This window comes from Roseburia sp. AF02-12 (assembly GCF_003461765.1).
GTDB classification, from domain to species: Bacteria; Bacillota; Clostridia; order Lachnospirales; family Lachnospiraceae; genus Roseburia_C; species Roseburia_C amylophila.
Genome location: NZ_QTXS01000001.1, coordinates 868,786 through 984,128, shown reverse-complemented (window position 1 = coordinate 984,128; position 115,343 = coordinate 868,786). Strand labels below are relative to the sequence as shown.

Sequence of the window (115,343 nt, the reverse complement as noted above, 5' to 3'; positions counted from 1 at the left end):
GGAGATGAGGAATCTTACGAAGCAAACTTCGGCTATGTTGCCAAAGACGGGGATATCTGGATTTATACCGGAGTTACTTCCGTCAATGATGATGCCTCCAATATCGGGTTTATACTGGTAAATGAGCGGACTTCAGAAGCACATTATTACAGTATTGCAGGAGCAGATGAAAGCTCTGCAATGGCTGCTGCAGAAGGAGAAGTGCAGGAGAAAGGATACCGTGCATCTTTCCCGTCTTTGATTAATGTAGATGGTCAGCCGACTTATATTATGGTATTAAAAGATGCCAGCGGCATAGTGAAGCTTTATGGCATGGTAAATGTAGAATCTTATAATATGGTAACAACAGCAGCCAGTCTCGATGAGTGCTTTGCAAAGTATCGTAAGATGACAGGCAGTGACGGTACAGAAAACACTGGGAATCCGGAAGAGGCAGAAAATTCTTCCGGGGACAGCAACAGTACTGCAGGTAATGCACAGACAGCAGCCAAGGGAAAAATAATTCCGGAAGGTGAGACAGAGACAAGAATTTTTGTAATCAGTGAAATGCAGTATGTTGAGATTGCAGGAGAGACTTATGTTTATCTGGCAGGAGACGACGGTATGGTATACTGGCAGAAGTTTTCTGATAATGAACAATTGATTTTCCTGCATGCGGGAGATACCGTTACTGTAAATGGAATTATGGATAAAGATAATATTTACTGGATAGATACCATTAGAATCATGTAGTAGGAAGGCGGAGAAATGGAAGCAGCAATCCTTGTAGTAATTTTGATTGCAGGATTTACTTATTCAGCAATTAAGACAAAAGAAAGTTGGAAGAACCGCTGCAAACGGACACTGAAAGAAAAATATGGAAAAGAACCTGAAAAAAAGGAATTCAAAAGAGAACTGATAAGAAATTATCTGGATACTGTGGGTGGAACACAGCAGGTGGATGAGGTCACATGGAATGACCTTAATATGGATGATGTGTACCAGAGAATCAACAACTGTGATTCCACTATGGGAGAAGAAATTTTATATGCAAAGCTTCATTATGCGAAGCAGACGAAGGAAGAAGAGGAGCTTTTAGAAAAAAGAATAGCTTTTTGTGAAGCAGATGATGAAAAACGCTATCATCTGGAAGAAACTTTGTCAAAGCTTGGAAAGAGAGACGAGGCTTACTATATTCCATCCTTTATCCAGACAGTAGAGGATTTTGCAATTTCAAATCTCTGGGTTTATCAGATGCTCCGGATATTGCTGATGGTAGTTGTTGTGGCGGCAGTCGTATTTCATAATATATATGCTCTGTCAGCTTTGGTGGTAGTATTTCTTGTGAATTTGTCGGTGTATATCTTTACGGTCCGGCTGAAGTTTGATCAGGAGATTCATATGATGGGAACGGCGGCATACCTGATTACGGTAGCACGAGAACTGGAGCAGGAATACCGGAAAGACAAAATATGTGAGGAACTGGCACCGCTGCTTCCGGTATTTGCCAAAATGGATAAGAAGGCATTTCTGCTAAATATCCAGAGCAGAAATGCCATGGGAGATGTGTTTGAAATGCTGCAGGATTTCCTGCTGGGAGTAACCCAGTGGCATATCCTTACTTATATGAAAGTATTGAATCAGTTTATGGATAACCAGGATGCTTATCTTAAGATTTACTGGGTGGTAGGAGAACTGGATGCAGCGGTTAGCACAGGCTCTTTCCGAAAGAGTCTGCCTCTTGTGACAGTACCGGAATATGAGGAAACAAAGCAGCTTGAGATGGAAGAAATTTATCATCCGCTGCTTCATGGAGCAGTGACCAATTCTATGGAACTTCAGCATAACTGCATTATCACAGGCTCCAATGCTTCCGGTAAGTCAACCTTTATCAAGACCATAGCTGTTAATGTGATACTGGCACAGAGCATTCATACCTGCACCGCAAAAAGAATGCATCTGCCTCATGCAAAAATGATTACTTCCATGGCGGTAAGAGACGATATTTTATCCGGTGACAGTTATTTTATTAAAGAGATTAAATATTTAAAACGTATCCTGGATGCTTTGTCGGAGGATGAACTGGTTATCTGTGTTATTGATGAAATCTTAAGAGGAACCAATACCCAGGAGCGTATTGCAGCTTCAAAAGCAATCATGGAATATCTGGCACATCATAACTGCATTGCAATTGTGGCATCCCATGATAAGGAATTGACGGAGCTTGAAAAAATTGGTTATGACAATTATCATTTTTCCGAAGAGTTTGGAGAAGCGGATATTGTATTTGATTATAAATTGCAGAAGGGACCGGCAAATTCCCAGAATGCAATCCGCCTGCTTTCCTTTACCGGGTTCCCGGAAACGATTATTGAGAGGGCGGAAAATATCAGAAGCGAATATCGGTAAAAATAATGCTTGACGAACGAAATGACATATGGTACTATAAGCAAGTTGAAGAAAGTAGAGTATCCACTCTCACCTTAGCACAATCAAGTGACTAAGTGTTTATAATGAGTATGCAATGAGCGAATCATTTTGAAGTGGATAGTCTGTCTATCCACTTTTTTTGCGGAAATAAACGGAAAGTTGTCTGGCAAAGCTGTGGTGAATTTAATTTTGGAGGTGTACGACCATTAGCGAGTTAATGATCAATGAACAAATCAGAGATAAGGAAGTCCGCCTGATTGGCGCGGATGGTGAACAGTTAGGTATCATGTCAGCAAGAGAAGCATATAAGCTGGCACAGGAAGCAGAACTTGATTTAGTAAAGATTGCTCCTGGAGCAAAGCCACCTGTATGTAAGATTATCGATTACGGTAAATACAGATATGAGCTTGCAAGAAAAGAGAAGGAAGCACGTAAGAAACAGAAAACGGTTGAATTAAAAGAAGTTCGTCTTTCTCCAAATATCGATACCAATGATTTGAATACCAAAATGAATGCCGCAAGAAAGTTCATTTCCAAAGGAAATAAAGTAAAAGTTACACTTCGTTTCCGTGGCAGAGAAATGGCACATGTACAGGCAAGCAAACATATTCTGGATGATTTTGCAGAAGCACTTGCAGATATTGCAGTAGTGGAGAAAGCACCAAAGCTGGAAGGCAGAAGCATGGGTATGGTGCTGGCAGAGAAAAGATAATGATTTTAAGGAGGAATAAATTATGCCAAAACAGAAAACAAGCAGAGCAGCAGCAAAACGTTTCAAATTAACAGGAACAGGAAAATTAAAGAGAAACAAGGCTTATAAGAGACATATCTTAACAAAGAAAACAACTAAGACTAAGAGAAATCTTAGAAAACCTGCAATGACAGATGCAACAAATGTTAAGAATATGAAGAAGATTTTACCATATTTATAAGAATTGGTTAAGGAGGAATAGAACATGGCAAGAATTAAAGGCGGCTTAAACGCTAAAAAGAAACATAATAGAACATTAAAATTAGCTAAAGGTTACAGAGGAGCACGCTCCAAACAGTATAGAGTAGCAAAACAGTCTGTCATGAGAGCCTTAACAAGTTCTTATGCAGGAAGAAAACAGAGAAAGAGACAGTTCAGACAGTTATGGATTGCCCGTATTAACGCAGCAGCAAGAATGAATGGATTATCTTACAGCAAATTTATGTATGGTTTAAAATTAGCTGGTGTTGATATGAACCGTAAAATGTTAGCTGAGATGGCTGTAAATGATGCAGAAGGATTTGCAACATTGGCAGAGCTTGCAAAAACAAAACTTGCTTAATTTTAAGAAGCGGACAAGTTATAAAAGAGGATTGTGGTTATTCACGATCCTCTTTTTTTACGTTTGATTCATTTGAAGTTTTTGCGGAAGCATCCTGCCCGGAAGCTTCTTTTTTGATGGAATCCAAATCTTCTCTTAAAGAGTAATGATTCTTAAGTAAGCGGTATACCATGGTATAAGCCCAGATGAGAACCGGGACAACCACAGTGGCATAGATGGAAGCCTTAAGACAGTTTGTGGCAAAATCGCTTCCAATCAATGCAAAAACAAGAGTGGAAACATAGAGGGCAACTAAGAGTACAACACCGATAATTGCAAGAATCTGTTTTGTCTTTTTCATATATGACCTCAACTTTCTTTGATGACCTGTTTTTAGAAAAAAGCAATATACATTATTTTAACATTTGACAGCGGATAGTCAATCAGAAAATGTAAAGTTGCAGAGGATAAATACTTGAAAAAAGCACAAAATATGCTATACTGAAACAAGCGTTATACGACTAAATATGGATTAAAGGATGGATATGAACAATGGCATTATTAGAAGAATGGCAGAAGATTGCTTATGATCAGCAGGCAGATAGAGGAAAATTACAGAAGTTCTGGCAGAGATATTTTATGTTAGAGAAGGGCGTATATGAGAAGCTTTTAACAAACCCGGATGAGAAGGTAGAAGGAACTGTAAAAGAGCTGGCAGAGAAATACGACCTCAGCATTATGGATATGACTGGATTCTTAGATGGAATCAATGACAGCCTGGTAACACCAAACCCAATTGATACTATGGAAGAGGATACCAAGGTAAGCCTTGCATTCGATAAAGAAAAATTATACAAGAACATGGTAGATGCCAAAGCTGACTGGCTCTATGAATTACCACAGTGGGATGAAATTTTTGATGCAGATACCAAGAGAAAGCTTTATTTAGAACAGAAGAAATCCGGCACTGTTGTAGTTGGAAAGAAAGTTGGAAGAAATGATCCGTGTCCTTGTGGAAGTGGAAAGAAATATAAATTCTGCTGCGGAAGATAAGAATAAAATATTTTGGAAAACATTTGGAAAATATTTCGCAGAAAAACTCTTTACATAGCAGAAAAAAGAGTATACAATAGCTTTTGTCAAAAGGACAAAACAAAGAAGAGACGAGTAGCATGACAGGAAGTCAAAGAGAGGAATACATCTGGTGAGAGTATTCTGATGGAGTGTAATGTGAAGACCAGCTCTGAGTGACCCCAATCCGGTCCGGTGATTCCGTTATCATCAGAATGAGCGGTTGTACGATAAGTACAGCAAGCAGGGTGGAACCACGATAGAGTATCGTCCCTGATGCATAAATTTTATGCATCAGGGATTTTTTACTTTGCAGTTATTAATACCAATATAATAAGAAAAGGAGACTTGAACATGAAAATCACATTAAAAGATGGCTCAGTAAAAGAGTACAGTGAAGCAAAATCAGTCTATGATATTGCAGCAGATATCAGCGAAGGCCTTGCAAGAGTTGCATGCGCCGGTGAAGTAGACGGAGAAGTGGTGGATTTACGAACCGTTCTTGACAAGGACTGCAATTTAAATATTATAACAGCAAGTGATGAAGAAGGATTAAAGGTAATCCGCCATACTGCATCCCATGTACTGGCTCAGGCGGTAAAGAAATTATTTCCGGATGCCAAGATTACGATCGGACCGGCAATTGAAGATGGATTCTATTATGATTTTGATCATGCCCCATTTTCAAGAGAAGACCTCGATAATCTGGAAGCAGAGATGAAGAAGATTATCAAGGAAGGTCATGAATTAAAACGATTCACACTTCCAAGAGAGGAAGCAATCAAATTCATGCAGGAACGTAATGAGCCATACAAAGTAGAACTGATTGAAGAATTACCAGAGGGAGAAGAAATTTCTTTCTATGACCAGGGCGGCTTCGTAGATTTATGTGCTGGCCCACATCTGATGACAACCAAGGGCGTAAAGGCATTTAAGCTGACATCATCTTCCATGGCATATTGGAGAGGTAATTCTGACAAAGCAAGATTACAGAGAATTTATGGTACTGCTTTTAATAAGAAGGAAGAGTTAAAAGAATACTTAGAGAAATTAGAAGATGCCAAACGCCGTGACCATAACAAACTTGGCCGTGAAATGGGATTATTTACCACTGTTGACGTTATCGGACAGGGACTTCCTTTATTTACACCGAAGGGAACCAAGATGATTATGAAACTGCAGCGTTGGATAGAAGACTTAGAGGATAAAGAGTGGGGTTATGTACGTACCAGAACTCCGCTGATGGCAAAGAGCGACCTCTATAAGATTTCCGGACACTGGGATCACTACATGGATGGAATGTTCATTTTAAATAAGGACAGCGACGACAAAGAGACAATGGCACTGCGTCCGATGACCTGTCCATTCCAGTATTATGTATACATGAATGAACAGCACTCTTACAGAGATCTGCCATATCGGATGTCAGAGACTTCTACATTGTTCCGGAATGAGGACTCCGGAGAGATGCATGGACTTACCCGTGTCAGACAGTTTACTATTACAGAGGCACATATTATTCTTTGCCCGGAACAGGCGGAAGAAGAACTTACCAGATGTACTGAACTTTGCCATTATGTAATGACTACACTTGGTATCGATGGAGATGTTACTTACCGTCTGTCCAAATGGGATCCGAACAACAAAGAAAAATATCTGGGCGACGAAGCATATTGGAACAGTACCCAGCAGTATCTGCGTGATGTTATGGATAAGAATGGCATCAAGTATACAGAAGCAGATGGGGAAGCTGCATTCTACGGACCAAAGATTGATATTCAGGCAAAGAATGTATATGGAAAAGAAGATACCATGGTTACCATCCAGCTTGACTGTGCAAGTGCAGAGAAGTTTGGCATGTACTATATCGATGAGAAGGGTGAGAAAGTACTTCCTTGGATTATCCATCGTACATCCATGGGATGTTATGAGCGTACCCTTGCATGGCTGATTGAACATTATGCAGGAAAATTCCCAACCTGGCTTTGCCCGGAACAGGTAAGAGTATTGCCGATTTCTGAAAAATATGCAGACTATGCAGAGCAGGTAAGAAAAGAATTAGCAGCTCATGATGTAGATGTAACGGTTGATAACCGTTCTGAGAAAATCGGATTCAAGATTCGTGAAGCAAGACTGGATAAGCTGCCGTACATGCTGGTAGTTGGTCAGCAGGAGGCAGAGGACGGAACCGTATCCGTAAGAAGCCGTTTTGCAGGAGATGAAGGTGTAAAACCTTTAGGAGAATTCATTGATGCAATCTGCGAAGAGATTCGTACAAAGGAAATCCGTAAGGAAGAAGTTGCAGAAGAAAAATAAAAATGCAATAAAATCTAATTTTTAATTTTATAATTTATATGGATTCAAAAAGACTGTTGCTGGCAATTTGCACCGGACAACAGTCTTTTTTGCTTTACAGGAAAGCAGCCGCCGCAGGCACGAGAATGTGTCAAGGTACATTCTTTTTTACATGAAGTTGGTAACATAAAAAGATTTCCTTTGGAGATACTAAACATGTAACGAAAGAAAGGAGATGATTTTTGTGACAGAATTAAAATGTTCTGTAAGAAGCTGCAGTTTCCAGAAAGATGATTGCTGTTGCCGTGGAAATATTACGGTAGAGGGTGCACATGCAAACCGCAATAGCGAGACAAGCTGTGGAAGTTTTGAAGAGAAGAAAAACTGTGGATGTGCCAATTCGACCGGTAAACCGCCTAAGATGAGCGATGTTACCTGTGAGGCAGTAAACTGTAAATTCAATGAAGGAAGAAAATGTCATGCAAAAGACATCCAGGTAGACGGAACGAATGCCTGTACCTGTATGGAAACAGAGTGTGCCAGCTTCTGTTGTTCCTAAAAAGTGGAATATCAGTAAGTTTTAGCAAAATATTTCTGTGTCTACTCTTAACAGATTGGACACAGAAATTTAGAAGAATCTTAAGAAAAATACTATTGTAAATGAGATGAAAGAAAGTATAATGTGATTGAAGCATAAATAAAGCAGAAGTAATGTGTAAGGTGTAGATGGTAAACAGGAGGAAGCAAATGAGAAAAAAATCACATATTTTGCTGGCACGTTATATTGCAAAGAATACAGAGGATGAAGAACTTAAGAAACATAGACTGTCTTTTTATATTGGCAGCATCCTGCCGGATTGCAAACCATCTTTTGTATATAAGAAACATGAAATCAATGGGACGTTTCCGGATGTGAAAAAGATGGTGAATCAATTGATTTTCGGTAAACAGCAGGGGAAACTGACCCGTAAACGCCGGTATTATATGAATCTCGGGCAGGTAACGCATTATGTAGCTGATTATTTTACTTATCCGCATAACAAGATTTATCCGGGAAACTTAAAGGATCATTGTTCCTATGAAGAACAATTGAAGCGAAGCCTTAAAAATTATATTATGAGCCGGAATATGGAAGCAGGAGAAAAAGTGCAGGCTGATTTTTCTGATGCAGAGGCACTGTATGAATATATTTTAGAGAGGCATAAACAGTATCTTGGAAGAAAAATTAATATAGAAACAGATATTCGGAATATAGTAGCAACCAACCGGATGCTGGTGGAGGCCATTGCCGATTTGTTTTATAAAACACAGCATAAGGAAAAAATGCCGCTTGCTGTCGAATATTGACGAAAAAAGATGTTATATTTTGTTTGATTTTTGGTGATGAGCAGAGTAAAATGAATTTACAAAGAACAACACAGAGATGGGACACAGCATAGGAGAAATGCTTATGGATGAAAGGGAAGCACTTCGCATTGCGATTGAACGTGCAAGAATCCGACTGGATGAAGCACTGGAACGAGCGAAAAGTATGGATGAATGCTATGACCTGAGCCTGGAAGTGGACAGACTGATTGAGAACTATGTATCGCTATGTGAGCAAAAAGAACTTGTACCAATAAGATAAAAGTAAAGAGTAAGTGGAAAGAAGTACATTGAGAAATGTGCTTCTTTTTTTTGTGCATTTTTATGTGTAGTATATTGATTTTTTCCCAAAAGTGGGGTAATATGTATTCATAAGTGGAGGAAAGTGGTTGAAAATGGCACAAAGTGGTGGATAAGTTGATAACTTTGTGGATAAATAGCAACCGGACTGAGGTGTTTGACAATGTTCATGGGAGAGTACAGTCACAACATAGACGCCAAGGGCAGAATGATTGTTCCTTCCAAATTCAGAGAACAGCTCGGTGATGAGTTTGTAGTAACGAAGGGTTTGGATGGGTGTCTTTTTGTGTACCCAAATGAAGAATGGCAGAACATTGAAGAAAAATTCCGCAACGTACCACTTACCTCAAAAGATGCAAGAAAATTCTCACGTTTCTTCTTTGCAGGAGCAACAACCTGTGAAGTGGACAAGCAGGGAAGAATTCTTCTTCCGGCAGTGTTAAGAGAATTTGCCGGATTAGAGAAAGAAGTCGTATCAGTCGGAGTCTTAAAGCGAATTGAGATTTGGGACAAGAACAGATGGCAGGATACCAATACTTATGATGACATGGATGAAGTTGCAGAACACATGGCAGAACTTGGCTTGAGTATCTAAAGGAGTGAACATGGAATTTAAACACACATCGGTTCTCTTGCATGAGACCATAGACAATCTGAATATTCGCCCGGACGGAATTTATGTAGACGGAACGCTCGGTGGAGCGGGACATTCTTCCGAAATTGTAAAAAGGCTGAATGAGAACGGAAGGCTGATAGGAATTGACCAGGACGAAGATGCAATTGCAGCAGCCAGTGAGCGGTTAAAGGATTATTCTGATAAAGTAACCATAATCCGCAGCAATTACTGCAATATGAAAGAAGAATTGAACCGTATCGGAGTGACGAAGGTAAATGGAATTCTTCTTGATCTGGGAGTATCTTCCTTTCAGTTAGATACACCGGAGCGTGGATTTACCTACCGGGAAGAAGATGCACCACTGGACATGAGAATGGATCAGCGTCAGACATTAACGGCAAAAGATATTGTAAATGATTACAGTGAATCAGAGTTGTATCGTATCATAAGAGACTATGGGGAAGACCGGTTCGCAAAGAATATTGCAAAGCATATTGTCGCAGCCCGGGCAAAGAAACCAATTGAGACAACCGGAGAGCTGACCGCAATTATCCGGGCATCCATACCGATGAAAGTACAGAGTACTGGCGGACATCCGGCAAAGAGAACGTTTCAGGCAATTCGTATTGAACTGAATCGTGAGCTGGAAGTCTTATCGGATACCCTGGATGAGATGATAGACCTTTTAGAAGAAGATGGAAGAATCTGTATCATTACCTTCCATTCCCTGGAAGACAGAATTGTAAAGAACATCTTTCGCAAAAATGAAAATCCATGTACCTGTCCGAAAGAATTTCCGGTGTGTGTATGTGGCAAGAAACCAAAAGGAAAAGTAATCACTAGAAAACCGATTCTTCCAACGAAATCTGAAATGGAAGAGAATCCGAGAGCAAAAAGCGCAAAATTAAGAGTATTTGAACGGCATATCAATGACTAGGGAGAGACGTGAAAATGGAGAAGACAAGAAGAAATTATCGAACACGGACTTACATAGATGGAAACACTGTCCGTAAATTAGAAGCTGCACCGGATTACCGCAGAGAACAGGAAGAAAAGCAGCGGGAGGAAATCAGACAGCGCAACAGACGTATGGCGCAGAAGAATCAGGAGAAGTCAGCACATATGGATTTGGGTTATGTGGCATTTTTATCTGTATCGCTGCTGGTTATGTGTGTGGCAGCAGTACTGTATATCCGTCTGCAGTCTGGAATTACAACGCATTTAAAGACAATTTCTGCATTAGAAAGCCAGGTAGCTGAATTAAAGGCAGATAATGATGCGGCAGAAAAAAGAATCGAGACAGCAGTAGATCTTTCAACCATCAAGGATATAGCAATGAACCAGCTTGGCATGAGCTATGCGGGACCGGACCAGATTATACATTATACGGTTGATAAAGAAGATTATATGAATCAGTTTGAGGATATTCCGAATAAGTAGGAAACAAACGTGGTGGTAAAATGGCAGGAAAGAGACGCGGCGGAAAGAAAATAGCAAAATTTAGTAAGAAAATGCAAAAGAAACTTGTAGTGCTGTTTGTAATAATAGCACTACTTTTGTTGGGATTAATTGTAAGATTGATGTATATTGAACACACCAGTGGAAAGAAATACGAAAAGAAAGTATTATCCCAGCAGAAATATGACAGTACGGTCATTCCTTATCAGCGTGGAAATATTACAGACTGCAAGGGAACGATACTTGCAACCAGCGTGGATGTATACAATGTGATATTAGACTGTAAGGTATTAAACAGTGATTCGGCAGATATTGACCCGACCATCGATGCACTGATAACCTGTTTCCCACAGCTGAATGAAACCGATTTACGTAATCTGATTACGGATAAGCCAAAGAGCCAGTACAATGTTCTGGCAAAGAAATTAAGCTATGAAGAGATTCGGGCGTTTGAAGATATGCAGGCGGCAGAAAAGGAAGCTTCCGATAAGAAGAGCGGCGATGCAGAGAAAAAAGGAAAAATTAATGGAGTCTGGTTTGAAAAAGAATACCAGAGAGAATATCCATATGGTTCTCTAGCCAGTGCGGTAGTAGGATTTACTACCAGCGGTAATCTGGGAATGAATGGAGTGGAAAATTCCTATAACAGTGTTTTGAATGGAACCAACGGAAGAGAATATGGTTATCTGAATTCCGACAGTAATTTTGAGAAGACAGTAATCGATGCCCAGAATGGTAATGATGTTACACTGACCATTGATGCAAATATCCAGAAAATCGTAGAAGATAAGATTGCTGCATTTGAAGAAGAATACAGGGATGCAGCAAGAGAAGGTGCTGGAAGTAAACATGTGGGAGTTATTGTAATGAACCCCCAGAATGCTGAAGTGCTTGCCATGGCAAATTATCCAAATTATGACAGTAGTAATCCAAGGGATTTGTCTGCCTATTATACCCAGGAAGAAATTGATGCTATGGATGACGATGCAGAACTGGATGCTTTAAACCAGTTATGGTCTAATTTCTGCATTACTTATACTTATGAACCGGGCTCTACCGTAAAACCTTTTACCGTAGCCTGTGGTCTGGATACCGGAACTTTAGACCCGAACCGTACTTTTATCTGTGATGGATACGAGACGATTTCCGGTCATGACATTCACTGTGTAAATACCAACGGACATGGACTTGAAACAGTAGAAGATGCCTTAAAGAATTCCTGTAATGATGCCCTGATGCAGATGTCTTATGATATCGGACCTGAGAATTTCTCTAAGTATCAGCAGATTTTCGGCTTTGGTACCAAGACAAACATTGATTTACCGGGAGAGGCCAGAACCGATTCCTTAATTTATACCGAAGACCAGCTAAGCACCATTAACCTGGCTACCAATTCCTTTGGACAGAACTTTAATGTTACCATGATACAGGTGGCAAGTGCTTTTTGTTCCATTATTAATGGTGGTAACTATTATCAGCCACATGTGGTAAAGAAAATAACAGATGAAAATGGGAATGTCATACAGGAAGACAATGGAACCTTGTTAAAGAAAACAGTGTCTTCATCTACCAGTGAATTATTAAAACAGTATCTTTATGCAACGGTTTCCGATGGTACCGGAAAATATGCAAAAGTGCCGGGATACTCTATGGGTGGAAAGACCGGAACAGCACAGAAGCTTCCTCGAGGACAGGGAAATTATCTGGTTTCCTTTATCGGTTTTGCACCAGTAGACAATCCGCAGCTTTTGGTATATGTAGTAGTAGACGAACCAAACGCAGAAGAAGAGTTTCACAGTACCTTTGCACAGGAAATCGCAAAGGGAATTTTCGAAGAGACACTGCCTTATCTTAATATTTATCCGGATGAGGACATTGTTGTAACAGAAGAGACAGACCCGGCAGAAGCACCGGCAGATGGAACAACAGATGTTCCGGATTCTGCACCGGAGGATTCTATGGTAGACCAGACACCGGATATTGCAGAGGAAACAGTACCACCGGAGGATGGTTTACAGCCACAGGATGTAGCACAATAGAGAAAACAACATAACCTTGTAAAAGTTGTAATAGATTATAATAACTGCTTTTATGAGGTTATGTTTTTATGTTTCAGCAAAAAATGCAGGAGGAAGAAGAAAACAGATTTTGCATCTATCGGAATAAAACCTTTAACCGACGAAAAATTATGATTATTTTTGTGGCAGTATTACTGCTGATGGTATTTCTGATGGGACGACTGGTGTATCTTATGATATTCTGTTCAGAATACTATGGGGTCCGGGCTGAGAACCTCCATGAAAGAGAAAGGGATATCAAGGCGGCAAGAGGGAATATTTATGACAGAAATGGTGTGGTTTTAGCAGAAAATAAGACGGTATGTACGATTTCTGTGATTCACAGCCAGATAGAAGACCCGGAAAAGGTAATTGCAGTTTTAACAAAAGAGCTTGGCATGTCAGAAGAGACAGTGCGGAAGCGGGTAGAGAAGGTTAGTTCCATTGAACGGATTAAGACGAATGTGGAGAAAGAAACCGGAGATGCGATTCGAGCCTATGAACTGGCGGGCGTGAAGATCGATGAAGATTATAAACGGTATTATCCTTATAATGAACTGGCTTCTAAAGTAATCGGATTTACTGGCGGAGACAATCAGGGAATTGTCGGAATAGAAGTAAAATATGATGAATATCTGGAGGGCATCAATGGAAAGATACTTACATTGACAGATGCCAGAGGCGTAGAGATCAAAAATGCCGGAGAGAGGCGGAGTGAGCCGGTAGAAGGAGATGACCTTTATTTAAGTCTTGATTATAATATCCAGATGTATGCAGCGCAGGCAGCAGTAAAGGTACGGGAGGAAAAACAGGCAGACAGTGTCAGCATCCTTGTGATGAATCCGCAGAATGGCGAAATCCTTGCCATGGTAAATGAACCGGAGTTTAATCTCAATGAACCTTTTACCTTAAATACGGAGATTGACACGGAATTGAGTGAAGAGGAGAAGCAGGATGCTTTAAATAAAATGTGGAGAAACCAGTGCATCAATGACACTTATGAACCGGGATCCACTTTTAAGATAATAACAGCATCCGCAGCCTTGGAGGAGGGAAAAGTAAGTCTTTCTGACCAGTTTAACTGTCCGGGATATAAGATTGTGGAGGACAGGAGAATCCGCTGCCATAAAGTGGGAGGGCATGGGGCAGAGGATTTTACCCATGGCATTATGAATTCCTGCAACCCGGTATTCATAGAAATCGGACTTCGTATCGGTTCCGACCGCTTCTGCGATTATTTTGAACAGTTTGGTTTATTATCCAGGACAAATATAGATTTACCGGGGGAAGCATCCACCATTATGCATAAAAGAGAAAATATCGGTCAGGTGGAGCTTGCAACCATGTCCTTTGGGCAGTCCTTCCAGATTACACCGATTCAGCTTGCAACTACGGTTTCCTCTATTATAAATGGAGGAAACCGTGTGACGCCGCATTTTGGCGTGGAGACGAAAAATGCAGAAGGAGAAGTGACACATACTTTTGTCTATGGACAAAAGGAACATATTGTAAGCGAAGAAACTTCCACCACCATGCGCTATTTGCTGGAAAAAGTAGTATCTGAGGGCAGTGGAAAGAATGCGGCTCTTGAAGGCTTTTCTATTGGCGGCAAAACCGCAACGTCCCAGACGCTTCCACGTAGTGAAAAAAGGTATATTTCTTCTTTTTTAGGTTTTGCTCCGGCTGACGATCCGCAGGTACTTGCCTTAATTATTATCAATAATCCACAAGGCGTTTATTATGGTGGAACCATAGCAGCACCGGTCTGCCGGGATTTGTTTTCCAATATTCTGCCATATCTTGGCATTGAGCAGGCACTGGTTACAGAAGATGCGGAAATTCAGGAAAATCCGTGAAACTTTGGGAAGATATCTTGCAGGAAATCTCTAAATAACGTATACTAGATAAGTTGAAATGATATACAAAAAGAAAATAAAAAGAGGTGCAGTTATGACGTATCATGTTATTCTTCCGGTTATTATCGCTTTTGCAGTGAGTGCATTGTTAGGACCGGTCGTAATTCCTTTTTTAAGAAGATTGAAAGTTGGTCAGACGGAGCGGAAAGAGCTTGAATCCCATCAGAAGAAAATGGGAACCCCTACCATGGGTGGATTGATGATTATCGCAAGTATTATTGTAACCAGTCTGATTTATGTAAAAGATTATCCGAAGATTATTCCGATTCTCTTTATGGTAGTAGGATTTGGCGTAATTGGATTTTTAGATGATTATTTGAAGGTTGTACTGAGACGGTCGGATGGACTGCTTGCATGGCAGAAAATGTTATGCCAGCTTGTAGTGACCACTGTTTTTGTGGTATACATGGTGAAGTTTTCAGATGTTTCCCTTACAATGCTGCTTCCATTTTCCGGTGGAAAATACTGGAATATTGGCTGGCTTGCAATTCCGGTCATGTATTTTGCAGTAATCGGAACTGTAAACGGAGTCAACTTTACCGATGGCTTAGATGGTCTTGCTACCAGCGTAACCATTATCGTAGCAACCTTCTTTACTGTAGTTGCAGTGGGAACCAACAGCGGAATCGAACCGATTACCTGTGCTGTAGTAGGTGCATTGATGGGCTTCCTTCTGTTTAATGTATATCCGGCAAGTGTATTTATGGGAGATACCGGTTCTCTTGCACTGGGTGGATTTGTGGCAGCTACCGCATATATGCTTCAGATGCCAATTTTCCTTCTGATTGTGGGACTGATTTATCTGGTAGAAGTATTATCTGTTATCATTCAGGTAACCTATTTTAAAAAAACAGGTGGAAAGAGAATTTTCCGTATGGCTCCGATTCATCACCACTTTGAATTAGGTGGCTGGTCAGAGACCAGGGTAGTGGCAGTATTTTCAATTGTAACAGCAATCTTATGTCTGGTTGCATTGATTGGATTATAAAGAGACAGGAGTGAATAAAATGGAATTTCAGGAGAAAAATGTACTGGTATTTGGCTCTGGGAAAAGTGGAATTGCTGCAGCAGAGCTGTTAGAAAAACAGAATGCGAATATTTTCGTTTTTGAAGGAAATGAAAAGCAGAGTGTAGCAGAAATCAAAGAAAAATCGGAGAGCTTTGCCAAGGCAGAAATCTATGTGGGCACCCTTCCGGAAGAAGTGATGGATAAACTGGATTTTGTTGTGTTAAGTCCGGGTGTTCCAACCGATTTACCATTGGTAAATGCCATGCGTGATAAGAAAATTACCATTATTGGTGAGATTGAGCTTGCTTATCAGGTGGCAAAAGGAAAAATCCTTGCAATTACAGGAACGAATGGCAAGACGACAACCACTACACTGGTGGGAGAAATTTTATCCAATTACTTTAAGGATGTAAAAGTCGTAGGAAATATTGGAATTCCATATACATCGGTAGCGGCAGATACCACAGAAGAAACGGTAACAGCAGCAGAAATCAGCAGTTTCCAGTTAGAGACAATTGTAGATTTTGCTCCGGATGTATCTGCTATTTTAAATATTACACCGGATCATCTGAACCGTCATCATACCATGGAAAATTATATTAAGGCAAAAGAGGACATTACAAAGAATCAGAAAGCAAACGATGTCTGCGTCTTAAATTATGAGGATGAAGTACTTCGCAAATTTGGGGAATCCTTATCCATGAAAGTGCTCTGGTTTGACAGTAAAAAGCCGGTACAGAATGGATGTTATTTAAATGGTGAGAAGATTATTTATGTCTCTGAGGGCAAAGAGGAAGAAGTCATTGATGTCAATGAGCTAAATATTCTTGGAACCCATAATTATGAAAATGTTATGGCGGCAGTTGCCATGACCATAAGTATCGGAGTACCGATGGATGTCATTGTAAAAACACTGCGTGAGTTCCAGGCAGTAGAGCATAGAATTGAATATGTTACGGAGAAACGTGGCGTAAAATTCTATAACGATTCCAAGGGAACAAACCCGGATGCAGCGATTAAGGGAATTCAGGCAATGAACCGTCCGACACTTCTCATTGGCGGTGGCTATGATAAGCAGTCTGAATATGATGAATGGATAGAAAGCTTCGATGGTAAAGTAAAGAAATTAGTATTAATCGGAGTAACAAAAGAGAAGATTGCAGACTGTGCAAAGAGACATGGATTTACAGAGTATGTATTCGCAGACAGTCTCGAAGAGGCAGTAAATATCTGCTATGACAATGCAGTTTCCGGTGATGCCGTATTATTATCACCGGCATGTGCAAGCTGGGATATGTTTAAAAGCTACGAAGAACGAGGAAGAATATTTAAGGATTTGGTGCGCAATTTAAAGGAGTAGTGATTTATGGGCCGCAGACCGGGAAGAAAATCAGGCACAAAAGAAAAGACAATTAAATATTTTGACTATACACTTTTGTTTGTTATTATTTTCTTAGTGTGTTTTGGTCTGGTTATGCTGTACAGCACCAGTTCTTATAATGCACAGATTGAGTATGGCGATGGAACTCATTATCTAAAGCGGCAGGCATTTGCATGCTGCCTTGGATTTGCTGCCATGTTTGTGATTTCCAAGATTGATTATCATGTGTGGAAGAAACTGTATGGTGTGGCATACATAGGCGCATTTTTACTGTGCGTTTCCGTTATCTTTTTAGGATCGAATGGAAATGGTTCTACCAGATGGTTCCGCCTTGGTCCGCTTTCTTTCCAGCCATCTGAGTTTGCAAAGCTTGCTGTCATTATTTTTCTTGCAACGGTAATCAGCCGCATGCAAAAGAAGATTGGCGATCTGAAGGAACTGATGAAGGTAATGGTTTTACTGCTTCCGCTGGTTGGACCGGTTGCTTATACGAACTTAAGTACCGCGATTATCATTGTGGGTATCGCAGTGGCAATGGCGTTCGTGGCAAGCCCGAAATATGCGCAGTTTGTGGGAATGGCAATCGCAGTATTCGCTTTCGGAGCAGTCTTTATTGTACTGGCAAGCTATCGTGCAGAACGTATCAAAATCTGGCTCCATCCGGAGAATTATGATAAAGGTTATCAGACCATGCAGGGCTTATATGCCATTGGTTCTGGAGGACTTTTTGGAAAAGGACTTGGTGCCAGTATGCAGAAGCTTGGGTTCGTACCGGAAGCGCAGAATGATATGGTATTTTCCATCATCTGTGAGGAGCTTGGATTATTCGGAGCAATCTGCCTGATTTTGCTGTTTATCTTAATGCTGTGGCGTTTTATGGTAATTGCCAATAATGCGAAAGATTTATATGGTGCATTGCTGGTGGTTGGTATTATGGCTCACATTGCCATTCAGGTAATCCTTAATATCGCCGTTGTAACCAACAGTATTCCAAATACCGGTATCACACTTCCTTTTATCAGTTATGGTGGTACTTCGGCATCATTCCTCTTAGCAGAAATGGGACTTGCGTTAAGTGTTTCCAGAGGAATTCAGTTGGAGGGATAGGATATGATACGAGAAGAACGCAGAAAGAAGAGAAGAAGAAAACATATCCTGATTGGATTTCTGACTACACTGTTGATTCTGGCACTGGCAGCACTCATTGTAATCAAGGTATTTACCGTAAAAAATGTCGAAGTAGAAGGCAATAAATTATACAGTGATGAGCAGATTAAGGAATGGGTCTTAAATGATGACTATTCCTGGAATACATTATATGTATATTTTAAATATCGTTTCTTTGATACACAGAAAGTTCCGTTTATTGATACGATGGAGGTGAGTGTCAAATCACCGCATACCCTTCATGTAGAAGTATATGAAAAAGGACTGCTGGGCTACTTATATATGGATTCCCTGGGACAGAATGTCTATTTTGACAAAGATGGCTTTGTAGTGGAAATGTCTACAGATGTCATCGAAGGAGTACCGCAGATTACCGGACTGGCTTGTGGGGATGCAGTGCTTTATGAAAAACTTGACGTAAGCGGAAAAGATACCCTAAAGGATTTGCTGGCAGTAACCCAGACCTTAAAGAAGTATAATCTGGTTCCGGATACCATCAATTATGATGACCAGGGAAACGTGACCCTGCAGTACGGAACGATTACGGTGAATCTTGGACAGGCAACCAGCCTTACGGAAAAAGTAGTTCGTATGGAGAAAATTATGCCAAATCTGGAAGGACTTACAGGCATTCTTCATCTGGAAGACTGGACAGAAGATACCACAGATATTACTTTTGAAAAGACGGCGTAATTTTTTCAAAAAAACAGAAAATATAGGTTGATTATTTTTACGAAAAATTATATGATAGAGTATATGAGTAAATAAAGGCATACTTTTTATGAGAAATCTGTAAAGCAGATTTCTCATAGATTACATATAGAATGAGGGAGAGAAGGAGGAACTACCTTGCTTGAAATTAAAACAACAGAAGCAGAATCCAGTGCTAAAATTATTGTAATTGGTGTTGGTGGTGCAGGTAATAATGCAGTAAATAGAATGATTGATGAAAATATTGGTGGTGTTGAGTTTGTTGGAGTAAATACCGATAAACAGGCATTACTTTTATGTAAAGCACCTACGTTGATTCAGATTGGTGAGAAGCTTACCAAAGGACTTGGAGCAGGAGCACAGCCGGAGGTTGGAGCCAAAGCTGCAGAAGAGAGTATGGAAGAGTTGTCAGCAGCTATTGAAGGTGCAGATATGGTATTCGTAACCTGTGGTATGGGTGGCGGAACCGGTACAGGAGCAGCTCCTGTTGTGGCAAAGATTGCAAAGGATCAGGGAATTCTTACCGTTGGTGTTGTAACTAAGCCGTTTAAATTTGAAGCAAAAGCAAGAATGGTAAATGCTTTAAGCGGTGTTGACAAGCTTCGTGAGAATGTAGATACCTTGATTGTAATTCCAAATGATAAATTATTAGAGATTGTAGACCGCAGAACAACCTTCCCGGATGCATTAAAGAAAGCAGATGAGGTGCTTCAGCAGGCGGTTCAGGGAATCACAGATCTGATTAATATGCCGGCATTGATTAACCTTGATTTCGCAGATGTTCAGACTGTTATGAAGGACAAGGGTCTTGCACATATCGGTATCGGTATGGCTAAGGGTGATGATAAGGCAATTGAGGCAGTCAAACTGGCTGTTACCAGTCCATTGCTTGAGACAACTATCAATGGAGCAAGCCATGTTATTATCAATATTTCCGGTGATATTTCTCTTATGGATGCCAATGATGCAGCAAGCTATGTAGAAGATCTTGCCGGCGATAATGCAAATATTATCTTTGGTGCAAAATATGATGAGACTATGACAGATGCTGCAACGATTACTGTAATTGCAACAGGACTGGAAGAGAATGCAGCAAAAACCACTGCATCTTCTAATCTTATGTCCGGATTGAAATATCCAAATACAGCAGCAACCACCAGACCGGTCATTAATTCCGGACTTGTAAACCGTACTGCTAATGTTACAACCAACAGCAGTTTCGGAGCAACATCTACTCTGGGACAGACTGCTGCACAGCAGCCAGCTCCGACAGCTTCTCCATTTATTGGAATTACCAAACCAAAGAGACCGGAAAGTACTGTTCATGAGAAGGATATTAAAATTCCGGAGTTCTTAAAGAGTACCAAAAAATAAGAACTATCATTTTGAAAAGGATAGCAATAAAATTATAGTGTAAGAGTAGAAAAGGAATTTGAAGTTCCTATATGATACGACGCTTAGAACATTTGAAATGTACCAGATACTGGTGACAGCCATTGTTCTAAGCGTTTTTTTCGTTGTCAGGCATCCGTAAGAAGCTGCCGGTGGCAGCTTCTTACGGTAAGATTTGCAGAGTGCATTACGTTTCTTTTGCAACTTCCCTGCCGGGCAGTCGGATTCTGTCAATGAAATGAAAGAATGGCTGCATCTGTTTTGACAAAATATGCAGAGGAAAGTTTGTATAATGCAGGAAAGGAAGGGAGGTGGCATGTATTTATGAGATATATTTAGATGTTCTTTTTGTCAATAGTTTCCTGATGGATGTGCTGAATCTGTTCCTGACAGGCATATTTTTGCGGAATCTCATACATAAGGGCAGGATACTGCTTGCTGCCTTATTTGGAAGTGGTATGGGAGTCATTTGTTTTCTGATGCTTTCATCCTATAGATTGTATCGGCTGATTATGTATGTACCGGTTCCGCTTGGCATGGTTATGATTGCATTTTTTACGAGGAAACATACGACACAAAGAGTCGCTTTTCTGATAAAAAACTGGCTTGGCTGTTTTTTGTTTTCGATTCTGACAGGAGGCTGCATGCAGTGGCTCAATAAGAGCCTTTTTTATGGGCAGCATTTTTATCTGGCAATGGTGCTGACGGCGGGAATTGCTGTGTCAGCATCCATAATATGGCGCAGCAGAAAGGAGAGAAGCCGGCATCTTTATCAGGTGCGTCTTTGCTATCATGAACATGAATTGCTGTTAGAAGCCTATTATGATACCGGAAATCTGCTGATCGACCCCTATGTGGGAAAACCGGTCAGTATCATAGATAAAGAGCTTCTGATGCCGATTTTCCGGGAAGATGAGCCGGTAGTACGACTGTTGCCATTTAGCAGTATGGGAGAGAAAAACGGCTTGGTAGAAGCACTTACCGTAGAAGAACTTTATATTAAAGAAGGAAAAAAAGAGCGGCAGATTTTACAGGCGGTGATTGCACTTGGAAGTCCATCGTTGTTTCAAAAGAAGGAATATCAGATGATTTTAAATTGCCATCTGCTATAGGATGGAATGTGAATAAGAGAGGAAAGAGGAGTTGTAATGTATTTAAAAGTAGATATACCGGAGCATTTTCAGTTTCGCATTGTGCGTAGTTTAAAAGATATGCTGCTTCGTAAGGAGACGGAGATTCACTATATCGGAGGGGCAGAGGTGCTGCCGCCACCGCTTCCGGCGAAAGAGGAAATGGAATGTATCGGACAATTGGTGAAAGAGCAGAGTGAGACTGCAAGAAAGAAATTAATCGAGCATAATCTGAGACTTGTAGTATACATAGCGAAGAAATTTGACAATACGGGAGTAGGAGTGGAGGATTTGATTTCTATTGGAACCATCGGATTAATCAAGGCAATTAATACTTTTAATCCGGAAAAAAATATCAAGCTTGCAACCTATGCCTCCCGATGTATTGAAAATGAAATTCTGATGTATCTGCGTAGAAATAATAAGACGAAATTAGAGGTATCCATTGATGAGCCGTTAAATGTGGACTGGGACGGAAATGAATTACTACTTTCGGATATTTTAGGAACAGATGAAGATGTCATTTACCGGGATATTGAGACTGAGGTTGAAAAGAAGCTTTTGAATAAAGCAATTGAGCATTTAAACGGCAGGGAGCGGACAATTATTGAACTGCGGTTTGGCATCAATTCGAAAAACGGTAATGAACTGACCCAGAAAGAGGTGGCAGATTTATTAGGAATTTCCCAGTCTTATATTTCCAGGCTGGAGAAAAAGATTATGAAACGATTGAAGAAAGAAATTGTGCGATTTGAATAAAAAAGAAAGAAAATGTATACATTTTTTGTCCAATATGATAAAATAATACTATCATAAGTTCGACAATAAAGAGATGGCGAGGAGATGGTATTATGTTATTGGAGTTTTTAGGGGCTGCACATGAAGTAACTGGAAGTTGTCATTTTCTGCAATGTCAGGATAAGCGGATACTGGTGGATTGTGGTATGGAGCAGGGACCGGATTTATATGTGAATCAGGAGATTCCGGTGAATGCATCTAATATTGATTATGTGTTTGTAACACATGCCCATATCGACCATTCAGGCTTACTTCCATTGCTGTATAGTCATGGATTCCGGGGACAGATATTTGCGACAACAGCAACCAGCGAACTTTGTAATATCATGTTAAAGGACAGTGCACACATCCAGATGTTTGAAGCAGAGTGGAGAAACCGTAAGGCTAGGAGAGCCGGATTACCGGAAGTAGTGCCTCTTTACGATATGGATGATGCACAGGGGGTTTTAGAGCATTTTGTATCATGTGATTACAATAAAATCATTGAAATCTGTAATGGAGTAAAAATCCGGTTTGTAGATGCCGGACATCTTCTTGGTTCATCCAGCATTGAGGTATGGCTGACGGAAGAAGATAAGACTGTGAAAATTGTATTTTCCGGAGATATCGGTCATGGCAATAAGCCATTGATTAAAAATCCGCAGTTTATCGATGAAGCAGATTATGTATTGATTGAATCCACTTATGGTGACCGGATACATGCAGATCCGCCGGATTATGCACCGGAACTTGCGGCAGTAATTAAGCGGACATTTGCAAGAGGTGGTAATCTTGTCATTCCGGCATTTTCTGTAGGTCGTACACAGGAAATGCTATATCATCTGCGACGGATTAAGACAGAACATCTGCTGCCGGAGTTTGAAGATTTTGAGGCCTATATCGACAGCCCGCTGGCTGTGGAAGCAACAAATATTTTCCATAAGAGTGTAGAAGACTGCTTCTCTGATGAGGCAAAGAAATTAGTGGAGCAGGGTATTAATCCGATTGGATTCCCGGGACTGAAAACGTCTGTTACCAGTGATGAATCCAAAATGATTAACTTCAGCAAGAAACCATTGGTTATCATTTCTGCTTCCGGTATGTGTGAGGCTGGCCGTATCCGCCATCATTTAAAACATAATTTGTGGAGACCGGAAAGCACGATTCTGTTTGTAGGATATCAGGTACCTGGAACCTTGGGTCATGCACTTTTGAATGGAGCCAAAGAAGTAAAACTTTTCGGTGAAAATATTCAGGTACATGCAGAAATTTTAAATCTTCCTGGTATCAGTGGCCATGCAGACCGTGATATGCTGACAAAATGGGCATCTGCATTTAAAAATCCACCAAAGCGTGTCTTTGTGGTACATGGTGAGGATAAGGTCTGTGATGAATTTGCAGAGCATCTGCATACGGAATTAGGCTATCAGGCGGTTGCACCATATAGTGGTGATACCTATGACTTATTAGAAAATGTCTGTGTTCATGAAGGAAGCCGTGAACTGGTTGAAAAGAAGAAAGACAAACCGGCAAAGGCATCCTCTAATGTGTTTGCAAGACTGCTGGCGGCGGGTCAGAGGCTGCTTAGTGTCATTCAGAAGAATGAAGGTATCCCAAATAAGGACCTTGCCAAATTTGCTGACCAGATTAATTCTCTGGCAGATAAGTGGGACAGATAGGAAGTTGAAAAGGAACTTGGAAATAAAGAAATAGAAAAGTATCATGAAAAGTAACCAGAAAAGACATTCGTATCCGGGAAAATGCCGGTGCGGATGTCTTTTTTTACTCGAGAAACTCGCAAAGCGTGTTTCTCGCTACTTGCTGTCAAGCATTTTCAAATGACTATGGAAAAAGAAGAAATATTCCGATATATAAGTGTAAGATAAAATGCAAGGAACAAATTACGAAATCAGGAGGAAATGCGATGGCAGTCAGACTGAATTTATTTTCCAATACGGAGCAGGATACAAAGAAGGTATCTACGGTGGAGGAATTGCCGCAGTATATGCTGAAATGCATTTATGATAATAATGTGGCAGAAGAAAGTGAAGAAGCAAAACAGGAAAAAATGGCGAAAATCAAACGGAAATTAGAGGCTGGAAAGAAGCTGACCAAAGAAGAACTTTCATGGCTTCAAAGAAATGACCCCATTGCATATGCCCATGCGATACGGATTCAGATGATTGCAGAGGAAGTGGAGAACGAGCTGAAAACTGCAAAGAGCAAAGAAGAAGCAAACCGTATTGTATCCACCGCTGTTTCCGGTATATCGGACAATGATCCGGATAAGGAATATATTGTAGCAGCAGTAAACAGGGTGTCAGATGAATTCCATAAATCCGGTGCCTATAGCAGACTGCCGGGAACTCAGGAAAGTGCAGAAAAGAGAAAGCAGAAAAAGGAAAATGGGATTTCTTTCAAGAGAGAGGATGAAAAGGAAGAACTGATGAACTGGAGTCCGTTGCAGGAAGTCATTGAGAAACTACCGACATTTACAGCCGGAGCATAGGATAAAATAAAAATCCGCATATCAGAGTATATCTGGTATGCGGATTTTTTTATGAAATCGTATTAATATCCTAATTCCTCTCCGATGAGAATTACTTTGATTCTTCCCGGAATACCACTTCTTCTGGTGATAACAACCTGATTACAGATACACTCCGGTGAGAGGCAGTCGGCACATGTTCCGGTGAGTGCACATGGCGTTTTCTTGCTAAGGCGGATGCAGTTGGCAGGAGTAGCAGTATTATGTACCCGGTCAAGAGCGTCGTCAACTGTTTTTACAACCTTATTCATACCGGCCATAACGATGACTTCCTTCGGGCCATAGATGAGTGCTGCAACCCGGTTGCCATTTCCGTCAATATTGACAAGCTGTCCGTCAGAAGTGATTGCATTGGAACTCATAAAATAATAATCTGCATTCAGACACTGATGATAAATTGCAGTTGTTTCTTCCGGTGTGGCAGCTTTGCTTCTGTCATAAAGAGTGATGTCAGTCTTATTTTGCAGAGCAGCCATCATACCACTTTCGGTTAAAGTCATGGAACCGCCAAAACCAACGGTTGCCTGTGTCGGCAGCATGGAAGTGGCAAGTGCAACGGCTTCTTCTTTGGTGGCACAGTAATATGCGTCAATCTGTCTTTTCTTGAATTTTTCAATCATGGACGTAGCGAGTGTTTCATAAAATTGTTTCTTTGGATCCATAAAGATACCTCCTTGATGCGTAAGTGTATGGTGAGAAAAATTCTTAATATACACCATACAAAATATATTACATCATAGGATGGGGATTTGGCAATCCGAAAAGTCAGATAGATTGTTTCATTGACAAAAAACATAAATGAGCACAAAATGGGTACAAATAAAGGATAAAAGATACATGTAAGAAAAGAGGAACCAAATGCAAAATAAAATTACAATAGAAGAATGCCAGAAATTATTAGAGCAGAATCCCTTTGGAAGTCTGCTGCAGATGAAGATAATAGAGGCAGAACTTGGAAGGGTAAAGGCAGAACTGCCATTCAAAAAAGAGTTTACAAATATCTATGGAGATTTGCACGGCGGAGTACTGTATTCGGCAGTGGATACCATATGCGGAATTGCGGCAGGAACCTATGGATATTATGTGACTACTGTGGACGGACAGATCCGCTATTTAAAAGCGGCGCGTGCAACAGAATATGTTACATGCACCGCCAAAGTGGTAAAACCCGGAAGGAACCTCACAGTAGTAGCATTTGAAATTACAGATGCCAATGGAATGCTTTTAAATACCGGTGATTTTACCTTTTATAATCTGAAAGAAAAAGAGATTTTATAAATTTTCATTTTTTAATGCATCCATGATATTTTCAGAAGAAAGCTTACGCATGGAATAAATCATGGTTGCAGCAACGACGACAAACACACTGCCAATGGCAATGACAAAGCTATACCATGGAATAAAGAATCCAAAGTCGATTCCATCACTGACTGCCCGATAAATAAGCCAGGTGATTCCAATAGAAGCCGGAAGTCCGTAAAGGAGTCCCTTGCAGCCATAGAGCAGACATTCAAACTGCATCATTTTTCGGAAGCCCTTCGGAGAAAGACCGATGGACTTTAACATGGCAAATTCACGTTTTCGTAAAATAATATTGGTAGAAATCGTGTTAAATACATTGGCTGCCGCTATCAGGGAAATTAATGTAATAAATCCATAGGAAAAAATATTGATAACGGTAATCATGGCACGCTCATTTTCAATGGAATCCATATAATCATAGATATCAGCAGAAATATTTTCGTTGTCAAAGAGTGTATTTAAGTCGGTCTGTACCTGTTTGTGATTATCTGTTTTTATATAGTATGAATTTTCCAGTGAACTATCCGGGTTCTGGCTGAGTGCCTGCCAGAGAGCATCCTTACAGGAATATGGAAAAATAAATTTCGCATTATCGGAAGGAGCACTGACACCGAAAGGAATGGTATCACTGAAAGCACCAGCGGTGACGGTGCAGGTATTTTTCACATCTTCGTCTAAAGCGGATAATACAATATCCTGCGAAGAAGGATTGGCGAAAATATTAATGTCATAGTATTTGTCATTGAATACATGAAGCCGGTCAATCAATACACCCGTTGGATGATCAGAATTCTGATAATCGGAAGGATTTTCCCCGATTTCTTTTAAATAATCTTCAAATAAATGATCCTCCACGAAATAAATCAAAGTGGTAAGCTCACAGGAGTCATCTGCCAGGAGTGTATTGCTGTAATAAGCCTGTTCATAATCAGAATAGAAACTTTCAAATTCTTTCGAACAGTCTTCTTTGGCTACAGTAAAGCAGGCAGCGAAGCTGGCACCGTAAGAAGCCTTATCTACACCATCTAAAGCGCGGATTTTTGTTAAAAGCGTATCCGGGTCATAGTTATTTTCGGAATATATTGTGCAGGAAAGTTCATAGCCGTTTCCGTTATAAATGCTGCCGGCGGAACGTGTCAGATAAGCACAAAAGCTGCTGGCAGAAATAAACAGTACAATACTTAAGAAAAGTGAGATAACAGTAGCACGGTATTTGCTGCGGCTTCGTTTATAGTTTTTGGCAGCAAGCATTCCTTCAAAGCCAAATAATTTTTCCGTAAGTGGAAATGTATGCACTTTTTTGGAACGGATGTTAATATCACTGGTCTGCCGGATGGCTTCTAAGGCAGATAACTTCATGGATTTCCGTGCTGGCAGGTAAGCAGAAATCAATACCGTAATAAAAGCGAGGGTGACGGCAATCACAATTCCGGCAACGGATGGCTGCAGGGTCAGGTGCAGTGTGGTGTCACTTCGGTACAGCATGGCAAGAGTATCACCGGTGAAATAGAAGGTAATGCCAATTCCAACTAAACCGAAGAAGATTCCAAGCGGAATACCGATAAGACACAGGAAAGCCGCTTCAAACAGGATGCTGTGAATCATCTGGTGTCTGGTTGCACCAAGGGATGAAAGCAGTCCAAATTGTCTGGTTCGTTCGCTGATAGAAATGGAAAATGCATTATAAATCAGTGAGATAGACCCAAGTACGATAATTGCAATCAAAATAACCGCAAGACTGGTGACGGTGCGGTTTAAGGAATCCTCCATGGATGCTCCGTCAAGCCGCAGTAAATCATAGTTCATGGTATAAGAATATGGTGCATTCTGCTCTAAAAAACTGGATACATCCTTGCTGTTATGAAGACAGAAGTAAATATCCTGATAGGATGTCCGGGCAGAAGAGAGAGTCAGTGCTGTATAACCCGGAGCCTGAAAGCTTTCAAAGGAAGGTCTGCTGTAAAAACCTACTACCTGATAGGTTTTTGACTCCGTATTTGTAATGGATTCTAATGGAATCACTTTTCCGTCTTTGGATTTTTCTGACTTATTACCAAGCAGTGAAGTGTTATTATCTAAAATAGAACCATCTTCATCCACACGTTCCCCAACATCCAGGGTAATTTCATCGTTTAAGCTATAAGCAATGCCACCGTCATAGGTAAGGTGCTCAGGAAGCAGAAGCTCAGAATCGTTTTCCGGCATCCGTCCTTTCGTGATGTGTACCGGAAGAAGAGTAGTAACATCATCCGTTACACCACAGATATAAAGGTATGGTTTGTATTGGTTAGCAGAATCGGTAAGATTGGCATATCCAATATATTTTAAAGAAACAGAAGAGTCGATTTCATCATGGGAGAGAAAATCTTTTGACTCTGATTGGGTGACACGAAAAGCGGCACCCTGCCAGCTTCCTTCGGTATCAATGGTATATTCCTTCATAAATGCATGAAGAGAGCTGATGCTGCTGGTAACTGCGGTAAACATGGCAGTAGAAAGAATAATTCCGATAATCGTGACGATGGTACGGGTTTTATTCTTCTTTAAGTTGGTGAGTGTGATTTTGTGGAAGATATTCATGCACGAATCACCTCATCCCGTGTAATTTTGCCGTCTTCAATGGCAATGATGCGGTCTGCCTGAAGGGCAATGTTTTCATCATGGGTAATGACAATTAAGGTCTGGTTAAATTTCTGGTTGGAATATTTTAAGAGTTCCACAATTTCCTGGCTGTTTTTGGAATCTAAGTTTCCGGTAGGCTCATCGGCTAAAACCACAGCAGGAGCGTTCATTAAAGCACGGCCGATGGAGACACGCTGCTGCTGACCACCGGAAAGCTGGTTTGGAAGATGATTTTCCCGCCCTTTTAAAGAGAGAATTTCCAGCAGCTCATTTAAATGCTCTTTGTTGACCGGGCGTCCATCCATGCGGACAGGAAGTGTCATATTTTCAATGACATTCAGTACCGGAATCAGATTATAGAACTGATAAATCAGCCCGACCTGCCGTCTGCGGAAGATGGCAAGCTGTTCCTCCTTTTGCGCGTAGACATCGGTGCCCTCCATATAGACTTTGCCGGAGGTTGGTGTATCGACACCGCCTAAAATGTGAAGCAGTGTGGATTTGCCGGAACCGGATGGCCCGATGATAGCGAGAAATTCGCCTTTGTTGACAGAAAAAGAAACGTGGTCTAGGGCAACCACCTGATTTTCTCCTGTTCCATAGATTTTGGTAAGATTTTCAGCTCGTAAGATTTCCATAAGTAACTCCTTTCCATTTGATGCGATTCTAATGAGAAGTATAAGCATCCCGGATGACAGGAGCATGACTTTTCAGTGACAGTTCTGTCACTTTTTATAGAATTTCAGGATAAAACGTGCACCGCCTTCTTTACGGTTTTCTGCTTTTAAGGTTCCGTTTTCTTTGGAAACAATCATACGGGAGAGGGAAAGACCGATGCCAATGCTCTGGCCGGTGGCATTTTTTCCTTTGTAAAAGCGTTCAAAAAGATGCGGAATATCTTCTGGCAGAAAACCACTTCCATTATCTTCAATCACGATAGAAACATAGATTGGATTGTCGGTAACCGTAACATCAATCCTGCCACCGGAAGGCGTGTGCTCCATGCAGTTCTTTAAGATATTTCCAAGGGCTTCCGCCGTCCATCGTAAATCCGTAGAAAAAGAAAAATCCTTCGGCTCTATGGTTTCATGATACTGGATGTCGCGAAGCTCTAGTGGAATGAGCAAAGGTGCAGCCGCAGCGGAGAGCAGTTCTTTGACAGAGGTTTTGGTCTGGTGAAAAGTAATGGTTCCTGCGTCCATGGAAGATAATTTCAGCAAAGTTTCAATGAGCCAGTCCATCCGGTCAATTAGCATGGATAATTCCCGCAGGGATTCCCTTCGCTTCTCATCGGAAAGAGCCGGCTCTTTTAAGAGAGTCAGCAAAAGGCGGATGGAAGTAAGGGGAGAGCGGAGCTGATGGGAAATATCAGCCATGGCATCCGCAAGATATTTTTTATCGTTTTCAAGAGCCTGATTCTGTTCCGCAAGGCGTCTGGTCAGCTTGGCAAGCTCATTTTGTAAAATTGCAAGTTCTCCTTCCATATAGTCGCTGAAATCACCACTGCTGTTACTGTGCAGCATCGCATCTAACTGCTGACTTAAGGATTCCACCTTCCGGTAACGTTTTCTGGTGAAAATAATAAAAATAAGAATGAAAATAAGTGATGAAAAAAGGATGATTACACCACAGATGGTATCAAAATAAAATCCGATGCCTGCAAAGATAAAGCATACAAGCAGTTGCAGAAACAGGCATTTTTTGATTTCGGGATTGCGTAAAAATTTCATATAGACTCCTTTGGGAAAATACATTTTCATCGGTTATTATGGTACTCATATTTATAACAGTCATTTTCTGCAGTTCAATTAGTCACCAAGCTTATAGCCCAGTCCGCGGATGGTTTTGATATATTCCGGGTGTGCCGGGTCGGCTTCGATTTTTTCCCGGAGCCTTTTGATGTAGACGGTAAGGGTATTATCATTTACAAATTCCCCTGCCATATCCCAAAGTTCATCTAAGAGCCGGCTTCGTGTAAGGACAATGCCCTGGTTGGAAAGAAAGAGTAGGAGCAGCCGGTATTCTAAAGCAGAAAGCGTCAGTTCCACATTATTCTTATAGACCAGTCCACGTACGGTATCAGCTTTCAGTTCATGATATTCCAACGGCTGGCTGCCGCGGTGATAGCGGCGGAGAACACTGTTCATTCTGGAAATCAGTTCTCTCGGTCGGAAGGGCTTGGGAATATAATCATCGGCACCAAGGTCAAGCCCGGCAACCACACTATATTCATCATCCGATGCTGTCAGAAAAATGACAGGAATATCAGAGTTTGCCTTGATGGCACTACACAAAGAAAAGCCGCTTCCATCCGGCAGGGAGACATCAAGCAGCGCTAAGTCAAAGTGATACTGCCCGGAATCTAATAAATCGATGGTTTCCTTTTGGTTATTTGCAGAAGTAACCTGAAAACCCTCCTGATTCAGGAAAGTGCGTAAATTGGAAACGATACTTGTATCATCATCTACAAGAAGTACATGTGTCATGTTTTCTTCTCCTTACAATTAATTTATAGAAGGCGCGGATTGACAAAATACTTGCATAAAATAATTTCGGTTATCCGGAGGATATTTGTTTATGGGATGGAAAATGCCCGTTGTTCTTAGCTGCATGTTTTGCTTGATGATAAACTGTCTTTCCGCTTGCTTTGACCGGATATCTGCACTGTCCGCCGGGTGCGGATGCGGTATAAGACCTGTAAGGGGCACTAGGAATTTCGGCAGGCAAAATATTTTGTCCGGCAACCGGTGCAAATTCACATCCATGTTCATATGCACCTCGCTGGCACGTCCATGTGCCAGCGTTGCCTGTTGCCGGACGAAATTCCAAGTGCCCCTAACAGCCCTTCTTAGGCATCCGCACTTCGACGGACGGTACAGATAGACTGTCAAACATTGGAAAGACGGTTTTTACAGGCAAAAGCAAAATATGCAGCTTAGAACTACGGTATTTTATATCCAAAACAAATATCCTTTGGATAACAGAATTATTTTAACAAGGATTATATAGTGTCAATCCGCCACGTTTATAAAAGTCATTGTAGCATAAAGAAACTTGCATTTGCAAAAGAAACAGTATAAGATGGACAGTTGTGATGAAAAATAAGCTGGTAAAGGCAAGAGGGATAGACAGATGAAGCAGAATTTAAAGAAAATGATTTCTTATTATAAACCATATCTTGGCGTATTTTTTACCGATATGTTTTTTGCATTGTTAGCAGCGGTGGCAGCACTGGTGATTCCGCTGATTGTACGGTATATTACATCAACAGTGGTATATCTGCCGGAGCAGGATGCAGTAAAGACAATCGGAAAGCTTGCTTTGTTTATGGTGGCGTTGGTAGTCATTCAGTGTTACAGCAATTATTATATTTCTAATAATGGTCATGTAATGGGTGCAAAAATAGAATATGATATGCGGGCAGAAATATTTGCACATTATCAGAAACTGTCTTTTGCATTTTATGATAATCAGAAGGTTGGGCAGCTGATGGCACGGATTACCACAGACCTTTTTGATATCAGTGAACTGCTGCATCATGGACCGGAAAATATTGTGATTTCCCTGATTAAGATAATTGGTGCATTTGTTATTATGATGGGAATCAGTCCGAAGCTTACAGTGGCGGCATTTGCACTGGTACCGTTTATGATAGCGTATGCATATTTCTTTAATAAGCGTATGAAAAAGGCATTCCGGCAGAACCGTATTAAGATAGCGGATATCAATAGCCAGATAGAGGACAACCTTTCCGGTATCCGCGTAGTAAAATCCTTTGCTAATGAAGAAGTCGAACAGGAAAAATTCAGCCGCGGAAACAAGGGCTTCTTAGATGCCAAGAAGAACAGCTATCTCTTTATGGGTGGTTATCAGGCGGGACTGACTGCATTTACCACGTTGATTACCGTAGTAGTGGTGATTGCCGGAGCACTGTGGATTCCGGGCGGCAGTGTGAGTATTACAGATTTGATTACGTTCCTTTTATATATCAATGTATTTACCGAGCCGGTTAAGACGCTGATTGATTTTACCGAGCAGTTCCAGAATGGATATTCCGGCTTTGAACGGTTTATGGAGATTCTTTCCATTGAACCGGATATCTGTGATGAGGAAGATGCCATTCCGATGGAAAATGTGCGGGGAGACGTAGAATTTCAGGATGTTTCCTTCCGGTATGAAGAACATTTAAGCCGCGTTTTAAGGCATATAAATCTGAAAGTTCCGGCTGGAAGCTATGTGGCACTGGTGGGAACTTCAGGTGCCGGAAAGACAACCCTTTGCAGCCTGATACCAAGATTTTATGATGTGTCAGAGGGCAGAATTTTAATTGATGGCTGTGATATCCGCCACTATAAATTAAAAAATTTAAGAGACCACATTGGCATTGTCCAGCAGGATGTTTATTTGTTTGCCGGAACCATTTTTGAAAATATTGCTTATGGCAAACCGGATGCAACAAGGCAAGAAGTCATTGAGGCAGCAAAGAATGCCAATGCCCATGAATTTATTTTATCACTGCCGGATGGTTATGATACAGATATCGGACAGCGGGGTGTAAAACTTTCCGGCGGTCAGAAACAGCGGCTCTCCATTGCCCGGGTATTTTTAAAAAATCCGCCGATACTTATTTTTGATGAAGCAACATCGGCACTGGATAATGAAAGTGAAAAAGTGGTACAGGAATCGCTTGAGAAACTGGCAAAAAACCGGACAACATTTGTAATTGCCCACAGGCTTTCTACGATAGAAAATGCAGGGCGTATTCTGGTGCTGACAGAACAGGGAATCGAAGAAGAAGGAACCCATGAGGAACTGCTTGCGCGGAATGGAATTTATGCCGGATTGTATCATACCCATTGATTTTTGAGAAAAATCTATTTATAAAATTTGTATGAAGTTCCGGCTGCCGGGTTGAGAAATTTTAAATTTTCTGCTATATTGCAATAGGTAGACAAATCAATTCAGTGTGAAATGCACTTTAATTATTAGAAAGAAGGATGTTAAAATGACAAAAATTGATATTATTTCAGGCTTCTTAGGAGCTGGAAAGACCACATTTATCAAGAAAATGATAGAAGAGGCTTTTGTTGGTGAGAAGTTGGTACTGATTGAAAATGAATTTGGTGAAGTTGGTATCGACGGCGGATTCTTAAAGGATTCCGGCATTGAGATTACCGAGATGAACTCAGGATGTATCTGCTGTTCCCTGGTAGGAGACTTTGGAAAGAACTTAAATGAAGTAATTACTAAATTCCATCCGGACCGTATTTTAATCGAGCCGTCAGGAGTTGGTAAACTTTCTGACGTAATGAAATCTGTTATTGATGTGGAAAAAGAGCAGGATGTGAAATTAAATGCACTGGTTACAGTTGTAAATGCAAAGAAAGCATCCAAACAGATGAAAGCCTTTGGTGAATTCTTCAATAATCAGATTGAATTTGCAACAACAATTGTATTAAGCAGAACCCAGAATACAACACCGGAACAGTTGGAACTTTGTGTAAAACAGATGCAGGAACTCAACAGCAAGGCTGCTATCATTACAACACCTTGGGATGCAATTAAGGGAGAACAGATTCTTAAAGTTATGGAAGGACAGGATTCTCTTGAAATGAAACTTCTTGCGGAAGCACATCACAAAGCAGAAGAGGAAGAACATGAGCACGAGCACCATCATGATCACGACCATGAGGAGCATGAGCACCATCACGACCATGACCATGAGGAGCATGAGCATCATCACGATCATGACCATGAGGAACACGAGCATCATCACGACCATGACCATGAAGAGCACGAGCATCATCATGAACATGATGAGAACTGCACCTGCGGATGCTATGACCATGACCACGAACATCATCATCACCATCATGCAGATGAGGTATTTACAAGCTGGGGCAAAGAGACTCCGCATAAATTTACCCGTGAGAAGATTGAAGAGGTATTAAAGACCTTATCCGAGAGCGAAGAGTATGGTATGATTCTCCGTGCAAAAGGAATGGTAGAGGATGTCAATGGTTCCTGGATTTACTTTGATATGGTTCCAGGCGAGTATGAATTAAGAGACGGAGAGCCGGATTACACCGGAAGACTCTGTGTCATTGGTTCTAAGATTGATGAACACAAGATTGAAGAGTTATTCGGCATTGTATAATGCACGTCAGATAGGAAAGGGGAAACCATGCAGGAGATTCCAGTATATTTATTTACCGGATTTATGGACAGCGGTAAGACCACATTAATCAAAGAAACACTCTTTGAAAATGATTTCGGCGGGGACAACCGTACGGTAATTATTGTCTGTGAAGACGGTGATGAAGAATATGATGAAGCAAAATTAAATACCATTAATGCGAAGGTTGCAATGATTGAGGAGCAGGGAGATTTTACAACAGAGACCTTGCAGAAAATTCAGGAGACATACAAACCGGAGCAGATTTTTATTGAGTATAACGGTACCTGGGATATCGCTACTTTGCTTGAAACAAAGATGCCGGATGGCTGGGTAATCGTACAGTCCTTGGCAACCGTAGATGCCACTACATTTGAAATGTATCTTGCCAATATGCGTGCCATGATTATGGAGCAGTTGTTTAAGGCAGATGTAGTAATTTTTAACCGTTGTGATGACAATACACCAAAGGGCAAGTTCCGCCGTGCCGTAAAAGCACAGAACCGTCCGGCACAGATTGTATACGAGCGTGCCGATGGAACAATTGATGAGAGTGCCGATGAAGAACTGCCATTTGACATCAATGCAGATGTCATTGATATTACGGATGCAGATTATGCAATCTGGTATATGGATGCACAGGATAATCCGAAGAAATACGATGGCAAGAAAATTAAATTCCTTGCGTTGGTATATAATCCGGAAAAGATGAGCAGGAAGGGCATGTTCGTGCCGGGGCGTTTTGCCATGACCTGTTGTGTAGAGGATGTCCAGTTCTTAGGATTCAAATGCAAATATCCGAAGTCGGAAGAAATCGGTCACAAATCATGGATAAATATTACCGCAGAAGTTCATGTGGAATTTGCCAAGGAATACAGAGGAAAAGGACCTGTCCTTTATCCGGTATCCATTGAGCCGGCAGAGAAGCCGGAAGATGAACTGGTATATTTCTCATAAAAAAGTGTTGACAATGTGAAAGAAAAGTATTATTCTAACTTCAATAAGAGAAACCGTTGAGAAAGAGTAGTAAGCTTGATTGGAAATCAAAGAGAGCTGCAGGTGGTGGAATTGCAGTATGGAAGATTTTGCTGAATGGACTTTCGAGGGTGGCCTGAATTAACAGTAGGCGTCGCCGGGAACCGAACCCGTTACCAATCCGGCATGTATGATTCGTACATGAATGAGTGGACAATTCGTCAATATGAGTGGTACCGCGATAATAAGATTTTATTACCGTCTCAAGCATAAGCTTGAGGCGGTTTTTTACTGTTGGAAAACAGTAAAAGCGCTTTCTCTTATGAACAACAATAAATCATATAAGAAAGAAGAGGTAGTAATTATGAAGAAGAAAATGATGGCAGCAGTATTAACAATGGCAATGGCAGTAGCAGCAATGGCAGGATGCGGAAGCAACAGTGCATCCAATGATGCAGCAACAACAGAGAAGGCTGCAGCAGATGGTAAAGTTTATAAAGTAGGTATCGTACAGTATGTAGATGATGCTTCTTTAAATCAGATTGAGAAAGCAGTAGAAGCAGAGCTGGATGCAAAAGCAAAAGAGCTCGGTGTTACTTTTGATTATAAAGATTATACTTACAATGGTCAGGCAGATTCTTCTACCTTAAATCAGATTGCAACAGACCTGGTTGCAGAAGATGTAGATGTGATTATTCCAATCGCAACACCAACCGCAATGATTATGCAGGCAGCAACAGAAGAAAATCAGATTCCGGTTGTATTCTCTGCAGTCAGTGATCCGGTTACTGCAGGACTTGTTGAAAGTATGGATAAACCTGGTTCCAATATCACCGGAACATCGGATGCATTAAATACAGAAGCTGTAATGGACTTAATGTTTGCAGCAAATAAAGACATTAAAAAAGTAGGTCTTTTATATAATAAGAGTCAGGATTCTTCCACTGTTCCAATTCAGGACGCAAAAGATTATCTTGATAAAAAAGGCGTTGAATATGTAGAAAAAACAGGAACAACCAATGATGAAATCTCTCTTGCAGCAGATGCATTAGTTGCAGCCGGTGTAGATGCCGTATTTACACCGACCGATAACACCGTAATGACAGCAGAACTTGCAATTTATGAGAAATTTGTAGAAGCAGGCATTCCACATTATGCAGGAGCTGACTCTTTCGCATTAAACGGAGCTTTCTGTGGATTCGGTGTAAACTATGTTGATCTTGGTACTGCAACAGCAGATATTGTAGTAGATATTTTAGTAAATGGGAAAGATCCTGCAACAACAGCAGTACAGACCATGAGCAACGGAATCGCAACTGTAAATACAGATGTGGCAAGCCAGCTTGGAATTGATTACAGCGTATTTGACGGTATGTGTGAAAAAGTAGTAGAGATTCAGACCGCAGAAGAATTCGAATAAAAGAGAAAAACGATAGTATGATAAGATAATCAGGGGGATTAAAGAATGGGCTCCATATTTACAATATCCATTTTACAAAGTGCATTAGAACTAGGGTGTATATACGCCCTGGTTGCACTGGCTTTATTTGTTTCATTTTCTATATTAAATATTGCAGATCTGTCAACTGATGGCTGCTTTACCTTAGGCTGTGCCGTATGTGCCATGGTGACGATACAGGGACATCCGATTCTGGCACTGGCAGCAGCAATGCTGGCAGGTGTATGTTCCGGATTTATTACAGCATTTCTGCAGACAAAGCTTGGAATTGAATCAATTCTGGCAGGAATCATTGTAAATACGGGACTCTATACTATTAATATTGCAGTCATGGGATTTGCTTCCCAGGTGAACCTGTTTAATTGCAATACCATATTTACCATGGCAAAAAATGCCATTGGTGGTGGCTGGTATAAACTGATTGTGGCAGCATTAATCGTACTGGTAATCGGCGTGATTTTATCCGCATTTTTAAATACCAGATTAGGTCTTTCCATCCGGGCAACCGGTGATAATGCTGACATGGTAAAAGCCTCCAGCATTAATCCATCCTTTACGATTACCGTAGGTCTATGTGTAGCCAATGCAATGACTGCATTATCCGGCGGTGTACTGGCACAGTACCAGAAATCCTGCGATATCAACCTTGGAACCGGTATGGTAACCATCGCACTTGCCAGCCTGATTATCGGAGAATCCATTATCGGAAAAGGCTCCATGTTCCGCAGAGTATTAGGCGTTGTATTAGGAAGCTGTCTCTATCGTTTCTTAGTAGCCGTTGCATTAAGACTGAATGTTCCGGCAGAGGCATTGAAACTGGTTTCAGCAATTATCGTAGCAATTGCAATTGCATTCCCGTTCTTAAAGAAGAAGGTAGCGTTTGTCAGACAGAAGAGCGCAGCACAGAAGAAATTAAAAGACAATATGCGTCTGGCGGAAGCAAATACAAAGGAAATGGGAGGTGACCGATAATGTTAGAAATGAAGCATGTATCTAAGACATTTAATCCGGGAACCGTAAATGAAAAGAAAGCATTGTGTGATTTGAATCTGGTTCTTGAAGATGGAGATTTTGCTACAATCGTAGGAAGCAACGGAGCAGGAAAATCAACTACATTTAATGCGATTACAGGTGCGTTCTATGTAGATGAAGGACAGATTATTCTAGATGGAGAGGATATTACATATAAGAAAGAATTTTTGCGCAGTAAAGTCATTGGTCATCTGTTTCAGGACCCGTTAAAGGGAACAGCACCACATATGACCATTGAAGAAAATATGGCACTGGCATATCTTCGTGCATCTGGAAAAGAAAATGCATTTTTCAGCAGAATTCGTAAATCCGATAAAGAAAAATTCAGAGAACTGTTATCCCAGCTTGATATGGGTCTGGAAGACAGAATGAAGCAGCCGGTGGGATTGTTATCCGGCGGTCAGAGGCAGGCACTTACCCTTCTGATGGCAACGATGGTGACCCCGAAGATTCTTCTTTTGGATGAGCATACGGCAGCACTTGACCCTGCAACCGCAGAGAAAGTATTGGAACTGACGAAAAAAATTATTGCAGAGCATCATATTACCTGTCTTATGGTAACCCATAATATGCATCAGGCACTAGAGCTTGGCAACCGGATTCTGATGATGGATTCCGGAAATATTGTCCTTGATTTAAAGGATGAAGAGAAGAAGAAAATGACGGTAGACAGCCTTTTGGAGCAGTTCCGCATCCAGGCAGGAAAGCGTCTCGACAATGACAGAATATTGATGTCTGCACAGTAAAAATAGAAATTGGTAAATTTTTTTTAAGAAACAAGTGTCGGAAAATGTTGATTTTCTGACACTTTTCCTATATGATTAAATCTAGTGGTCTGGAATTCCACGAGTTGATGTAAACAAAGTATGGAGGTATAGTATGTATCCTATTATAAAAAAGGAAAAGCTGGCAGATAAGATTTATCTTATGGATGTCAAAGCAGAGCGTGTTGCAAAATCTGCAAAGCCAGGACAATTTGTAATCGTGAAAATCGATGAAGAAGGTGAGCGTATTCCGCTTACTATCTGTGATTATGATGAAAAAGCAGGAACTGTAACAATTGTATTCCAGACAGTTGGAGCTTCCACAGAGCGTATGGCATATTTAGAGGAAGGAGATGCATTCCAGGATTTCGTTGGACCACTGGGCTGCCCATCCGACCTTATTGAGGAAGATATAGAAGAGTTAAAGAAAAAGAAGATCGTATTTATTGCAGGTGGTGTTGGAACTGCACCTGTATATCCGCAGGTAAAATGGCTGCATGAGCATGGTGTGGACTGTGACGTTATTATGGGTTCTAAGACAAAAGACCTTTTGATTCTGGTAGAAGAAATGCGTAAAGTTGCAACCAATCTTTATGTAACAACCGATGATGGTACTTATGGCTTCCATGGAATGGGAACCAACCAGTTACAGGAATTATGGGATAAAGGTGTCCGTTACGACCATTGTGTTGCCATCGGACCAATGATTATGATGAAATTCGTTTGTAAACTGACCAAGGAGCTTGGCATTCCAACTGTTGTATCCATGAATCCGATTATGGTAGACGGAACCGGAATGTGTGGAGCATGTCGTCTTATGGTTGGCGGCGAAGTAAAATTCGCATGCGTGGATGGACCGGAATTTGACGGACATCAGGTAGATTTCGACCAGGCAATGAAGAGACAGCTTCAGTATAAGACAGAAGAAGGCCGTGCAATGTTAAAATTGCAGGAAGGCAATACCCATCATGGTGGATGCGGTCAGTGCGGAGGTGACAAATAATGGAAGGATTAACAAGAGTACCTGTACGTGAACAGGAGCCAGAGGTACGTGCAGCAAACTTTGAAGAAGTTTGTCTTGGCTATAATGAAGAAGAAGCAGTAGCAGAAGCAAAACGCTGCTTAAACTGTAAAAATGCACAGTGTATGAAAGGATGTCCGGTTTCCATTAATATTCCGGCATTTATTGCACAGGTGAAAGAAGGCAACTTCGAAGAAGCTTATCATATTATCAGTGAATCATCTGCACTTCCTGCTGTATGTGGCCGTGTATGCCCACAGGAGAGTCAGTGTGAAGGAAAATGTATCCGTGGTATCAAGGGTGAGCCGGTTGCAATCGGTAAATTAGAGCGTTTCGTAGCTGACTGGGCAAGAGAGCATGGAATCAAGCCTAAGAAAGCAGAAAAATTAAATGGACATAAAGTAGCAGTTATCGGTTCCGGCCCTGCAGGTCTTACCTGTGCCGGTGATTTGGCAAAGCTTGGCTATGATGTTACTATTTTTGAAGCTTTACATGAAGCCGGTGGAGTATTAATTTACGGTATTCCGGAATTCCGTCTTCCAAAGTCAAAAGTAGTTGCAGCAGAAGTAGAAAATGTAAAAGCTTTAGGCGTTAAGATTGAGACCAACGTTGTCATTGGTAAAGCAGTTACCATTGATGAATTAATGGAAAAAGAAGGATTCGAAGCTGTATTTATCGGTTCCGGTGCAGGACTTCCAAGATTTATGGGAATCCCTGGCGAGCAGGCAATGGGAGTATTCTCTGCAAACGAATTCTTAACCAGAAATAACCTGATGAAAGCATTCCGTGATGACTATGATACGCCAATCAAAGCTGGCAAAAAAGTTGTTGTAGTTGGTGGTGGTAACGTTGCAATGGATGCAGCCCGTACCGCAAAACGTCTCGGCGCAGAGGTACATATCGTATACCGTCGTGGCGAGGAAGAGCTTCCGGCAAGAAAAGAAGAAGTACATCATGCAAAAGAAGAAGGCATTATCTTTGACCTTCTGCAGAATCCTACTGAAATCTTAGTAGACGAAGACGGCTGGGTAAAAGGCTGTCGTGTCATTAAGATGGAATTAGGTGAGCCGGACGCATCCGGAAGAAGAAGCCCGGTAGAGATTCCAGGTTCTGAATACGAAATCGAGGCAGATACCGTAATCATGTCTCTTGGTACCTCTCCAAACCCATTGATTTCATCCACTACCAAGGGTCTGGACATCAATCGCAGAAAATGTATCATTGCAGAAGAAGAGACCGGAGCAACCTCCAAAGATGGCGTATACGCCGGTGGAGATGCAGTAACCGGAGCAGCAACCGTTATCCTTGCCATGGGTGCAGGAAAAACTGCAGCAAAGGGAATTGATGAATTCTTACGCAATAAATAAAGAGAAGTAAAGAATAAAGCATAATAATATATGCTTTTGGGACGCAGGATTTTTCTGCGTCCCTTTTTTACTTTACAGGAAATTGCTTTCCTGTAAAGTAAAAAACGCTCCGCGAGGATGCGCACTGCGGCGTATAAGGTAGATGTCGCAAGCGACCGCCGCAGGCGCGAGAATGTGCCAAGGCACATTCTTTGTTTTAAGCAGGTTACTAAGTGACCACCTTATTGGTTACTGGTGTCCACCTGGTGGCCACTATTTCTGACATGAGGAATAAATTAAGGATTGGTAATGAAAATCCTCTTGACAAATCCGTCGTAAGAATATATTGTATTACTTATATAGTACAAAAATACGGAAAGGGGTGATTGCATGGCATGGGAATTGGATTCGGATCGTCCTATTTTTATTCAGATTGTGGAGCGGATTCAGATGGAAATAATATCCGGTAAATATGGTCCGGGAGATAAGCTGCCTTCCGTCCGGGACTTAGCGGCGGTAGCTGCTGTAAATCCGAATACGATGCAGAAAGCACTGACAGAGTTAGAGCGGACAGGACTTGTGTATTCCCAGCGTACAAGCGGGAGATTTATAACGGAGGATGCAAAAATGATTGAGGAGTTAAAGAATAATCTGGCGCAGGAACAGATTAAGGAATTTTTGGAAAATATGAGCAAGCTTGGCTATAAGAAATCAGAAACCTTATCTTTGATTCAGGAGATTTTGGAGGGAGAGCAGGCATGAGTACATTATTGGAAGTAAAAGATGTATGCAAGCGATATGGAAAGAAAACTGCGCTTGACCATCTGAACCTGACTTTAGAGAGCGGACATATTGTTGGCCTCTTAGGACCGAACGGAAGTGGAAAGACAACACTGATTAAGCTGATTAACGGAATCCTTACTCCGGATGAGGGCGAGATTTTGGTGGAAGGAATGAAGATTGGTGTAGAGACAAAGAAGGTGGTTTCTTATCTGCCAGATCATACGTATCTTAACATGGGGATGCGGGTACGTGATATTTTAGATTATTTTGAAGATTTTTATCAGGATTTTGATGTGGTAAGAGCTTATGATATGCTGGCAAAATTATCTATTAATCCCAATGATAAATTAAAATCCATGTCCAAGGGAACCAAAGAAAAGGTGCAGCTTATTTTAGTAATGAGCCGTCGTGCGGACTTATATGTTCTGGATGAGCCGATTGCAGGAGTAGACCCGGCGGCAAGAGATTATATATTGCGGACGATTCTTACCAACTATGATGAGAATGCAACAATTCTGATTTCAACCCATCTGATTGCAGATGTTGAGAATGTATTAGATGAGGTAGTCTTTATTCAGAATGGAACAATCAGCCTGACTTCATCAGTAGATGATATTAGAATTAATCAGGGCAAATCGGTGGATGCTTTGTTCCGGGAGGTGTTTAGATGTTAGGAAAAGTAATGAAACATGAAATGAAAGCAACCTGGAAAGTATTATTTCCACTGGCAATGGTTTTAGTCGGCGTTACGTTAATTGGCATGCTGATGATGAATATGCAGGTTTTCGAAACAGATATGGGAGCCTTAGTCGGTCTGGCAATGCTTCTTTTGTATATCATCGGGCTGATTGCATTGAGTGTTACGGCATTTATTTTTCTGCTGGTTCGGTTTTACCACAGCATGTATGGTGCAGAAGGTTATTTGTCACATACCCTTCCGGTAACCACTTTTTCCTTGATTAACGGAAAGCTTTTGGTGGCGGTATTCTGGGATGCAATTACGACAATACTTGTTTATGTTTCGGCATTTTCATTGATCGTGACAGCTGGATTGAATCTGGGTAATGAAGGGGAAAGAATCAAGCTGGGAGAATTGCTGCAGCAGCTGGGAGATATGATAGGAATTTCGATTCCGGCACTTTTTGGCTGGGCAATATTATATAGTGTGATTTCTGCATTTTCAGCTATGCTTATGGTATATGCCAGCATGGCAATCGGTCAGTTGTTCCGCCACAAAGTTGCAATGTCTATTGTAATGTATGGTGTATTATATGCGATTCTTCAGATTATATCTTTTGTGATATCCATTAATTCAGCAAATGGATTTGTTGAGAAACAGGCTGCAATGGGAGATGACAGCTTCTTTACCCTGACCATTGCAAATATGTATGGAAATATATTTTCAAAGAGCATGATACTTTCCATCGGGGTATCAATTGTATGCTATATCATAACAGCAGTGATTACCCATAAGAAATTAAATCTGGAGTAAATGAGAAAACTACTTGTTGCGTATCTTCGCAGAGCGTTTTTCGCTTTACAGGAAAGCAATTTCCTGTAAAGTAAAAGGCGGGACCAATCAAAAATAGACTGGTTTCGCCTTTTTACGTCGCCATGAATTCCATAGAAACTGCCAGTGGCAGTTTCGGCTGGCACAGATTAGCGGAGAAAAATAAGAAATTACTTCGAAAGAAGACAGTCAATCAGCTTATCATTCATCTCCGGCATCATAAAGCAGAAGCGGATGTATTTGTTATCTAAGAAAGGAAAAGTAGAGCAGTCGCGAATCATCATATTCTTCCGGATTGCTTTATCAAATAAATCCGCAGAAGTAATGTCCTCCCTTAAGATTTTAAGAAGCATGAAGTTGCCGGATGGCTTGTATGGTTTGAAATCCGGGTGATTTTTAAAGATTTCATAAATCCGGGCACGCTCTGAAGAAATAAGAAATTTTGTCTGCTGGATGTATTCCTCATCGGTAAACATCAATTCTCCGGCAATTACGGCAAGAGAGTTAATGGTCCATGGATTTTTTCTGGTATTGATTGATTTGATTAAATCCTGATTGCCGCTGATAGCGTAGCCAAGGCGGAGCCCCGGAGCAGCAAAGAATTTGGATGTTCCACGCAGGATAATAATATTGTTATAGTAGTGGGTCAGTGGAACTGCGGTAATTTCATCCATGTTATCGGCAAATTCCACATAAGTCTCATCCACCATGACAAAGATATCATATTGCTTGCAGATATCTAAAATCCGGCGCATATCCGTCCGGTTGATGCAGGATGAGGTAGGGTTATTGGGATTGCAGAGTACTAAAAGGTCGATGCTTTCATTTAAGTGAGCGGTAAAATCATCCACATCAAGGACGAAATCGTCCTTTTCACGGAGTGGATAGTAGAGTGTAGTACCACCGCCTAAGGAAATTTCGCGCTCATATTCCGAATAAGTCGGACCGAGAATCATGGCTTTTTTCGGATGCTCAATCTGAATAAAAAGAGAGATTAATTCCGTGGAGCCATTTCCTACAATGACCTGGCTGGCATCGGTGCCGGTATAGGCAGCAATACATTCTCTTAAAGAAGTATATTCCCGGTCCGGGTAGGATGTAATGGCATCAATATGGGAAGCCAAAGTACTTCGCAGCAGCGGAGATACGCCTAAGGGATTGACATTGGCGGAAAAGCTTGTAATATCCTCTTTTTTGATACCGTAAACGGCTTCTATTTTTTCTAAATCACTTCCGTGAAAATGTTCTTTTGGTGTTATCATGAAAAAGACCTCCTGTTAAAATACAACGGAAAGAAAGTTGCATGTGTGTTTTAAATAGTTTATAATCTATTATAACTGTAATGAGAGAAAAAGCAACAAAATCTCATATCGGAGAAGGAAAAGCAGGTGACATTTTGCGTAGACGGATTCAGAGACTTGCAGCAGGAAAATTTGAACAGGAACAGCCGGTTTTATCTCTTTCGGAAGAGAAGATTGAAATTGAGGTATTAGAGGGACAGGATTATACGGGAGAATTTGTGATTGAAGTATCCAACCATGTTCCGGTAAAGGGGCTGATTTATTCCTCTAATCCATATATGGAATGTCTGACACCGGAATTTGAAGGGGAAGAAGTCCGAATCGGATTTCAGTTCCATAGTGAGGGTTTCCGGGTTGGTGATATACAAAAGGGTGAATTCTGTATTATTTGTAATCAGTTGGAATATAGCCTTTCTTTTGTTGTGTCTATAATCCGGCCTTATGGGAATGCGTCTACCGGAAGAATCCGAAATCTCAGTGATTTTATCAAACTGGCACAGACGGATTATATGGAAGCTTACCGCCTGTTTGCTTCCCAGGGCTTTCAACATGTATTAAAAGAAGAAAAAGGAAAAGAACTATTATGGTATGCCGGCTTTGGCGGACCGGGAGCATTGATTTCCGGTATGGAGGAGTTCTTGGTTACGATCAATGCCAAGCCACGCATTGAGCTTGCGTTAAAAGAACAGGAAATTACCTATCAGGATATCAAAGAGGAGCAGAAGGAAACGCTTTTTGTGCAGAAGAATGGCTGGGGGTATATAAGCTTTGAAGCACAGACAGACAGCAGCTTCTTAAAACTGGAAAAGAATGTTTATACTTCAGATGATTTTACCGGAAGTATCTGCGACCTTATTTATTATATTGACCCGGCAGAACTTCATACCGGAAAAAATTATGGAAGAATTACTTTAGAAAATATTTATCAGCATCTTACTTATGAGATTACCATAATCAGGACGCCGGAGCGCAGAGAACAGGAGCATATCGATTATCTGGAAGAGCAGAGAACACTTGCACATATCACCGGAATCTATCTCAATTATCGTTTGAAAAAGATTGGCGCAGGACTTTTTGCATCAGGAATGTTAGACGCACTGAATCATCTGATTGCAATGCGGCCGGAAAATGACTGGTATCTTCTGATGAAAATACAGGCATTACTGGTAAGCGGACAGAGGCAGGAGGCAGAGTGGTTATTTGATGAGTTCCGGCGGAAAGAGGAAGCAAAAGATACACCGCTTTATGCATATTTCCTCTATCTCCGTACGTTGTGGGAGCGGGAAGAATCCTATGTGAACCGGCTGACTGCAGAGATTGAAGAAATTTATCAGAAAACAGATGATATCCGGGTGTTCTGGATGCTGCTTTTCTTAAAGAAAGAATATTGCGAAAATGATACCAGGAAAATCCGGGCAATTGAGAGCCAGATGTTAGACGGCTGTAACAGTCCGTTTTTCTATATCGAAGGATTCTATTTATACTGGCAGAATCCGTATCTTTTAACGAGACTTACTGATTTTGAAATCCGCATTCTTTACTGGGCGGCAAAAAAAGGTGTGTTGACCAGTGACCTTGCCATGCAGATTACGACGCTGGTATCGGAAAAACGGGTATTTCATCCGCTGCTTTATAAGACTATGTGCGTGGCATATGATAAATTTCAGAATAATCAGATGTTGTCAGCAATCTGTGCTTACCTGATAAGAGGACAGCGTTTTGGATTGCATTATCATATCTGGTTTGAACGTGGCGTGGAAGAAGATTTGCGGCTGGCAGGATTAAATGAAGCATATTTAATGTCCATGGATTTACTTGCCATTAAGAAAATTCCACGGATGATACAGATGTATTTTCAGTATAACAGCAGCATTCCATACAAACAGAAGGCGGCTCTGCTTGCAAATGTAGTAGCGTTAAAGGAGAAAGAGCCGGAGGTATATTCCAGTTACCGGAAGCGGATGGAAGAATTCGCAATTGCCCAGATAGAAGAAGGTCATATCGATGATAATCTGGCGATTATCTATTCTGATTTATTAAATAAAGGCATGATACAAAAAGAGATGGCAGGACCACTGGCGAAGATTCTCTTTACCCATAAAATGAACTGCTTTGCACCGAATATTGTGCGGATGTATGTTTTGCATGACCAGCTGCGAAAAGTGCAGTGTGTGCCGATAGTAAATGGCAGTGCTTATTTTGAGTTATACAGCAAGGACTATGTCATTGTATTTGAGGATACGAAGGGATACCGGTATGGCAGTGAGATTTCATACCAGCTGGAAAAGCTGATGAGGCCTGGTGCCTTTTACCGTACCTGTATGGAATATGCACCATATGAGATTTCATATCTTTTGTATCATTTTACATCCAGGGATACCCACCGTGCATTTATGCCGGAGGACAGTGAGTATTTACGCATCTTTTTAAAAGAGGAAGCATTGCGGGAAAGTTATCGGGCAGAGCTTTATGCAAAGGCAGTACATTTCTATGAGCAGGAAGATAATCAGGAACTGGTGGAAGAGTGTCTGTGTCATGCACCGCTTTCCGCCATGAAGCGGGATGACAGAGCCTATCTTTTGAATCTGATGTTGGAATACCGGTTATATGAGATTGCATATCCGGATATACGGGAATTTGGCTGGGAAGGCATCCGTCTGGAGAAATTGACAGCACTTCTGACTTATGAAATAGAAGAAGCGGATTATGAAAGTGATGATTTCCTGCTGGCACTTTGTGCAGTGACTTTTCAGGCGAAGAAATACAGTAAAGAGATGCTGCAGTATTTAGCACAGTTCTACTGCGGTCCGACCCGTGTAATGGCGGCGGTCTGGTCAGCAGCGCAGACCTTTGATATAGATACCAGAGACTTGGAAGAACGGTTATTGATGCAGATGTTATATACGGCAGAATTTGTGGAGCAGGTGCAGAGCATTTATGAAAGCTTTGTGTCACACGGAGCACCACATCTTCTGCGGAAAGCATATGTAAATTATTTTGCACATTTCTATTTTGTGCATCAGGGCATTGTACCGGAAAATGTCATTAAAGGCTTAAAGAAAAATTATGAGGAACGGGAAGAATTAAGCCAGGTGATGAAGTTGGCGCTGCTTTATGCTGTTGCGAAGAGGGATTTGTCCATAGAAGAAAAAGGTGTAATGGAGATGACAGAGCAGCTTCTACAGGAGCAGCTGGTTCAGAATCTTTATTTCGCATTTTATCAGCAGATGCCGGAAGAGATTCGCTATCGATTTCATTTTTACGACCGGAAGTTTGTGGAATACCGGACAAATCCGAGCAAGCGTGTAGTGATTCACTATCAGAAAGGTGAATCCTATGTGGATGAAGATATGAATGAGATGTATGAGGGCATTTTCGTAAAAGAATTTATCGTATTCTTTGGAGAAGAAATTCCGTATTATATTTCAGAGGAAGCACCACGGGAGTCCGTTGTGACTGAGAGTGGACGGCTTTCCTGTAAGGATGTCTGCGGCAGGGAAAACGGAAGCACCTACGATATGTTGAATGAAATGGAATTAGAATATACCTTAAAGGATTATGAGAAGTTAGAGCGGCTTTTACGGAAATATGACAGCATGAAGAAAAGGAATGAAGAACGTTTTCAACTGATGTAATAACAGGGAAAACAATAACAGGGTGATGGTATGAAGGAAAAAAGCCTTTCAATAGGACTTGATTTTGGAAAAAAATACGCATTAGTATCATATTGTACATCCGATATGTCAGAGCCGGATACCATCAGTACCGTGGCAGGCAGTGAATTGTACCAGATTCCATTAAGCCTTTGTAAGCGGAGAGGAATCGGACAGTGGTATTACGGAAAAGAAGCAGAGACTGTCATGAAAAATGGCGAAGGAAGTGGCTGTGACCGGCTCTTCAGCCGGGCACTGGCAGGCGAACCGGTTACCGTGGAAGGGGAAACTTATGATACGGTAGAACTGTTAAGTCTCTTTGTCCGTAAAATTCTTACGGTACCGCAGAAATTCGGCACATCCATGAAGCTGGCAAGAATTACCATTACCATGGATACTTTAAACCGGGAGAAGATGGAACTGATTGAAAAAATAGCCGGACGGATGAAGTGGACAAAAGAGCAGTATCATGTCATCGATTATGCAGAAAGCTTTTATTACTATGCTTTAAGCCAGAAGGAAGAACTGTGGCTGCATGATGCAGTTCTCTTTGATTATTCCAAGAACAGTATGCGTTTTTATTACATGGAGCGTAATCTGAATTCCACACCACAGCTGGTTCATATTTATCTGAAAGATTATGGTCCTTTGATTGGCAATAAAGACACTGCGTTTTTAGATGTAGTAACAGATGCCGTTTCCCGTAAAATCTATTCTTCGGTATATCTGACCGGGGATGGTTTTGATGGAGAATGGATGAGAGAATCCTTAAAATTTCTCTGCAACGGAAGGCATGTTTTCTTAGGCAAAAATCTTTATGCTAAGGGAGCCTGTTATGCATCCTGCATCCATACCGGAATGCAGCCATGGCAGTTTGTCTATATTGGTGAGAATGAGATGAAGGTAAATATCAGCCTTAAAGTAAAAGACCGGGAAGAACTTATTTTCCATACACTGGTAAGTGCAGGAGAAAACTGGTATGAAGCAAAGAATCAGTGCGAGATTTTACTGGCAGGTACGAATACCGTTGATTTCTGGCTGCAGCTTCCGGACAGCAGGGAAGCAAAGATAGAATCCTTAGAGCTTACGGATATTCCAAAACGGCCGGAACGTATGACCAGACTTTCTGTTATGACAGAAGCACTGTCGGATTCCGCTGTAAAGGTTACCATACGGGACCTTGGATTTGGAGAGATTTATAAAAGCTCTGAAAAAGTGTGGGAATATAAAATGGAACTGTAGGAGGAGACCTCATGGGAGAATTGATTTTATGCAATCGGAAAGAAACCGATGTGCCATATTATTTAGAACAGAATATGATAAATATCTATTCCCTGGAGGAATTGAACTGGTATATTTTAAACCACACGGAATATCTCGACGATTCTTTTGTGTCGGATGATTTAATCAGCTGGATTGCAGAGGAGTTAAAAGACCGGGAGTTAGCCGGGCAGTTAAAAGAGGCTGTCCGAAAGAAAATAACGCTGGCAAAGAAAGTCCGGCTTCTGATGGATGCCTGCGGCTTTTGCACAAAGAAAGAAAAAGATGAAATCGAATATGCACTGGCAGAAGTAGAAAATAAATCAGAAATTGAATGTATGAAAATCAGGGCAGACAGAAGCCTTATGAATCATCGGTATGTCATGGCTATCAGGGAATATATGCGTCTGCTGCAGAAGGAAGAGGCGGGGAAGCTTGATGCTTCTGTCATAGGAAATATATGGAATAATATTGGTGTTGCAAATACCGGGTTATTCCTGTACCGGGATGCGGCACGATGCTTTAAGAAAGCTTATGATTATAATAACAATCCGGCATGCATGCGGGAGATGGAAGAAGCATGGCGGATGGCAGCACCGGATGAAAAGGAACAGGTTTATGAAGTATCAGAAGAACTGCAAAAGACATTAGAGGATATTCATAAGCAATGGAATGATGAGGAAGAAGTACTGGAAGCATTTCGAGATGTGCTGGATAAGAAAAAATATATTTACGAAAGCAATGGACGGTGGGCATAACATTGATAAAATTTTTTAGAAGAAAAAGGAAACCAAAGAAAACAATCGAGGAGGTCTTAGAATGTATCACAGAGGATACGTTATCGGAAGAAGACCGGAAGGATGAACATAAAGTACAACATTATGTTCTGGGTCACTGTGAACAGATGATTGATACCACAAAGACCCTGGAAAATGAAAAGTCTGAATATCGTGTGGTGACTTCTTATTTAAAGGATATCCAGATTATTGAAGAACTGCCGGAAGATGAGGCAGCTGCTTTAAGAGATACTGCAAACAGTATTCTTACACTGGATCAGTCCCGTTCCGATTATCTGAAAGCAACCAAGAAGCTGACAGATACGCAGTATGCACAGATGGAACAGGAAGAGGAGACTCTGACGGAATCCATCCGGACCCTGCAGGCAAATGAGATGTATCAGGCGGCCGTAAAGCGTGATATGAATTACCTGGAAGGGGAGAAGAATGAATGGGCTTATTACCGGGAAGAGTTAATGGAAGAACAGAAGATTCTGCGGAAGGCATCCTATGTAGTATTTGGCATGGTACTGGCATTCCTTGCAGTCATATTGGTTCTTCATGTGGCATTGGAAATGGATGTACGGATTCTATTTACGATTCTGATGGTAGCTGCGGCAGCCAGTGGATTCTTTATGCTGTTCCGGAATCAGAATAATACAAGAGAAATCAAGCGGGCAGAAGTGAACATGAATCATGCCATTACTCTTTTGAACCGTACTAAAATAAAGTATGTAAATTCTACGAATGCGGTGGATTATGCCTGCGAGAAATACCATGTGCATAATTCCTATGAACTGACCTATCTCTGGGAGCAGTACTTAGAAGCCAAGCGGGAAAGAGAGAAATTTGAACGGAATAGTGATGACTTGGAATATTTTAATGGAAAGTTAGTACGCATGCTGCAAAAATATGAACTTTATGATGCAAAGGTCTGGATTAGTCAACCCAATGCACTGGTAGATAAGCGTGAAATGGTGGAAATCAAGCATGAATTATTGAGCCGGCGGCAGAAAATCCGGGCATCCATTGAATATAACATGGATGTAGTATTAGAACAGAAGGAAGAAATTGAAAAACTCATGAAAGAGTATCATGAGGAAATCCCGGAAGTCCGTGAGATTATTAATTCTGTGGACCGGCTCTGCGGAACCGGAGAATGAAAATAGCGTATCATCGATAGAAAATATCGGTGATACGCTATTTTTTACTTTACAGGAAATTGCTTTCCTGTAAAGTAAAAAACGCTCCGCGAGGATGCACACTGCGGCGTATAAGGTAGATGTCGCAAGCAACCGCCGCAGGCACGAGAATGTGCCAAGGCACATTCTTTTCTATCACAGTTTTATTTGCAGCCGCAGCTCTTATCGAAAGCCGGGTTACATGCATAGAAGTTCTTGGAGTCAAGGTGTTCCTGTACCATCCGGAGTGCTTCGCCAAAACGCTGGAAGTGTACGACCTCCCTGGCACGCAGGAAACGAATCGGATCTACAACGTCCGGGTCTTTTACGACACGAAGAATGTTATCGTAAGTGGTGCGGGCTTTCTGCTCTGCAGCCATATCTTCCATAAGGTCAGTAATCGGATCGCCTTTGGACTGGAATTCACAGGCATTCTGTGGAACACCACCGGCAGCCTGTGGCCATACGGCAAGGGTGTGGTCAATATAGTAAGGACCGAAGTTAGAGGCTTTGATTTCCTCCGGAGTCAGGTCTCTGGTAAGCTGGTGTACGATGGTTGCAATCATCTCAAAATGGGCAATTTCTTCTGTCGCAATATCGGTAAGCAGTCCGGCTACTTCACGGTAAGGAATGGAATAGCGCTGGGAGAGATAACGTAAGGATGCGTTGATTTCTCCGTCAGGACCTCCGTACTGGCTTAAGATATACTGTGCGGTTTTCGGATCGGTCTGTTTGATGTTGACCGGATATTCCAGTCTTTTTTCATACTGCCACATTTAACAATTTCCCCCTTCCCATGGATTTCTCATGCTTCCCCAGCTCCAGTGACCGTCTGTGTCGGCACCGTCTAAAGTCAGGGGACCATATTTTTCTTCATACATTTTCACTGCTTTTAACCGCAGGGTACGGTAGTGGTTATAGAAGGAAAGTGCTTCTTCATCATAAGGATGGGTGTCAAGGTAAAGGGCAGTATCATAAGCTACAAAGCTGACCTGATTAATCCAGTCTAAAAGCTGGGACTGGTTCATTGGCATATTGTTCATCAGAATCTGCCTCCTTTCATGGAACCATGGAAAGGTTTATTTAAATCCTGAAAGACTGTGCCATTACGCAGAGCCTGGTCAGGTTCGTACAGATTGCCGAACTGCTGCCATGGAACATAAGCCATGGCAAGTTCCTGATTACAGGCAAACTGTTTCGTATAAGGTGTCGGAACAGCCGGACGGCTGCTTTGTGGCTGACAATTACAGTTGTTCATATGCTGACCTCAATAAAAATATTCATATTAATATATGTGCAGATGAAAAGGAATGTGAGATTTTATATTGTGAAAAAAAGAATCCTGCGGTAAAATACTTAATTGAGAAAAAATATCAATAACAAGAGAAGAGGAAAATAGATGACACTGGATGAACTTGAAATTGGAAGAGAAGCGGTAATAACCAAAGTAGGGGGAGAAGGAGCACTGCGGTGTAGATTTTTAGATATGGGGCTGATTCCAAAGACAAAGGTGCAGGTGCGTAAAGTAGCACCTATGGGAGACCCGATTGAACTCCGGATTCGTGGATATGAACTGACCATACGAAAAGAAGATGCCGGAAAAATTGAAGTAGAACCGGAGGAGAACTAGAATGATATTTGCATTAGTAGGAAACCAGAACTGTGGTAAGACCACATTATTTAATCAGCTCACCGGTTCCAACCAGCATGTTGGAAATTTTCCGGGTGTAACGGTTGACCAGAAAATGGGAGAAATCAGAGAGCATAAGGATGCATCGGTAGTTGACCTGCCGGGAATCTATTCACTGCGTCCGTATACCAGCGAGGAGATTGTAACAAGAGACTTTATTTTAAATGAAAAGCCGGATGGAATTATCAATATTGTAGATGCAACAAATATTGAGCGAAATCTCTATCTGACCCTGCAGTTATTAGAAATGCATATTCCGATGGTATTAGCTCTGAATATGATGGATGAGGTGCGTAACAACGGCGGAAGTATTGATGTAAAACAGATGTCTTTAGAACTGGGAATTCCGGTTATTCCAATCAGTGCGGTAAAGGGAGAGGGAGTGGAAGATCTGGTACACAGCGCCATGAAGGTGGCAGGACAGAAGATATATCCAAAGGTAACGGATTTTTGCGAGAAAGGTCCTGTGCACCGCTGCATTCATGCGGTATCCCATCAGGTAGAAGACCATGCACAGAATATCGGAATGTCACCACGTTTTGCAGCAACGAAGATTGTAGAACAGGATACAGACATTATTGACAGACTGAAGCTGAGCCAGAACGAACTGGATATGATGGAACACAGTATTGAAGAAATGGAAACAGACCATCATATGGACAGAAATGCCGCTCTGGCGGATATGAGATATACCTTTATTGAAAAGGTGTGCAGTAAATCAGTAACAAAGTGCCATGAGAGCAAAGAACATATTCGTAGTGTGAAGATAGACAATGTATTAACGAATAAATATCTTGCTATTCCGTTGTTTCTTCTGATTATGCTGCTTGTATTCTGGCTGACCTTCGGTGTGATCGGAGCATTTTTGAGCGATTATCTGGCTGTTTTTATTGCATACATAACGAATCTTGCAGACAAGGGGCTGACTGCTTATGGAATTAACCCGGTGGTTCACAGCCTGATTATTGATGGTGTATTTGCCGGAGTAGGAAGTGTGTTAAGCTTCCTGCCGATTATTGTGGTTTTATTTTTCTTCCTGTCTATTCTGGAAGATTCCGGTTATATGGCAAGAGTTGCCTTTGTTATGGATAAACTGCTGCGTAAGATTGGACTTTCCGGACGAAGCTTTGTTCCAATGCTGATTGGATTTGGTTGCACGGTTCCGGCAGTAATGTCAAGCAGAACTTTAGCATCCGAAAGAGACCGGAAAATGACCATTATGCTGACACCATTTATCAGCTGTTCGGCGAAAATACCGATTTATGCGGTGTTTACAGCAGCATTTTTTAAAAAGTATCAGGCACTTGTTATGATTGCACTTTATGTTGGTGGAATGGTAATGGGAATTCTGGTGGCACTTTTATTCAAGCATTCCGCATTCCGTGGAAAACCGATGCCTTTTGTCATGGAGCTTCCGAATTACCGGCTGCCATCTTTTAAGAGCGTGGTACTCCTGATGTGGGACAAGGCAAAGGATTTCTTAGAGAGGGCATTTACCGTTATTTTCCTTGCAACGATTATTATCTGGTTCTTACAGTCTTTTGATACCAGACTGAATGTAGTATCTGACAGCGCAGACAGCCTGCTGGCATTAATCGGCCGTGTGATTGCACCGGTTTTTGCTCCGCTTGGATTTGGGGACTGGAGAGTATCCACTTCTTTGATTACCGGATTTACTGCCAAAGAAGCAGTAATCAGTACCATGAGTGTACTTCTTGGAACCAGTGTGACTGCTTTGGGCAACAGTCTTGGAGCTCTGTTTACACCGGTATCAGCAGTCAGCTTCCTGGTATTTACGTTACTTTATACACCATGTGTAGCAGCGGTTGCAGCAATTAGACGGGAGATGGGCTCAAAGCTTCAGGCACTTGGTGTTGTGATAATGCAGTGCGTGGTTGCATGGATTGCGGCATTTGTTGTCTTTCAGATTGGCAGCCTGATTTTTTAGGAGGCAGATAGTATGGGCGTTAATGATATTATTTTGCTATTACTGATTCTTTGCTGGTGCGCCTTTGCGGTATATGCTATGATGAAAAAGAAAAAAGAGGGAGGCTGCATTGGCTGCAGCGGATGTAGTGGAAGGACAGATACGGATGCGGTCTGCAAAGAATGTTCCCGGAGGAAAAAGTTGTAAAAAGTATTTATTTTAGAACATAAGAGCAGGCTACTTGTATTATTGAAAGTGGTGTGCTAGATTATTGTTAGCATAGTGTTATATATTGATAATACTGTGCGTGGTTATGAACAATGATATAATACAATTTTTTTCTAGGAGGAAACGATGAGAGGACTACGTACACCAGTATCAGATTTGAGAAAAAGCATTTTTACGGAGGTAGCAAAAATTGCTTATGAAGCAGACAGTGCAAACCTGAACGATGCCGTTGAGGCAGTTCCATATACAGTTTGCCCTGGAGATGTTCCTACATACCGTGAAAGTATTTATAGAGAACGTGCGATTGCAGCAGAAAGAGTAAGACTTGCTATGGGTATGTCTTTACGGCCACAGGATAAACCGGTACATGTTACCAGTGGCCTCGAAGAGAGCAATGTGGCAGAAAAATATTATGAGCCACCTCTTATGCAGGTAATTCCATCTGCATGTAATCTGTGCGAAGAAAAGAAATATGAAGTATCCAATATGTGTCAGGGATGTATTGCACATCCATGTATGGAGGTATGTCCAAAGGGAGCAATCTCCCAGGTAGATGGCAAATCCGTAATCGACCAGGAAAAATGTATCAAATGTGGAAGATGTAAAGCAGCCTGCCCATATGATGCGATTTCCAAGAAAGAAAGACCTTGTTCCATGGCTTGTGGAATTGGAGCAATTGGAACAGATGAATACGGAAGAGCAAAGATTGATGCAGATAAATGTGTATCCTGTGGTCAGTGTATGGTAAGCTGCCCATTCGGAGCAATTGCAGATAAATCACAGATTTTCCAGTTGATCCGTTGTATGAAAGAAGGCGGAGAAGTTATCGCTGAAATTGCACCTGCATTTGTAGGTCAGTTCGGACCTGGAGCTACTCCAAAGCATGTAAAGGCAGCTTTATTAGAACTTGGTTTCTCAGAAGTTGTTGAAGTTGCACTTGGGGCTGATATCGGTGCAGTAGCAGAAGCACATCACTATGCAAATCATGTTGCAACAGGAGAGCTTCCGTTCTTACTTACTTCCTGCTGTCCTGCATGGTCCATGCTTGCAAAGACACAGTTCCCGGATTTAATCGAGAGCGTATCTTCTGAGCTTACACCTATGGTTGCTACAGCAAGAAGCATTAAGAAAGAACATCCGAATGCAAAAGTAGTATTTATCGGACCGTGTGCTGCTAAGAAACTGGAAGCAAGCAGAAGAACTGTACGAAGCGATGTTGATTTTGTAATCACATTTGAAGAGTTAGACGCTATGTTTGCAGCAAAAGGAATTGATCCGAACCAGACGGATGGTGAAAGCTCCATGCATGATGCAACTGCTGCAGGTCGTGGATATGCATGTGCCGGTGGTGTTGCAGATGCCATTGAAAAATGTATACATGAGTATTATCCGGATGTGGATGTTAAGATTGAACATGCAGAAGGTCTTGCTGAATGTAAGAAGATGCTGATGCTTGCCAAGGCTGGTAAGATGAATGGATATATGATTGAAGGAATGGGATGTCCTGGCGGATGTATCGCCGGAGCAGGAACTATTCTTCCGATTCCGAAAGCAAAACAGGAAATCGAGAAGATTAAGAAAGCTTCTACCAAGCAGCTTCCTCCAAAGGAATTACGGGAAATCGAATTAAATTAATAGTAAGAAAGCGGGTTAATAGAATGAGCAAGGTTAGAACCAGATTTGCACCAAGTCCTACAGGAAGAATGCATGTAGGAAATCTGCGTACAGCACTTTATGCATATTTAATTGCAAAGCATGAGGGCGGAGATTTTATTTTAAGAATTGAAGATACAGACCAGGAACGTTATGTTGAGGGAGCGGTAGATATTATCTACCGTACCCTTGAGAAGACTGGATTGTTACATGATGAAGGTCCGGACAAGGATGGCGGTGTTGGCCCATATGTGCAGAGTGAACGTCAGGCACAGGGAATTTATCTGGAGTATGCGAAGAAACTCATTGAAAAGGGAGAAGCATACTATTGTTTCTGTGATAAGGAGCGTTTAGAGAGTCTGCGTCAGACTGTTGCAGGTAAAGAGATTATTGTTTACGATAAGCATTGCCTGCATTTAAGCAAGGAAGAAATAGAAGAAAAGCTTGCTGCAGGTGTTCCATACGTTATCCGTCAGAACAATCCTCAGACAGGAACAACAACCTTCCATGATGAAATCTATGGAGATATTACCGTTGATAATGCGGAGCTGGACGATATGATTCTGATTAAATCAGACGGATATCCGACTTATAACTTTGCCAACGTAGTAGATGACCATTTGATGGGAATTACACATGTAGTAAGAGGAAATGAATATCTTTCTTCTTCTCCAAAGTATAACCGTCTGTATGAAGCTTTTGGCTGGGATGTGCCAGTGTATGTACACTGTCCGTTAATTACCAACGAAGAGCATCAGAAGTTAAGTAAACGTTGTGGACATTCTTCCTACGAAGATTTGATTGAACAGGGATTTTTAACAGAGGCAGTTGTAAACTTTGTGGCATTACTGGGGTGGAGTCCGGCAGATAACCGGGAAATCTTTTCTTTAGAGGAGCTGGTAAAAGCCTTTGATTATCATCATATGAGTAAATCACCGGCTGTATTTGACTATACAAAGCTGAAATGGATGAATGGCGAATACATCAAGGCAATGGATTTTGATTCGTACTTTGAAATGGCAGAGCCATATATCCGGAAAGTAATTACCAGGGATTATGATATCCGCAAGATTGCGGAGATGGTGAAGACCAGAATTGAAATCTTCCCGGATATTGAGAATCTGATTGACTTCTTTGAGGAACTTCCGGAGTATGATACCGCAATGTATACCCATAAGAAGATGAAGACCACAGAAGAGAGCTCTTTGGAAGTCTTGACAGAGATTCTTCCGGTATTAGAAGCTCAACAGGATTACAGTAATGATGCACTGTATCAGACACTTTGTGATTTTGTGGCAGAGAAGGGCTGCAAGAATGGTTATGTATTATGGCCGGTTCGTACAGCGGTTTCCGGTAAACAGATGACACCGGCAGGTGCAACTGAGATTATGGAAATTATTGGTAAGGAGGAGTCCTTAAAACGTATCCGTACCGGAATTACACTTCTTACGAAAGCACTTGAGAAATAAAAGTTACGAGGCATTTCATGCAATTTAATGAAGCACAACAGGAAGCTGTTGATTTTTATCAGGGTCCCTGCCTTACACTGGCGGGGCCCGGTTCAGGCAAAACTGCCGTAATTACCCATCGAACGAAAAATTTAATAGAAAAATATGGGGTGTCACCATCAGAGATTCTGGTGGTGACATTTACAAAAGCAGCCGCTATGGAGATGAAGGAGCGTTTTCTTTCGCTAACGAATCAGACATCCACAACGGCTACTTTTGGTACTTTTCATGCGGTGTTTTTTACGGTATTAAAGTATGCTTATCATTATCGGGCAGAAAATATTATAAGAGATGAGCAGAAGGTGGTATTTATCCGGAATCTTTTACGTCATTTTCCGATTGACTATGAAGATGAAAATGAATGCATCCAGACTCTGTTATCTGAAATCAGCGGTGTAAAGAATTCGAACATTCCCATTGAACATTATTATTCTTCTAATTTTCCAGAGCATACATTCCGGGATGTATTTATGAATTATCAGAAGATGCTACAGAAGAACCGGCTGATTGATTTTGATGATATGTTAGTTTATACCTATGAACTTTTCAGCCAGCGGAAGGATATCTTAGCACTCTGGCAGAAGAAGTTCCGGTATATTTTGATTGATGAGTTTCAGGATATCAATGGATTGCAATATGAGATTATAAGGATGCTTGCAGCACCGGAAAATAATCTCTTTGTGGTAGGGGATGATGACCAGTCTATTTACAGGTTCCGCCAGGCAAGACCGGAGATTATGCTGAACTTTGAGAAGGATTATGCTGATGCAAAGCGGATTGTATTAAATTATAATTATCGTTCCGATGGAAATATTGTGGCAGCGGCAGGAAGACTGATTGCCCACAATACAGGGCGGTTTGCAAAGGATATTAAGGCATTTCATCCGGCAAAGGAAGCGGTAGTATGTAAGACTTACCGGACGCAGCGGGAAGAAAATTTAGGATTGATTCATGCACTTAAGGAATATACCGCAGCTGGTGGTGACTGGTCGGACGCAGCGGTGCTGTTTCGCACTAATACACAGCCAAGACTTCTGATGCAGCAGTTGATGGAATATAATATTCCTTTCCGTACAAGGGATAATATTCCTAATATTTATGAGCATTGGATTGCAAAAGATATGGAAAGTTATCTTCGGATTGCCCATGGAAGCAGAAGAAGGGCAGACTTCTTACAGATTATGAACCGGCCGAACCGTTATATTGGGCGGGACAGCCTGGAAGAGGATACCGTAGCATTTGATGTCTGGGCAGATTATTATGATAAAATGGAGCAGTCCTGGATTGCACGAAGAATCGACCGGCTTTATCATGACTGCAAAATGTTAGCCGGAATGAAGCCTTTTGCAGCGGTGAATTATATCCGCAAGGGAATCGGCTACGATGACTATATCAAAGAATATGCAGATCAGAGAGGTATGAATGAGGAAGAACTTTTGGATATTCTAGAACAGCTTACCGATATGACCAAAGAGTTCGATAGCTTTGATGACTGGCAGAAACAGAAAGAGAAATATTTAAAAGAATTACAGCGTGCCATGGAGAAGCAGCGGACGAAGGGAGAGGGCGTTGTCTTATCAACCTTACATAGCTCGAAGGGATTAGAGTATGATGTGGTATTTTTGATTGATGTAAATGAGAAAATCATGCCCTATAAGAAAGCTGTTTTAGATGCGGATCTGGAAGAGGAACGCAGAATGTTCTATGTTGGGATGACCAGAGCAAAAAAACAGCTCTACCTCTTCTCGGTAGAGCTGTTGAATAATCACAGTGCAGAACCATCCCGGTTCTTAAAAGAATTGCAGGAAACGTAATGGATGATTAGTTGTCCATTGCGTCAAATTCTGCTTCATCTAATAATTCATCAAAACGGTCGGAGACAACTTCGTATTCTTCGTCACTGTCAATATTATCTAAAGAAGGATTTCCATCCTCATCCTCGGAGTAACGATAGATATATACTTCACCATCTGCATTTTCATTTCCCTTTTCATCTAAGGGCATCAGCGCAATATAATCCTGTTTTCCTGCTTCAAAGATAGTAAGAATTTTGCATTCCACATCCTGCCCATTGTCTAAATTCAATGTCACCATGATATCGTCTTCCTCTTTTAACTGTTTGTTTTCCATAAAATACCTCTTTCTTTATATAATTGTCTGAACGTAGAGTTCCGGACGTTTTTCCAGATTGATAAATATACTGTCTTCTAACCGAACCACCGGACGAGTCAGGCGATGCTTGTTAATCAGCACAATTTTACCGGTCATGCCATTACTTAACATGACATCATTGTTAATATATGTATTGGCAATATGCTCCAGGAAGCTGGTAATAAACTGGGGTTTGTATTTACCCAGACCCTCCCGCTCAAAAGTGGCAATGACCTCAAACGGGCAGACGCCGCGGCGATAACAGCGGTCAGCAGTCATGGCATCGTAGACATCTGCAATAGCAACGATATTGGCAAAATCATCAATATCATCTCCGATAAGTCCGATTGGATAGCCGCTTCCATCACAGCGTTCATGATGGGTGAGAGCAATTTTTTTGATGCGGACAGATACATTCTGATTTTTCAGCAGTTCATAACCATATTCGGAATGTTTTTTCACCAGTTCATATTCTTCCGGGGTCAGGCGTCCTGGCTTGTTAATGATTTCCGGTGGAATTTTACTTTTTCCTATATCGTGTAAGAGACCACCCAGAGTCAGAGTTTCTAAATCATCTGCATTATAATTCTGCCACATACCAATCATTCGGCTGATTAAAGAAACATTCAGACTGTGGGCATAAGTGGAATCGGTAATTTTGCGCATATTGTGCAGCATATCGAACATGGAAATTGTAGTGGAATGTCTGGCAAAAAGATCTAAAGCGCAGGATAAAAGAGCCTCCTGATCAAAAGGAATGTTTTTTGTGACAAAATCATTGATGGATTTTTCTAAAAAAGGTACTTTTTTTTCGTAATTTGCTTTAAAAACTTTGAATTCTTTACTGTTTCTTACCCGTTCAGAATACCGGTCAACCGCTTCCTTTTCTTCAGCCATTGACTGAATGGCATCAACAGGCAGAGCACCGTCTATTATTCTGGCACTCTCAATTCCATAAAACTCAAGGTGTGCAATCATTTGAGTTGTCAGCATTTTGTGTGCTTCTACAATCATCTGCCCATGCCTGCTCATGACAGGAGTGGCAGTCACCATGCCAGGTTGTAAATCCTTTGTTGCAACTGTATGCATGAATATACCTCTTATATCACTAATTAACAATACACTACACTATAATTATAAAAATTTACATATCAATTGTCAATGAATCGTGTTATAATCTTTTCAAGAGACTTGAATATAGGAAAGTGCAGGATGATGAAATGAAATACAATGTTCGGGAAGGCGATTACAGAACCATGGGAGCAGTTGTGCATAGTGATGGGGTTGTATTTACCTTTGAGGGGAGAAAAGAGCAGAAATGCAGTATTGTACTGTATGAAAAGAAAACAGGGAAAATTGAGAAAATACCGGTTCCGGATACTTACTATGTGGGTGCACTGCGCTCAATTATGGTAATGGGCATTGAACCGGCTTCTTTTGATTATAATTTTGAAATAGACGGTAAGGTTATGACAGATCCATATGCCAGAAGAATTGTAGGCAGGGAAAAGTGGGGAGAAAAGGAACGCTTTGGTATGGATTATCAGGTGAAAAGCGGTTTCTCCACAGATGTTTTTGACTGGGAAGAGGATGTGGCACCGGAAATTGCCAAAAAGGATATGGTCATGTACAAACTTCATGTGAGAAATTTTACCATGGAGGGTAGTAATGGCGGAGCAAGAAAAGGAACTTTTGAAGCAGTAGAGAACCGGATAGGATATCTTCGTGATATGGGCGTTACAACCGTTGAATTTATGCCTTTTTATGAATTTGAAGAGCTGATGATACCGGAAACCTGTGAACTGCCGGATTATGTGACCTGGAAGGAAGAACAGAAGACAGATACAAAGAAGCTGCCGGAAGTTGAGAAGATAAATTGCTGGGGCTATACCGAAGGCAATTATTTTGCGCCGAAGGCTGCATTTACCAGAAGCAGACAGCCGGAGCATGCCTTGAAATCATTAATTAAGGCATTGCATAAAAATGACATGGAATGTATTATGGAAATTTATTTTCCTGATACCATCAATCAGAATCTGATGTTAGAAGCCCTGCGCTTCTGGGTGATGGAATATCATGTGGATGGATTCCGTCTGATGGGAGCAAATCTTCCGATTCGTGCTATGGCACAGGATTTGATTTTGTGCCGCAGTAAGCTGTTTGCAGATACAATTCCGGAGGATTTGCTGGAACAGGATTATGCATATCCGCATTTATTTGTTTACCGGGATGAATTTTATTATCCGTTGCGGAAAATGTTAAATCATAAGGAAATCTGTCTTACCGATTTTGTAAACCAGATGCGTAAGCAGAAGAAACATGCCGGATTTGTGAATTACGCAGCATCTAATGATGGTTTTACACTGGCAGATGTATTTATGTACAGTGAGAAACATAATGAGGCAAATGGGGAAAACAATGCGGATGGAAATGACTGGAATTACAGTGACAACTATGGCATTGAAGGACCAACCCGCAAAAAATATATAGAAAGCCTGCGTAAAAAACAGCTTCGAAATGCGATTACGGCAGTATTTTTAGCACAGGGTATTCCACTGCTTGCTGCCGGTGATGAGATTGGTAATTCCCAGAGGGGAAATAATAATGCTTATTGCCAGGATAATGCAGTTGGCTGGGTAAACTGGAAAAATGATAAGAAATATGCTTCCTTACAACAGTTTGTAAAGAAAATGGCAGCCTTTCGTAAGGCACACCCGGTTCTTCGGATGGAAGAGCCGATGCGGATGAATGATTATAAGGGACTGGGATATCCGGATCTTTCTTTTCACTGCGATAGTGCATGGACTGTGGGATTTAGCCCGAACCGCCAGTCGGTTGGGATGCTTTATTGCGGACTGTATGCGGATTGTGAGGAAATGATTTATGTGGCATATAATTTTCACACCGGAAAACAGTTCCTTGCACTTCCAAAATTGCCAAAAAGCAAAAAATGGTATAAAGTAATGGATACAGGAAATGAAAATGGTTTTCTGGAGAAAGAAATGATAATGGATGCAGTCCAGGTAGAAATTGCCGGGATGTCCATTCAGATATTAATAGGGAAATAAAGTAAGATGAAAGCATGGAAACATTTTTGCACAATTAATCATCACAAGATGTTAGTCATGAAAGGCTGTTTTAAAGTTGGACTTTACCGCCAGGGCTTATTGCATGATTTGTCGAAATATTCACCAACGGAATTTTTAGTGGGCTGTAAGTATTTTCAGGGAAATATGAGTCCCAACAATGCCGAACGTGAGGATAAGGGGTATTCCGCAGCCTGGCTGCACCATAAGGGCAGAAACAAGCATCATATGGAATACTGGATTGATTACGGACCGGATAAATGCACCGGAATTACTGGAATGAAGATGCCAACAAAATATGTTGTTGAGATGTTTATTGACCGGGTGGCAGCAAGCAGGAATTACCAGAGAGAAAAATATACCGACGAAAGTCCTCTGGCTTATTACGAACATGGAAAGCAGTATCATATTATTCATGAGGAATCAAGAGAACTTTTAGAGTGCCTTCTTCATATGCTGGCAGAATGCGGCGAAGAAGAGACTTATGCATATATTCGATATGAAGTATTGAAAAATAAAAGAAAGAAGGATAAATAAATGTTAGACGGAAAGAAGATTTTATATAGTGGAATGCAGGCAACAGGAACCCTTACCCTTGGAAATTATTTGGGAGCATTGAAAAACTGGGTAAATCTTACAAATGAATATGAATGTATCTATGGTGTTATGGATTTACATTCCCTTACCTTAAGACAGGTGCCGGCAGAGTTCCGTAAAAATGCCCGTTCTCTTTATGCATTATATGTAGCGGCAGGATTAGACCCGGAGAAAAACTGTATTTATTATCAGTCCCATGTATCCGGACATGCAGAATTAAGCTGGATATTAGGCTGCTTTACCTATATGGGGGAATTGAACCGAATGACACAGTTTAAGGATAAGGCTGCAAAACATGCAGATAATATCAATGCAGGTCTTTATACCTATCCTGTATTAATGGCGGCTGATATTTTATTGTATCAGGCAGATGTGGTTCCGGTTGGCGTAGACCAGAAACAGCATCTTGAGATTACCAGAGATATTGCACAGCGTTTTAATGCTATTTACGGAGATGTATTTACAATTCCGGAGGCATATATCGGAAAAGCAGGTGCAAAGATTATGAGTCTGCAGGAGCCGGAGAAAAAGATGTCAAAGTCCGATGAGAATCCAAATGCAACCATCCGCCTTTTAGATGATAAAGATACCGTTATCCGCAAATTTAAACGTGCAGTAACCGACTCCGGCAGTGAAATTGTATATCGTGAAGATAAACCGGGCATTAGTAATCTGATTGATATTTATGGTTGTGTAACCGGTAAGACAAGAGAAGAAACCGAAAAAGAATTTGACGGAAAAGGCTACGGTGATTTCAAACTGGCAGTAGGAGAAGCAGTTGCTGCAGAGTTAGAGCCATTGCAGAAACGTTATGGGGAACTGATGGCAGACAAGACCTATCTTGACAGTATGATTAAAAAGAATGACGAAAAAGCAGCTTATTATTCTAATAAGACCTTGCGTAAGGTGCAGAAGAAAGTCGGACTTACCGAAAGAATCCGTTAATCCGAAAATAGATTGTCCAGATTTGGAACATGAAATTCAGGGAACAGCATTTGCATATCGGCAGGAAGTGGAGCCGTAAAGCAGAGCTGTTCCTTTGTGATTGGATGTTCGAATTTTAACTGGCAGGCATGAAGAGCCTGCCTTTTTAACATGGAAAAATCCGGATAATAAAGAAAATCTCCGATTAAAGGGTAGCCGAGGTAGCTCATATGGACACGGATCTGGTGGGTTCTGCCGGTGTCAAGCCGCAAAGCAATAAGGGAGAGTGCATCCGGTGAAAGAGGCTCCCCTGAAAAAGTATTTTTTGAAAAAATTTCTTTCACAGCTAGTCTGCGGTAATGGGTGCAGGCGTATTCACCTTGCCCAAAATCTACCTGACGCTCTAATACAGAACCTTCCTTTCTGCCGATTGGCGCAGTAATGGTACCGGATTCCGGGGTAATACCACGGACAATGGCAAGATAGGTGCGGTGGATTTTCCGTTCGTTCATCTGTCTGCCTAAGATACCGCCGCTGAGACTGTTCTTTGCAAGGATTGTGATACCGGTAGTATCCTTATCCAGCCGGTTGATGCAGCGGAAAGGACCGGCTTCGTTTTTGCTGCCCAGATAATAAAAGACAGCATTGGCGAGGGTATGTTCGTAATGTGTCATGGATGGGTGGACAGGCATGTGTGCCGGTTTATTGATAACAAGAATATCTTCGTCTTCATAGAGGATGGAAAGGGGAATGTTTTCCGGTGCAGGATAGTTTTCCGGCATAGATTCTTCTAAAATAGTCTTTAATTTATCAGAAACCTTCAGCCGGTCACTGCTGTGCCCGGTATCACCGTTTCGGAAAAGAACATTTTCGGTGCGGAAAAGATGTGCCCGGAGCCCTTTCGGGTATCCTTTTTCCGTAAGAAATTCTCTTATCGTATAGTTTTTGTATTCATTTGTTATGGTATAGTCTAATATTCGCTTCATAAGGATAATTATAAAGGAAAAAGACACAGAAGAAAAGGATAGAGATAAAAAAAGAGGAAAGGCACGAAGAATCTGGCAGACGCATAGAATATAATAAATCGCTTTTTAAGGGTGCTGTATTGAAAACATTTTTATCTCCATTGACTATACAGGAAGAGAAGCAATATTTAAAACAGCTTGGGGAAGGCAGCCTTGAAGCAAAACATATTCTGATAGAACATAATATGCGTCTGGTAGCGCATGTGGTAAAAAAATATCAGAATGTGGAAGAGGATATGGAAGATCTGATATCGATTGGAACCATTGGATTGATTAAAGCAATCGATACCTTCCGGGTAGAAAAAGGAAATAAGCTGGCAACTTATGCAGCGAGATGCATTGAAAATGAACTTCTGATGTATCTGCGCAGTAAGCGTAAAATTGCCAGGGAAGTGTCTCTTTATGAGCCAATCGGAACAGATAAAGAGGGAAACCAGATACATTTACTGGATATTGTAGTGCATAACGAACCGGATGTGGTGGAGCAGATGGAGTATGACAGAAATGTGAAGACCTTATATGAAATACTGCCGCGGGTACTAAACAGACGGGAACAGATTATCATAAACCTGCGCTATGGCCTAAAAACGGACTGTCCGGTGACACAAAAGGAGATTGCAAAAAACTTAAATATTTCGAGGTCCTATGTTTCACGAATTGAAAAAAAGGCATTGGAGAAGCTGAAAGCTTATTTTGAAAAAGGTTACAATTATTAAATTTTTATAATGTGTTAAATTGGTATTTGAAAAGGATGGATTTCATGATATGATGAGTCCATCTTTTTTATCGAAATAAATGATGAATAACCCATCTTGGGGCTACTCATGTAAATTGCAGAGTTCTTCTGCAGAAAAATCCCGGACAAACAAAATGAACAGAGAAAATGAAATAATTACAAAAAACAGAATAATTGCAAAACAGAAAGGTGAAATTTAATGTACAGTATTGTATCAACGGCAATCGTGCGTGGCATTGAGAGCATTCCTATCCGCGTGGAAGCAGATGTGACGGATGGTATGCCAGTGTTTGAAATGGTAGGATTTTTATCGGCAGAAGTGCGGGAGGCAAGAGAGCGGGTGCGGACAGCCCTTAAAAATTGTGGATACCGTCTCCCACCAAAACGGATTACGATTAATCTCTCGCCGGCATATGTAAGAAAATGCGGTTCGTCCTTTGATTTGCCGGTAGCAGTGGCAGTGCTTGCTGCAATGGGGATTATTCCGAAAGACAGGCTGGAACAGCTTCTGATTGTAGGAGAAGTAGGACTGGATGGAAGAATAAAACCGATTCATGGAGTATTGCCCATCGTGACAAAGGCTGCACAGGAGCGGATGGACGCCTGTATGGTGCCGGTGGAAAATGCCAAAGAAGCTGCATTGGTAAAAGGAATCCGTCTGTTTGGTGTAAACACACTGGAAGAAGTGATAAAAGGCTTTAATGATGAAATAAAATTCTGGGAGCCTGAGAAAGAAGAAATCGGGCATGAGAAAAAGGTTAAGAGAAAAGAAGTACCGGATTTTTCAGAAATTAATGGACAACAGTTTGTGAAAAGAGCCTGTGAGATTGCGGTAAGCGGCAGACATAATCTCCTGATGATTGGACCACCAGGCGCAGGAAAGACAATGATTGCAAGGAGAATTCCGGGTATTTTACCGGAGATGACGGAAGATGAGGCCCTGGAGGTAACAAAAATATACAGTGTAAGGGGACTTCTGACGGAAAGTGAAGCATGGATGGCAGAACGTCCTTTCCGTAATCCACATCATACCATAACACCACAGGGACTGGCAGGTGGTGGAATGGTTCCGGGACCGGGAGAAATCAGTCTCGCCCACCATGGTGTACTCTTTTTAGATGAGCTGGCGGAGTTCCGGCGGGAAACCTTGGAAATTTTAAGACAGCCTATGGAAGAACACTGTGTAAAGCTTGCAAGGCTTGCCGGAAATTATGAATTTCCGTCGGATTTTATGCTGGTGGCTGCCATGAATCCCTGCCGGTGTGGATATTATCCGGATTTGAACCGCTGTCATTGCACGAAAGGAATGGTGGAACAGTATTTAAAGAAAATCAGTCAGCCTTTATTGGACAGAATTGATATCTGTGTAGAGACAAAGCGTGTGGAATATCAGGATTTGATTAAAGAAAATCCGCATCAGGAGACTTCGGCAGAAATTAGAAAAAGGGTGGTTGCAGCTATGGAGCGGCAGCAGCAAAGGTTTGCCGGAACTAACATTCGCTATAACAGTAGAATTCCGGCGGCATTACTGACAAAATATTGCAGATTATCGACAAAACAAAAACAGTATATGGAAAGCATTTATCAGAAGCTGGAATTGACAGCCAGATCTTATCATAGGATTTTGCGGGTGGCGAGAACCATTGCAGATATGGACGGTTCAGATGAAATCCTAACCAGACATTTAAGTGAGGCGGTCTGTTATCGGAATGTAGATAAGAAATTCTGGGAGGGATAAATGGAATGAAATATAAATACTGGCTGGCGTGTATGGCACAGATGGCAGAAAACATTGGAACCGGAAAAGTGGAAAAACTGTTTCGTTTTGCCGGAAGTGCAGGAGTCTTATATGACATGTCAGAAAAGGAATTCATGCAGATTCCGGGCATTACCGAAGCAGATGTGAAGTCTGTTCTTACCTATAAAAAAGCATGGAACTTAGAAGAAGCATGGGAGAATTTAAAAAGAAGCGGACTGTATCTTGTAACAAGAGAGGATGAAAACTATCCGAAACGTCTTTTATATATCAATAAGCCACCTTATGGAATTTTTTATAAGGGCAGTCTGCCACCGGAAGATAAGAAAAGTATTGCTATTGTGGGAGCAAGAAGATGCAGTGAATACGGTCGTTACTATGCAAAACATCTGGCGGAACTGGCAGTAAAAGCAGGCTGCATTATAATCAGTGGACTGGCTGCAGGAATTGATGGAGCAGCCCACAGTGGTGCCATGGCGGCAGAGGGAGAAACTTATGCTGTTATGGGATGCGGGGCAGATTACTGTTATCCCAGACAGAATCAGAGTCTTTATCAGACTATGACACAAAAAGGCGGAATTCTATCTGAATATATGCCGCAGACAAAACCTTTGGGAAAGTTGTTCCCGCAACGGAACCGGTTAATCAGCGGGCTTTCAGATGTGGTAGTTGTAATAGAAGCAAAGGAGCGGAGCGGTTCATTGATTACGGCAGACTTTGCCTTAGAGCAGGGAAAAGATATTTATGCACTTCCGGGGCGTGTTGGAGATGTGTTAAGTGGAGGCTGTAACCGCCTGATACGGCAGGGGGCTGGCATCATAGTGTCTCCGGAGGAATGGTTTAAGGATCTTGAAATTGATCTTGCCAATATAGTAGTTTCCAATGCTTTTTCAAAAAAGGTACTTGAAAAAGATGAAGGGGTGGTGTATAGTGTTCTCGATTTGCAACCGAAAAGTGCCCAGCAGATTTTGGAAGAAACAAAGCTTCCGGTAGACCGGATGTGTGAGATACTGCTGACGCTGGAAAATGCAGGTTTTATCAAAGAAGTATATAAGAATTATTATATAAAAATACATGAATAACCGCATAGAGAGAACAAAATAAAGGAGCAGGGTTATGGCTAAATATCTTGTTATTGTTGAGTCACCGGCAAAAGTTAAAACAATTAAAAAGTTTCTGGGGAAGAATTATGAAGTGGATGCATCCAATGGACATGTGCGTGATTTACCGAAGAGTACCTTAGGATTTGATGCAGAACACGGATTTGAACCAAAGTATATTACCATCCGGGGAAAAGGTGATGTACTTGCAAAATTAAGAAAAGAAGTGAAAAAAGCAGATGTCATTTATCTTGCAACAGACCCTGACCGTGAGGGAGAAGCAATTTCCTGGCATTTATATCAGGCACTGAATCTGGCAAATTCTGATAAAAAGGTTTACCGGATCAGTTTCAATGAGATTACCAAGAATGCAGTAAAAACTTCTTTAAAAAAACCGAGAGACATCGATATGGATTTAGTGAATGCCCAGCAGGCGCGCCGTATGTTAGACCGTATGGTGGGTTACCGGATTAGCCCGTTATTATGGGCAAAGGTAAAAAGAGGCTTAAGTGCAGGACGTGTACAGTCTGTGGCATTGCGTTTGATCTGCGACCGTGAAAGTGAAATAAATGCATTTATACCGGAAGAATACTGGACCTTAGATGCAAGCCTGAAAGTAAAAGGTGAGAAGAAACCGTTAACTGCAAAGTTTTACGGAACAGCAAAAGAAAAAATGAATATCACCTCAAGAGAACAGGCAGATGCTATTATGGCAGAGCTTGAAAAAGAAAAATTTACCGTAACAGATGTGAAAAAAGGGGAACGTAATAAAAAGGCTCCACAGCCGTTTATCACCAGTACCTTACAGCAGGAAGCATCCAAGGTATTGAATTTCTCCACACAGAAAACCATGCGTTTAGCACAGCAGTTATACGAAGGTGTGGATGTAAAGGGAATCGGAACGGTTGGTCTGATTACTTACCTGAGAACAGATTCTGTCCGTATTTCAGAAGAAGCAGATGCTATGGCACGCAGCTTTATCGCAGCGCAGTATGGCGAGAATTATGTTTCTTCCCATGTACAGGAAAAGAAGAACAGTAACAAGATTCAGGATGCCCATGAAGCAATCCGTCCGTCTGATATTACAAGAACACCGGTAATGGTAAAGGAATCTTTATCCAGAGACCAGTTCCGCCTGTACCAGTTAATATGGAACCGTTTTACCGCAAGCCGTATGAGTGATGCAAAATATGAGACAACATCCGTAAAAATCGGTGCTGGAAAATACTGTTTTACCGTAGCAGCATCCAAGCTTGTATTTGAAGGATTTATGTCTGTATACACCAATGAAGATGAAGAAAAGGGCACACAGAATGTAATGCTTAAGTCCATTGATAAGGATACAGAATTAAGTTTTGATGCATGGGATGAAAAACAGCATTTTACACAGCCGCCTGCTCATTATACCGAGGCATCTTTGGTAAAGGCATTGGAGGAACGTGGAATTGGAAGACCAAGTACCTATTCTCCGACCATAACCACCATTCTTGCCAGAAGATATGTGATTAAGGAAAATAAAAACCTTTATGTTACCGAGCTTGGTGAAGCAGTAAATTCCATTATGACAGAAGCATTTTCCAGTATCGTGGACGAACATTTTACCGCTAATATGGAGTCGCTGCTGGATAGCGTGGAAGAAGGAACCGTAAACTGGAAGACTGTAGTAAGCAATTTCTATCCGGATTTGGATGCGGCAGTAAAGCAGGCAGAAAAAGATCTGGAAAAAGTGCAGATAGCGGATGAAGTGACCGATGTAATTTGTGAAGAGTGCGGCAGAAATATGGTAATCAAATACGGTCCGCATGGTAAATTCTTGGCGTGTCCTGGATTCCCGGAGTGCCGTAATACCAAACCGTATTTTGAGAAGATTGGTGTTGCCTGCCCGAAATGCGGCAAAGATATTGTACTACGTAAAACCAAGAAAGGCAGAAGATATTACGGATGTGAGAATAATCCGGAATGTGATTTCATGTCATGGGCAAAGCCGTCATCTGAGAAATGTCCGAAGTGCGGAAGTTATATGGTAGAAAAGGGCAATAAGCTTGCCTGTGCCAATGAGCAGTGTGGCTTTTCAGAGGAAAAACCAAAAAAGGATGAAAAGAATTAAAAGTACAATTCAAATTCTTGAATTATCAGAATAAACATGATAAAATATTAAACAGTCTAGTTATTCTGAATATAGCGTGGAGGATATAAGTATGAGCGTTCAGCTGTTGGATAAAACAAGAAAAATAAATAAGCTTTTGCACAATAATAATTCGTCAAAGGTTGTGTTCAATGATATCTGTGAGGTTTTGACAGAGATATTGGATTCCAATATCCTTGTTATCAGTAAAAAAGGAAAGGTACTCGGAAGCAGCCAGTGCCGTGGAATTGATGAGATTCATGAACTGATTGTTGATGAAGTAGGCGGGTTTATTGATTCTATGCTGAATGAAAGACTGCTTGGAATTCTTTCCACAAAGGAAAACGTCAATCTGGAAACATTAGGATTTGAATCAGATATTAAGAAATATTCTGCAATTATTACACCGATTGATATTGCTGGTGAGCGGTTAGGAACATTGTTTGTATATCGTTATGATAACCAGTATGACATTGATGATATTATTCTCAGTGAATATGGAACAACAGTTGTCGGACTGGAAATGATGCGTTCTGTGAATGAGGAAAATGCGGAAGAGACCAGAAAAGTACAGATTGTGCGTTCAGCAATCAGCACACTTTCTTTTTCAGAGTTAGAGGCAATTACTCATATTTTTGATGAGTTAAACGGAACAGAAGGTATTCTTGTAGCCAGCAAGATTGCAGATCGTGTAGGAATTACACGTTCCGTTATTGTAAATGCATTGCGTAAGTTCGAAAGTGCAGGAGTCATCGAATCCCGTTCTTCCGGAATGAAGGGAACTTATATCAAAGTTGTAAATGATGTGGTGTTTGATGAACTTGCCAGAATACGAAAGGCAGATTAACCATAGAAATATAAACAAACAGGATATAAAGAAGAGCACACGGATGGTGCATCGGATAAAGGGATTTATAGTGGGAAAAAGCTGTAAATCCCTTTTATATTGTGTGGCCAATTGGAAAAAAACACTAGATAATGTAAAAATAAGAAAAAAATACTTGTGTTTTTTACAAGATTATTTATAATAAAATATGATGCGATAACAATATGGATAACTATGGAGGTGCAGTATGATAAGTTCAAATGCGTTTGACTATATGAATGTGCTGAATAAGGCCGCAAGTGCGAGCTGGGAAAGAGAACAGTTAATATCAAATAATATTGCAAATGCTGATACACCTGGATATAAACGCCGGGATTTGGATTTTGAAAGTACATTGGAATCCGAACTGGGCAAAAGCAAATATGTTTCACTGGATGACAAGGTGGCAAATATCCATATGGACCATCTGAATGCAAAGACATATATCGACAATGCCTCTTATTCTTACCGTCTGGACGGCAACAATGTTGACCCGGAGCAGGAGAATGTAGAGCTTGCCTCAGAAACAATCCGTTATCTGGGATTGACCAACAGTATCAGTCAGGAAATATCACGGTATAAAACCGTTATTAAATAAAATTGTGTGGGAGGAATAAAGAATGGCATTATTTCAGTCGTTTGATATCAGTGCGTCCGGTATGACGGCGCAGCGTTTTCGTATGGATACCATTTCTGAGAACGTAGCAAATGTAAATACAACCAGTACAGAGAATGGAACACCATACCGCAGAAAAATTGTAACTTTTTCGGAAAAAGGTGTAACTCCGTTCAGCAAAGTGCTTTCTGATTCCCGGGAAGGCTATGTGGGAAACGGAGTAAAGGTTTCTTCAGTGACAGAAGATTATTCTACTGATTTTACTATGGAATATGACCCATCCAATCCAGATGCGGATGAAAATGGTTATGTGTCATATCCGAATGTGAATATAGTAACAGAAATGACGAATCTTATTGATGCCAGCAGAGCATATGAGGCGAACGTAACAGCTTTTGATGCAAGCAAACAGATTGCACAGGCAGGATTACAGATTGGTAAATTATAAAAGATATTTGGAAAGGTGAGATAAACGATGAATGTTAATGTATTAACAGGAGTTTCGTCAGATGTTTTTAATACACAGAATGCAGCTGCAACACAGCAGTCAAACAGTGCGGAAAGCTTTGATAATATTCTTGCAACGGCAATGAACATGGTGAAGGAAACAAATAATTATCAGAACAATGCAGAGGAAGAGGAAATTAAATTTGCATTGGGAGAATCAACCAATACCCATGAATTGCTTGTGGCGCAGGAAAAGGCAAACATTGCATTATCGTATACAGTTGCAGTAAGGGATAAAGTAATAGATGCTTATAAAGAAATTATGAACATGCAGATTTAGTATAGGTAGGATGAGTAGATTATGCCAGACAGATTGAAAGCAATATTAGAAAAAATAAAAGAGTGGTGGCTGAAGTTTACAACAAAGCAGAAGACGCTTCTTATCAGTATTACGGCTGTAGTAATTCTTGCATTGGTGATACTGGCTGTCGTGATGACGAAACCTACGATGGTTCAGCTGATAACCTGTGAGGATGCAACGCAGGCATCGTCTGTAAAAGACCTTTTGGATGGAAACAGCATAGATTATGAGGTTTCTTCTGATGGAATGACTTTTTCGGTAAATGCAAAGAATCAGGCAGATGCAAATATTTTGCTTGGTTCAAACAGTATTCCGACCAACGGATTTACCATTGATGATGCATTAAGCGGCAGTATCAGCACAACGGAAGCTGATAAGAGTAAACGGTATCAGGTTTTTTTGGAAGATAAATTTGCAAAAGAACTGGAAAATATGGATTTGATTAAGTCGGCAGATGTTAACTTAAATATTCCGGAAGATGATGGAACCTTAGTTACAAGAAATCAGGAGTCCTATGCCAGCGTTAAGCTGGAACTGAACGGAGAGATGTCCGAAGACCAGGCGGCATCTTTAGCAAGATATATAGCAACTGAGATTGGCAATTCTTCCACGGATAATATTACGATTATTGACTCTAATTCCAACCTTTTATTTGCGGGTGGAGAAGAGAGTACAGCAATCGGAACTGCCAGCACACAGCTCAGTTATCAGACAAAGAAAGAAACACAGGTGAAGAAGGCTGTTACAGATGTGATTAAGGGAACAGACCTTTATGATACGATTGATGTAGGATTAAATTTAAAGCTGAATTTTGATCAGGTTACGACTAATGAGACAAATTATTCTGCGCAGGGAGACAGGGATGAAGGACTGATTACCCATGAGGACCGTTATCAGTCAGACTCAACCGGTGGTACGTCGGGAACACCGGGAACAGACTCTAATGGAGATGGAACAACTTATGTACTTCCGGATGGAAGCACATCAGAAAGCTCTATTACAGATGATTCCATTGACCGTGCACTGGATGAAAAGAACACCCAGACCATTGGCTCTGTAGGAGATATAGAATATGACCAGTCATCCATATCTGTAACGGTAGCCCGTTATGTGACTTATAATGAGGATACCTTAAAAGCAGATGGTACTCTGGACAATATGACCTTTGATGAATTTGTAACACAGAATAACAACCGGGTAAAGGGAACGGTAGATCAGGATCTTTATACTATGGTATCCAATGCAACCGGTATCCCGGCATCTAATATTTCGATTGTCAGCTATGATATTCCGATGTTTGAATATTCTAAGGGCAGCGGCAGGGGCTTTCAGGATTACCTGCAGATTATTCTTGCGGTTCTGATTTTTGCACTGTTAGGATATGTGGTATTCCGCAGTACCAGAAAAGAAAAAGAAACTGAAATTGAACCGGAGCTTTCTGTAGAATCGTTGCTTGAGACAACCAAGCAGGCAGAACAGGAAGATTTGGAAGATATTGGTTACAATGAGAAGTCAGAGATTCGTGTCCTGATTGAAAAATTCGTAGATGAAAATCCGGAGGCTGTTGCGTCGTTGCTTCGTAACTGGCTGAATGAGGAGTGGGAATAAATGGGAACAGAAGAATATAATGGCATTCAGAAAGCGGCGATATTGCTGATAGCATTAGGACCGGAGAAGTCGGCCAGTATTTTCAAACATTTAAAAGAAGATGAAATAGAAGAACTGACACTGGAGATTGCAAATACCAGAAGTGTGTCACCACAGACCAAAGAAAGCGTATTAAACGAATTCTATCAGGTATGCCTTGCACAGCAGTATATTGCAGAAGGTGGTATTGGCTATGCCAAAGAACTCCTGGATAAGGCATTAGGCAGCGACAAGGCACAGGAGGTTATTACAAAACTGACAGCATCCCTTCAGGTTCGTCCGTTCGAATTTGTACGAAAGACAGATCCAAGTCAGGTGTTGAACTTTATTCAGGACGAGCATCCACAGACCATAGCCATGATTTTGTCATATCTGTCACCGGCACAGTCTGCAATGATTTTAGGAGCCCTGACACCGGAGAAACAGGCAGATGTTGCAAAACGTATTGCCAAGATGGACAGGACTTCACCAGATGTAATCAAAGAGGTAGAGCGTGTGTTAGAGAGAAAACTTTCTTCCCTGATCAATCAGGATTACACAATTGTGGGTGGTGTAGATGCTATCGTTGGTATTTTGAATACGGTAGACCGTGGAACAGAGAAACATATTATGGAATCCTTAGAAATCGAAGAGCCGGAACTTGCAGACGAAATCCGCAAGAAGATGTTTGTGTTCGAAGACATCCTGTTGCTGGACGACCGTGCAATCCAGCGTGTGCTGCGTGATGTGGACAACAATGACCTTGCTGTTGCACTGAAGGGTGCCAACGAAGAGGTTCAGAATGTTATCTTTAAGAACCTGTCCAAACGTCTTGCTGCCATGATTCGTGAAGATATGGAATTCATGGGTCCGGTAAGAATGAAGGATGTAGAAGAAGCACAGCAGAAGATTGTTGGTATTATTCGTAAACTGGAAGACTCCGCAGAAATTGTAATTTCCCGTGGCGGAGGTGATGAGATTATTGTCTAATTTATATAAACAGCGTTTTATCACGAATGAATCTGAGAGCCGCGTGATTAATTCCAATACGCTGGCGTATCGTATTTTAGAAGAACAGTCCCGGGCTCTTGCAAAGACAAGAGAACCGGAACAGCCACAGGCAGAGTCAGGTGGATTTGTAGAAGGAATTGCTGCACCGCAGGTGGAAACAATTGATTATGAAGCAGAGGCAAAGGAAAAAGCAGAAGAAATTTTAGCACAGGCAAATGCCGAAGCAGACGAAATCCGAAAAGCAGCCCGGGAGGAAGCAGACGAAATTCGTAAGCAGGCACAGGAACAGGGACAGGCAGAAGGTTTGGAACAGGGAATGCAGGAAGGTGCTGCGGTTTATGATGCAAAGTTAGAGAGCATTGGAAAAAGGGAACAGCAGCTGCAGGATTCTTATCTGGAACAGATGCGGGAACTGGAACCGAAGCTTGTACATACAATTACAGATGTGGTTTCCCATGTTTTCCATGTGCAGTTCCATGATAAGGATGAGATTGTACTTTATCTTGTAAAACGGGCAATGGAATCCATTGACGGACCGAAAGAATTTACAATCAAAGCAGGTCCGAAACAGGCAGCATATCTGGAAGAACATAAACAGGAGCTGTTAGAATGCGTGGGACAGAATGCAACTTTGGATTTAGTTACCATTCATTCCATGACTGAAGGAGAATGTATCATAGAGACAGATACAGGAGTGTTTGAGTGTGGAATGGATGTACAGCTGGATAATCTGATTCGTGATATACAGTCATTGTGTATGTGAGGAAAAAAGAGTGACATGTGATTTGGAAAAATATCAGTTACTTTCGGATAAGACATATTATACCTGCCTTGGAAGAGTGTCTAAGGTAGTAGGTCTTACCATTGAATCTATCGGACCGGAAGCAAAACTGAATGACTTGTGTAAAATATATCGGGATAGAGAGCAAAAAGAATATGTCATGGCAGAGGTAGTCGGTTTTAAGGATAACCGGCTGTTATTGATGCCTTTTGACAGTATTGAAGGTCTGGGTGTTGGATGTATCGTAGCAAATACGGGACATCCTTTGTCTGTTTTGGTGGGAGATGAGGTTTTAGGCCATATTCTGGATGGAATTGGACGACCGACAGATGTGGATGAGATTCATACCGATAAGGAATATCCGATTGAAGCCCCGCCACCAGATCCGATGAAGCGTGAAATCATCAGTGAGGTATTACCACTGGGAGTTAAAGCAGTGGATGGATTAATTACCATTGGAAAGGGACAGCGTATTGGAATTTTTGCGGGTTCCGGAGTTGGTAAGAGTACCCTGCTTGGTATGTTTGCAAGAAATACCAAAGCGGATATCAATGTAATTGCCCTGATTGGAGAGCGGGGCAGAGAGGTGAGAGAATTTATTGAACGGGACCTTGGCGAAGAAGGTATGCGCCGTTCGGTGGTAATTGTGGCAACTTCAGATAAACCGGCATTGATTCGTAATAAAGCAGCCAAAACTGCAACAGCTGTAGCGGAATATTTCAGGGATCAGGGAAAAGATGTACTGCTGATGATGGATTCACTGACCCGATTCTCCATGGCACAAAGAGAAATCGGACTTGCTACCGGGGAACCACCGGTTACCCGTGGATATCCGCCAAGCGTGTATTCGGAAATGCCGAAATTATTAGAGCGGGCAGGAACAGCAGAAAGAGGTTCTATTACCGGACTTTATACGGTGCTGGTAGACGGTGACGATTTTAATGAGCCGATTACCGATACAGCAAGAAGTATTCTGGATGGACATATTGTGTTATCCAGAAAATTAGGACATAAGAATCATTATCCGGCAATCGATATTTTGCAGAGTATTTCCCGTGTAATGAGTTCCATTGTTTCGGCGGAGCATAAGGCGGTGGCAGGAAAGCTGAAAAATGTACTGGCAACCTATCAGGAAGCAGAAGATTTGATTAATATTGGTGCTTATAAGAGCGGCTCCAATGAAGAAATTGATTATGCGGTTTCTAAGATAAAAGCGGTCAATGAGTTTCTGTGTCAGAGGACTGATGAAAAATTTACATTTGAAGAAGAATTGACATTGTTGGAAGATGTATTCAAGTAGGAATGAGATATGGCAAAATTTATTTACCGAATGCAGAATATTTTAGATATTAAATTAAAACTGGAAAGTCAGGCAAAGATTGCATACAGCCAGGCAAATGCAGCACTCCGGGAAGAAGAGGCAAAGCTTTTAAAACTCTTTGAGCGGAAGAATGCATATGATAACCGGGCAAAAGAGTTGGTTGAAGGCAAAATAGATTTGCTGGAAATAAAAAAATGCAGACAGGCAATTGAAAGCATGAAGGTGTTGATTCGAAGACAGATGATGCAGGTGCAGGTAGCAGAGAAAAATGTGGAAGCCGCCAGGCAGAAACTGGAAGAAGTTATGAAAGAGCGAAAGACGCAGGAAAAACTACGGGAAAAGGATTTTGAAGATTTCAAACAACAACTGGCGCAGGAAGATAACAAGGTAGTAGACGAACTGGTAAGCTATAGCTATGGCAGACCGAAAAAATAGACAGGTGGTGTAACGATGGCAGAAGAAATGGATAAGAAAGCAGCAAAGAAAGCGGAGAAGGCAAGAAAGAAGGCAGAAAAAAAGGCTGCAAAGAACATGGAAACTGATTTGGAAAATACAGAAGAAGAGGAAGGCAGTTCTTCAAAACTGGCAGTTGCTCTGGTAACATTGGTCATCATTATTGTATGGCTGGCAATACTGACACTGCTGATTAAATGGGATGTTGGAGGATTTGGCTCTACGGTAATGCGTCCACTATTAAAAGATATTCCGTATGTCAACCGGATTTTACCGGACTCTGAGGACGATCTTTCTACGGAAGAGGATTATCCATATAAGAACATGGATGAAGCGGTAGCTTACATAAAAGAACTGGAGCAGGAACTGGCACAGGCACAGCAGGGGAGCAGTGAAAACAGTGCTTATATCGCGGATTTGGAAGCACAGTCCCAGAAGCTGAAAGAATATGAAGCAAATGAGGCTGCTTTTGAAGAAGAAAAAGAAAAATTTTATAATGAGGTTGTTTTTTCGGACCAGGCACCCGATATAGAACAATATAAGGAATATTATGAGAGCATTGATCCGGATAATGCGGAACTTTTGTATAAACAGGTAGTGGAACAGCAGCAGACAGACAGTAAGATATCTGATTATGTTAAGGGCTATTCCCAGATGAAACCGAAGGAAGCAGCAGCCATATTTGACACCATGACAGATAATCTGAATCTGGTGGCACAGATATTGGAAAATATGGATGCGCAGTCAAGAGCTGATATTCTAGGGAAAATGAATTCTGATACAGCCGCAAAGGTGACAGAAATCATGAATCCTTCAGAATAAATAAAATTGAATAAAGAAGAAAGGAGGAAGAATACATGACGAGTGCAAAGATTTCGGGAATGGTATCAACCCCTGGAACTTTAGACACAGGACTTTCCAAAGTGACGGGCACTGTGGAAAAAGGGTTATGTGCAACTGCACAGGCAAGCTTTGCTTCTGTGATGGAACAGAAAACATCCGGTTATGGAAACCAGCAGCTTACCAGTGGAAATCCGGTAGGAAAAGAACCTGCAGCAACAACCACACAGCCGGCAGCTGTAGCAGACAGCGCAAAGAAACTGAATGTAAAGGAGAATTCTCCTACACAGAAAGTGGAAGAGCTGCAGAATCAACTGGAAGACACAAAGGATGCATTTGAAACTGGTGTAAAAGAAATTCTGAAAGATGAACTTGGCGTTTCGGATGAGCAGGTAGAAGATGCTATGTCTATACTGGGATTGCAGTGGATGGATTTACTGAACCCGGCAAGCCTTTCACAGCTTGTGACACAACTGACAGGAACTGAGGATGCCTGTTCACTGCTTATGAGTGAAGAATTCACAAATATTATGCAGAATACAGATGCGTTGGTTCAGAGCTTAAGTGAGACACTTGGAATTTCTAAGGATGAGTGGGTAGCATTACAGAATCAGTTGGCAGAACTGACAGCGGATTTTAACGAAACAGTGGATATGGCAGATGGCGGCGTGCAGGAAATTGCTCCACAGACTGATGCGACAATTACTTCACAGGATACAACAGTAATGGCAGCTACAGTTCAGATGACCCATACTACAGAAGAAACACAGAATGTACAGCCGGAAGAAGAGACAGAAGATGCAGCGCCGGTAATTCAGGTGAATGCGTCAGAGGATGCACAGACTGAAAACAATGTATCAGAGAATGCGTCCGGTGAAATGGGCGAGCCAGCAGCCCAGTCACAGAAAACGAAAGAGAGCAGTGTAAATGAACATGCGCAGAATATGGAATTTCAGGTAAGAGCAGAACAGCAGACTGTAGCACCGGAAGAGGTAAATAAGGTGGCATCCCGTACAACCATTGATGTGCAGGATATTATGAACCAGATTACAGAATTCGCAAAAGTGAATCTCTCCCCAGAAAATTCATCCATTGAGATGCAGCTGAATCCGGAAAATCTCGGAAAAGTATATTTACACATTGCAGCAACCAAAGAAGGAAATATAACTGCAGAACTGGCAGTAAGCAGTGAAACAGTAAAGACCGCTTTGGAAGCACAGATTGCAGACCTTCGAACCAGTTTAAACCAGCAGGGAATCAAAGTAGATGCAGTCGAAGTTACAATAGCAAGTCATGAATTTGAACGGAACTTGGAGCAGAATGCATCTGGAGAAGAACAGCAGGGCAGTCAGAGAGAAGAATCTGGAAGAACAGCCGGAAGAAGATTGTTCCGTGGAGAATTGGACGAGTTATCCGGGCTTATGAATGAAGAAGAAACATTGGCAGCCCAGATTATGAAAGACCATGGAAATACCATGGATGTAACAGCGTAGAAAGGAGCACAAAATGATAACACAGCTTATAAAAAATGGAGAGGTTGTGGATACCAGTGCAGAATCAAATTCCTCATCCTCTACTTCCAAAAAATCCGGAGGTAGTCTGGATAAAGATGCGTTTTTACAACTGTTAGTAGCACAGATGAAATATCAGGATCCATTGGAACCAACAGATAATACAGAGTATATTTCACAGTTGGCAACATTCTCACAGTTAGAGGAAACCCAGAATATGCAGGCATCCTTACAGGAGATGGAAGCAAATTCACTGGTGGGAAAACAGGTAGTACTTCGTGTTACATCTTCTGCAACAGGCGAGACATCCGATGTTACCGGAACAGTAGACAGTGTAATCCATGAGAACAATAAGACTTATCTTATGGTAAATAACAACCTTTACTCCATTGACGATTTATATTCTGTTATGGACGACAGTTACATGGATGCAATCAGCCTTGCAAAATCATTTTCACTTGCAATTGCATCATTACCTTCAGCAGATGAACTTACACTGGATAATGCAGGTACACTGACCAACCTTCGGAAAGCATATGACAGCATGACCAGTTATCAGAAGTCATTCATTAAACAGAGTGATATCGATAAACTTGTAAAACTGGAAGAGAAAATGAAACAGTTACAGGCTGCCGCAGGAGAAAACGGTGATAAGACAGAAGGTAACGGTGGTACAGAAGACAAAAAAGATACAGAAGAAACAGGGAAAACAGAGTAAACCACGGAAGGTTATTAGGGAGATGAAAGCATGAATAAGATAGCAAATCAATTCACTTCCATTGAACAGGTAGCAGACCAGTATCTCAATCCTTCGAAGAGTAATAAAACGCAGCCGGAGCAGGGAGCTTCTTTTGCGGAGGTATTAAAAGAAAAGCAAAAAGCAGCAGATGTTTCCGAAGTGAAATTTTCGAAGCATGCAAGCATGCGGTTGTCTACCCGGAATATCAGTCTTTCAGACCAGCAGAGTGAACGCTTGGAAGCGGGTGTGGAGATGGCTGAGAAGAAAGGAATCAAAGAATCCTTAGTAGTAGTTGATTCGCTGGCATTCATTGTAAATGTACCGAGCAGGACAGTTGTAACAGCAATGGACCAGAATGAATCAGAAAATAATGTTTTTACAAATATTGATGGTGCAGTAATAGCATAGCCGGACCTTATGGAGGCTGTGAGAACCCTGACTGACAGATGGGTTCTGCGTCAGATATCAAATTTAGGAGGTCATTTCATTATGATGAGAGCAATGTATTCTGCTGTGTCAGGACTTAAGACACATCAGACAAAGATGGATGTTATCGGTAACAATATTGCCAATGTAAATACCGTGGCATTTAAAGAGTCCAGTATAACATTCAGCGAGATTATGTATCAGACAATTTCTGGTGCATCCGGAGCAAATGCAACAACCGGAACCGGTGGAATTAATGCCAAGCAGATTGGTCTTGGTGTAACAACAGGTTCTACTTCCATCGACATTACTTCCGGTGGGGCAGCCCAGACAACCGGAAAAGCATTTGACTTAAGAATTACAGATAAGGGTAATACAACAAGTTTCTTTGTTGTAAGCAACGGTACTGAAAATCTTTTTACCAGAGCAGGTTCTTTCTATATCGATGGCTCAGGAAATCTTGCCATGACATCTACCGGATACAATGTTATGGGATGGCAGGTAGACCCGACCACCGGACAGATTAAAAAAGACCAGGTATCTGCACTTCGTATCATGCAGGAAAGCAATCTTACTTCTCCGGCAGAAGCAACAACGAATGCAGTTTGTGGTGGTATTGTAGATAAAAACAGTACAGAAATAACCAGTGAAAGTGGATATGCCATGAATTTGAATTTCTTTGATGCATTGGGATATTCCTATACAGCAAAATTTGCAGTCAAAGGTGTAGATACCGATGCCGGAACTTATACTGTTGAGTTAAGTGCTATTTATGATTCTTCCAATAAGAATATCTTAGAGGAGTTTTTGGCAAACGGTGGAAATCTTTCTGATGTATTTGGAGCAAATGCCAGCGGTGGAATTACTAATGCACAGACTGCTTACAATGCAATCAGTACAGAGTGGACAGATACCGGAGCATCTAATTCCTTTGGCGGAAATACATATCATCAGTTCCGTAACAGCAGTGGTGAAATGTACTATATCAATACAACACAGAATGCCGCTACCGGACAGTATGACAGCAAAGTATATCGTGCAATTACTTCAGCCGGTGGTGTAGTAAAAGGATACGAAGCAGTAACGGACGTATCACTTTCTGATATTTATACCGGGTTACAGCCTGGTGCAACCATCAACAGCATTACTGATGGTAATCCACCTACTATTGAAGCAACAGCAGTAAATTACGAACTGAAGTTTGATACTGGTACTGGAAAAGGTAAATTTGTTTCCGTGGGTGACAGCACTAACGGCTCAGTCACATTGAACATGAAACAGTTAGGCGACCAGTTTGAAAATATTTCCATTGATTTTACACAGTGTAAGAATTCTAATAACGGTGGAACATCTACTGTTGGAATGGATGCGGGAGCAATTGATGGAACAACCGGAACAGGTAAGAAGCTTGGAGCATTAACCGGTGTATCTGTAGATACCCATGGTAAAATTTACGGTTTTTACGATAATGGTAATACTGTTCTTTTGGGCCAGATTGCATCTGCCCGCTTTGCAAATGCAGCCGGACTTGAAAAAGTAGGAGATAACTGCTACCGTACTACTTTAAACTCCGGTGAATTTGATGGAATTGGTGTCGAAATTACTTCAAACGGAAGTACCATGAATTCCGGAGAACTGGAAATGTCCAACGTAGACCTGGCTTCTGAATTTACCGAGATGATTACCACGCAGAGAGGTTTCCAGGCAAACTCAAGAGTAATTACTACATCCGATACGCTTCTTGAGGAGTTGATTAATCTGAAACGATAATAAAAATAGTCAGATATAGCGAAAAATAATATAAAAACAGTACATATAGGGGGACTATATTTGATAGTTCCCCTATATATGGTATAATAGAAAATGGAATTGTTTCTAAAATAATTGTAAAAAAAGTAGACATTTTGCTGAAAGTTTAGTAAGATTATATAGAAATGAAAATGAAAATACAAAAAGGTGGGTAACAAGGACCATTTTCAAAAGAATGGTGTTCCCATAATTTTATAGAAATGTAGGTGGATAAATTGGATATAGCATCACTTATTGGTACCTTGATGGGACTTGCAATGGTTTTATTTGGAATTATTCAAAGTGCAGGTGTATCGGCAATATGGAATACATATATGGACTTCCCATCCGCTGTTATTACGATTGGAGGATCTATTGCTGGTGTTCTGGCATGTAACAGTATGGCAGATTTCATTAATGGCTTTAAGTCAGCGGGAAATGCTTTTAAGTTACATAAGAATGACCCGAGTGAGATTATTGGAAATATCATTAATCTTTCAAATATTGCCAGAAAAGAGGGGCTTCTTGCATTGGAAGAAGCAGCGAATGATATTGATGATGACTTTCTGAAAAAAGGTGTTATGCTGGTAGTAGATGGAACTGACCCGGAACTGGTGCGTGGAATTCTGGAAACAGATTTGGGCTGCATTGAGGACCGGCATAAGAAAGTAATCGGCTTCTGGGAAAAGTGGGGAGAATTAGCTCCGGCCTGGGGTATGATTGGTACCCTGATTGGTCTGATTAATATGTTGAAGGATTTACAGGATGCATCTTCCATCGGACCTAATATGGCAGTTGCCCTGATTACAACATTGTATGGTTCGCTGATATCTAACTGGATCTGTAATCCAATTGCATCAAAGATGTCAGATAATAATGCCAGAGAAATTATAATGAAAGAGGTTACCGTTGAGGGACTTTTGTCTATTCAGGCAGGAGAAAACCCTCGTGTAATAGAAGAAAAACTGAAATCATTCCTGTCACCACAGGCAAGAGAGGCTTATAATGCACAAGATGAAGCCGGAGGTGAAGAATAATGGCGAGAAAGAAGCGGGAACCGGAAGCAAAGCCGGCGGCTGGCTGGATAACCACCTTTAGTGATTTGATGAATCTGTTGCTGTGCTTTTTCGTGTTGCTTTTTTCCATGTCTACCGTTGATGCAGAGAAGTTTCAGATGGTGATAGCCTCGCTGCAGAGCAGCTTAAGTATTATGCCGGCAGGCAGTATGAGTATTGGCGAGGGAGAAATGGTGGGCAACGGAATCAGCCAGTTGCCGAATATTGATGTTTTTTTTGAAACGTCCTCAGGAGAGGATGGGGATTCCCAGGGTGGCAAAACAGAAGAGACTGAGACTGAGACAGATGTAGCAGAGCAGTATAAAGAACAGGCATTGTCGGAATCAGAACAAATGGCAGAACAAATCGAGCAGCAGATAGAGGCGGGGGGATTACAGAATCAGGTGGAAGTAGATTTTAATGCCGAGTATGTAAAACTTACATTAAATGGAGCAATATTATTTGATTCGGCAAAGGCAAATATCCGGGAAGATGCCCAGCCGCTGATTGCTAAAATAGGAACTATCCTGGAAAACTATGACAGCAATGTGATTGAAATTGAAGGACATACCGACAATGTGCCAATCCATTCGTCAAAATATGAAAACAATAATGTACTGTCCATGTACCGGGCACTTTCTGTGGCGGATTTTATCCGGGATAATACCACATTGGATCCGGCACTGATTAAATCCTCAGGAAGAGGGGAATATGTTCCTGTAGCAGATAATACTACAGAGGAAGGCAGAGCAAGAAACCGTCGTGTTGAAATTAAGGTATATAATTCATATAATTCCGGCGGCGCTACAGAATAGGAGGAAATGAGATGAAGAAGAACCTTATGTCAGTGCTTATTTTGGCACTGGTTCTGGTGAACCTGATTTTGACAGGAATACTTACAATAACAATCCTGCCGCAAACAAAGAAATCCAATGAGCTGGTAAACAAGGTATGCAGTGCAATTGATCTGGAGCTGGAGAGTGGGGATGGAACTGAGTCTGCCAGCATTCCAATGGACCAGATTGTGACCTATAAAATTGAAGATGCCATGACAATCAATTTAAAAACAGGTGCAGATGGCGAAACTCATTATGTAAAGCTTACAGCATCCATTTCCATGGACAGCAAGAACGATGGATATAAAACCTATGGCGAAGATATGGCTGATCGTGAAACAATTTTAAAAGATACCATTAATAGCGTAATTAATACCTATACAATGGATGAATTTAATGCGGATCGGCAGGCGGTTAAAGACGCTATACTGGCAGAACTACAGAAGCAGTTTGGTTCAGATTTTATCATTGCAGTCAACTTCTCGGAAGTAACTGTAGTATAGGATTAAAAATAGTAAGCATGAAATATAAGGTGGTGAGAGTCCGTGAGCGAAGTTTTATCTCAGAATGAGATAGATAACCTGCTTCAGGCATTGAGCAGCGGCGAGCTGGATGTAGAAGAAATGAAGGACAATGGCGAGAAGCAGATTAAGAATTATGATTTCGCCAGACCTTCCAAGTTTTCAAAAGAACACTTAAGAACACTGGAGATTGTGTTTGAACATTATGGCAGACTGATATCCACAAATCTTCCGGTTTATCTAAGAAAAAATATTCAGGTTGAGGTGATGAACTCTGAAGCAGTTACCTATTCTGAGTTTTCAAATGCACTTTCTAATCCGGTGGTTCTTGGTATTGTTAATTTTTCTCCATTGAAAGGTTCGGTTATTCTGGAGATTGCTTCAAATCTTGCATATGCCATGGTGGATCGTATGCTTGGTGGAAGCGGAGAACCATTAGCGAAAGTCCGTGACTTTTCAGAAATAGAGTTGCTGATTATAGAAAGAATTATGGGAGTCTGCGTCGACCTGCTCCGGGAACCGTGGGAAAATGTTGTGGATTTACATCCAAGACTGGAACGTATTGAAACAAATTCGCAGTTTGCCCAGATTATTTCTCCGAGTGAAATGATTGCAATTGTTACAATTAATGTAAAAATAGGAGATGTTGAAGGTCTGATGAATATCTGCCTTCCGTATCTTACTTTGGAACCTGTTATGGACAAGTTGAATACAAAATACTGGTATTCTACCATGCAGGAAAAAGATGAACAGCGTTATACGGAAGCAATTGAAACTTTGATTTCAAAAGCACCGATACCTGTAAAAGCAATTTTAGGTAACAGCACCATATCGGTAAACGACTTCATGAATTTACAGGTGGGTGATATAGTTAGATTGGACACGAAAGTGGACCAGGAGCTGGATGTTTACGTTGGAAACATTCGTAAGTTTACTGCATTGCCGGGAGCTTCGGGTGATGACTATGCAGTAAGAGTAATGTCAGTAATTAGAGAGGAGCAGTAAGTGATGGATGGAGTACTATCGCAAGAAGAAATCAATGCCCTGCTAAATAATCCGGGTGCATCATCAGATACGGCAGATGGACAGCTGAGTGATTCAGAAAAAGACACAATCGGTGAAATTGCTAATATCAGTATGGGTACCGCAGCAACGACATTGTTTTCGCTGGTGAACCGTAAAGTGGAAATATCCACACCGGTTGTTACCATGGCAAACTGGGACGACGTGGTAAAGGCGTATGAGCGTCCGTGTGTATTTATACGAATCGGATTCACTGTTGGATTGGATGGAAGCAATATCCTGATATTAAAGGAGCATGATGTTAAGGTCATTACAGATCTTATGATGGGAGGAGACGGAACCAATACAGACGTGGAACTGGGAGAGCTTCATTTAAGCGCAATCAGTGAAGCAATGAATCAGATGATGGGTTCTGCAGCTACATCATTATCATCCATGCTGAATAAAAAGATTGATATCAGCCCGCCTGTTGCAGATCTGATTGATCTGACAGGAAATATTGATGAGGGAGCAATTGATGATTTCCTGACACAGCCATTTGTGAAAATCTCTTTTAAAATGGAAATTGGTGATCTTGTGGACAGTGAAATCATGCAGCTGTATCCGGTATCTTTTGCGAGAGAGATGTGTAAAAGTATTACGGAGACCATGACAGGTGGAAATGAACCAATACAGGAAGCAACACCACAGCCGGCACCGGCTCCTGCACCACAACCACAGGCAAGCCAGCCAGCACCACAGCCTCAGCCAATGATAAATCAGCAGCCAATGATGGGACAGCCGATGATGGGGCAGCCAATGATGGGACAACCTGTAGATATGTCGGCAATGTATGCAAACCAGCAGGTAAATGTACAGCCGGCTCAGTTCCAAAATTTTACTGGAGATATGAATGGGGTATTTCCAAAGGAAAATATTGATCTTATTATGGATGTACCATTGGAAGTAACCGTGGAACTGGGAAGAACCAGTAAATCCATTCATGATATATTGGATTTTGCTCCGGGAACAATCATTGAATTGAATAAGATTGCTGGAGAACCAATTGATGTACTGGTAAATGGAAAGTACGTTGCAAAAGGTGAAGTAGTTGTAATTGAAGAAAGCTTTGGTGTAAGAATTACAGAGATTATTAAATAATTAGCAAGGAGATAACTAATATGGCAAAGAGTATTTTAATTTGTGATGATGCAGCTTTTATGAGAATGATGATTAAGGATATCCTTACCAAAAATGGATATACAGTTGCCGGAGAAGCAGAAAATGGAGTAAAGGCAATCGAAAAATATAATGAAGTACATCCAGACCTGGTACTGATGGATATTACCATGCCGGAGATGGACGGAATTCAGGCATTAAAAAAGATTAAAGAAGCAGATGCAAGTGCATGTGTAATTATGTGTTCTGCAATGGGCCAGCAGGCAATGGTTATTGAAGCAATCCAGTCTGGTGCAAAGGATTTTATTGTAAAACCATTTCAGGCAGAACGTGTTCTTGAAGCAGTAAAAAAAGTAGTGGGTTAATATGATATTACTGAGTAGCAGAACATCGGGTGTACAAAGCTTTTTCCAATTGATAGGTGTATTGCTGATATTTGTTTTTGTGCTTGCAATTACATATTATGTAACAAAATGGATTGCCGGATATCAGAAGCAACATAATTTTCAGAAGAATATGCGGGTAGTGGAGACTATGAAACTCACTACAAATAAGTATATTCAGATTATAGAGGTGGGAGAGACCTATCTCGTAATCGGAATCGGAAAAGATGAAGTGACGATGTTAGCACAGCTTACAAGGGAACAGTTAAATGATGTTTCGCTGGAAGATACGGTGAAATATCAGAATACAGGAGAAAGTTTCTCTAACATTATGAAACAGTTCAAAGAACATTTACCGAAGAGCAGGCATAAGGATGAGTAATTTTAAGAAGAAATACTGTCTGGTATCTTTTATATTTGCGGTTATTGCAGTTGTTGTTACACTGGTGGCATTTGTACCACAGAAAGCGTATGCGGCATCTGTAAATATACCTGGGGTAACTGACAGCAGTAATAGTAATCAGTCAACTGAAAATGGCAATGGTCCAGATGGAACAGCATCCTCTGGTAATAATGGACTTTCTGTTAATATTAATAATGGAGAGGGAAATTTATCCGGGACAGTTCGGATTTTTCTGGTACTGACTGTAATTGCGTTAGCACCATCTATTCTTATTATGCTGACTTCCTTTACCAGAATTATTATTGTGCTTCATTTTGTAAGAGCAGCAATTGGAACGCAGACTGTTCCGCCAAATCAGGTGTTGATTGGACTGGCGTTGTTCCTTACCCTGTTTATTATGAACCCGGTTTTCTCACAGATTAATGAAAATGCATTGAAACCGTTGGATGCCGGTGAAATCACGCAGGAACAGGCCTTTGAGGCAGGAATGGAGCCAATCCGTGAATTTATGTTTAAACAGACACAGGCAAAGGATATCAATACATTTTGTGACATTGCCGGCGTGACTTATGAGACACAGGATGATATATCCAATACTGTGCTGATTCCGAGCTTTATTTTAAGTGAGCTGAGACAGGCATTTATTATTGGATTTGTTATATATATTCCGTTTATTGTAATTGACATGGTAGTAGCATCTGTCCTTATGTCGATGGGTATGATGATGCTTCCGCCAACTACGATTTCTCTTCCGTTTAAGATTCTGCTGTTTGTGCTTGCTGATGGATGGAATCTTGTTATCAGGGAACTGGTAGAGACATTTTACTGATGAAAGAGGTGTAGAAATTGATCACACAGGGAGAAGTTTTAGATATTGCAAGGGACGCTATTTATAATATTATTTTAACTTCGGCTCCATTGCTTTTAATATCACTTATCGTAGGCTTGATTATTAGTATTTTTCAGACGGTTACATCTATTCAGGAACAGACGCTTACCTTTGTACCGAAGATTCTGGCTGTATTTGCAGGAATGCTTCTCTTTGGAGCGTGGATGCTGAATAATATGACTGATTTTATGACGAGATTGTGGTCTGATTTTAGTTTATATATCAGTTGATATACAGGTAGAGATAAAACATGGTTAATTATAGTTTCTCACTGCTTACATTTGAATATTTTTTGCTGGTTCTGGTGAGGATTACTTCTTTTGTTTTTTCGGCTCCATTTTTTAGCATGTCGAATACTCCGGGAAGAGTCAAAATTGGTTTCTCAGTATTTGTATCCATCCTGTTGATTGGAGTATTACCTGAAAGCACGATAGAATATGGAGGAGTAATTGAATATGCCACAATTGTCGTGAAAGAGGGAATTACAGGATTGCTGATTGGTTTTGGAGCAAATATTTGTAATTCCATTGTTTTATTTGCGGGTAATATTATGGATTTAAATATGGGCTTGTCCATGGCGACCGAGTATGATCCGGTAAGTAAAACAAATTCTCCGATAACAGGTAATTTTTATAATTATCTGGTCATGTTATTGCTCATGTCCAGTGGAATGTATCAGTATATCTTACAGGCAATTGTTGATTCTTTCACTCTGATTCCGGTAAATGGTCAGAATTTTATGTGGGATTCCCTGCTTCAGACCATGGTTTCTTATATGACGGATTCCATGGTGCTTGGTTTCCGGGTGGCACTTCCTGTTTTTGCAGTGTTAATGATATTGAACTGTATTCTTGGAATCATGGCAAAGATTGCACCACAGATGAATATGTTTTCTGTTGGTATTCAGCTTAAGATATTGCTTGGATTTCTGGTTTTGTTTTTGACGATACAGCTGCTTCCGTATGTATCCGATTTTGTGTTTACTGAGATGAAACGGATGGTTACCGGAATTGCATCAGGAATGCATGGATAAGCTGGTACATGAATAGGAGATTTATATGGAGGAAAGAGATTTACTTCTGAAATATAATCTGCAGTGGTTCGCAAAAGAGGGACCTGGCGGCGAAAAGACAGAGCCGGCAACTGCAAAAAAATTAAAAGATGCAAGAGAAGAAGGAAAAGTTGCAAAAAGCAAGGAATTTTCCGGAGCAGTAGATTTAATTGTTTTATTCCTGGGATTGAAGATTTTTGGAAGCTATGTTTCAGAAACCTTAATGAATGAGTTTTCAGGTTTCTATCGGAAAATCCCGGATATTCTATTAGAAAATAAGACAGGCATGACAGTAAAATCCAGCCATATGCTAATGTCACAGGCTGTGATTGAAATGATAAAGGTCATGATACCGTTTCTTTTAATCGGAATGGTGGTAACGTTTTTAGTCAGTGTACTTCAGGTGGGCTGGAAAATAAGCGGGAAGCCATTAAAACCGGAATTATCAAAGTTTAATCCTATCAATGGTTTTAAACGGATGTTTTCCAAAGATTCTCTGTTTGAACTTGTAAAGTCTATTGTCAAAGTGGCACTGGTCATGTATGTGGCGTATTCCGAGATTAAGGACAGGCAGGGAGAATTATTTGTTATCTATGATATGGAACTGTTGCAGGCAGTTGCATTGATTGCCGGACTTATTGTGGATGTGGGTTTAAAAACAAGCCTGGTTTACCTGATTGTCGGAATCGCTGATTTGATTTATCAGAAACATAAATTCAAAGAAGAAATGAAGATGACCAAACAGGAGGTAAAGGACGAGTATAAGAATACTGAAGGAGACCCACAGATTAAGGGAAGACAGCGTCAGAGAATGCGTGAGGCATCGCAGCGCCGAATGATGCAGGATGTGCCGAAGGCAGACGTAGTCATTACGAACCCGACCCATTATGCAGTTGCGATAAGGTATGATGCGGAAGTATCCAAAGCACCGGTTGTGGTTGCAAAGGGTGAAGATTTTCTGGCTGCAAAGATTAAGGAAGTGGCAAGAGAAAATCAGGTGGAAATTGTAGAGAATAAACCGTTGGCGCGTATGCTTTATGCAAATGTAAATGTCGGAGCAGAAATTCCACCAGAATTGTATCAGGCAGTTGCAGAAGTGCTTGCGATGGTTTACAATCTAAAAGGCAGAAATTAATACGAATTTAAATGAAAGGAGGAAACCGGAATGAAAAAAGCGGATTTTGGTGTAGCAATCTATCTTCTTGCTGCAGTCATATTCTTTATTATTCCGATTCCTTCTATTTTATTGGATGTCATGCTGGCGATTAATATTTCACTGGCAATGATTATTCTTTTTAATGCATTATTTGCAAAAGAAGTGCTGGATATGTCATTTTTCCCGACACTGTTATTGTTTACCACCATATTCCGAATCTCATTAAACGTTTCTTCCACCCGATTGATTTTATCTACCGGTGAACCAGGAAATGTAGTAGAGACCTTTGGAGGCTTTGTAGGTGGTGGTAATCTTGTAATCGGAGCAATTGTATTTATTGTCCTGATTCTGATACAGTTTATCGTTATCAATAAAGGTTCTGAGCGTGTATCTGAGGTAACTGCACGTTTTACATTGGATGCAATGCCTGGAAAACAGATGGCAATTGACGCAGATTTAAATACTGGTGCCATCACAGAGAAGGAAGCAAGAGAACGGAGAACTAAGATTCAGCAGGAATCTAACTTCTTTGGTTCTATGGATGGTGCAACCAAGTATGTAAAAGGAGATGCAACGGCCGGCCTTATTATTACATTCATCAACCTGATTGGTGGAACAATTATGGGGGTCATGAATGGCGGGCTGTCTGCCATGGAGGCACTTCAGAAATATGGTATATTAACTATTGGTGATGGACTGGTCAGCCAGGTTCCGTCTCTTTTGATTTCGCTGGCAACAGGTATTCTGGTAACAAAAGCATCCAGTGAAGCAGATTTTGGATCCATGCTGGTAAAACAGCTTTTTGGAATTCCCAAGGTATTGTATATTGTAGGTGCAACGATAACCTTTCTTGGAATTGCAACTCCGCTGAATCCGGTACTTTTCTGTGCACTTGGCATTGCATTTTTAGCTGCCGGACGGAAGATACAAAAGGATGTAAAGGTGGAAGAAATCGAAGAGGAAACCAATGCAGATGAAACGGCGGCAGAAGAAATCCGGCGGCCGGAGAATGTGGTTTCACTGCTTCAGGTTGATCCTATTGAACTGGAGTTTGGTTATGGTATTATTCCACTGGCAGATGTAAATCAGGGTGGAGACCTTTTGGACCGTGTAGTAATGATCCGTAGACAGATTGCACTGGAACTTGGAACAGTGGTTCCGATTATTCGTCTGCGTGATAATATTCAGTTAAATCCTAACCAGTATATTATTAAGATAAAGGGAATTCAGGTAACAGAAGGGGAAATCCTTTTTGACCACTATATGGCAATGAATCCGGGATATGTGGAAGAGGAAATCACCGGTATTCCGACCTTTGAGCCATCCTTCCATCTGCCGGCAATCTGGATTACAGAGGGACAGAGAGAGCGTGCGGAGAGTCTTGGCTATACCGTAGTAGATCCGCCATCTATTATTGCCACCCATCTGACAGAGGTAATCCGTTCCCATATTGCAGAACTTCTTACCAGACAGGATGTATCTAATCTTATTAGTAATATCAAGGAAAACAATCCTGCACTTGTGGATGAGCTTACACCAAAGCTTCTTAGTATTGGTGAGATTCAGAAAGTCTTACAGAATCTTTTACAGGAGGGCATCTCTATCCGTGATCTGCTTACGATTTTTGAAAATTTAGCAGACCATGCGGTAACAACCAGGGATACCGATGTATTGACAGAATATGTGCGTCAGGGATTAAAACGTGCAATTTCAAGTAAATACTTTCCGGCAAATGAGACAACCAGCGTGGTAACATTAGATCCGAAGGTGGAACAGGAAATCATGGGTTCTGTAAAACAGACTGAGCAGGGGGCTTATCTGACTTTAGATCCGGAGAAGACCAAGAATATTATGGAATCCTTGAAGCAGGAAGTGGCGAAGTTAGAGAATATTGGAAAGAATCCGATTGTCATTACTTCGCCAATTGTGCGGATGTATTTTAAGAAACTCACCGAGGACTATTTCAAAGACCTCATTGTGGTGTCTTATAATGAAGTGGAATCAAATGTGGAATTACAATCAGTAGGGATGGTGACAGCATAAAATGACGATTAATAAATTTCAGGGCAGAACAAGAGAAGAGGCAGTTGATAAGGCGAAAAAGGAAATGGGAGAAGCAGTTGTGATTATGAATGTAAAGGAAATCAAACCGAAGGGTTTATTCCGGGCATTAAAGAGCACAACTTATGAAGTGACGGCAGCATTAGAGGAAAAGGAACAGACAGTTAATCCTCTTCCTGCGTTACATGCTCCATTAAAGATGCATGACAGCATAAATTTTGCAGCAAATGAAAAAATTGAAATTCCGGCACCGGAACCAGCAGCCATTCATCCGGAAAGCAGTCATGATTTGGAAGAAAAGATAGAAAGTCTTTCTAATTTATTAGAAAAGAAGTTAAAACCGGAAAAAGAAGAAGAACCAAAAGAAGAGGAAAAGCCGGAAAAGGAAACTGATGCTCCAAAGGATATGAAGCATCAGCAGTCTGAGACTTTCCGTTGTATCCGCATGATTTATGAAACATTACTGGATAATGAAGTGAATGAAAGATATGTCAACCAGATATTAGATGATGTGGAGAAGAATTTAAGAGGCAGTGCAAGCATGGACATTATCTTATCCAATGTTTACCAGAAAATGGTATTAAAATTCGGACAGCCTCAAAAGATTGAACTGGTACCGGGACAGCCTAAAATCGTATTTTTTATTGGACCAACCGGTGTTGGCAAGACAACAACCATTGCAAAAGTGGCTTCCAGATTTAAAGTGGATTATGGCAAAAAAGTAGCACTTTTAACAGCAGATACTTATCGGATTGCTGCGGCAGAACAGTTACGTACTTATGCGAATATCTTAGATACACCGCTGACAGTTATTTATTCATCGGAAGAAATGAATGCAGCCATAGAGCGTGTAAAGGATTATGATCTCGTTCTGGTAGATACCGCAGGATTCTCTTATAAGAATGAAGAACAGAGAAAAGATATGAGAAACCTCATAGAAAGTCTGGATGACAAATATGAGAAGGATGTTTATCTGGTATTAAGCGCAACTACAAAATACCGCGATTTGATGGAAATTGTAGATAAATACCATGAGATATCGGATTATAAGATTATTTTTACTAAATTAGATGAAACCAGTAGTTATGGTAGTCTGTTAAATATTCGCATGTATTCTGGTGCGGATGTTTCCTATGTGACAACAGGGCAGAATGTGCCAGATGATATTGAAATTTTCCAGTCACAGAAAATTGTAAAACAGTTATTGGGAGGCAGATAATAATATGGATCAGGCAGAAAAGCTGCGCAATGTAATTAAATTAAAGAACCAGAAGCTTCCCCAGAAAGCAAGAGTAATTACGGTTACCAGTGGAAAAGGTGGCGTGGGAAAATCCAGCGTTACAGTTAATCTGGCAATCCAGCTTCAGAAAATGAATAAGAAAGTTATTATTTTTGATGCTGATTTGGGACTGGCAAATGTAGAAGTTATGCTTGGAGCAATACCAAAACATAATTTGAGTGATGTTATATACCGGGGAATGGATATACGGCAGATTATAACAGAGGGACCGGCAGGAGTAAGCTTTATCTCAGGCGGCTCCGGCATTGTGGGAATGAATAATCTGTCCAAGGATCAGATTACTTTTTTAGTACGTAATCTGGCACAGTTAGATGAAATGGCTGATATTGTACTGGTGGATACCGGAGCAGGAATTGCAGACAGCGTATTGGAATTTGTTATGGCTTGTCCGGAGGTCCTTCTGGTATCAACACCGGAACCAAGCTCACTGACCGATTCCTATTCTCTGTTAAAGGCACTGCACCGGAATCCGAATTTTGCCAAAAGCGGAACGCAGATTCATGTGGTTGCCAACCGTGTAAATTCTGTGGAAGATGGACAGGCAGTATATGATAAATTAAATACCGTTGTGTCACAGTTTTTAAATGGTAATCTTGAATATCTCGGCATGATACCGCAGGATTCCATGTTTGAAAAAGCAATACGCCAGCAGCAGACAGTATCTTTATATGCACCGGAGACCAAGTCGGCAAAAGCATTTGAGATACTTGCAAATAATCTTATAGAAGGTGCGCATGATATTCCGTTGATGAAGCGGGGCTTTGCCCAGTTGTTTGCTGAATTTTTTAATAACAGATAGGTGATAGAATGATTTCAAATGTTTTACGGGAAGGAATGAAAATTGATATTCATATAGTGAACCAGACGGAAAGGCCAGAATCTGCAGAAAAGGCTGCACCAGTTTACAAGAGTCAGATTTTTGAACTGTTTGAAAATGGTGAAATGGAGATAATGATGCCGATTCAGAGTGGAAAACTGATATTACTTCCACTGGGACTTCGCTATGAATTTGTATTCTATACACCGAATGGATTGTATAAAAGCATTGGTCAGATCTGGGAACGTTATAAGACGGAGAACCGCTACCTGCTCCGGATTGTATTAAATACACCACTGAGCAAATATCAGAGGCGGGAATATTACCGTATGGAATGTGTCCTTGATATGGGGTATTTCCATCTGACAGACGAAGAAGCGGAAATGAAACAGACGGAAGACATCATCGCAAGTCTCAGGGATGATGATTTTTATAAAAAGCAGAAAAAGGGCACTATTGTTGATATCAGTGGAGGTGGTGTACGCTTTGTAACGAATGAGCAGTTAGAAGAGGGAAAAGCTGTTCTGATTATTGTGATGCTACAGACACAGACCGGCGAAAAACAATATTATCTTCCAGGATATATTATCCTGCGAAGTACAAAGCTGTTAAATCGTGATAATATGTATGAAAACCGACTGAAATTTATTATTCATGATGATAAAATAAGGGAAGAAATTATCAGGTATATTTTTGCAGAAGAAAGAAAAGCAAGACAGAGAGGAAAAGGATAGGGTTAAATTAATAGAATGAAAAAGAATATTCTGGTTGTTGATGACTCAGCACTCATGAGAAGAGTCATCTGTGATATAATTAATTCAGATAGTGGTTTTCAGGCAACGGATACATGCAGAGATGGCTTGGAAGCATATGAAAAATTGTGTCAGAAAGCATATAACGCAGTTGTTTTAGATGTAAATATGCCAAGAATGAACGGACTGGAACTACTTGAAAGATTACAAAAAGAAAATATAAAAGCAACAGTAGTAATGGTCAGTACATTAACGACAGATGGAGCTGAAGTTACACTCAAGGCAATGGAACGTGGTGCAATTGACTTTATCGAGAAACCAAATAATCTGATAGAGACAAAGGGACAACGTTTCCGGGAAAAACTGATAAAAGTTCTTGCAACAATAACTGCAGCAGGAAGCACACAGACGTATCAGAAAAAAGTAATTACGAATGTGGTAAAACCGGCAGCTGTCCGGAAGATTAGAACGAAGGATGCAGCCCGGAGCAAGATTGTTGCAATTGCATGTTCCACAGGCGGTCCAAAATCCTTACAGAGTGTGATTCCATTGCTGAAATCCAATATGGATGCACCGGTTCTTGTGGTTCAGCATATGCCGGCTGGTTTTACAAAATCCATGGCAGCCCGGCTGAATGAACTCAGCCCGCTGGATGTGAAAGAGGCAAACGAAGGTGATGTTTTGGAAAAAGGACATGTTTATGTGGCACCGGGAGGAAAACATTTACTGGTACAGCGGTTAGCAGATGGAACGCACTGTATTGTTTTAAGTGATGCACCGGCAATTGGCGGATTAAGACCATGTGCCAATCTGATGTATGAGTCTTTGATGGACAGCGGCTATGATGAAATTACCTGTGTAGTTCTTACCGGAATGGGTGCTGATGGAACAAAGGGAATTTCAGAACTCCAGAAAGAAAAAAATGTATACGTAATTGCTCAGGATGAAGAAACATCTGTGGTATATGGAATGCCAAAGGCAATTGCAGAGACAGGACTTGTTGATGAAATAGTACCATTAGAAAGTGTTGCGGACACAATTCTAAAGAATGTGGGGGTAAATTAAAGATGGATGTAAGCCAGTATCTAGAAATTTTTATTGATGAGACAAGTGAGCATATCCAGAGCCTGAATGATTGCATTATGACTTTGGAAAAGGAGCCGGAAAACAAAGATACCATTAATGAAATTTTCCGTGCAGCACACTCCTTAAAGGGAATGGCAGGAACCATGGGCTTTAAGAGAATGCAGCATCTGACTCATGATATGGAAAATGTATTCCAGGAAGTTCGTAGTGACAAAGTAAAAGTCACCAGTGAAATGATTGATATTCTTTTCCAGTGTCTGGATGCAATTGAAAGTTACCTCGATACGATCAAGAGTACATCAGATGAAGGTACAGAAGACAACGAAGCACTGATTACAGCTTTGAACAAATTCTTAGAGAATGCAGAGAACGGCGGAGCAGCCGCACCTGCAAAGGAAGAGAAAAAAGAAGAAAAGAAAGCAGAAGAACCGGAAAACGGTGATGATAAAAAGAAATACTTAAGCGTAGAATTTTCTTCCAAAGATAAAGATGCGTTAAAAGCAGCTGAAGAAAGTGGAAACAAAATTTACGGAATTACAGTAGAAGTACAGAAAGACTGCCTTTTGAAAGCGGCAAGAGCATTCCTTGTATTTAAAGCAGTAGAAGAGTTTGGACAGATTGTTGTTTACAGTCCAAGCTCCCAGGATATTGAGGATGAACGTTTTGAACTGGACTTCAGTTTGTTCTTATCATCCAATGCTGCATTAGATGATATTTTAAAAGCAGTTAAAAATGTATCTGAAATTGCGGATGCTGTTGGTGAAGAAGTGAAGACGGCAACTCTATTCCATGAGGAAAATGTACAGGAAAATCTTCCGGCAAATACATCAGCAGCAAAGCCGGCAGAGCAGGCAGTACATAAAGAGAATAAACCGGCACAGACTAAGTCAAAACCGGCAGGCAAACCGGTTACAAACCGTACCGTGCGTGTGGATATCGAAAAACTGGATGCACTGATGAACCAGGTGAGTGAGCTGATTATTGCAAAAAACAGTCTGGTATCCATTGGCTCCCAGGAAGGAGGCAATTTCCAGAATCAGTCATTCCATGAGCAGATTGAGTATCTGGAAAGAATTACAACCAGTCTTCATGAATCGGTTATGAAAGTGCGGATGGTTCCAATTGAGAGCGTTGTAAACAAATTCCCACGTATGATTCGTGACCTTTCCAGAAGATTGAATAAGAAGATGGAATTGTGCATGACCGGTGAAGATACAGAACTTGATCGTACTGTAGTTGACCAGATTGGCGACCCGTTGCAGCATCTGCTTCGTAACTCTGCTGACCATGGTCTTGAGAGTGCAGAAGTTCGTAAGGAACGCGGTAAGCCAGAAACAGGAACCATTAATCTGAATGCATTCCAGGAAGGAAATAATGTAATCATTGAAGTAAGTGATGATGGTAACGGAATTGATACAGAGAAGGTTAAAGCAAAAGCAGTAGAGCGTGGTCTGGTAACACCGGAACAGGCAGAAAAGCTGAGCCAGAAAGAAATTATCGATTTCTTATTTATGCCGAGTTTCTCTATGGCAAAACAGATTACCGATATTTCCGGACGTGGTGTAGGTCTTGACGTTGTTAAATCCAATATTGAAGCATTAGGCGGAGATGTTGAGGTAAAGAGCAAACTTGGCGTTGGAACCAAATTCGTAGTAAGACTGCCACTTACACTGGCAATCATTCAGGCGTTGATGGTAGAAATCCGCGATGAAAAATATGCAATTGCGTTAGGCGCAATTCAGACTATCGAGGATATTCCGGTTGAAGATATTAAATATGTAGAATCCAAGGAAGTAATTAATTTACGTGGTTCTGTTATTCCAATCATCCGGCTGGATCAGATACTTGATATTCCACCGAAGGATGAAGAAGTAGAAAGCCTTACTGTTGTTATCGTAAGAAAAGGCGACCGTTATGCAGGACTTGTTGTAGACAATCTTCTTGGACAGCAGGAAATCGTAATTAAATCACTTGGTAAGTATATTAATAATAATAAGACAATCAGCGGTGCAACAATTCTGGGTGATGGCGAAGTCGCATTAATCCTGGATGCAAATACATTGATTTAACAGGGGGTGTGCAGAGTGGCAGAGCAACTTGAAACAGTAGAAAATATCAGAAAACAGTATATTGTTGTAAAAATCGGAAATGAGCAGTACGGAATCGATATCAGTTATGTAGACAATATTGTCCGTATGCAGAAGATTACAAGAGTACCTAGAGTACAGAATTTCTTTAAAGGAATTATCAATCTTCGTGGAGAAATCGTACCGGTTATGAGTCTCAGAATCCGTATGGAACTGGAAGAAGATGTATTTACCAATGCCAGCCGTATTATAATTTTAAAAATTGAACAGCAGAGTGCACTGGGAATAATCGTGGATGAAGTAAAAGAAGTTGTTACATTAGGAACCAATGAAATTGATAAAGTGAGTGGCGATATGAAGAATGCCAAGGTATCTTTTATCGATGGAATCGGTAAAAACGGAGATGAATTAATTTCCCTTCTGGATATTCATTCTATTATAGAAGAAAAAGAAAATGCGTAATTGTTATAGATATAGTGAGGCAAATGCCTCACTATATTCTATATCTTGAAATGACAGCAGGAGGATAAAATTGGTGGATTATACTTTGAACCAGGTAAATGACATGTATGTGGATGTCTTAAAAGAAATTGGAAATATTGGTGCCGGAAATGCAACAACTGCAATGGCAAATATGTTGAATATCCGGATTAATATGGATGTACCAAGAGTTGAATTACTGACCTTTCAGGAACTGGGTTCTGCAATTTGCCCGGAAGATGAGTCAATCGTAGGAATCTATCTGGAAGTAACAGATGATATTACCGGCAGCATGATGTTTCTTATGAAACTTGATTCTGCACATTATCTGGTAAATAAACTAATGGGACGTCCGGCAGATTATGCGGAAGATTTTGATGAGATGGATATGTCTGCATTAAAAGAAATAGGAAATATCATTGCCGGTTCTTATCTGAACGCGCTTTCTGCCATGACGCAGCTTACTATTGCACCATCGGTTCCTTATATTGCAATTGATATGGCGGGAGCTATTTTAAGTGTTCCGGCAATACAGTTTGGTAAAATTGGAGACAATGCACTTATGATTACGACAGAATTCGGAGATGAAGTGATGATAGAAGGATATTTTATTCTGTTACCTGACCTTGAGTCTTATGAGAAGATTCTGAAATCTCTGGGAATTACCTTATAAGGAGAAGGGTATCAATGGGTGAAGTAATAAAAGTTGGTATGGCAGACTTAAATATTTGCAAGGCTCCGGATACAATTACCACATTAGGACTGGGTTCCTGTATAGGAATAGCATTGCTAGACCCGGTTACAAAGATTGGCGGACTTGCACATATTATGCTGCCAGACAGTACAAAGATGAAAAATAATTCGAATATAGCGAAATTCGCAGATACAGGAATTGTAGAGCTGGTTCGCCGGATGACAGAAGCAGGGGCGGCAAAGAGCAGGCTTGTAGCAAAGATTGCAGGCGGAGCCAGAATGTTCGAGGTAAGTGGTAACTCTGAAGTGGGAAATATTGGAGCAAGAAATGCAGAAGCTTCCAGACAGAAACTGAAGGAGCTTGGTATTCCGCTTCTGGCAGAGGATACCGGGCTGAATTATGGACGTACCGTAGAATTACATTGCGATACCGGAGAATTCTATATTAAGTCTGTTGGAAAAGAATTGAAAATTATTTAGATTGAGGATGTAAAGATGAAGACAAAACCGATTCCTGCAATCGTAATGTTGACCGCAGGATTTATTACCTGTATTGTGGCAATTTTTCAGAAAATGGAATTGCTTGCCTTTACAAAGACATTATTGCTTGTACTGATTATATTCTATCTGCTTGGGGGCATTGCGGCGTATATTTTGGAAAAGAATTTTAAAGCTGCAAAGGATGAAGAAAGCAGTACAGAAGAAAAAGCAGATGGTGATGCAGAAGAGTCTGCTGATGAGAAAAAAGAAGATACATCAGAAAAGTCAGAAAAAGAGGAAGAGAAAAGAGCGAAAGAAGAGTAATTATAAGAAACCGGAGGCTATGGCATGAAAACAGTGGACAGAGAAAAACTGTGGGAAAGCTATCAGAAAAATCCAGTATCTGAAATACGGGAACAGATTATCATAGAATATGCTCCGTTAGTTAAATTAGTAGCGGGCAGATTGAGTATGTATCTTGGATATAATGTAGAATATGAAGATTTGGTCAGCTATGGAATCTTTGGACTGATTGATGCAATTGATAAATTTGACCGAAGCAAGGATGTTAAATTTGAGACATATGCAAGCCTTCGAATCCGTGGGGCAATATTAGACCAGATTCGTAAAATGGACTGGATACCGAGGGCTGTTCGCCAAAAACAGAAAAAGATTGACGAAGCAATAAAAAATATAGAAATGAAGACAGGAAAGACGGCATTGGATGAAGAGATTGCAAGCGAACTCGGGGTATCAGAGGATGAATACCTGAACTGGCAGTCCCAGTTAAAAGTTACCAATGTTGTTTCTTTAAATGAGTTTGTGGAGCAGGGAACAGAGCCTGCGATGGATGCGACAAAAAATTCCCATTTTGCACAACCGGAAGATGTGGTGGCAGAAAGCGAACTGAAAGAAGTTTTGGCACAAAGCCTTGAGACCTTGACGGAAAAGGAACGCAGGGTAATTGAACTTTATTATTATGAAGAACTTACCTTGAAGGAAATCAGCAGTATTCTTGAAGTATCTGAATCAAGAATATCCCAGCTTCATACCAGGGCTCTGGCAAAGATGAAAAAGAAAATGGGAAGTTATATGGATATATTGGTTGATGAAAGTTAAAAGGAGGGAAGCTATGGGACAGGCAAATGCTTATTTTCAATTTGTGATAAAGGAACATGCGACTTATATTAAGCTTTTCCCGGCAGCTCTGGAAGGAAATGTTATTGAAATTGGTGAACTGACAGAGTATCTGGAAAGGCATGGCTGCCCGGATTATAATTTAAAGGAACTGGTTGCAGCAATTAACAGCAATGAGATGACAGAGATTATGGTCGGAGATATTTATCCGATTCAGATAAATGAAGAGATGTCCGTAACAGTATCAGCAGATGCCATGGAGGCGGTGTGCAGATTTTATCCGGCTGCAGGCGGCACGAATATGAATGCGCAGGAAATCTTAAGGGATTTAACTGCAAAAGGTGTCAAAGCAGGGGTTGATCAGGATGAAATTTTGAAATTTTTCCAGGATAGGGCATACTGTACCGATTTTGTGCTGGCAAAAGGAAAGAAACCGGTAGATGGTCAGGATGCCAGAATTGAATATTATTTTAATACAGATGTTAATTTAAAGCCGAAGAAAAATGAAGATGGTTCGGTAGATTACCGTGAACTGAATGTAATCAGCCATATCAAAGAAGGAGACCTTCTGGCAAAATTATTTCCGGAAGATCATGGAATCAAAGGATATGATGTACAGGGAAAAGAAATTAAACCAAAACAGGTACGCTCCCTTCAGTTAGAATATGGAAATAATATCCGGGTATCGGAAGACAAAACAGAACTGTACTCTGAAGTAACCGGACATGCAAGTCTGGTAAATGGTAAAGTATTTGTATCAGATGTCTATGAAGTGCCGGCTGATGTGGATAATTCCACCGGTAATATTGATTATCCGGGAAACGTTACCGTAAGAGGTAATGTAAAAGGTGGTTTTTCAATTATTGCAAAAGGTGATGTAGTAGTAGAAGGCGTGGTAGAAGATGCGCTGATACAGGCGGGTGGTCAGATCATTGTAAAACGCGGAATTCATGGAATGACCAAAGGAATACTTCAGGCACAGGGAAATGTTATCTGCAAGTTTATTGAAAATGCAACCATCATTTCCGGAGGTTATGTTGAAACAGATTCTATTTTACATAGTAAGGTATCCGCAGCAACGGAGGTTCGCGTAAGTGGTAAGAATGGATTCATAACAGGTGGTGTTATCCGGGCAGGCAGTCTGGTAGAAGCCCAGACCATTGGTTCCAGCCTTGGAGCAGGAACACGTATTGAAGTTGGTGTGGATCCGGAAAAGAAAGAACGTTATGTGAAAGTGCAGGAAGAACTGCTTCAGCTGAATAAGACCATTGAACAGATTCGGACGATTCTTACTACCTATGGAGAGAAGCTTAAGAATAAAGAAAAACTGGATCAGGGAAAAATCCAGTATATTGAACAGCTTATGCGTGCTTTTAAGGAGAAGGAAGCTCAGTGTACATCATTAGAGCATGAATATGAAAGGCTGCAGAGTATATTAAATGGCAGTAGCAATGCAAGGGTGAAAGTATCAAAGATACTGTATGCGGGAGTAATTGTAAATATTACCGATGTAAGCCTTGTTGTAAAGGATGACAGAAGTTTCTGCCAGCTTTATAAGGATGAGGGTGAAGTAAAAATCTCAAACATGTAATGACGTGCGGTTGAGACAGACTGGAGGTGCATGGATATGTCGATTCGTCCGGTAGATATGAATGGAGTTATTCAAAGAACGCAGGATGTTGGAACACTGAAACAACAGCAGGATATGAAACCAATGGTGGATCAGCAGAACATCCAGATAGAGGTGCAAAGAGAAGAATACCGCCAATCAGAGCAGGTGACCAGGAAAGATGATTCCCAGATGGAAGAACATCGTTTTGATGCAAAGGAAGAGGGAAAGGGTCAGTACCAGCGGCAGGAACAACGGAAAAAGAAACAGAAAGAAGACCGTGTGGTTATCAAAGGTGCAATTGGCGGCTTTGATGTTAAAATATAAAAAGGAGTGTATCTGACAGATGACAGGCGTGGAAATCATCCTGATTCTGGCTGGTCTGGTTATGATGATAGGAAGCTTTATGGTAACAGAAAAGCTATCTGGTGCAGAATTAGACCGTATTGCGGAACTTAGTCAGAATGAGATAAAAAAAATACTGGAAAACAAGTTGAAAGATGCAGAAGCTGCGATAGAAGACCAGATTGACCATGCAATTGAAGAATCCACAGATAAGGTGGAGCGGGTACTGGATAAAGAGACCAATGAAAAAATGCTGGCAATCGGTGAATATTCGGATACCGTTATGGAGAAGATGAACCAGACCCATAATGAGATTATGTTTTTATATAGCATGCTAAATGACAAGCATACAGAGCTGACAAAGCTTGCAGGACAAATTGGTGAGATGTCAGCTGAAATCGGTGAGAGCTTAGAAGAGGCGAAAGAGTCTGTAGTTAAAGAAACGGAAGAAGTAAAAGCCACAGAGGAACTGGTGGAGACAGAAGCAGAAGCGGCAACCGGAGAGATGGAAGAACAGCCGGAGCAGACGAATCATAACGAAAAAATCCTTGCCTTATACAGTCAGGGAAAATCGTATGTAGAGATAGCAAAGGAACTGGGCCTTGGACAGGGTGAAGTGAGATTGGTTGTAGGATTGTATAAAGGAGTAGATACAAGTGAAGTTTAAGTATTATCTGAGAGGCTTGGGAATTGGTATTCTGATAAGCACGATTATCTTATCCATATCATTTGCAATGAAGAAAAATGACCTTTCAGATGATGAAATCATTGCAAGGGCAAAAGAACTTGGAATGGTAATGGAAGATACCGGAAAGGACACCATACCAAAAGCTACAGAAACAGAAGATGAGATTCCAAAGAGCACGGAAGACGGTTTTAATACAGAACAGACAGATATGCAGCCGGGAACAACTGATTCAGGGGAGATATCGCAGGATGTGGGAACAGATGGAGCGGATGCCGTACCACCGTCACAGGATGGAACCAATATGGTACAGAAGGAATTTACCGTAGAAGTAGGAGATTCTTCTAATGCGGTTTCGCAGCGTCTGCAGGAAGAAGGTCTTGTGGACAATGCAGAAGCATTTAATAAATATATGGTAGATAATAATTATGCCAATTTTGTCCTGCCCGGAACCGTAACGATTCCGGAAGGGGCTGGCTATGAAGAAATTGCCGGAATACTTACGGATAAAACGATTCATCATTAAAAAAAGGTTGCATAGCATGGCTGAGTATGATATAATCCATGCGTTGCGATAAATTTACACATATACCGATTGTCAGATTGGTGCCGCAAGGTTGTCTGATAATAAGAAGTATATGGAAGAATAACCAAATGGAGGAAAAACAATGAGCGTTATTTCAATGAAACAGTTATTAGAAGCAGGTGTTCATTTTGGACATCAGACCAGAAGATGGAATCCTAAAATGGCTCCATACATCTACACAGAGAGAAATGGTATCTACATCATCGACCTGCAGAAATCTGTAGGCAAAGTTGATGAGGCTTACAAAGCTATGGCAGATATCGCTGCTGATGGTGGTACTATTCTTTTCGTAGGAACAAAGAAACAGGCTCAGGATGCTATCAAAACAGAAGCAGAGCGTTGTAACATGTTCTATGTAAACGAGAGATGGTTAGGTGGTATGCTTACTAACTTCAAGACAATCCAGAGCCGTATTGCAAGATTAAAAGCAATCGAAACTATGGAAGAGGATGGAACATTTGATGTTCTTCCTAAGAAAGAAGTTATCAAATTAAAGAAAGAATTAGACAAATTACAGAAGAACTTAGGCGGAATTAAAGAAATGAAGAAGATTCCAGATGCTATCTTTATCGTAGATCCTAAGAAAGAAAGAATCTGCGTTCAGGAAGCTCATTCCTTAGGAATTCCACTTATTGGTATTGCAGATACAAACTGTGATCCGGAAGAGTTAGATTATGTAATTCCTGGTAACGATGATGCAATCAGAGCCGTTAAATTAATCGTTTCTAAAATGGCAGATGCTGTTATCGAAGCAAATCAGGGAACTGTTGATGTTGACACTGAAGCTGCAGAGGATGCAGAAGAAGCTGTAGAGGCATAAGAACAGTATTTTAAACGATAAGAAACACACAACGTGTGTATAAAACAGGACAGACAGTAATTGCCTGTCCTTACCTTTAGAAAAAATAAATGGAGGAAAATGAAGATGGCTATTACAGCAGCAATGGTAAAAGAACTGCGTGAATTAACCGGCGCAGGAATGATGGATTGTAAAAAAGCATTAGGTGAAACAGACGGCAACATGGATGAGGCTGTTGAATATTTAAGAAAAAACGGACAGGCAAAAGCTGAGAAGAAAGCTGGAAGAATCGCAGCAGAAGGTCTTTGTACTGTTGTAGTAAAAGATGATAAGACAGCAGCAGTTGTTGAAGTTAACTCTGAAACAGACTTCGTTGCTAAAAATGATACATTCCGTGAGTTTGTAGAGGCTGTTGCAACACAGGCAGTAAACTCTGACGCAGCAGACATGGATGCATTCATGGAAGAAAAATGGAATGCAGATGAAAGCAAGACAGTAAAAGATGCATTAGTAGAGAAAGTTGCAGTTATCGGAGAGAACTTAAAGATTCGTAGATTCGAAAAGGTTGTAGCTGAGAATGGTTGTGTAGTATCTTATATCCATGGCGGCGGAAGAATCGGTGTTATCGTTGATGCTGACACAACTGTTGTAAATGATGCAGTAAAAGAAGCATTAACCAACATTGCAATGCAGATAGCAGCTTTAAATCCAAAATATGTTTCCAGAGATGAAGTAAGTGCAGATTACATCGCACATGAGAAAGAAATTCTCTTAGCTCAGATTATGAATGATCCGAAAGAGTCCCAGAAACCGGAAAAGGTTATCCATGGAATGATCGAAGGACGTATCAGCAAAGAGTTAAAAGAAATCTGCTTAGTAGATCAGGTATATGTAAAAGCAGAAGATGGAAAACAGACAGTTGGAAAATACTTAGAGCAGGTTTCCAAAGAAGTTGGTGCTCCTGTATCTGTTAAGAAGTTTGTACGTTTCGAAACAGGTGAAGGTTTGGAGAAGAAAAATGAAGACTTTGCTGCAGAAGTTGCTGCTCAGATAGCAGGAAACTAAGTAAAAGCTTAGCACAAATTGTAAAGGTATATAAAATTCCCCTGTAGAGTGATTTCTGCAGGGGAATTTTCTGACAAAAGAAGGAAAAATCTCAAGAAGTAATTCAATTAAAATTATTTTTTATAGTGATATTTTGTTAAAGTGTGTTACAATAGAAAAGAGATTTTATGACCGGGAGGTCACTACATGGAAGAGAAGACCACGAAGGGGTTAAAGGAACAGCGGGAAAGGCGAAAACGCATTAATCGCATGAAGACGGGGATTATAACATCTATCTTCGCCTGGATGCTGATATCGATTATTTTGTGCGTGGTATTGTTGTGCCGGGTAATTTCTTTACAGAACCAGATAGACAGGCTGGTATCAAGCGGTATTGTTTCCGGAAAGGTACAGCAGGACGAGAACCAGTCGAAAGGAGAAATGTCTACTGGAACGGAATTACAGACAGACACAGAATATCAGGATCAGAATGCAGACAGTTCGATTGTCCAGCCATTGGTGGCAGAGGATGAAAGCAACAAGGCACAGCCGGGAGATCAGCTTAAAGTATATCTTACCTTTGATGATGGACCAAGTTCCAATACGGCAGCTATTCTTGATACATTGGCGCAGTATAATGTGAAAGCAACATTTTTTGTTGTAGGAAAAGAAGATGAAGAGTCCCAGGAGATGTATAAAAGAATTGTAAATGAGGGGCACACACTGGGAATGCATTCTTATTCCCATAAATACAGTGTGATTTACGATTCGCTTGAAAATTTTGAGGATGATTTTACCAAAATACAAAATTATCTTTATGATATAACGGGAGAGGATTGCCATTATTATCGTTTCCCGGGTGGAAGCAGCAATCAGGTCAGTAATACAGATATGAAAGAGTTTATAAAATATCTGAATGATCAGGATGTTACTTATTTTGACTGGAATGTAACCAGTGGTGATGCTACATCACAGGCATATACAGCAGACGAGCTGGTAGATAATGTGTTAGAGGATGTGGTAAAATATAAAACATCGGTTGTGTTACTTCATGATGCAAATACGAAGGAGACAACGGTGGAAGCCTTAGGTCCGATGATTGAGGCACTACAGGCACAGGGAGTAGAGTTACTTCCGATTACTGAGGATACAACTGTAATACAGCATATTAGTGCAGACAGTGTTCAATAGAAAAAATGGAGGTTTTTAAGAATGAGCTTTTTTAAAGATTTTAAAGAGGATTTATCACAGGCAGTGAACGAACTGGTACCGGGTGAAGACGCAACAGAGGCAGCAGAGCAGGATAACGATGTAGTAGTCAATACATTGGAAGATGAACTGGATGTGGAGTCTGAATTATCCAAATTGGACGGACTTTTAGAAAAGGTTACCAAGGATGCCAATGCTCCGGTAGAGAAGGAAGCACCGGCACAGGAAACAGAAACAAAAGTAGAGACACCAGCTGCAGAAGAAAAAGAAGATTTACATATTCAGGAGGAAAGTAAAATGAGTGAGACAACAGCAAATGAAACCATGACAATGCCAGAAGAGACAGTAACACCGGTACAGCCGGCAACTCCGGCACATTTTGCTCCGGTTCAGACATCAGATGAAGTTTCAGATGAAGTATCTGTAATCACAGAAGGAACATCCATTACCGGTAATATGGCATCTACTGGTTCTTTAGATATCCGTGGAAATATTAATGGTGATGTTCAGTGTAATGGCAAGCTGGTTGTTACCGGAACTATCAATGGAAACAGCAATTCTGCTGAATTCTTCGCTGATGCTGCAAAAGTAGAAGGTGAAGTAGTAAGCACCGGAACTGTTAAAATCGGACTTGGTTCTGTCATTATTGGAAATATTACCGCAAGCTCTGCAGTTATCGCAGGAGCAATCAAGGGCGATATCGATGTTCAGGGACCTGTAGTTGTAGATACTTCTGCAGTTGTTATGGGTAACATCAAATCCCGTTCTGTTCAGATTAACAATGGTGCAGTTATCGAAGGTTTCTGTTCCCAGTGCTATGCTGATATTGATGTGGAAAGTCTTTTTGGAGAGAATAAATAATGAAGAGAGTATTTTTAAAATTAAGTGGAGAAGCACTTGCAGGAGAAAAGAAAACAGGTTTTGATGAGCCAACCGTAACAGAAGTTGCCCGCCAGGTAAAACAGATTGTAGATGGCGGATGCCAGGTTGGAATCGTAATTGGTGGCGGTAATTTCTGGAGAGGACGTTCCAGCGAGACTATCGACCGTACCAAAGCAGACCAGATTGGTATGCTTGCAACGATTATGAACTGTATTTATGTATCTGAAATCTTCCGTTCTGTTGGAATGATGACACAGATTCTGACTCCGTTTGAGTGTGGAAGCATGACCAAACTTTTCTCAAAAGACCGTGCCAATAAATATTTTGAAAAAGGAATGGTAGTATTTTTTGCAGGTGGAACAGGACATCCTTATTTTTCAACAGATACCGGAATTGTACTCCGTGCCATTGAAATGGATGCAGAGGGCATTTTCCTGGCAAAAGCCATTGACGGTGTCTATGACAGTGACCCGAAGGTAAATCCGGCAGCAAAGAAATATGATGAGGTATCCATTCAGGAAGTGATTGATAAGAAGCTTGCAGTAGTAGATTTAACCGCATCTATTATGTGTATGGAAAATAAAATGCCAATGTATGTATTCGGATTAAATGAGCCGGACAGCATTGTAAATGCAATGAGCGGAAAATTTAACGGCACGAAAGTGACTGTATAATAAAGGAGATTATTTATGGATAGCAGATTAAACCCATATGAAGAGAAAATGCAGAAATCATACGAGAATCTTGTAGAAGAATATGCAACTATCCGGGCAGGAAGAGCGAATCCGCATATCTTAGACAGAATTACTGTAGATTATTATGGAACACCGACCCCGTTACAGCAGGTTGCAAATATCAATGTTCCGGAGCCAAGAATGATTCAGATCCAGCCTTGGGAAGCATCCCTTGTAAAAGAGATTGAAAAAGCAATTTTAACATCTGATTTAGGCTTAAATCCAACCAACGATGGTAAAGTGATCCGTCTTGTATTCCCGGAGCTTACCGAGGAAAGACGTAAAGAACTGGCAAAGGATATTAAGAAAAAAGGTGAGAATGCCAAGGTGGCAATCCGTAATATCAGAAGGGATGCCAATGATGCATTCAAGAAACAGAACAAAGCAAATGAAGTATCTGAGGATGAATTAAAGGAATTAGAAAACGATACTCAGAAAATTACGGATAAATATATTGCAAAAATTGATGGTGCAGTAGAGGAAAAGACAAAGGAAATCCTTACGGTATAATCTTATCCATGTACGACACATATGGGGACATAGCGCGATTGCCGTGTCCCCTTTTATGTTGTAAACATCTGTAAAAAGGAGAACAAAGATGAAGATTCCAAAACATGTTGCAATTATTCTGGATGGAAACGGACGCTGGGCAAAGAAAAGAGGAATGCCAAGAAACTATGGACATACCATGGGGGCAAAGAATGTTGAAGTTATCTGTAAAGCAGCGCATGATCTGGGCATAGAATACGTAACCATGTATGCATTTTCCACAGAGAACTGGAACCGTCCACAGAATGAAGTAGATGCTTTGATGAAGCTTTTGAGCAGTTATCTTAAGAACTGTATAAAGACAGCGGACAAGAATAATATGAGAGTCCGTGTAATCGGGGATACCAGCCGGCTGGATGATAAATTCCAGCAGCAGATTGCTGTATTGGAAAGAGAATCTGCCCATAATACGGGACTGAATTTACAGATTGCCATTAATTATGGAGCAAGAGATGAAATGATCCGTGGAATGAAGAAAATGTGGCAGGATGGTATTTCGGCAGAGGAGATTACCGAAGAGAAATATGAATCCTATCTTGATACGAAAGATATTCCGGATCCTGATCTTATGATCCGCACCAGTGGAGAACAGCGGCTTTCCAACTTCTTGCTGTGGCAGTTTGCTTATAGTGAGTTATATTTTACAGAGGTTCCATGGCCGGACTTTACACCGGAAGAACTGCGTAAAGCAGTAGAGGATTATAGCGGAAGAGACCGGAGATATGGAAAGATAGAGGAGGAGTAATATGTTTAAGACAAGATTATTAAGTGGAATCGTGCTGGTAATTCTGGCACTGGTATTCATTATTACCGGAAATGATTTGCTGCTGGCAGTAACCGGAATTATTTCTTTGATTGGATTGTATGAACTGTATCGTGTGTTTAAAATTGAAAAAAGCTGTGCCGGTGTCGTCGGCGGACTGGCAACGATTGTATATTATTGCAATCTGAAATTTCAGTTTATTCCGGATATGATGTTATTTGTCATCGCACTTTTGGTAGTGCTGATGTTTGTATATGTATTTTCTTATCCGAAATATCATACCGAGCAGATGTTAGCAGCATTTTTTGGTGTATTTTATGTATCGGTGATGCTTTCTTATGTATATCAGACCAGAATGCTACCGGGTGGAGCTTATATTGTATGGTTAATTTTCTTATGCTCCTGGGGCTGCGATACCTGTGCATATTGCGTGGGTGTGCTGATTGGAAAACACAAGATGGCACCGGTGCTTTCTCCGAAGAAATCCTGGGAAGGAGCTGTTGGCGGAGTAGTGGGAGCAGCATTATTAACCCTGATTTATTGCTTTGTTTTCCAGGGCTCTATGGGAAGCACCAACCGTGATATCATTATGCTTTGCATGATTTGTGCGATTGGGGCAATCATATCTATGATTGGAGACCTGACTGCATCTGCAATCAAACGTAATTATGACATTAAAGATTATGGCAAACTGATTCCTGGCCATGGTGGAATCTTAGATCGTTTTGACAGTGTAATATTTACAGCGCCAATTATTTATTATCTTGCATTATATCTGATTGGCAAGTAGGAGGAAACATGAAGAAGATTGCAATTTTAGGTTCCACTGGTTCCATCGGAACCCAGACACTTTCTGTTGTAAGAGAACATGGAGATATTGAAGTAACTGCACTTGCGGCAGGACATAATATTGCAAAATTAGAAGAACAGATCCGGGAGTTTCATCCGGCTTTGGTTGCTGTATGGGCAGAAGAGGATGCGATTGAGCTTCGGACAAGGGTTGCAGATTTGAAGGTAAAGGTGGCTTCCGGGATGGAAGGACTTTTAGAAGTAGCAACGGAAGAGAAAGCAGAGATTCTTGTAACTGCCATTGTGGGTATGCTTGGTATCCGTCCGACCATAGCCGCTATGAAAGCAGGAAAGGACATTGCACTAGCTAATAAGGAGACTTTAGTTACCGCAGGACATATTATTATGCCGCTGGCAAAGGAATGTAATGTGAAAATCCTTCCAGTGGACAGTGAACACAGTGCAATCTTTCAGTCTCTGCAGGGAGCCGGAGACAATAAAATTGCAAAAATACTTTTGACAGCTTCCGGCGGACCATTCCGTGGAAAGAAGCGGGCGGAATTAGAACAGGTAAAAGTGGAAGATGCATTGAAGCATCCGAACTGGAGCATGGGACGTAAAATCACTATTGATTCC

The 115,343-nt window shown here is 41.0% G+C and carries 112 protein-coding genes, 2 pseudogenes and 2 other annotated features (2 of these 116 only partly in view); of the genes and pseudogenes, 101 read left to right on the top strand and 13 right to left on the bottom strand.

Annotation, left to right across the window (positions count from 1 at the left end; all coding sequences use genetic code 11):
- The 5 genes from DV740_RS04875 to rplT form a co-directional block, all read left to right on the top strand.
- Positions 1 to 732: the end of a hypothetical protein gene (locus DV740_RS04875; protein ID WP_118057805.1), read on the top strand. Its footprint begins 1,068 nt before the window's first position; only the last 732 of its 1,800 coding nucleotides appear in the window; its start codon lies off the left edge, out of view; it ends in the stop codon at positions 730 to 732.
- 15 nt (positions 733 to 747) lie between these two features.
- On the top strand, positions 748 to 2,388 hold the full coding sequence (locus DV740_RS04870; RefSeq protein WP_118057806.1) for a MutS-related protein: 1,641 nt from the start codon (positions 748 to 750) through the stop codon (positions 2,386 to 2,388).
- A 238-nt stretch (positions 2,389 to 2,626) separates the two neighbouring features.
- Entirely contained in the window at positions 2,627 to 3,121 is a 495-nt protein-coding gene (gene infC, locus DV740_RS04865) for a translation initiation factor IF-3 (RefSeq protein ID WP_022244104.1), read from the top strand.
- Positions 3,122 to 3,143: 22 nt separating this feature from the next.
- Complete coding sequence (gene rpmI, locus DV740_RS04860) at positions 3,144 to 3,341, top strand: 50S ribosomal protein L35 (protein ID WP_022244105.1); 198 nt, start codon at positions 3,144 to 3,146, stop codon at positions 3,339 to 3,341.
- 24 nt (positions 3,342 to 3,365) lie between these two features.
- Complete coding sequence (rplT, locus tag DV740_RS04855) at positions 3,366 to 3,722, top strand: 50S ribosomal protein L20 (protein WP_022244106.1); 357 nt, start codon at positions 3,366 to 3,368, stop codon at positions 3,720 to 3,722.
- Positions 3,723 to 3,759: 37 nt separating this feature from the next.
- Here the strand turns inward: rplT and DV740_RS15260 are convergent, their stop codons facing one another.
- A complete protein-coding gene (locus DV740_RS15260) occupies positions 3,760 to 4,062 on the bottom strand; it encodes a hypothetical protein (protein WP_330415588.1) in 303 nt (100 codons plus the stop codon).
- 191 nt (positions 4,063 to 4,253) lie between these two features.
- Between DV740_RS15260 and DV740_RS04845 the strand changes: the two genes are divergently transcribed.
- From DV740_RS04845 to DV740_RS04760, 19 genes are all read left to right on the top strand, one after another.
- Positions 4,254 to 4,754 (top strand): SEC-C metal-binding domain-containing protein, encoded by a 501-nt coding sequence (locus DV740_RS04845; RefSeq protein WP_022244108.1) that lies wholly within the window; start codon positions 4,254 to 4,256, stop codon positions 4,752 to 4,754.
- Positions 4,755 to 4,847: 93 nt separating this feature from the next.
- Positions 4,848 to 5,050, top strand: a binding site (T-box leader).
- A gap of 76 nt (positions 5,051 to 5,126) precedes the next feature.
- Positions 5,127 to 7,088 carry a threonine--tRNA ligase gene (thrS, locus tag DV740_RS04840; RefSeq protein ID WP_117698317.1) on the top strand — a complete coding sequence of 654 codons (1,962 nt, stop codon included), beginning with the start codon at positions 5,127 to 5,129 and terminating at the stop codon, positions 7,086 to 7,088.
- Between the two features lie 223 nt (positions 7,089 to 7,311).
- Entirely contained in the window at positions 7,312 to 7,626 is a 315-nt protein-coding gene (locus tag DV740_RS04835; RefSeq protein ID WP_118087550.1) for a DUF1540 domain-containing protein, read from the top strand.
- Positions 7,627 to 7,814: 188 nt separating this feature from the next.
- The gene (locus DV740_RS04830; RefSeq protein ID WP_022243375.1) at positions 7,815 to 8,414 is read left to right on the top strand and encodes a zinc dependent phospholipase C family protein; all 600 of its coding nucleotides are present in this window, start codon (positions 7,815 to 7,817) and stop codon (positions 8,412 to 8,414) included.
- Positions 8,415 to 8,517: 103 nt separating this feature from the next.
- Positions 8,518 to 8,694 carry a hypothetical protein gene (locus tag DV740_RS14755; protein WP_022243374.1) on the top strand — a complete coding sequence of 59 codons (177 nt, stop codon included), beginning with the start codon at positions 8,518 to 8,520 and terminating at the stop codon, positions 8,692 to 8,694.
- Between the two features lie 201 nt (positions 8,695 to 8,895).
- Complete coding sequence (gene mraZ, locus DV740_RS04825; protein WP_022243373.1) at positions 8,896 to 9,327, top strand: division/cell wall cluster transcriptional repressor MraZ; 432 nt, start codon at positions 8,896 to 8,898, stop codon at positions 9,325 to 9,327.
- Between the two features lie 10 nt (positions 9,328 to 9,337).
- Complete coding sequence (gene rsmH, locus DV740_RS04820) at positions 9,338 to 10,285, top strand: 16S rRNA (cytosine(1402)-N(4))-methyltransferase RsmH (protein WP_022243372.1); 948 nt, start codon at positions 9,338 to 9,340, stop codon at positions 10,283 to 10,285.
- Positions 10,286 to 10,299: 14 nt separating this feature from the next.
- Positions 10,300 to 10,788 (top strand): hypothetical protein, encoded by a 489-nt coding sequence (locus DV740_RS04815; protein ID WP_117698315.1) that lies wholly within the window; start codon positions 10,300 to 10,302, stop codon positions 10,786 to 10,788.
- A gap of 20 nt (positions 10,789 to 10,808) precedes the next feature.
- Entirely contained in the window at positions 10,809 to 12,845 is a 2,037-nt protein-coding gene (locus DV740_RS04810; protein ID WP_022243370.1) for a peptidoglycan D,D-transpeptidase FtsI family protein, read from the top strand.
- Positions 12,846 to 12,913: 68 nt separating this feature from the next.
- Positions 12,914 to 14,719: a peptidoglycan D,D-transpeptidase FtsI family protein gene (locus DV740_RS04805; protein ID WP_242988810.1), complete on the top strand. Its 1,806-nt coding sequence runs from the start codon at positions 12,914 to 12,916 to the stop codon at positions 14,717 to 14,719.
- Between the two features lie 94 nt (positions 14,720 to 14,813).
- The gene (gene mraY, locus DV740_RS04800) at positions 14,814 to 15,767 is read left to right on the top strand and encodes a phospho-N-acetylmuramoyl-pentapeptide-transferase (protein WP_117698314.1); all 954 of its coding nucleotides are present in this window, start codon (positions 14,814 to 14,816) and stop codon (positions 15,765 to 15,767) included.
- Positions 15,768 to 15,786: 19 nt separating this feature from the next.
- Positions 15,787 to 17,148 (top strand): UDP-N-acetylmuramoyl-L-alanine--D-glutamate ligase, encoded by a 1,362-nt coding sequence (gene murD, locus DV740_RS04795; protein WP_117698313.1) that lies wholly within the window; start codon positions 15,787 to 15,789, stop codon positions 17,146 to 17,148.
- 6 nt (positions 17,149 to 17,154) lie between these two features.
- Complete coding sequence (gene ftsW / locus DV740_RS04790) at positions 17,155 to 18,276, top strand: putative lipid II flippase FtsW (RefSeq protein ID WP_118057799.1); 1,122 nt, start codon at positions 17,155 to 17,157, stop codon at positions 18,274 to 18,276.
- Between the two features lie 3 nt (positions 18,277 to 18,279).
- Positions 18,280 to 19,029 (top strand): cell division protein FtsQ/DivIB, encoded by a 750-nt coding sequence (locus tag DV740_RS04785; RefSeq protein ID WP_118057798.1) that lies wholly within the window; start codon positions 18,280 to 18,282, stop codon positions 19,027 to 19,029.
- Positions 19,030 to 19,185: 156 nt separating this feature from the next.
- Positions 19,186 to 20,421, top strand: coding sequence for a cell division protein FtsZ (gene ftsZ, locus DV740_RS04780; RefSeq protein ID WP_118057797.1), 1,236 nt, complete (start codon positions 19,186 to 19,188; stop codon positions 20,419 to 20,421).
- A 329-nt stretch (positions 20,422 to 20,750) separates the two neighbouring features.
- The gene (locus DV740_RS04775; protein WP_118057796.1) at positions 20,751 to 21,551 is read left to right on the top strand and encodes a sigma-E processing peptidase SpoIIGA; all 801 of its coding nucleotides are present in this window, start codon (positions 20,751 to 20,753) and stop codon (positions 21,549 to 21,551) included.
- A 36-nt stretch (positions 21,552 to 21,587) separates the two neighbouring features.
- Positions 21,588 to 22,328, top strand: coding sequence for an RNA polymerase sporulation sigma factor SigE (gene sigE / locus DV740_RS04770; RefSeq protein WP_118057795.1), 741 nt, complete (start codon positions 21,588 to 21,590; stop codon positions 22,326 to 22,328).
- A 92-nt stretch (positions 22,329 to 22,420) separates the two neighbouring features.
- Entirely contained in the window at positions 22,421 to 24,025 is a 1,605-nt protein-coding gene (locus DV740_RS04765; protein WP_118057794.1) for an MBL fold metallo-hydrolase RNA specificity domain-containing protein, read from the top strand.
- A 245-nt stretch (positions 24,026 to 24,270) separates the two neighbouring features.
- Positions 24,271 to 24,855 carry a hypothetical protein gene (locus DV740_RS04760; RefSeq protein ID WP_117698308.1) on the top strand — a complete coding sequence of 195 codons (585 nt, stop codon included), beginning with the start codon at positions 24,271 to 24,273 and terminating at the stop codon, positions 24,853 to 24,855.
- A gap of 62 nt (positions 24,856 to 24,917) precedes the next feature.
- Here the strand turns inward: DV740_RS04760 and DV740_RS04755 are convergent, their stop codons facing one another.
- Positions 24,918 to 25,556, bottom strand: a complete 639-nt coding sequence (locus DV740_RS04755; RefSeq protein ID WP_117698307.1) for a lactate utilization protein — start codon at positions 25,554 to 25,556, stop codon at positions 24,918 to 24,920.
- Between the two features lie 196 nt (positions 25,557 to 25,752).
- On the opposite strand from DV740_RS04755, the gene DV740_RS04750 reads away from it, so the two are divergent.
- Positions 25,753 to 26,172, top strand: coding sequence for a PaaI family thioesterase (locus DV740_RS04750; protein ID WP_118087549.1), 420 nt, complete (start codon positions 25,753 to 25,755; stop codon positions 26,170 to 26,172).
- Here the strand turns inward: DV740_RS04750 and DV740_RS04745 are convergent.
- The 4 genes from DV740_RS04745 to DV740_RS04730 form a co-directional block, all read right to left on the bottom strand.
- Positions 26,167 to 28,776 carry an ABC transporter permease gene (locus tag DV740_RS04745; protein ID WP_118087548.1) on the bottom strand — a complete coding sequence of 870 codons (2,610 nt, stop codon included), beginning with the start codon at positions 28,774 to 28,776 and terminating at the stop codon, positions 26,167 to 26,169. The genes DV740_RS04750 and DV740_RS04745 overlap by 6 nt on opposite strands.
- On the bottom strand, positions 28,773 to 29,456 hold the full coding sequence (locus tag DV740_RS04740; RefSeq protein WP_117698304.1) for an ABC transporter ATP-binding protein: 684 nt from the start codon (positions 29,454 to 29,456) through the stop codon (positions 28,773 to 28,775). Before DV740_RS04740 ends, DV740_RS04745 begins: the two co-directional genes overlap by 4 nt.
- Positions 29,457 to 29,543: 87 nt before the next feature.
- Positions 29,544 to 30,548 (bottom strand): sensor histidine kinase, encoded by a 1,005-nt coding sequence (locus DV740_RS04735; protein WP_158561515.1) that lies wholly within the window; start codon positions 30,546 to 30,548, stop codon positions 29,544 to 29,546.
- A gap of 78 nt (positions 30,549 to 30,626) precedes the next feature.
- A complete protein-coding gene (locus DV740_RS04730) occupies positions 30,627 to 31,304 on the bottom strand; it encodes a response regulator transcription factor (RefSeq protein WP_118087546.1) in 678 nt (225 codons plus the stop codon).
- Between the two features lie 646 nt (positions 31,305 to 31,950).
- Between DV740_RS04730 and DV740_RS04720 the strand changes: the two genes are divergently transcribed.
- The 11 genes from DV740_RS04720 to DV740_RS04670 all read left to right on the top strand — a co-directional run bounded on the left by DV740_RS04720 (position 31,951) and on the right by DV740_RS04670 (position 43,865).
- Positions 31,951 to 33,678, top strand: coding sequence for an ABC transporter ATP-binding protein (locus DV740_RS04720; protein ID WP_118087544.1), 1,728 nt, complete (start codon positions 31,951 to 31,953; stop codon positions 33,676 to 33,678).
- Positions 33,679 to 33,823: 145 nt separating this feature from the next.
- The gene (locus tag DV740_RS04715; RefSeq protein WP_118087543.1) at positions 33,824 to 34,975 is read left to right on the top strand and encodes a CobW family GTP-binding protein; all 1,152 of its coding nucleotides are present in this window, start codon (positions 33,824 to 33,826) and stop codon (positions 34,973 to 34,975) included.
- A 27-nt stretch (positions 34,976 to 35,002) separates the two neighbouring features.
- A complete protein-coding gene (locus DV740_RS04710) occupies positions 35,003 to 35,950 on the top strand; it encodes a TIGR03943 family putative permease subunit (RefSeq protein ID WP_118087542.1) in 948 nt (315 codons plus the stop codon).
- A 47-nt stretch (positions 35,951 to 35,997) separates the two neighbouring features.
- Positions 35,998 to 36,237, top strand: a binding site (T-box leader).
- Positions 36,238 to 36,332: 95 nt separating this feature from the next.
- Positions 36,333 to 37,388 (top strand): ABC transporter substrate-binding protein, encoded by a 1,056-nt coding sequence (locus DV740_RS04705; protein ID WP_118087541.1) that lies wholly within the window; start codon positions 36,333 to 36,335, stop codon positions 37,386 to 37,388.
- A 45-nt stretch (positions 37,389 to 37,433) separates the two neighbouring features.
- Positions 37,434 to 38,399, top strand: coding sequence for an ABC transporter permease (locus tag DV740_RS04700; protein ID WP_022243349.1), 966 nt, complete (start codon positions 37,434 to 37,436; stop codon positions 38,397 to 38,399).
- On the top strand, positions 38,399 to 39,205 hold the full coding sequence (locus DV740_RS04695) for an ABC transporter ATP-binding protein (protein WP_022243348.1): 807 nt from the start codon (positions 38,399 to 38,401) through the stop codon (positions 39,203 to 39,205). The genes DV740_RS04700 and DV740_RS04695 overlap by 1 nt, the downstream gene beginning before the upstream one ends.
- A gap of 133 nt (positions 39,206 to 39,338) precedes the next feature.
- Positions 39,339 to 40,226, top strand: a complete 888-nt coding sequence (locus DV740_RS04690; protein WP_118087540.1) for a sulfide/dihydroorotate dehydrogenase-like FAD/NAD-binding protein — start codon at positions 39,339 to 39,341, stop codon at positions 40,224 to 40,226.
- On the top strand, positions 40,226 to 41,611 hold the full coding sequence (gene gltA, locus DV740_RS04685) for an NADPH-dependent glutamate synthase (RefSeq protein WP_022243346.1): 1,386 nt from the start codon (positions 40,226 to 40,228) through the stop codon (positions 41,609 to 41,611). Before DV740_RS04690 ends, gltA begins: the two co-directional genes overlap by 1 nt.
- 369 nt (positions 41,612 to 41,980) lie before the next feature.
- Positions 41,981 to 42,352 carry a GntR family transcriptional regulator gene (locus DV740_RS04680; RefSeq protein ID WP_117841188.1) on the top strand — a complete coding sequence of 124 codons (372 nt, stop codon included), beginning with the start codon at positions 41,981 to 41,983 and terminating at the stop codon, positions 42,350 to 42,352.
- Complete coding sequence (locus DV740_RS04675) at positions 42,349 to 43,047, top strand: ABC transporter ATP-binding protein (RefSeq protein ID WP_022243344.1); 699 nt, start codon at positions 42,349 to 42,351, stop codon at positions 43,045 to 43,047. Before DV740_RS04680 ends, DV740_RS04675 begins: the two co-directional genes overlap by 4 nt.
- Positions 43,041 to 43,865, top strand: a complete 825-nt coding sequence (locus DV740_RS04670; RefSeq protein ID WP_117841187.1) for a hypothetical protein — start codon at positions 43,041 to 43,043, stop codon at positions 43,863 to 43,865. The genes DV740_RS04675 and DV740_RS04670 overlap by 7 nt, the downstream gene beginning before the upstream one ends.
- Before the next feature lie 188 nt (positions 43,866 to 44,053).
- On the opposite strand, the gene DV740_RS04665 is transcribed toward DV740_RS04670, so the two are convergent.
- Positions 44,054 to 45,145, bottom strand: coding sequence for a pyridoxal phosphate-dependent aminotransferase (locus DV740_RS04665; protein WP_118087539.1), 1,092 nt, complete (start codon positions 45,143 to 45,145; stop codon positions 44,054 to 44,056).
- A gap of 134 nt (positions 45,146 to 45,279) precedes the next feature.
- Here DV740_RS04665 and DV740_RS04660 point away from each other — a divergent pair, with 134 nt between their 5' ends.
- From DV740_RS04660 to DV740_RS04645, 4 genes are read left to right on the top strand one after another with little or no spacing between them, the layout of a single operon-like run.
- Complete coding sequence (locus tag DV740_RS04660) at positions 45,280 to 48,819, top strand: DUF5717 family protein (RefSeq protein WP_147342272.1); 3,540 nt, start codon at positions 45,280 to 45,282, stop codon at positions 48,817 to 48,819.
- 30 nt (positions 48,820 to 48,849) lie between these two features.
- Positions 48,850 to 50,079: a DUF5716 family protein gene (locus DV740_RS04655; RefSeq protein ID WP_118087537.1), complete on the top strand. Its 1,230-nt coding sequence runs from the start codon at positions 48,850 to 48,852 to the stop codon at positions 50,077 to 50,079.
- 11 nt (positions 50,080 to 50,090) lie between these two features.
- Positions 50,091 to 50,855 carry a hypothetical protein gene (locus DV740_RS04650; protein ID WP_117698291.1) on the top strand — a complete coding sequence of 255 codons (765 nt, stop codon included), beginning with the start codon at positions 50,091 to 50,093 and terminating at the stop codon, positions 50,853 to 50,855.
- A 2-nt stretch (positions 50,856 to 50,857) separates the two neighbouring features.
- On the top strand, positions 50,858 to 52,036 hold the full coding sequence (locus DV740_RS04645; protein ID WP_117698290.1) for a hypothetical protein: 1,179 nt from the start codon (positions 50,858 to 50,860) through the stop codon (positions 52,034 to 52,036).
- Positions 52,037 to 52,218: 182 nt separating this feature from the next.
- On the opposite strand, the gene DV740_RS04640 is transcribed toward DV740_RS04645, so the two are convergent.
- From DV740_RS04640 to DV740_RS04630, 3 genes are read right to left on the bottom strand one after another with little or no spacing between them, the layout of a single operon-like run.
- Positions 52,219 to 52,830 (bottom strand): manganese catalase family protein, encoded by a 612-nt coding sequence (locus DV740_RS04640; RefSeq protein ID WP_022243337.1) that lies wholly within the window; start codon positions 52,828 to 52,830, stop codon positions 52,219 to 52,221.
- Positions 52,831 to 53,097, bottom strand: a complete 267-nt coding sequence (locus DV740_RS04635) for a spore coat protein CotJB (RefSeq protein ID WP_117698289.1) — start codon at positions 53,095 to 53,097, stop codon at positions 52,831 to 52,833. It lies immediately after the preceding gene.
- Complete coding sequence (locus DV740_RS04630) at positions 53,097 to 53,312, bottom strand: spore coat associated protein CotJA (RefSeq protein ID WP_022243335.1); 216 nt, start codon at positions 53,310 to 53,312, stop codon at positions 53,097 to 53,099. The genes DV740_RS04635 and DV740_RS04630 overlap by 1 nt, the downstream gene beginning before the upstream one ends.
- A 141-nt stretch (positions 53,313 to 53,453) precedes the next feature.
- On the opposite strand from DV740_RS04630, the pseudogene feoB reads away from it, so the two are divergent.
- The 5 genes and pseudogenes from feoB to DV740_RS04600 all read left to right on the top strand — a co-directional run bounded on the left by feoB (position 53,454) and on the right by DV740_RS04600 (position 60,874).
- Positions 53,454 to 55,692: pseudogene (gene feoB / locus DV740_RS04620) on the top strand (ferrous iron transport protein B).
- A 12-nt stretch (positions 55,693 to 55,704) separates the two neighbouring features.
- Positions 55,705 to 55,878, top strand: a complete 174-nt coding sequence (locus tag DV740_RS04615) for a FeoB-associated Cys-rich membrane protein (RefSeq protein ID WP_117947041.1) — start codon at positions 55,705 to 55,707, stop codon at positions 55,876 to 55,878.
- Between the two features lie 147 nt (positions 55,879 to 56,025).
- Positions 56,026 to 57,534, top strand: coding sequence for a 4Fe-4S dicluster domain-containing protein (locus DV740_RS04610; RefSeq protein ID WP_118087535.1), 1,509 nt, complete (start codon positions 56,026 to 56,028; stop codon positions 57,532 to 57,534).
- A gap of 23 nt (positions 57,535 to 57,557) precedes the next feature.
- On the top strand, positions 57,558 to 59,021 hold the full coding sequence (gene gltX / locus DV740_RS04605; protein ID WP_117841179.1) for a glutamate--tRNA ligase: 1,464 nt from the start codon (positions 57,558 to 57,560) through the stop codon (positions 59,019 to 59,021).
- Positions 59,022 to 59,038: 17 nt separating this feature from the next.
- Positions 59,039 to 60,874, top strand: coding sequence for an ATP-dependent helicase (locus DV740_RS04600; protein ID WP_117841178.1), 1,836 nt, complete (start codon positions 59,039 to 59,041; stop codon positions 60,872 to 60,874).
- Positions 60,875 to 60,881: 7 nt separating this feature from the next.
- Here DV740_RS04600 and DV740_RS04595 read toward each other — a convergent pair whose 3' ends face one another.
- Positions 60,882 to 61,190: a DUF1292 domain-containing protein gene (locus DV740_RS04595; protein WP_117841177.1), complete on the bottom strand. Its 309-nt coding sequence runs from the start codon at positions 61,188 to 61,190 to the stop codon at positions 60,882 to 60,884.
- 15 nt (positions 61,191 to 61,205) lie between these two features.
- Positions 61,206 to 62,300, bottom strand: a complete 1,095-nt coding sequence (locus DV740_RS04590; protein ID WP_118057412.1) for an HD-GYP domain-containing protein — start codon at positions 62,298 to 62,300, stop codon at positions 61,206 to 61,208.
- 131 nt (positions 62,301 to 62,431) lie between these two features.
- Between DV740_RS04590 and DV740_RS04585 the strand changes: the two genes are divergently transcribed.
- From DV740_RS04585 to trpS, 3 genes are read left to right on the top strand one after another with little or no spacing between them, the layout of a single operon-like run.
- A complete protein-coding gene (locus DV740_RS04585) occupies positions 62,432 to 64,279 on the top strand; it encodes a glycogen operon protein GlgX (RefSeq protein WP_118087534.1) in 1,848 nt (615 codons plus the stop codon).
- Positions 64,280 to 64,285: 6 nt separating this feature from the next.
- Positions 64,286 to 64,834 carry a DUF5662 family protein gene (locus tag DV740_RS04580; RefSeq protein ID WP_022243326.1) on the top strand — a complete coding sequence of 183 codons (549 nt, stop codon included), beginning with the start codon at positions 64,286 to 64,288 and terminating at the stop codon, positions 64,832 to 64,834.
- Positions 64,835 to 65,839: a tryptophan--tRNA ligase gene (trpS, locus tag DV740_RS04575; RefSeq protein ID WP_118057410.1), complete on the top strand. Its 1,005-nt coding sequence runs from the start codon at positions 64,835 to 64,837 to the stop codon at positions 65,837 to 65,839.
- Here the strand turns inward: trpS and DV740_RS04570 are convergent.
- Positions 65,836 to 66,804, bottom strand: a complete 969-nt coding sequence (locus DV740_RS04570) for an RluA family pseudouridine synthase (RefSeq protein WP_118087533.1) — start codon at positions 66,802 to 66,804, stop codon at positions 65,836 to 65,838. The two genes, trpS and DV740_RS04570, sit on opposite strands and share 4 nt — an antisense overlap.
- Positions 66,805 to 66,923: 119 nt before the next feature.
- Here DV740_RS04570 and sigK point away from each other — a divergent pair, with 119 nt between their 5' ends.
- The 53 genes and pseudogenes from sigK to dxr all read left to right on the top strand — a co-directional run.
- Positions 66,924 to 67,559, top strand: a complete 636-nt coding sequence (sigK, locus tag DV740_RS04565; RefSeq protein WP_118087532.1) for an RNA polymerase sporulation sigma factor SigK — start codon at positions 66,924 to 66,926, stop codon at positions 67,557 to 67,559.
- A gap of 219 nt (positions 67,560 to 67,778) precedes the next feature.
- Positions 67,779 to 69,317, top strand: coding sequence for a YifB family Mg chelatase-like AAA ATPase (locus DV740_RS04560; protein ID WP_118087531.1), 1,539 nt, complete (start codon positions 67,779 to 67,781; stop codon positions 69,315 to 69,317).
- A 5-nt stretch (positions 69,318 to 69,322) separates the two neighbouring features.
- Positions 69,323 to 70,417, top strand: a complete 1,095-nt coding sequence (gene dprA / locus DV740_RS04555) for a DNA-processing protein DprA (protein ID WP_118087530.1) — start codon at positions 69,323 to 69,325, stop codon at positions 70,415 to 70,417.
- 34 nt (positions 70,418 to 70,451) lie between these two features.
- Entirely contained in the window at positions 70,452 to 72,542 is a 2,091-nt protein-coding gene (gene topA, locus DV740_RS04550) for a type I DNA topoisomerase (RefSeq protein ID WP_118087529.1), read from the top strand.
- 91 nt (positions 72,543 to 72,633) lie between these two features.
- Positions 72,634 to 73,407 carry a GTP-sensing pleiotropic transcriptional regulator CodY gene (codY, locus tag DV740_RS04545; protein WP_022243319.1) on the top strand — a complete coding sequence of 258 codons (774 nt, stop codon included), beginning with the start codon at positions 72,634 to 72,636 and terminating at the stop codon, positions 73,405 to 73,407.
- A gap of 226 nt (positions 73,408 to 73,633) precedes the next feature.
- The gene (gene flgB, locus DV740_RS04540) at positions 73,634 to 74,023 is read left to right on the top strand and encodes a flagellar basal body rod protein FlgB (RefSeq protein ID WP_117698276.1); all 390 of its coding nucleotides are present in this window, start codon (positions 73,634 to 73,636) and stop codon (positions 74,021 to 74,023) included.
- Positions 74,024 to 74,045: 22 nt separating this feature from the next.
- The gene (gene flgC, locus DV740_RS04535; RefSeq protein WP_117698275.1) at positions 74,046 to 74,489 is read left to right on the top strand and encodes a flagellar basal body rod protein FlgC; all 444 of its coding nucleotides are present in this window, start codon (positions 74,046 to 74,048) and stop codon (positions 74,487 to 74,489) included.
- 27 nt (positions 74,490 to 74,516) lie between these two features.
- A complete protein-coding gene (fliE, locus tag DV740_RS04530; RefSeq protein WP_022243316.1) occupies positions 74,517 to 74,828 on the top strand; it encodes a flagellar hook-basal body complex protein FliE in 312 nt (103 codons plus the stop codon).
- A gap of 21 nt (positions 74,829 to 74,849) precedes the next feature.
- On the top strand, positions 74,850 to 76,457 hold the full coding sequence (locus DV740_RS04525) for a flagellar M-ring protein FliF C-terminal domain-containing protein (protein ID WP_117947050.1): 1,608 nt from the start codon (positions 74,850 to 74,852) through the stop codon (positions 76,455 to 76,457).
- Positions 76,458 to 77,465 carry a flagellar motor switch protein FliG gene (gene fliG / locus DV740_RS04520; RefSeq protein ID WP_022243314.1) on the top strand — a complete coding sequence of 336 codons (1,008 nt, stop codon included), beginning with the start codon at positions 76,458 to 76,460 and terminating at the stop codon, positions 77,463 to 77,465.
- Positions 77,458 to 78,249, top strand: a complete 792-nt coding sequence (locus DV740_RS04515; RefSeq protein WP_158552072.1) for a FliH/SctL family protein — start codon at positions 77,458 to 77,460, stop codon at positions 78,247 to 78,249. The genes fliG and DV740_RS04515 overlap by 8 nt, the downstream gene beginning before the upstream one ends.
- 10 nt (positions 78,250 to 78,259) lie before the next feature.
- On the top strand, positions 78,260 to 79,567 hold the full coding sequence (fliI, locus tag DV740_RS04510; RefSeq protein WP_117698274.1) for a flagellar protein export ATPase FliI: 1,308 nt from the start codon (positions 78,260 to 78,262) through the stop codon (positions 79,565 to 79,567).
- 9 nt (positions 79,568 to 79,576) lie between these two features.
- A complete protein-coding gene (gene fliJ, locus DV740_RS04505; RefSeq protein WP_117698273.1) occupies positions 79,577 to 80,023 on the top strand; it encodes a flagellar export protein FliJ in 447 nt (148 codons plus the stop codon).
- Positions 80,024 to 80,038: 15 nt separating this feature from the next.
- The gene (locus tag DV740_RS04500) at positions 80,039 to 80,863 is read left to right on the top strand and encodes a MotE family protein (protein ID WP_117698272.1); all 825 of its coding nucleotides are present in this window, start codon (positions 80,039 to 80,041) and stop codon (positions 80,861 to 80,863) included.
- Between the two features lie 35 nt (positions 80,864 to 80,898).
- Complete coding sequence (locus tag DV740_RS04495; RefSeq protein ID WP_117698271.1) at positions 80,899 to 82,374, top strand: flagellar hook-length control protein FliK; 1,476 nt, start codon at positions 80,899 to 80,901, stop codon at positions 82,372 to 82,374.
- A 13-nt stretch (positions 82,375 to 82,387) separates the two neighbouring features.
- Positions 82,388 to 83,110: a flagellar hook capping FlgD N-terminal domain-containing protein gene (locus DV740_RS04490; protein ID WP_117841170.1), complete on the top strand. Its 723-nt coding sequence runs from the start codon at positions 82,388 to 82,390 to the stop codon at positions 83,108 to 83,110.
- Between the two features lie 30 nt (positions 83,111 to 83,140).
- Positions 83,141 to 83,539 carry a TIGR02530 family flagellar biosynthesis protein gene (locus tag DV740_RS04485; RefSeq protein ID WP_022243307.1) on the top strand — a complete coding sequence of 133 codons (399 nt, stop codon included), beginning with the start codon at positions 83,141 to 83,143 and terminating at the stop codon, positions 83,537 to 83,539.
- Positions 83,540 to 83,620: 81 nt separating this feature from the next.
- Positions 83,621 to 85,327 carry a flagellar hook protein FlgE gene (locus DV740_RS04480; protein ID WP_118087528.1) on the top strand — a complete coding sequence of 569 codons (1,707 nt, stop codon included), beginning with the start codon at positions 83,621 to 83,623 and terminating at the stop codon, positions 85,325 to 85,327.
- Positions 85,328 to 85,581: 254 nt separating this feature from the next.
- Complete coding sequence (locus DV740_RS04475) at positions 85,582 to 86,382, top strand: motility protein A (RefSeq protein WP_117841168.1); 801 nt, start codon at positions 85,582 to 85,584, stop codon at positions 86,380 to 86,382.
- Positions 86,382 to 87,215, top strand: a complete 834-nt coding sequence (locus tag DV740_RS04470; protein WP_118057398.1) for an OmpA/MotB family protein — start codon at positions 86,382 to 86,384, stop codon at positions 87,213 to 87,215. Before DV740_RS04475 ends, DV740_RS04470 begins: the two co-directional genes overlap by 1 nt.
- An 11-nt stretch (positions 87,216 to 87,226) precedes the next feature.
- On the top strand, positions 87,227 to 87,739 hold the full coding sequence (locus tag DV740_RS04465) for a flagellar basal body-associated FliL family protein (RefSeq protein ID WP_117699053.1): 513 nt from the start codon (positions 87,227 to 87,229) through the stop codon (positions 87,737 to 87,739).
- 42 nt (positions 87,740 to 87,781) lie between these two features.
- Positions 87,782 to 88,762, top strand: a complete 981-nt coding sequence (gene fliM, locus DV740_RS04460) for a flagellar motor switch protein FliM (protein ID WP_117699052.1) — start codon at positions 87,782 to 87,784, stop codon at positions 88,760 to 88,762.
- A 3-nt stretch (positions 88,763 to 88,765) separates the two neighbouring features.
- Complete coding sequence (gene fliY / locus DV740_RS04455; RefSeq protein WP_117699051.1) at positions 88,766 to 89,920, top strand: flagellar motor switch phosphatase FliY; 1,155 nt, start codon at positions 88,766 to 88,768, stop codon at positions 89,918 to 89,920.
- A 20-nt stretch (positions 89,921 to 89,940) separates the two neighbouring features.
- On the top strand, positions 89,941 to 90,303 hold the full coding sequence (locus tag DV740_RS04450) for a response regulator (protein ID WP_117699050.1): 363 nt from the start codon (positions 89,941 to 89,943) through the stop codon (positions 90,301 to 90,303).
- Between the two features lies 1 nt (position 90,304).
- Positions 90,305 to 90,703, top strand: coding sequence for a flagellar biosynthetic protein FliO (locus DV740_RS04445; RefSeq protein ID WP_022243299.1), 399 nt, complete (start codon positions 90,305 to 90,307; stop codon positions 90,701 to 90,703).
- The gene (fliP, locus tag DV740_RS04440) at positions 90,696 to 91,553 is read left to right on the top strand and encodes a flagellar type III secretion system pore protein FliP (RefSeq protein ID WP_117841165.1); all 858 of its coding nucleotides are present in this window, start codon (positions 90,696 to 90,698) and stop codon (positions 91,551 to 91,553) included. The genes DV740_RS04445 and fliP overlap by 8 nt, the downstream gene beginning before the upstream one ends.
- Before the next feature lie 20 nt (positions 91,554 to 91,573).
- On the top strand, positions 91,574 to 91,843 hold the full coding sequence (gene fliQ / locus DV740_RS04435) for a flagellar biosynthesis protein FliQ (protein WP_197420812.1): 270 nt from the start codon (positions 91,574 to 91,576) through the stop codon (positions 91,841 to 91,843).
- 20 nt (positions 91,844 to 91,863) lie between these two features.
- Positions 91,864 to 92,646 carry a flagellar biosynthetic protein FliR gene (fliR, locus tag DV740_RS04430; RefSeq protein ID WP_117699047.1) on the top strand — a complete coding sequence of 261 codons (783 nt, stop codon included), beginning with the start codon at positions 91,864 to 91,866 and terminating at the stop codon, positions 92,644 to 92,646.
- A 25-nt stretch (positions 92,647 to 92,671) separates the two neighbouring features.
- Entirely contained in the window at positions 92,672 to 93,799 is a 1,128-nt protein-coding gene (gene flhB / locus DV740_RS04425) for a flagellar biosynthesis protein FlhB (RefSeq protein WP_118087527.1), read from the top strand.
- Between the two features lie 30 nt (positions 93,800 to 93,829).
- Positions 93,830 to 95,863 (top strand): flagellar biosynthesis protein FlhA, encoded by a 2,034-nt coding sequence (gene flhA, locus DV740_RS04420; RefSeq protein WP_022243294.1) that lies wholly within the window; start codon positions 93,830 to 93,832, stop codon positions 95,861 to 95,863.
- Between the two features lies 1 nt (position 95,864).
- On the top strand, positions 95,865 to 97,100 hold the full coding sequence (gene flhF, locus DV740_RS04415; RefSeq protein WP_118087526.1) for a flagellar biosynthesis protein FlhF: 1,236 nt from the start codon (positions 95,865 to 95,867) through the stop codon (positions 97,098 to 97,100).
- A 4-nt stretch (positions 97,101 to 97,104) separates the two neighbouring features.
- Positions 97,105 to 97,980, top strand: coding sequence for a MinD/ParA family protein (locus DV740_RS04410; protein WP_118087525.1), 876 nt, complete (start codon positions 97,105 to 97,107; stop codon positions 97,978 to 97,980).
- A gap of 8 nt (positions 97,981 to 97,988) precedes the next feature.
- The gene (locus DV740_RS04405; protein ID WP_118087524.1) at positions 97,989 to 98,732 is read left to right on the top strand and encodes a flagellar brake protein; all 744 of its coding nucleotides are present in this window, start codon (positions 97,989 to 97,991) and stop codon (positions 98,730 to 98,732) included.
- 15 nt (positions 98,733 to 98,747) lie between these two features.
- Positions 98,748 to 99,815 carry a chemotaxis-specific protein-glutamate methyltransferase CheB gene (gene cheB / locus DV740_RS04400; protein ID WP_118087523.1) on the top strand — a complete coding sequence of 356 codons (1,068 nt, stop codon included), beginning with the start codon at positions 98,748 to 98,750 and terminating at the stop codon, positions 99,813 to 99,815.
- A 2-nt stretch (positions 99,816 to 99,817) separates the two neighbouring features.
- Positions 99,818 to 101,905 carry a chemotaxis protein CheA gene (locus DV740_RS04395; RefSeq protein WP_118087522.1) on the top strand — a complete coding sequence of 696 codons (2,088 nt, stop codon included), beginning with the start codon at positions 99,818 to 99,820 and terminating at the stop codon, positions 101,903 to 101,905.
- Between the two features lie 15 nt (positions 101,906 to 101,920).
- Positions 101,921 to 102,385 (top strand): chemotaxis protein CheW, encoded by a 465-nt coding sequence (locus DV740_RS04390; protein WP_022243288.1) that lies wholly within the window; start codon positions 101,921 to 101,923, stop codon positions 102,383 to 102,385.
- A gap of 70 nt (positions 102,386 to 102,455) precedes the next feature.
- Positions 102,456 to 103,076, top strand: a complete 621-nt coding sequence (locus DV740_RS04385) for a chemotaxis protein CheC (RefSeq protein ID WP_118087521.1) — start codon at positions 102,456 to 102,458, stop codon at positions 103,074 to 103,076.
- Between the two features lie 14 nt (positions 103,077 to 103,090).
- The gene (locus DV740_RS04380; RefSeq protein ID WP_022243286.1) at positions 103,091 to 103,576 is read left to right on the top strand and encodes a chemotaxis protein CheD; all 486 of its coding nucleotides are present in this window, start codon (positions 103,091 to 103,093) and stop codon (positions 103,574 to 103,576) included.
- Positions 103,577 to 103,591: 15 nt separating this feature from the next.
- Positions 103,592 to 103,900 (top strand): hypothetical protein, encoded by a 309-nt coding sequence (locus tag DV740_RS04375; RefSeq protein ID WP_117699038.1) that lies wholly within the window; start codon positions 103,592 to 103,594, stop codon positions 103,898 to 103,900.
- Positions 103,901 to 103,924: 24 nt separating this feature from the next.
- A complete protein-coding gene (locus tag DV740_RS04370; protein WP_117841159.1) occupies positions 103,925 to 104,695 on the top strand; it encodes a sigma-70 family RNA polymerase sigma factor in 771 nt (256 codons plus the stop codon).
- Positions 104,696 to 104,708: 13 nt separating this feature from the next.
- Positions 104,709 to 106,304, top strand: a complete 1,596-nt coding sequence (locus DV740_RS04365) for a DUF342 domain-containing protein (protein WP_158561513.1) — start codon at positions 104,709 to 104,711, stop codon at positions 106,302 to 106,304.
- A gap of 30 nt (positions 106,305 to 106,334) precedes the next feature.
- Positions 106,335 to 106,649 (top strand): hypothetical protein, encoded by a 315-nt coding sequence (locus tag DV740_RS04360; protein ID WP_147342271.1) that lies wholly within the window; start codon positions 106,335 to 106,337, stop codon positions 106,647 to 106,649.
- 19 nt (positions 106,650 to 106,668) lie between these two features.
- Positions 106,669 to 107,334 carry a DUF6115 domain-containing protein gene (locus tag DV740_RS04355; RefSeq protein ID WP_118087518.1) on the top strand — a complete coding sequence of 222 codons (666 nt, stop codon included), beginning with the start codon at positions 106,669 to 106,671 and terminating at the stop codon, positions 107,332 to 107,334.
- Positions 107,324 to 107,878 (top strand): hypothetical protein, encoded by a 555-nt coding sequence (locus DV740_RS04350; RefSeq protein ID WP_022243280.1) that lies wholly within the window; start codon positions 107,324 to 107,326, stop codon positions 107,876 to 107,878. The genes DV740_RS04355 and DV740_RS04350 overlap by 11 nt, the downstream gene beginning before the upstream one ends.
- 142 nt (positions 107,879 to 108,020) lie before the next feature.
- Positions 108,021 to 108,758 (top strand): 30S ribosomal protein S2, encoded by a 738-nt coding sequence (rpsB, locus tag DV740_RS04345; RefSeq protein WP_022243279.1) that lies wholly within the window; start codon positions 108,021 to 108,023, stop codon positions 108,756 to 108,758.
- Positions 108,759 to 108,863: 105 nt separating this feature from the next.
- Entirely contained in the window at positions 108,864 to 109,802 is a 939-nt protein-coding gene (gene tsf / locus DV740_RS04340; protein WP_022243278.1) for a translation elongation factor Ts, read from the top strand.
- A 186-nt stretch (positions 109,803 to 109,988) separates the two neighbouring features.
- On the top strand, positions 109,989 to 110,972 hold the full coding sequence (locus DV740_RS04335; protein ID WP_117841156.1) for a polysaccharide deacetylase family protein: 984 nt from the start codon (positions 109,989 to 109,991) through the stop codon (positions 110,970 to 110,972).
- Between the two features lie 21 nt (positions 110,973 to 110,993).
- Positions 110,994 to 111,851: a polymer-forming cytoskeletal protein gene (locus tag DV740_RS04330; RefSeq protein WP_118087517.1), complete on the top strand. Its 858-nt coding sequence runs from the start codon at positions 110,994 to 110,996 to the stop codon at positions 111,849 to 111,851.
- Positions 111,851 to 112,546 (top strand): UMP kinase, encoded by a 696-nt coding sequence (gene pyrH / locus DV740_RS04325; RefSeq protein ID WP_022243275.1) that lies wholly within the window; start codon positions 111,851 to 111,853, stop codon positions 112,544 to 112,546. The genes DV740_RS04330 and pyrH overlap by 1 nt, the downstream gene beginning before the upstream one ends.
- Before the next feature lie 15 nt (positions 112,547 to 112,561).
- On the top strand, positions 112,562 to 113,116 hold the full coding sequence (gene frr / locus DV740_RS04320) for a ribosome recycling factor (RefSeq protein WP_022243274.1): 555 nt from the start codon (positions 112,562 to 112,564) through the stop codon (positions 113,114 to 113,116).
- Between the two features lie 82 nt (positions 113,117 to 113,198).
- Positions 113,199 to 113,900, top strand: a pseudogene (locus DV740_RS04315) (isoprenyl transferase); the annotation flags it as partial.
- 1 nt (position 113,901) lies between these two features.
- Positions 113,902 to 114,708 carry a phosphatidate cytidylyltransferase gene (locus tag DV740_RS04310; protein ID WP_117841155.1) on the top strand — a complete coding sequence of 269 codons (807 nt, stop codon included), beginning with the start codon at positions 113,902 to 113,904 and terminating at the stop codon, positions 114,706 to 114,708.
- 8 nt (positions 114,709 to 114,716) lie between these two features.
- Positions 114,717 to 115,343 carry the 5' portion of a 1-deoxy-D-xylulose-5-phosphate reductoisomerase gene (gene dxr / locus DV740_RS04305; RefSeq protein WP_117698708.1) on the top strand. The gene runs 516 nt beyond the window's last position, so 627 of the gene's 1,143 nt are visible here — the first part of the coding sequence; its start codon is at positions 114,717 to 114,719; the stop codon falls past the right edge of the window.

Coding starts and splice junctions, on each gene's coding strand:
- DV740_RS04815 (WP_117698315.1), top strand. CDS start 10,300: ATGGAGAAGACAAGAAGAAATTATCGAACACGGACTTACATAGATGGA.
- DV740_RS15260 (WP_330415588.1), bottom strand. CDS start 4,062: ATGAAAAAGACAAAACAGATTCTTGCAATTATCGGTGTTGTACTCTTA.
- rpsB (WP_022243279.1), top strand. CDS start 108,021: ATGAGCGTTATTTCAATGAAACAGTTATTAGAAGCAGGTGTTCATTTT.
- flgC (WP_117698275.1), top strand. CDS start 74,046: ATGGCATTATTTCAGTCGTTTGATATCAGTGCGTCCGGTATGACGGCG.
- DV740_RS04585 (WP_118087534.1), top strand. CDS start 62,432: ATGAAATACAATGTTCGGGAAGGCGATTACAGAACCATGGGAGCAGTT.
- flhB (WP_118087527.1), top strand. CDS start 92,672: ATGGAGGAAAGAGATTTACTTCTGAAATATAATCTGCAGTGGTTCGCA.
- DV740_RS04330 (WP_118087517.1), top strand. CDS start 110,994: ATGAGCTTTTTTAAAGATTTTAAAGAGGATTTATCACAGGCAGTGAAC.
- rplT (WP_022244106.1), top strand. CDS start 3,366: ATGGCAAGAATTAAAGGCGGCTTAAACGCTAAAAAGAAACATAATAGA.
- DV740_RS04710 (WP_118087542.1), top strand. CDS start 35,003: ATGCAGGAGATTCCAGTATATTTATTTACCGGATTTATGGACAGCGGT.
- DV740_RS04485 (WP_022243307.1), top strand. CDS start 83,141: ATGAATAAGATAGCAAATCAATTCACTTCCATTGAACAGGTAGCAGAC.
- topA (WP_118087529.1), top strand. CDS start 70,452: ATGGCTAAATATCTTGTTATTGTTGAGTCACCGGCAAAAGTTAAAACA.
- fliG (WP_022243314.1), top strand. CDS start 76,458: ATGGGAACAGAAGAATATAATGGCATTCAGAAAGCGGCGATATTGCTG.
- DV740_RS04600 (WP_117841178.1), top strand. CDS start 59,039: ATGCAATTTAATGAAGCACAACAGGAAGCTGTTGATTTTTATCAGGGT.
- cheB (WP_118087523.1), top strand. CDS start 98,748: ATGAAAAAGAATATTCTGGTTGTTGATGACTCAGCACTCATGAGAAGA.
- DV740_RS04595 (WP_117841177.1), bottom strand. CDS start 61,190: ATGGAAAACAAACAGTTAAAAGAGGAAGACGATATCATGGTGACATTG.
- DV740_RS04495 (WP_117698271.1), top strand. CDS start 80,899: ATGACGAGTGCAAAGATTTCGGGAATGGTATCAACCCCTGGAACTTTA.
- DV740_RS04615 (WP_117947041.1), top strand. CDS start 55,705: ATGGGCGTTAATGATATTATTTTGCTATTACTGATTCTTTGCTGGTGC.
- DV740_RS04845 (WP_022244108.1), top strand. CDS start 4,254: ATGGCATTATTAGAAGAATGGCAGAAGATTGCTTATGATCAGCAGGCA.
- infC (WP_022244104.1), top strand. CDS start 2,627: ATGATCAATGAACAAATCAGAGATAAGGAAGTCCGCCTGATTGGCGCG.
- DV740_RS04735 (WP_158561515.1), bottom strand. CDS start 30,548: ATGAAATTTTTACGCAATCCCGAAATCAAAAAATGCCTGTTTCTGCAA.
- flgB (WP_117698276.1), top strand. CDS start 73,634: ATGATAAGTTCAAATGCGTTTGACTATATGAATGTGCTGAATAAGGCC.
- DV740_RS04470 (WP_118057398.1), top strand. CDS start 86,382: ATGGCGAGAAAGAAGCGGGAACCGGAAGCAAAGCCGGCGGCTGGCTGG.
- murD (WP_117698313.1), top strand. CDS start 15,787: ATGGAATTTCAGGAGAAAAATGTACTGGTATTTGGCTCTGGGAAAAGT.
- dprA (WP_118087530.1), top strand. CDS start 69,323: ATGAAATATAAATACTGGCTGGCGTGTATGGCACAGATGGCAGAAAAC.
- DV740_RS04830 (WP_022243375.1), top strand. CDS start 7,815: ATGAGAAAAAAATCACATATTTTGCTGGCACGTTATATTGCAAAGAAT.
- DV740_RS04730 (WP_118087546.1), bottom strand. CDS start 31,304: ATGACACATGTACTTCTTGTAGATGATGATACAAGTATCGTTTCCAAT.
- DV740_RS04785 (WP_118057798.1), top strand. CDS start 18,280: ATGATACGAGAAGAACGCAGAAAGAAGAGAAGAAGAAAACATATCCTG.
- DV740_RS04355 (WP_118087518.1), top strand. CDS start 106,669: ATGACAGGCGTGGAAATCATCCTGATTCTGGCTGGTCTGGTTATGATG.
- DV740_RS04630 (WP_022243335.1), bottom strand. CDS start 53,312: ATGAACAACTGTAATTGTCAGCCACAAAGCAGCCGTCCGGCTGTTCCG.
- DV740_RS04525 (WP_117947050.1), top strand. CDS start 74,850: ATGCCAGACAGATTGAAAGCAATATTAGAAAAAATAAAAGAGTGGTGG.
- fliR (WP_117699047.1), top strand. CDS start 91,864: ATGGTTAATTATAGTTTCTCACTGCTTACATTTGAATATTTTTTGCTG.
- DV740_RS04635 (WP_117698289.1), bottom strand. CDS start 53,097: ATGAACAATATGCCAATGAACCAGTCCCAGCTTTTAGACTGGATTAAT.
- trpS (WP_118057410.1), top strand. CDS start 64,835: ATGTTAGACGGAAAGAAGATTTTATATAGTGGAATGCAGGCAACAGGA.
- DV740_RS04580 (WP_022243326.1), top strand. CDS start 64,286: ATGAAAGCATGGAAACATTTTTGCACAATTAATCATCACAAGATGTTA.
- DV740_RS04755 (WP_117698307.1), bottom strand. CDS start 25,556: ATGGATCCAAAGAAACAATTTTATGAAACACTCGCTACGTCCATGATT.
- frr (WP_022243274.1), top strand. CDS start 112,562: ATGGATAGCAGATTAAACCCATATGAAGAGAAAATGCAGAAATCATAC.
- DV740_RS04610 (WP_118087535.1), top strand. CDS start 56,026: ATGAGAGGACTACGTACACCAGTATCAGATTTGAGAAAAAGCATTTTT.
- fliJ (WP_117698273.1), top strand. CDS start 79,577: ATGGCAAAATTTATTTACCGAATGCAGAATATTTTAGATATTAAATTA.
- DV740_RS04410 (WP_118087525.1), top strand. CDS start 97,105: ATGGATCAGGCAGAAAAGCTGCGCAATGTAATTAAATTAAAGAACCAG.
- DV740_RS04650 (WP_117698291.1), top strand. CDS start 50,091: ATGGGAGAATTGATTTTATGCAATCGGAAAGAAACCGATGTGCCATAT.
- flhF (WP_118087526.1), top strand. CDS start 95,865: ATGACGATTAATAAATTTCAGGGCAGAACAAGAGAAGAGGCAGTTGAT.
- DV740_RS04665 (WP_118087539.1), bottom strand. CDS start 45,145: ATGATAACACCAAAAGAACATTTTCACGGAAGTGATTTAGAAAAAATA.
- DV740_RS04700 (WP_022243349.1), top strand. CDS start 37,434: ATGGGCTCCATATTTACAATATCCATTTTACAAAGTGCATTAGAACTA.
- sigE (WP_118057795.1), top strand. CDS start 21,588: ATGTATTTAAAAGTAGATATACCGGAGCATTTTCAGTTTCGCATTGTG.
- DV740_RS04450 (WP_117699050.1), top strand. CDS start 89,941: ATGGCAAAGAGTATTTTAATTTGTGATGATGCAGCTTTTATGAGAATG.
- DV740_RS04675 (WP_022243344.1), top strand. CDS start 42,349: ATGAGTACATTATTGGAAGTAAAAGATGTATGCAAGCGATATGGAAAG.
- thrS (WP_117698317.1), top strand. CDS start 5,127: ATGAAAATCACATTAAAAGATGGCTCAGTAAAAGAGTACAGTGAAGCA.
- DV740_RS04465 (WP_117699053.1), top strand. CDS start 87,227: ATGAAGAAGAACCTTATGTCAGTGCTTATTTTGGCACTGGTTCTGGTG.
- DV740_RS04500 (WP_117698272.1), top strand. CDS start 80,039: ATGGCAGAAGAAATGGATAAGAAAGCAGCAAAGAAAGCGGAGAAGGCA.
- fliY (WP_117699051.1), top strand. CDS start 88,766: ATGGATGGAGTACTATCGCAAGAAGAAATCAATGCCCTGCTAAATAAT.
- DV740_RS04335 (WP_117841156.1), top strand. CDS start 109,989: ATGGAAGAGAAGACCACGAAGGGGTTAAAGGAACAGCGGGAAAGGCGA.
- DV740_RS04870 (WP_118057806.1), top strand. CDS start 748: ATGGAAGCAGCAATCCTTGTAGTAATTTTGATTGCAGGATTTACTTAT.
- DV740_RS04690 (WP_118087540.1), top strand. CDS start 39,339: ATGTATCCTATTATAAAAAAGGAAAAGCTGGCAGATAAGATTTATCTT.
- DV740_RS04740 (WP_117698304.1), bottom strand. CDS start 29,456: ATGGAAATCTTACGAGCTGAAAATCTTACCAAAATCTATGGAACAGGA.
- DV740_RS04810 (WP_022243370.1), top strand. CDS start 10,809: ATGGCAGGAAAGAGACGCGGCGGAAAGAAAATAGCAAAATTTAGTAAG.
- DV740_RS04805 (WP_242988810.1), top strand. CDS start 12,914: ATGTTTCAGCAAAAAATGCAGGAGGAAGAAGAAAACAGATTTTGCATC.
- DV740_RS04375 (WP_117699038.1), top strand. CDS start 103,592: ATGAAGACAAAACCGATTCCTGCAATCGTAATGTTGACCGCAGGATTT.
- DV740_RS04765 (WP_118057794.1), top strand. CDS start 22,421: ATGTTATTGGAGTTTTTAGGGGCTGCACATGAAGTAACTGGAAGTTGT.
- rpmI (WP_022244105.1), top strand. CDS start 3,144: ATGCCAAAACAGAAAACAAGCAGAGCAGCAGCAAAACGTTTCAAATTA.
- DV740_RS04715 (WP_118087543.1), top strand. CDS start 33,824: ATGACAAAAATTGATATTATTTCAGGCTTCTTAGGAGCTGGAAAGACC.
- DV740_RS04380 (WP_022243286.1), top strand. CDS start 103,091: ATGGGTGAAGTAATAAAAGTTGGTATGGCAGACTTAAATATTTGCAAG.
- DV740_RS04750 (WP_118087549.1), top strand. CDS start 25,753: ATGCAAAATAAAATTACAATAGAAGAATGCCAGAAATTATTAGAGCAG.
- DV740_RS04670 (WP_117841187.1), top strand. CDS start 43,041: ATGTTAGGAAAAGTAATGAAACATGAAATGAAAGCAACCTGGAAAGTA.
- DV740_RS04680 (WP_117841188.1), top strand. CDS start 41,981: ATGGCATGGGAATTGGATTCGGATCGTCCTATTTTTATTCAGATTGTG.
- mraZ (WP_022243373.1), top strand. CDS start 8,896: ATGTTCATGGGAGAGTACAGTCACAACATAGACGCCAAGGGCAGAATG.
- DV740_RS04480 (WP_118087528.1), top strand. CDS start 83,621: ATGATGAGAGCAATGTATTCTGCTGTGTCAGGACTTAAGACACATCAG.
- DV740_RS04590 (WP_118057412.1), bottom strand. CDS start 62,300: ATGCATACAGTTGCAACAAAGGATTTACAACCTGGCATGGTGACTGCC.
- DV740_RS04365 (WP_158561513.1), top strand. CDS start 104,709: ATGGGACAGGCAAATGCTTATTTTCAATTTGTGATAAAGGAACATGCG.
- gltA (WP_022243346.1), top strand. CDS start 40,226: ATGGAAGGATTAACAAGAGTACCTGTACGTGAACAGGAGCCAGAGGTA.
- pyrH (WP_022243275.1), top strand. CDS start 111,851: ATGAAGAGAGTATTTTTAAAATTAAGTGGAGAAGCACTTGCAGGAGAA.
- DV740_RS04560 (WP_118087531.1), top strand. CDS start 67,779: ATGTACAGTATTGTATCAACGGCAATCGTGCGTGGCATTGAGAGCATT.
- fliP (WP_117841165.1), top strand. CDS start 90,696: ATGAGTAATTTTAAGAAGAAATACTGTCTGGTATCTTTTATATTTGCG.
- DV740_RS04405 (WP_118087524.1), top strand. CDS start 97,989: ATGATTTCAAATGTTTTACGGGAAGGAATGAAAATTGATATTCATATA.
- DV740_RS04445 (WP_022243299.1), top strand. CDS start 90,305: ATGATATTACTGAGTAGCAGAACATCGGGTGTACAAAGCTTTTTCCAA.
- DV740_RS04720 (WP_118087544.1), top strand. CDS start 31,951: ATGAAGCAGAATTTAAAGAAAATGATTTCTTATTATAAACCATATCTT.
- DV740_RS04310 (WP_117841155.1), top strand. CDS start 113,902: ATGTTTAAGACAAGATTATTAAGTGGAATCGTGCTGGTAATTCTGGCA.
- mraY (WP_117698314.1), top strand. CDS start 14,814: ATGACGTATCATGTTATTCTTCCGGTTATTATCGCTTTTGCAGTGAGT.
- ftsW (WP_118057799.1), top strand. CDS start 17,155: ATGGGCCGCAGACCGGGAAGAAAATCAGGCACAAAAGAAAAGACAATT.
- DV740_RS04395 (WP_118087522.1), top strand. CDS start 99,818: ATGGATGTAAGCCAGTATCTAGAAATTTTTATTGATGAGACAAGTGAG.
- DV740_RS04695 (WP_022243348.1), top strand. CDS start 38,399: ATGTTAGAAATGAAGCATGTATCTAAGACATTTAATCCGGGAACCGTA.
- DV740_RS04360 (WP_147342271.1), top strand. CDS start 106,335: ATGGATATGTCGATTCGTCCGGTAGATATGAATGGAGTTATTCAAAGA.
- flhA (WP_022243294.1), top strand. CDS start 93,830: ATGAAAAAAGCGGATTTTGGTGTAGCAATCTATCTTCTTGCTGCAGTC.
- DV740_RS04570 (WP_118087533.1), bottom strand. CDS start 66,804: ATGAAGCGAATATTAGACTATACCATAACAAATGAATACAAAAACTAT.
- DV740_RS04655 (WP_118087537.1), top strand. CDS start 48,850: ATGAAGGAAAAAAGCCTTTCAATAGGACTTGATTTTGGAAAAAAATAC.
- tsf (WP_022243278.1), top strand. CDS start 108,864: ATGGCTATTACAGCAGCAATGGTAAAAGAACTGCGTGAATTAACCGGC.
- DV740_RS04640 (WP_022243337.1), bottom strand. CDS start 52,830: ATGTGGCAGTATGAAAAAAGACTGGAATATCCGGTCAACATCAAACAG.
- DV740_RS04705 (WP_118087541.1), top strand. CDS start 36,333: ATGAAGAAGAAAATGATGGCAGCAGTATTAACAATGGCAATGGCAGTA.
- DV740_RS04745 (WP_118087548.1), bottom strand. CDS start 28,776: ATGAATATCTTCCACAAAATCACACTCACCAACTTAAAGAAGAATAAA.
- DV740_RS14755 (WP_022243374.1), top strand. CDS start 8,518: ATGGATGAAAGGGAAGCACTTCGCATTGCGATTGAACGTGCAAGAATC.
- DV740_RS04370 (WP_117841159.1), top strand. CDS start 103,925: ATGAAAACAGTGGACAGAGAAAAACTGTGGGAAAGCTATCAGAAAAAT.
- codY (WP_022243319.1), top strand. CDS start 72,634: ATGAGCGTTCAGCTGTTGGATAAAACAAGAAAAATAAATAAGCTTTTG.
- DV740_RS04760 (WP_117698308.1), top strand. CDS start 24,271: ATGGCAGTCAGACTGAATTTATTTTCCAATACGGAGCAGGATACAAAG.
- DV740_RS04490 (WP_117841170.1), top strand. CDS start 82,388: ATGATAACACAGCTTATAAAAAATGGAGAGGTTGTGGATACCAGTGCA.
- fliE (WP_022243316.1), top strand. CDS start 74,517: ATGAATGTTAATGTATTAACAGGAGTTTCGTCAGATGTTTTTAATACA.
- gltX (WP_117841179.1), top strand. CDS start 57,558: ATGAGCAAGGTTAGAACCAGATTTGCACCAAGTCCTACAGGAAGAATG.
- rsmH (WP_022243372.1), top strand. CDS start 9,338: ATGGAATTTAAACACACATCGGTTCTCTTGCATGAGACCATAGACAAT.